The 115343-nt window shown below is 45.5% G+C and carries 111 protein-coding genes, 3 rRNA genes and 3 pseudogenes (2 of these 117 running past the window's edge); 86 read left to right on the forward strand and 31 right to left on the reverse strand.

The window, feature by feature from the left end; genetic code table 11:
* The 6 genes from mazG to FXV75_RS04245 all read left to right on the forward strand — a co-directional run.
* Window positions 1-775, forward strand: the 3' portion of a protein-coding gene (mazG, locus tag FXV75_RS04220; RefSeq protein ID WP_316247082.1) for a nucleoside triphosphate pyrophosphohydrolase. It extends 68 nt beyond the left edge of the window; 775 of the gene's 843 nt are visible here — the last part of the coding sequence; the start codon falls outside the window, past its left edge; it ends in the stop codon at window positions 773-775.
* 67 nt (window positions 776-842) lie between these two features.
* Window positions 843-3473, forward strand: a complete 2631-nt coding sequence (gene ppc, locus FXV75_RS04225; RefSeq protein WP_148831329.1) for a phosphoenolpyruvate carboxylase — start codon at window positions 843-845, stop codon at window positions 3471-3473.
* Between the two features lie 225 nt (window positions 3474-3698).
* Window positions 3699-4355: an adenylate kinase gene (gene adk / locus FXV75_RS04230; RefSeq protein WP_148831330.1), complete on the forward strand. Its 657-nt coding sequence runs from the start codon at window positions 3699-3701 to the stop codon at window positions 4353-4355.
* A 7-nt stretch (window positions 4356-4362) separates the two neighbouring features.
* Window positions 4363-5070, forward strand: coding sequence for a tRNA (adenosine(37)-N6)-threonylcarbamoyltransferase complex dimerization subunit type 1 TsaB (tsaB, locus tag FXV75_RS04235; RefSeq protein WP_148831331.1), 708 nt, complete (start codon window positions 4363-4365; stop codon window positions 5068-5070).
* A gap of 4 nt (window positions 5071-5074) precedes the next feature.
* Window positions 5075-5875 (forward strand): undecaprenyl-diphosphate phosphatase, encoded by an 801-nt coding sequence (locus FXV75_RS04240; protein WP_148831332.1) that lies wholly within the window; start codon window positions 5075-5077, stop codon window positions 5873-5875.
* A gap of 91 nt (window positions 5876-5966) precedes the next feature.
* A complete protein-coding gene (locus tag FXV75_RS04245; RefSeq protein WP_148831333.1) occupies window positions 5967-6767 on the forward strand; it encodes a class I SAM-dependent methyltransferase in 801 nt (266 codons plus the stop codon).
* Between the two features lie 19 nt (window positions 6768-6786).
* Here the strand turns inward: FXV75_RS04245 and FXV75_RS04250 are convergent, their stop codons facing one another.
* Entirely contained in the window at window positions 6787-6999 is a 213-nt protein-coding gene (locus tag FXV75_RS04250) for a SlyX family protein (RefSeq protein WP_148831334.1), read from the reverse strand.
* A 288-nt stretch (window positions 7000-7287) separates the two neighbouring features.
* Here FXV75_RS04250 and FXV75_RS16635 point away from each other — a divergent pair, with 288 nt between their 5' ends.
* The gene (locus FXV75_RS16635; RefSeq protein WP_316247083.1) at window positions 7288-7761 is read left to right on the forward strand and encodes a cold shock domain-containing protein; all 474 of its coding nucleotides are present in this window, start codon (window positions 7288-7290) and stop codon (window positions 7759-7761) included.
* Between the two features lie 27 nt (window positions 7762-7788).
* Window positions 7789-8286, forward strand: a complete 498-nt coding sequence (gene tpx, locus FXV75_RS04260) for a thiol peroxidase (RefSeq protein WP_148831335.1) — start codon at window positions 7789-7791, stop codon at window positions 8284-8286.
* 127 nt (window positions 8287-8413) lie between these two features.
* On the opposite strand, the gene FXV75_RS04265 is transcribed toward tpx, so the two are convergent.
* The 3 genes from FXV75_RS04265 to dapE are packed head-to-tail and all read right to left on the reverse strand — an operon-like array spanning window position 8414 to window position 10218.
* Window positions 8414-8791, reverse strand: coding sequence for a hypothetical protein (locus tag FXV75_RS04265; RefSeq protein ID WP_148831336.1), 378 nt, complete (start codon window positions 8789-8791; stop codon window positions 8414-8416).
* A gap of 4 nt (window positions 8792-8795) precedes the next feature.
* The gene (locus FXV75_RS04270) at window positions 8796-9062 is read right to left on the reverse strand and encodes a hypothetical protein (protein WP_148831337.1); all 267 of its coding nucleotides are present in this window, start codon (window positions 9060-9062) and stop codon (window positions 8796-8798) included.
* Between the two features lie 10 nt (window positions 9063-9072).
* Entirely contained in the window at window positions 9073-10218 is a 1146-nt protein-coding gene (dapE, locus tag FXV75_RS04275; protein ID WP_148831338.1) for a succinyl-diaminopimelate desuccinylase, read from the reverse strand.
* A gap of 79 nt (window positions 10219-10297) precedes the next feature.
* Between dapE and FXV75_RS04280 the strand changes: the two genes are divergently transcribed.
* On the forward strand, window positions 10298-10501 hold the full coding sequence (locus tag FXV75_RS04280; RefSeq protein ID WP_148831339.1) for a hypothetical protein: 204 nt from the start codon (window positions 10298-10300) through the stop codon (window positions 10499-10501).
* Here the strand turns inward: FXV75_RS04280 and FXV75_RS04285 are convergent.
* The 5 genes from FXV75_RS04285 to map all read right to left on the reverse strand — a co-directional run bounded on the left by FXV75_RS04285 (window position 10498) and on the right by map (window position 16830).
* Window positions 10498-10842 (reverse strand): ArsC family reductase, encoded by a 345-nt coding sequence (locus tag FXV75_RS04285; protein ID WP_148831340.1) that lies wholly within the window; start codon window positions 10840-10842, stop codon window positions 10498-10500. The two genes, FXV75_RS04280 and FXV75_RS04285, sit on opposite strands and share 4 nt — an antisense overlap.
* Before the next feature lie 70 nt (window positions 10843-10912).
* A complete protein-coding gene (gene dapD / locus FXV75_RS04290; RefSeq protein WP_148831341.1) occupies window positions 10913-11950 on the reverse strand; it encodes a 2,3,4,5-tetrahydropyridine-2,6-dicarboxylate N-succinyltransferase in 1038 nt (345 codons plus the stop codon).
* Window positions 11951-12003: 53 nt separating this feature from the next.
* Complete coding sequence (gene dapC / locus FXV75_RS04295; protein WP_148831342.1) at window positions 12004-13191, reverse strand: succinyldiaminopimelate transaminase; 1188 nt, start codon at window positions 13189-13191, stop codon at window positions 12004-12006.
* Between the two features lie 6 nt (window positions 13192-13197).
* Entirely contained in the window at window positions 13198-15891 is a 2694-nt protein-coding gene (glnD, locus tag FXV75_RS04300) for a [protein-PII] uridylyltransferase (protein WP_148831343.1), read from the reverse strand.
* A gap of 81 nt (window positions 15892-15972) precedes the next feature.
* Entirely contained in the window at window positions 15973-16830 is an 858-nt protein-coding gene (gene map, locus FXV75_RS04305; RefSeq protein ID WP_148831344.1) for a type I methionyl aminopeptidase, read from the reverse strand.
* A gap of 329 nt (window positions 16831-17159) precedes the next feature.
* Between map and rpsB the strand changes: the two genes are divergently transcribed.
* The 18 genes from rpsB (at window position 17160) to tilS (ending at window position 37227) form a co-directional block, all read left to right on the forward strand.
* Window positions 17160-17894: a 30S ribosomal protein S2 gene (rpsB, locus tag FXV75_RS04310; protein WP_148831345.1), complete on the forward strand. Its 735-nt coding sequence runs from the start codon at window positions 17160-17162 to the stop codon at window positions 17892-17894.
* Window positions 17895-17979: 85 nt separating this feature from the next.
* Window positions 17980-18840: a translation elongation factor Ts gene (tsf, locus tag FXV75_RS04315; protein ID WP_148831346.1), complete on the forward strand. Its 861-nt coding sequence runs from the start codon at window positions 17980-17982 to the stop codon at window positions 18838-18840.
* Between the two features lie 127 nt (window positions 18841-18967).
* Entirely contained in the window at window positions 18968-19690 is a 723-nt protein-coding gene (gene pyrH / locus FXV75_RS04320; RefSeq protein ID WP_148831347.1) for a UMP kinase, read from the forward strand.
* A 7-nt stretch (window positions 19691-19697) separates the two neighbouring features.
* Window positions 19698-20255 (forward strand): ribosome recycling factor, encoded by a 558-nt coding sequence (frr, locus tag FXV75_RS04325; RefSeq protein WP_148831348.1) that lies wholly within the window; start codon window positions 19698-19700, stop codon window positions 20253-20255.
* Between the two features lie 49 nt (window positions 20256-20304).
* On the forward strand, window positions 20305-21036 hold the full coding sequence (gene uppS / locus FXV75_RS04330; protein WP_148831349.1) for a polyprenyl diphosphate synthase: 732 nt from the start codon (window positions 20305-20307) through the stop codon (window positions 21034-21036).
* A 2-nt stretch (window positions 21037-21038) separates the two neighbouring features.
* On the forward strand, window positions 21039-21842 hold the full coding sequence (locus FXV75_RS04335; protein WP_148831350.1) for a phosphatidate cytidylyltransferase: 804 nt from the start codon (window positions 21039-21041) through the stop codon (window positions 21840-21842).
* The gene (ispC, locus tag FXV75_RS04340; RefSeq protein ID WP_187424844.1) at window positions 21842-23017 is read left to right on the forward strand and encodes a 1-deoxy-D-xylulose-5-phosphate reductoisomerase; all 1176 of its coding nucleotides are present in this window, start codon (window positions 21842-21844) and stop codon (window positions 23015-23017) included. The genes FXV75_RS04335 and ispC overlap by 1 nt, the downstream gene beginning before the upstream one ends.
* Complete coding sequence (gene rseP / locus FXV75_RS04345) at window positions 23014-24360, forward strand: RIP metalloprotease RseP (protein ID WP_148831352.1); 1347 nt, start codon at window positions 23014-23016, stop codon at window positions 24358-24360. The genes ispC and rseP overlap by 4 nt, the downstream gene beginning before the upstream one ends.
* Window positions 24341-26683: an outer membrane protein assembly factor BamA gene (bamA, locus tag FXV75_RS04350; RefSeq protein ID WP_148831353.1), complete on the forward strand. Its 2343-nt coding sequence runs from the start codon at window positions 24341-24343 to the stop codon at window positions 26681-26683. The genes rseP and bamA overlap by 20 nt, the downstream gene beginning before the upstream one ends.
* Before the next feature lie 30 nt (window positions 26684-26713).
* A complete protein-coding gene (locus tag FXV75_RS04355; RefSeq protein ID WP_148831354.1) occupies window positions 26714-27208 on the forward strand; it encodes an OmpH family outer membrane protein in 495 nt (164 codons plus the stop codon).
* Window positions 27209-27211: 3 nt separating this feature from the next.
* Entirely contained in the window at window positions 27212-28252 is a 1041-nt protein-coding gene (lpxD, locus tag FXV75_RS04360; protein WP_148831355.1) for a UDP-3-O-(3-hydroxymyristoyl)glucosamine N-acyltransferase, read from the forward strand.
* On the forward strand, window positions 28249-28686 hold the full coding sequence (gene fabZ / locus FXV75_RS04365) for a 3-hydroxyacyl-ACP dehydratase FabZ (protein WP_148831356.1): 438 nt from the start codon (window positions 28249-28251) through the stop codon (window positions 28684-28686). The genes lpxD and fabZ overlap by 4 nt, the downstream gene beginning before the upstream one ends.
* Window positions 28686-29462: an acyl-ACP--UDP-N-acetylglucosamine O-acyltransferase gene (lpxA, locus tag FXV75_RS04370; protein ID WP_148831357.1), complete on the forward strand. Its 777-nt coding sequence runs from the start codon at window positions 28686-28688 to the stop codon at window positions 29460-29462. The genes fabZ and lpxA overlap by 1 nt, the downstream gene beginning before the upstream one ends.
* Before the next feature lie 63 nt (window positions 29463-29525).
* Window positions 29526-30713: a lipid-A-disaccharide synthase gene (gene lpxB, locus FXV75_RS04375; protein ID WP_148831358.1), complete on the forward strand. Its 1188-nt coding sequence runs from the start codon at window positions 29526-29528 to the stop codon at window positions 30711-30713.
* Window positions 30713-31312: a ribonuclease HII gene (gene rnhB, locus FXV75_RS04380; RefSeq protein ID WP_148831359.1), complete on the forward strand. Its 600-nt coding sequence runs from the start codon at window positions 30713-30715 to the stop codon at window positions 31310-31312. The genes lpxB and rnhB overlap by 1 nt, the downstream gene beginning before the upstream one ends.
* 4 nt (window positions 31313-31316) lie before the next feature.
* Complete coding sequence (gene dnaE / locus FXV75_RS04385; RefSeq protein ID WP_148831360.1) at window positions 31317-34793, forward strand: DNA polymerase III subunit alpha; 3477 nt, start codon at window positions 31317-31319, stop codon at window positions 34791-34793.
* Between the two features lie 123 nt (window positions 34794-34916).
* Entirely contained in the window at window positions 34917-35864 is a 948-nt protein-coding gene (gene accA / locus FXV75_RS04390) for an acetyl-CoA carboxylase carboxyl transferase subunit alpha (protein WP_148831361.1), read from the forward strand.
* Between the two features lie 70 nt (window positions 35865-35934).
* On the forward strand, window positions 35935-37227 hold the full coding sequence (gene tilS / locus FXV75_RS04395; RefSeq protein ID WP_148831362.1) for a tRNA lysidine(34) synthetase TilS: 1293 nt from the start codon (window positions 35935-35937) through the stop codon (window positions 37225-37227).
* 62 nt (window positions 37228-37289) lie between these two features.
* Here the strand turns inward: tilS and FXV75_RS04400 are convergent, their stop codons facing one another.
* Window positions 37290-37970, reverse strand: a complete 681-nt coding sequence (locus FXV75_RS04400; RefSeq protein ID WP_148831363.1) for an AAA family ATPase — start codon at window positions 37968-37970, stop codon at window positions 37290-37292.
* 132 nt (window positions 37971-38102) lie between these two features.
* Between FXV75_RS04400 and FXV75_RS04405 the strand changes: the two genes are divergently transcribed.
* Window positions 38103-38399: a DUF6482 family protein gene (locus tag FXV75_RS04405; protein ID WP_148831364.1), complete on the forward strand. Its 297-nt coding sequence runs from the start codon at window positions 38103-38105 to the stop codon at window positions 38397-38399.
* Here the strand turns inward: FXV75_RS04405 and FXV75_RS04410 are convergent.
* Window positions 38396-39148 carry a GntR family transcriptional regulator gene (locus tag FXV75_RS04410; protein ID WP_148831365.1) on the reverse strand — a complete coding sequence of 251 codons (753 nt, stop codon included), beginning with the start codon at window positions 39146-39148 and terminating at the stop codon, window positions 38396-38398. The two genes, FXV75_RS04405 and FXV75_RS04410, sit on opposite strands and share 4 nt — an antisense overlap.
* 221 nt (window positions 39149-39369) lie before the next feature.
* Here FXV75_RS04410 and FXV75_RS04415 point away from each other — a divergent pair, with 221 nt between their 5' ends.
* The 13 genes from FXV75_RS04415 (at window position 39370) to rpoS (ending at window position 51607) form a co-directional block, all read left to right on the forward strand.
* A complete protein-coding gene (locus FXV75_RS04415) occupies window positions 39370-40461 on the forward strand; it encodes an aromatic ring-hydroxylating oxygenase subunit alpha (protein WP_148831366.1) in 1092 nt (363 codons plus the stop codon).
* Between the two features lie 38 nt (window positions 40462-40499).
* On the forward strand, window positions 40500-41459 hold the full coding sequence (locus FXV75_RS04420; protein WP_148831367.1) for a PDR/VanB family oxidoreductase: 960 nt from the start codon (window positions 40500-40502) through the stop codon (window positions 41457-41459).
* A 174-nt stretch (window positions 41460-41633) separates the two neighbouring features.
* Window positions 41634-43268, forward strand: a complete 1635-nt coding sequence (locus FXV75_RS04425) for a CTP synthase (protein WP_148831368.1) — start codon at window positions 41634-41636, stop codon at window positions 43266-43268.
* Window positions 43269-43319: 51 nt separating this feature from the next.
* Window positions 43320-44621 (forward strand): phosphopyruvate hydratase, encoded by a 1302-nt coding sequence (gene eno, locus FXV75_RS04430; RefSeq protein WP_148831369.1) that lies wholly within the window; start codon window positions 43320-43322, stop codon window positions 44619-44621.
* 111 nt (window positions 44622-44732) lie between these two features.
* On the forward strand, window positions 44733-45011 hold the full coding sequence (locus FXV75_RS04435; RefSeq protein ID WP_148831370.1) for a septum formation initiator family protein: 279 nt from the start codon (window positions 44733-44735) through the stop codon (window positions 45009-45011).
* Window positions 45008-45721, forward strand: coding sequence for a 2-C-methyl-D-erythritol 4-phosphate cytidylyltransferase (gene ispD, locus FXV75_RS04440; protein ID WP_148831371.1), 714 nt, complete (start codon window positions 45008-45010; stop codon window positions 45719-45721). The genes FXV75_RS04435 and ispD overlap by 4 nt, the downstream gene beginning before the upstream one ends.
* A 37-nt stretch (window positions 45722-45758) precedes the next feature.
* A complete protein-coding gene (gene ispF / locus FXV75_RS04445; protein WP_148831372.1) occupies window positions 45759-46280 on the forward strand; it encodes a 2-C-methyl-D-erythritol 2,4-cyclodiphosphate synthase in 522 nt (173 codons plus the stop codon).
* Window positions 46277-47371, forward strand: coding sequence for a tRNA pseudouridine(13) synthase TruD (truD, locus tag FXV75_RS04450; protein ID WP_148831373.1), 1095 nt, complete (start codon window positions 46277-46279; stop codon window positions 47369-47371). The genes ispF and truD overlap by 4 nt, the downstream gene beginning before the upstream one ends.
* Complete coding sequence (gene surE, locus FXV75_RS04455; protein ID WP_148831374.1) at window positions 47349-48095, forward strand: 5'/3'-nucleotidase SurE; 747 nt, start codon at window positions 47349-47351, stop codon at window positions 48093-48095. The genes truD and surE overlap by 23 nt, the downstream gene beginning before the upstream one ends.
* Window positions 48092-48754 carry a protein-L-isoaspartate(D-aspartate) O-methyltransferase gene (locus FXV75_RS04460; protein ID WP_148831375.1) on the forward strand — a complete coding sequence of 221 codons (663 nt, stop codon included), beginning with the start codon at window positions 48092-48094 and terminating at the stop codon, window positions 48752-48754. Before surE ends, FXV75_RS04460 begins: the two co-directional genes overlap by 4 nt.
* Window positions 48747-49676 carry a DUF368 domain-containing protein gene (locus FXV75_RS04465; protein WP_148831376.1) on the forward strand — a complete coding sequence of 310 codons (930 nt, stop codon included), beginning with the start codon at window positions 48747-48749 and terminating at the stop codon, window positions 49674-49676. The genes FXV75_RS04460 and FXV75_RS04465 overlap by 8 nt, the downstream gene beginning before the upstream one ends.
* A gap of 49 nt (window positions 49677-49725) precedes the next feature.
* Complete coding sequence (locus tag FXV75_RS04470) at window positions 49726-50562, forward strand: peptidoglycan DD-metalloendopeptidase family protein (protein WP_148831377.1); 837 nt, start codon at window positions 49726-49728, stop codon at window positions 50560-50562.
* A gap of 28 nt (window positions 50563-50590) precedes the next feature.
* On the forward strand, window positions 50591-51607 hold the full coding sequence (gene rpoS / locus FXV75_RS04475) for an RNA polymerase sigma factor RpoS (protein ID WP_148831378.1): 1017 nt from the start codon (window positions 50591-50593) through the stop codon (window positions 51605-51607).
* 148 nt (window positions 51608-51755) lie between these two features.
* On the opposite strand, the gene FXV75_RS04480 is transcribed toward rpoS, so the two are convergent.
* A complete protein-coding gene (locus FXV75_RS04480) occupies window positions 51756-53180 on the reverse strand; it encodes an AhpA/YtjB family protein (RefSeq protein WP_148831379.1) in 1425 nt (474 codons plus the stop codon).
* A gap of 152 nt (window positions 53181-53332) precedes the next feature.
* Between FXV75_RS04480 and serB the strand changes: the two genes are divergently transcribed.
* Window positions 53333-54238, forward strand: coding sequence for a phosphoserine phosphatase SerB (gene serB, locus FXV75_RS04485; protein ID WP_148831380.1), 906 nt, complete (start codon window positions 53333-53335; stop codon window positions 54236-54238).
* Between the two features lie 153 nt (window positions 54239-54391).
* Complete coding sequence (locus FXV75_RS04490) at window positions 54392-55312, forward strand: LysR family transcriptional regulator (protein WP_262368460.1); 921 nt, start codon at window positions 54392-54394, stop codon at window positions 55310-55312.
* Between the two features lie 30 nt (window positions 55313-55342).
* Here the strand turns inward: FXV75_RS04490 and glp are convergent, their stop codons facing one another.
* Genes glp through moaA form a run of 3 tightly spaced genes read right to left on the reverse strand, consistent with a single transcriptional unit; the run spans window position 55343 to window position 58098 of the window.
* Entirely contained in the window at window positions 55343-56533 is a 1191-nt protein-coding gene (gene glp / locus FXV75_RS04495; RefSeq protein ID WP_148831382.1) for a gephyrin-like molybdotransferase Glp, read from the reverse strand.
* Between the two features lie 5 nt (window positions 56534-56538).
* Window positions 56539-57078 (reverse strand): molybdenum cofactor biosynthesis protein B, encoded by a 540-nt coding sequence (moaB, locus tag FXV75_RS04500; RefSeq protein WP_148831383.1) that lies wholly within the window; start codon window positions 57076-57078, stop codon window positions 56539-56541.
* 12 nt (window positions 57079-57090) lie between these two features.
* Complete coding sequence (moaA, locus tag FXV75_RS04505; protein WP_148831384.1) at window positions 57091-58098, reverse strand: GTP 3',8-cyclase MoaA; 1008 nt, start codon at window positions 58096-58098, stop codon at window positions 57091-57093.
* A gap of 169 nt (window positions 58099-58267) precedes the next feature.
* Between moaA and FXV75_RS04510 the strand changes: the two genes are divergently transcribed.
* Window positions 58268-59134: an acyl-CoA thioesterase gene (locus FXV75_RS04510; RefSeq protein WP_148831385.1), complete on the forward strand. Its 867-nt coding sequence runs from the start codon at window positions 58268-58270 to the stop codon at window positions 59132-59134.
* Here the strand turns inward: FXV75_RS04510 and queG are convergent.
* Both queG and FXV75_RS04520 read right to left on the reverse strand, forming a co-directional pair.
* Complete coding sequence (gene queG / locus FXV75_RS04515) at window positions 59131-60210, reverse strand: tRNA epoxyqueuosine(34) reductase QueG (RefSeq protein ID WP_148831386.1); 1080 nt, start codon at window positions 60208-60210, stop codon at window positions 59131-59133. The two genes, FXV75_RS04510 and queG, sit on opposite strands and share 4 nt — an antisense overlap.
* A 58-nt stretch (window positions 60211-60268) precedes the next feature.
* Entirely contained in the window at window positions 60269-60529 is a 261-nt protein-coding gene (locus FXV75_RS04520; protein ID WP_148831387.1) for a hypothetical protein, read from the reverse strand.
* A gap of 434 nt (window positions 60530-60963) precedes the next feature.
* Between FXV75_RS04520 and FXV75_RS04525 the strand changes: the two genes are divergently transcribed.
* From FXV75_RS04525 to FXV75_RS04535, 3 genes are all read left to right on the forward strand, one after another.
* Window positions 60964-62676, forward strand: coding sequence for an acetolactate synthase 3 large subunit (locus tag FXV75_RS04525; RefSeq protein ID WP_148831388.1), 1713 nt, complete (start codon window positions 60964-60966; stop codon window positions 62674-62676).
* 2 nt (window positions 62677-62678) lie between these two features.
* On the forward strand, window positions 62679-63170 hold the full coding sequence (gene ilvN / locus FXV75_RS04530) for an acetolactate synthase small subunit (protein WP_148831389.1): 492 nt from the start codon (window positions 62679-62681) through the stop codon (window positions 63168-63170).
* Between the two features lie 80 nt (window positions 63171-63250).
* Entirely contained in the window at window positions 63251-63712 is a 462-nt protein-coding gene (locus FXV75_RS04535; RefSeq protein ID WP_148831390.1) for an Lrp/AsnC family transcriptional regulator, read from the forward strand.
* A gap of 3 nt (window positions 63713-63715) precedes the next feature.
* On the opposite strand, the gene FXV75_RS04540 is transcribed toward FXV75_RS04535, so the two are convergent.
* From FXV75_RS04540 to yjeH, 3 genes are all read right to left on the reverse strand, one after another.
* Window positions 63716-64588 carry a DMT family transporter gene (locus FXV75_RS04540; RefSeq protein ID WP_148831391.1) on the reverse strand — a complete coding sequence of 291 codons (873 nt, stop codon included), beginning with the start codon at window positions 64586-64588 and terminating at the stop codon, window positions 63716-63718.
* Window positions 64589-64749: 161 nt separating this feature from the next.
* Window positions 64750-65262, reverse strand: coding sequence for an S-ribosylhomocysteine lyase (gene luxS / locus FXV75_RS04545; RefSeq protein ID WP_148831392.1), 513 nt, complete (start codon window positions 65260-65262; stop codon window positions 64750-64752).
* A gap of 75 nt (window positions 65263-65337) precedes the next feature.
* Window positions 65338-66615 carry an L-methionine/branched-chain amino acid transporter gene (gene yjeH / locus FXV75_RS04550; RefSeq protein WP_148831393.1) on the reverse strand — a complete coding sequence of 426 codons (1278 nt, stop codon included), beginning with the start codon at window positions 66613-66615 and terminating at the stop codon, window positions 65338-65340.
* A 168-nt stretch (window positions 66616-66783) separates the two neighbouring features.
* On the opposite strand from yjeH, the gene FXV75_RS04555 reads away from it, so the two are divergent.
* From FXV75_RS04555 to FXV75_RS16330, 8 genes are all read left to right on the forward strand, one after another.
* The gene (locus FXV75_RS04555) at window positions 66784-67212 is read left to right on the forward strand and encodes an Lrp/AsnC family transcriptional regulator (RefSeq protein ID WP_148831394.1); all 429 of its coding nucleotides are present in this window, start codon (window positions 66784-66786) and stop codon (window positions 67210-67212) included.
* A gap of 197 nt (window positions 67213-67409) precedes the next feature.
* The gene (locus FXV75_RS04560; RefSeq protein ID WP_262368461.1) at window positions 67410-69017 is read left to right on the forward strand and encodes a chloride channel protein; all 1608 of its coding nucleotides are present in this window, start codon (window positions 67410-67412) and stop codon (window positions 69015-69017) included.
* Between the two features lie 64 nt (window positions 69018-69081).
* Entirely contained in the window at window positions 69082-70365 is a 1284-nt protein-coding gene (gene hemL, locus FXV75_RS04565) for a glutamate-1-semialdehyde 2,1-aminomutase (RefSeq protein ID WP_148831396.1), read from the forward strand.
* Between the two features lie 27 nt (window positions 70366-70392).
* Entirely contained in the window at window positions 70393-71163 is a 771-nt protein-coding gene (gene pssA, locus FXV75_RS04570; protein ID WP_148831397.1) for a CDP-diacylglycerol--serine O-phosphatidyltransferase, read from the forward strand.
* Between the two features lie 416 nt (window positions 71164-71579).
* Window positions 71580-73121: ribosomal RNA gene (locus FXV75_RS04575) — 16S ribosomal RNA — on the forward strand.
* Between the two features lie 374 nt (window positions 73122-73495).
* Window positions 73496-76406: ribosomal RNA gene (locus FXV75_RS04580) — 23S ribosomal RNA — on the forward strand.
* Window positions 76407-76589: 183 nt separating this feature from the next.
* Window positions 76590-76704: ribosomal RNA gene (rrf, locus tag FXV75_RS04585) — 5S ribosomal RNA — on the forward strand.
* The 16S, 23S and 5S rRNA genes sit together here, the layout of an rRNA operon.
* A gap of 215 nt (window positions 76705-76919) precedes the next feature.
* Entirely contained in the window at window positions 76920-77060 is a 141-nt protein-coding gene (locus FXV75_RS16330) for a hypothetical protein (protein ID WP_187424845.1), read from the forward strand.
* Window positions 77061-77384: 324 nt separating this feature from the next.
* Here the strand turns inward: FXV75_RS16330 and FXV75_RS04590 are convergent, their stop codons facing one another.
* Window positions 77385-78323, reverse strand: a complete 939-nt coding sequence (locus FXV75_RS04590; protein WP_148831398.1) for a LysR family transcriptional regulator — start codon at window positions 78321-78323, stop codon at window positions 77385-77387.
* Window positions 78324-78429: 106 nt separating this feature from the next.
* Here FXV75_RS04590 and FXV75_RS04595 point away from each other — a divergent pair, with 106 nt between their 5' ends.
* Complete coding sequence (locus tag FXV75_RS04595; RefSeq protein WP_148831399.1) at window positions 78430-79338, forward strand: DMT family transporter; 909 nt, start codon at window positions 78430-78432, stop codon at window positions 79336-79338.
* On the opposite strand, the gene FXV75_RS04600 is transcribed toward FXV75_RS04595, so the two are convergent.
* Window positions 79335-79946 carry a TetR/AcrR family transcriptional regulator gene (locus FXV75_RS04600; RefSeq protein WP_148831400.1) on the reverse strand — a complete coding sequence of 204 codons (612 nt, stop codon included), beginning with the start codon at window positions 79944-79946 and terminating at the stop codon, window positions 79335-79337. The genes FXV75_RS04595 and FXV75_RS04600 overlap by 4 nt on opposite strands.
* A gap of 121 nt (window positions 79947-80067) precedes the next feature.
* Here FXV75_RS04600 and FXV75_RS04605 point away from each other — a divergent pair, with 121 nt between their 5' ends.
* The gene (locus tag FXV75_RS04605) at window positions 80068-82089 is read left to right on the forward strand and encodes an NADPH-dependent 2,4-dienoyl-CoA reductase (protein ID WP_148831401.1); all 2022 of its coding nucleotides are present in this window, start codon (window positions 80068-80070) and stop codon (window positions 82087-82089) included.
* A gap of 68 nt (window positions 82090-82157) precedes the next feature.
* Here FXV75_RS04605 and FXV75_RS04610 read toward each other — a convergent pair whose 3' ends face one another.
* Window positions 82158-82682 carry a hypothetical protein gene (locus FXV75_RS04610; RefSeq protein ID WP_148831402.1) on the reverse strand — a complete coding sequence of 175 codons (525 nt, stop codon included), beginning with the start codon at window positions 82680-82682 and terminating at the stop codon, window positions 82158-82160.
* Window positions 82683-82926: 244 nt separating this feature from the next.
* Here FXV75_RS04610 and iscR point away from each other — a divergent pair, with 244 nt between their 5' ends.
* The 20 genes from iscR to FXV75_RS04710 all read left to right on the forward strand — a co-directional run bounded on the left by iscR (window position 82927) and on the right by FXV75_RS04710 (window position 102483).
* Window positions 82927-83415: a Fe-S cluster assembly transcriptional regulator IscR gene (gene iscR / locus FXV75_RS04615; protein WP_148831403.1), complete on the forward strand. Its 489-nt coding sequence runs from the start codon at window positions 82927-82929 to the stop codon at window positions 83413-83415.
* Between the two features lie 73 nt (window positions 83416-83488).
* Window positions 83489-84925 (forward strand): Fe-S cluster assembly protein SufB, encoded by a 1437-nt coding sequence (gene sufB, locus FXV75_RS04620; protein ID WP_148831404.1) that lies wholly within the window; start codon window positions 83489-83491, stop codon window positions 84923-84925.
* A 13-nt stretch (window positions 84926-84938) separates the two neighbouring features.
* Entirely contained in the window at window positions 84939-85724 is a 786-nt protein-coding gene (gene sufC, locus FXV75_RS04625; RefSeq protein WP_148831405.1) for a Fe-S cluster assembly ATPase SufC, read from the forward strand.
* A gap of 3 nt (window positions 85725-85727) precedes the next feature.
* Window positions 85728-86999: a Fe-S cluster assembly protein SufD gene (gene sufD, locus FXV75_RS04630; RefSeq protein WP_148831406.1), complete on the forward strand. Its 1272-nt coding sequence runs from the start codon at window positions 85728-85730 to the stop codon at window positions 86997-86999.
* A gap of 12 nt (window positions 87000-87011) precedes the next feature.
* Complete coding sequence (locus FXV75_RS04635; RefSeq protein WP_148831407.1) at window positions 87012-88229, forward strand: aminotransferase class V-fold PLP-dependent enzyme; 1218 nt, start codon at window positions 87012-87014, stop codon at window positions 88227-88229.
* Window positions 88230-88238: 9 nt separating this feature from the next.
* Window positions 88239-88589, forward strand: coding sequence for a HesB/IscA family protein (locus FXV75_RS04640; protein ID WP_148831408.1), 351 nt, complete (start codon window positions 88239-88241; stop codon window positions 88587-88589).
* A 4-nt stretch (window positions 88590-88593) separates the two neighbouring features.
* Window positions 88594-89124: a putative Fe-S cluster assembly protein SufT gene (sufT, locus tag FXV75_RS04645; RefSeq protein ID WP_148831409.1), complete on the forward strand. Its 531-nt coding sequence runs from the start codon at window positions 88594-88596 to the stop codon at window positions 89122-89124.
* Between the two features lie 112 nt (window positions 89125-89236).
* Window positions 89237-89662, forward strand: a complete 426-nt coding sequence (locus FXV75_RS04650) for a SufE family protein (RefSeq protein WP_148831410.1) — start codon at window positions 89237-89239, stop codon at window positions 89660-89662.
* Between the two features lie 91 nt (window positions 89663-89753).
* Window positions 89754-90908: an IscS subfamily cysteine desulfurase gene (locus tag FXV75_RS04655; protein ID WP_148831411.1), complete on the forward strand. Its 1155-nt coding sequence runs from the start codon at window positions 89754-89756 to the stop codon at window positions 90906-90908.
* A 155-nt stretch (window positions 90909-91063) separates the two neighbouring features.
* On the forward strand, window positions 91064-91471 hold the full coding sequence (ndk, locus tag FXV75_RS04660; protein ID WP_024022239.1) for a nucleoside-diphosphate kinase: 408 nt from the start codon (window positions 91064-91066) through the stop codon (window positions 91469-91471).
* Between the two features lie 145 nt (window positions 91472-91616).
* Complete coding sequence (rlmN, locus tag FXV75_RS04665; RefSeq protein WP_148831412.1) at window positions 91617-92732, forward strand: 23S rRNA (adenine(2503)-C(2))-methyltransferase RlmN; 1116 nt, start codon at window positions 91617-91619, stop codon at window positions 92730-92732.
* Between the two features lie 85 nt (window positions 92733-92817).
* Window positions 92818-93540, forward strand: coding sequence for a tetratricopeptide repeat protein (locus FXV75_RS04670; RefSeq protein ID WP_148831413.1), 723 nt, complete (start codon window positions 92818-92820; stop codon window positions 93538-93540).
* Window positions 93541-93544: 4 nt separating this feature from the next.
* On the forward strand, window positions 93545-94585 hold the full coding sequence (locus FXV75_RS04675; protein WP_262368463.1) for a RodZ domain-containing protein: 1041 nt from the start codon (window positions 93545-93547) through the stop codon (window positions 94583-94585).
* Window positions 94586-94593: 8 nt separating this feature from the next.
* Window positions 94594-95706 (forward strand): flavodoxin-dependent (E)-4-hydroxy-3-methylbut-2-enyl-diphosphate synthase, encoded by a 1113-nt coding sequence (ispG, locus tag FXV75_RS04680; RefSeq protein ID WP_148831415.1) that lies wholly within the window; start codon window positions 94594-94596, stop codon window positions 95704-95706.
* Between the two features lie 9 nt (window positions 95707-95715).
* A complete protein-coding gene (hisS, locus tag FXV75_RS04685) occupies window positions 95716-96990 on the forward strand; it encodes a histidine--tRNA ligase (RefSeq protein ID WP_148831416.1) in 1275 nt (424 codons plus the stop codon).
* Between the two features lie 118 nt (window positions 96991-97108).
* Complete coding sequence (locus FXV75_RS04690; RefSeq protein WP_148831417.1) at window positions 97109-97750, forward strand: YfgM family protein; 642 nt, start codon at window positions 97109-97111, stop codon at window positions 97748-97750.
* Window positions 97751-97752: 2 nt separating this feature from the next.
* A complete protein-coding gene (gene bamB / locus FXV75_RS04695) occupies window positions 97753-98886 on the forward strand; it encodes an outer membrane protein assembly factor BamB (protein WP_148831418.1) in 1134 nt (377 codons plus the stop codon).
* Window positions 98887-98980: 94 nt separating this feature from the next.
* Entirely contained in the window at window positions 98981-100318 is a 1338-nt protein-coding gene (der, locus tag FXV75_RS04700; protein WP_148831419.1) for a ribosome biogenesis GTPase Der, read from the forward strand.
* Window positions 100319-100528: 210 nt separating this feature from the next.
* Entirely contained in the window at window positions 100529-101434 is a 906-nt protein-coding gene (rimK, locus tag FXV75_RS04705; protein WP_148831420.1) for a 30S ribosomal protein S6--L-glutamate ligase, read from the forward strand.
* The gene (locus FXV75_RS04710) at window positions 101434-102483 is read left to right on the forward strand and encodes a succinylglutamate desuccinylase/aspartoacylase family protein (RefSeq protein WP_148831421.1); all 1050 of its coding nucleotides are present in this window, start codon (window positions 101434-101436) and stop codon (window positions 102481-102483) included. The genes rimK and FXV75_RS04710 overlap by 1 nt, the downstream gene beginning before the upstream one ends.
* A 138-nt stretch (window positions 102484-102621) precedes the next feature.
* Here the strand turns inward: FXV75_RS04710 and FXV75_RS04715 are convergent, their stop codons facing one another.
* Both FXV75_RS04715 and FXV75_RS04720 read right to left on the reverse strand, forming a co-directional pair.
* Complete coding sequence (locus FXV75_RS04715) at window positions 102622-102993, reverse strand: YkvA family protein (RefSeq protein ID WP_148831422.1); 372 nt, start codon at window positions 102991-102993, stop codon at window positions 102622-102624.
* A gap of 23 nt (window positions 102994-103016) precedes the next feature.
* The gene (locus FXV75_RS04720) at window positions 103017-103706 is read right to left on the reverse strand and encodes a hypothetical protein (RefSeq protein ID WP_148831423.1); all 690 of its coding nucleotides are present in this window, start codon (window positions 103704-103706) and stop codon (window positions 103017-103019) included.
* On the opposite strand from FXV75_RS04720, the gene tnpB (FXV75_RS04725) reads away from it, so the two are divergent.
* The 3 genes and pseudogenes from tnpB (FXV75_RS04725) to FXV75_RS04735 form a co-directional block, all read left to right on the forward strand.
* Complete coding sequence (gene tnpB, locus FXV75_RS04725) at window positions 103705-104067, forward strand: IS66 family insertion sequence element accessory protein TnpB (protein WP_148830796.1); 363 nt, start codon at window positions 103705-103707, stop codon at window positions 104065-104067. The two genes, FXV75_RS04720 and tnpB (FXV75_RS04725), sit on opposite strands and share 2 nt — an antisense overlap.
* A 26-nt stretch (window positions 104068-104093) precedes the next feature.
* Complete coding sequence (gene tnpC, locus FXV75_RS04730) at window positions 104094-105671, forward strand: IS66 family transposase (RefSeq protein WP_148830795.1); 1578 nt, start codon at window positions 104094-104096, stop codon at window positions 105669-105671.
* 213 nt (window positions 105672-105884) lie between these two features.
* A pseudogene (locus FXV75_RS04735) lies at window positions 105885-106307 on the forward strand (transposase); the annotation flags it as partial.
* Window positions 106308-106594: 287 nt separating this feature from the next.
* On the opposite strand, the gene tnpC (FXV75_RS04740) reads toward FXV75_RS04735, so the two are convergent.
* Together tnpC (FXV75_RS04740) and tnpB (FXV75_RS04745) are read right to left on the reverse strand one after the other, a co-directional pair.
* Window positions 106595-108172, reverse strand: coding sequence for an IS66 family transposase (gene tnpC / locus FXV75_RS04740; RefSeq protein WP_148830795.1), 1578 nt, complete (start codon window positions 108170-108172; stop codon window positions 106595-106597).
* 26 nt (window positions 108173-108198) lie between these two features.
* The gene (tnpB, locus tag FXV75_RS04745; RefSeq protein WP_148830796.1) at window positions 108199-108561 is read right to left on the reverse strand and encodes an IS66 family insertion sequence element accessory protein TnpB; all 363 of its coding nucleotides are present in this window, start codon (window positions 108559-108561) and stop codon (window positions 108199-108201) included.
* A gap of 100 nt (window positions 108562-108661) precedes the next feature.
* On the opposite strand from tnpB (FXV75_RS04745), the pseudogene FXV75_RS04750 reads away from it, so the two are divergent.
* Window positions 108662-109189 (forward strand): annotated as a pseudogene (locus tag FXV75_RS04750) (transposase); the annotation flags it as partial.
* Between the two features lie 155 nt (window positions 109190-109344).
* Here the strand turns inward: FXV75_RS04750 and FXV75_RS04755 are convergent.
* The 4 genes from FXV75_RS04755 to FXV75_RS04770 form a co-directional block, all read right to left on the reverse strand.
* Window positions 109345-109626 (reverse strand): DUF3944 domain-containing protein, encoded by a 282-nt coding sequence (locus FXV75_RS04755; RefSeq protein WP_148831425.1) that lies wholly within the window; start codon window positions 109624-109626, stop codon window positions 109345-109347.
* A 46-nt stretch (window positions 109627-109672) separates the two neighbouring features.
* Window positions 109673-110494 (reverse strand): DUF726 domain-containing protein, encoded by an 822-nt coding sequence (locus FXV75_RS04760; protein ID WP_148831426.1) that lies wholly within the window; start codon window positions 110492-110494, stop codon window positions 109673-109675.
* A gap of 26 nt (window positions 110495-110520) precedes the next feature.
* Entirely contained in the window at window positions 110521-110784 is a 264-nt protein-coding gene (locus FXV75_RS04765) for a hypothetical protein (protein ID WP_148831427.1), read from the reverse strand.
* Between the two features lie 213 nt (window positions 110785-110997).
* Window positions 110998-112101 carry a transposase gene (locus tag FXV75_RS04770; protein ID WP_187424847.1) on the reverse strand — a complete coding sequence of 368 codons (1104 nt, stop codon included), beginning with the start codon at window positions 112099-112101 and terminating at the stop codon, window positions 110998-111000.
* A 284-nt stretch (window positions 112102-112385) separates the two neighbouring features.
* Between FXV75_RS04770 and FXV75_RS04775 the strand changes: the two genes are divergently transcribed.
* The 5 genes and pseudogenes from FXV75_RS04775 to ltrA form a co-directional block, all read left to right on the forward strand.
* Window positions 112386-113363 (forward strand): IS5 family transposase, encoded by a 978-nt coding sequence (locus FXV75_RS04775; RefSeq protein ID WP_148830718.1) that lies wholly within the window; start codon window positions 112386-112388, stop codon window positions 113361-113363.
* A gap of 326 nt (window positions 113364-113689) precedes the next feature.
* Window positions 113690-113963 (forward strand): annotated as a pseudogene (locus FXV75_RS04780) (transposase); the annotation flags it as partial.
* A 118-nt stretch (window positions 113964-114081) separates the two neighbouring features.
* Window positions 114082-114330, forward strand: coding sequence for an IS66 family insertion sequence element accessory protein TnpB (gene tnpB, locus FXV75_RS04785; RefSeq protein ID WP_262368597.1), 249 nt, complete (start codon window positions 114082-114084; stop codon window positions 114328-114330).
* An 85-nt stretch (window positions 114331-114415) separates the two neighbouring features.
* Window positions 114416-114601 carry a hypothetical protein gene (locus tag FXV75_RS04790; RefSeq protein WP_148831429.1) on the forward strand — a complete coding sequence of 62 codons (186 nt, stop codon included), beginning with the start codon at window positions 114416-114418 and terminating at the stop codon, window positions 114599-114601.
* A 464-nt stretch (window positions 114602-115065) separates the two neighbouring features.
* A protein-coding gene (gene ltrA, locus FXV75_RS04795) for a group II intron reverse transcriptase/maturase (RefSeq protein WP_148831430.1) crosses the window boundary here: on the forward strand, window positions 115066-115343 show its 5' end (the start). The gene runs 973 nt beyond the window's last position; 278 of the gene's 1251 nt are visible here — the first part of the coding sequence; the start codon lies at window positions 115066-115068; the stop codon falls past the right edge of the window.

Here is a 115343-nt window from a genome sequence, read left to right on the forward strand (position 1 = left end):
TAAGCGGTTTGGCTGTGCTTGGGATCAAAAACAAACCTACAAAAGTATTGCGCCTTATACCCTTGAAGAAGCTTACGAAGTGCTGGATGCGATTGAGCGAGAAGACTTTGATCACTTAAAAGAAGAGCTAGGCGACTTGCTGTTCCAGGTGATTTTTTACGCACAAATCGCAGAAGAGGAGCAGCGTTTCACCTTTGACGACATTGCCGATGGTATTGTTGAAAAGATGTTGCGTCGTCATCCTCATGTATTCCCAGAGGCTGATCTTACTCGTTTTGGCGAGCCAACTACGTTAACCGATCAACAAATTTCTGAGCAATGGCAGCATATTAAGGCTCAAGAGAAAGCGAACCAAAAGCCCCGAAAAGGCGTTGTAGATGAAAGCCGTCTTGATGCCATACCAAGGTCAATGCCGGCGCTTATGCAGGCCGTCAAAATTCAGCAGAGTGTTTCAAAAGTCGGCTTTGATTGGTCCGATATTGCACCAGTTTTTGACAAGATCCGAGAAGAACTTGATGAACTGGAAGACGCGATAAAAGAACAAGATACAGTGCACGTAGAAGAGGAAATGGGGGACGTGCTGTTTGCCGTGTCTAATCTGGCACGACATCTTAACGTGTCGCCCGATGTTGCATTGAATAAAACGAATGAAAAGTTTCGCCGCCGCTTTGGTAGAATCGAAGCCTTGGTGGCCGCACAGGATAAAAAATTAACAGATTGCTCTCTGCAAGAGTTGGATTATTATTGGGACCAGGCCAAGCGTGAAGGCTTGTAGCTTTGATGTTTGATTGGGTCAAAAAGAACGTTTTAAACGATGTTGTTGGCAACATTAGGAGGGTTAAGTGAGTGATCGACAGGCGTCATTACGTGAAAATGTTAGGTTGCTAGGAGACTGTCTTGGCGAAAGCATGAGCAATCATTTAGGGGCGGGTTTTCTTGAGAAAATAGAGAATATTCGGTTGTTGTCGAAAGATGGGCGCCAGTCTGGTGATTCGGCGGCACTGATTCAAGCGTTGGAAGCGCTGGATGATAAAGAAATTGTTCCTGTAGCTCGAGCTTTTAACCAGTTTTTGAATCTGTCCAATATTGCAGAGCAGTATCATCGTGTTCACCGTCGTCGTACCAATGAAAGCCTTGGTGTGTACCATAACCCCGTTGGCGATTTATTGGCTCGATTGGATAAGAGAAACTTCAGTGCCGATGACATGCTGGCGTCTTTGCAGTCCCAGTCGATCGAGTTAGTTTTAACGGCTCACCCAACAGAGGTGGTACGCCGTTCACTTATTCGCAAATACGACAATATTTCCAGTGAACTTGAAGCCCTCGACAAAGACAACATCTTGCCTTTGGAAGAGACTAAACACGTCCGACGTCTGAAAGAAATTATCACGCAGGCGTGGCATACCGATGAGATTCGTGAAGATCGTCCGACGCCTGTAGATGAAGCAAAGTGGGGTTTTGCGGTCATTGAGCAGTCTTTGTGGCAAGCCGTTCCGCGTTTCTTTCGTCAATTGGATGAGCAGTTTAGCGAGTTCTCAAAGGCTGAGCGTTTACCTTTAGACTTGGCTCCGATTCGTTTTGCTACTTGGATGGGTGGTGACCGTGATGGAAATCCGAATGTTACCCATAAAGTGACCCGAGAGGTGACCTTGTTGGCGCGTTGGATGGCGGCTGATCTTTACATCAAAGACTTAAATAATTTACGGGCTGAGTTTTCGATGACGCAATGTAATGCAGCGTTGCGAGAGCGCGTGGGCAACAGTGCTCAGCCATACCGTGAAGTATTAAGACACTTAGAAAATAAAATGTTGGCGACCAAAAATTGGGCTAAAGCCTGTTTGGATGGTAAGCCGACGTCGAATGATGACATTTTCTTAGACATTCAAGAGCTGACGGACGATTTGATTCTGTGTTACCAATCTTTATTAGATTGCGGCATGAAAGTGATCGCGAATGGATCCTTATTAGATCTTATTCGGTGTGCGGCGACATTTGGCGCCACCTTAGTGCGTTTGGATGTTCGCCAGGATGCGTCTCGTCATATCGATGCATTGTCGGCCATTACACGTTTCTACGGTTTGGGGGATTATGCGGAATGGGATGAAGCGTCTCGACAAGCCTTTTTGTTGACCGAATTAAATTCAAAACGCCCACTTTTACCCATGGAGTGGACGCCAACGGCCGAAGTCAGAGAAGTGCTTGATACTTTCTTGATGATTGCTGAAGGTCAGAAAAATTCGTTTGGTTCCTACGTTATCTCCATGGCCAGCGCACCGTCGGATGTCTTGGCGGTGGCCTTGATGTTGAAAGAATCCGGCGTCAGCTTTCCTATGCGTATCGTGCCTTTGTTTGAAACGCTCGCGGATTTAGACAATGCCGAGCCTATCATAGAGCAGCTTTTCTCGTTACCTTGGTACAAAGCGTACATTGATGGCCGTCAAGAAGTCATGATCGGATATTCGGATTCCGCCAAAGACGCAGGGCAAATTGCGGCGACATGGGGGCAATATCGCGCACAAGAAGCATTGACTCGACTCTGTAAAAAACACGGAATTCATTTGACCTTGTTTCATGGTCGTGGCGGCACCGTAGGTCGTGGCGGCGGTCCAGCGCACGTGGCGATTTTGTCTCAGCCGCCTGGCTCGGTGAATGGTGCCATTCGTGTGACAGAGCAAGGAGAGATGATCCGTTTCAAATTTGGTATTCCTGATATCGCTGTGCGCTCGCTGGAACTTTATTGTTCCGCTGTGATGGAAGCGTCTTTGATTCCAGCCGAACCGCCTAAAGAAGAATGGCGCGCTATTATGGATGAAATGGCTGAAGTGGGGATGAACCAGTATCGTTCTATTGTTTGGGGACACGAAGACTTCGTTCCTTATTTTAGAGCGACCACACCGGAGCAAGAGTTAGCAAAATTACCATTGGGTTCCCGACCCGCACGTCGCCGTTCTGATGGTGGGGTTGAAAGCTTACGTGCTATCCCGTGGATTTTTGCGTGGATGCAAATTCGCCTTATGTTGCCTGCCTGGTTAGGTGCAGAAAGCGCATTGGAGCAAGCTGTTGAATCGGGTAATTTGGAAAAATTACGTGAGATGCATAAAAAGTGGCCGTTTTTTGGTGCTTATTTGGATATGCTCGACATGGTATTGGCAAAGGCCGAGCCTGAAATTGCTGAGTACTATGAAAAACGTCTTGTCGGCGACGAGTTGCAGGGGTTAGGGCGCTTGTTGCGCGGTAAACTCAAGCAGGTCAGTGAATTGGTGAGAATGCTTAAAAAGCAAGAAAGACTGATTGATGATAACAAGACCATTCGTCAATCTATCGATGTAAGAAACCCCTACATCGACCCTTTGCACTATTTACAAGCTGAGCTTTTGTACCGCAGCCGTAAAGGTGAAGAGAATGCCGAAGTGAATAAAGCGTTGATGATTACTATGGCAGGCATTGCCAGTGGTATGCAAAATACGGGCTAAACATCGATTTGGTTGATAAATGCTCAGTATGAGCAAGAAACGGATAAAAAACAGCATGTAAATTTGCATAAGGGATGGCTGCTTGGGTATGCTTGGCGACAACTCAATTTTTAGTATGCAACAGTGTTGTCTGGTATTTTATAGGTGCGTCTGATGATGCACCAATAAAATGCTGTGTCAGTCTCTCTTGCTCGATCATTTTACGCTGTCTTTTGGAGATTTTTTATGCGAGTAATTTTATTAGGTGCGCCTGGCGCAGGCAAAGGTACTCAGGCTCAATTTATTACGGAAGCGTTTGGCATCCCGCAGATCTCAACAGGCGACATGTTGCGTGCAGCAGTCAAAGCAGGCAGTGAGATGGGGTTAAAAGCCAAAGCTGTAATGGATGCCGGTCAGCTTGTTTCTGATGATATTATTATTGGCTTAGTTAAAGAGCGATTGAATCAAGACGATTGTGCCAATGGTGCATTATTTGATGGCTTTCCACGAACTATTCCTCAGGCCGATGCGCTTAAAGAGGCGGGTGTGGCGATTGACTACGTCGTTGAAATTGATGTGGCTGATGAAGAGATTGTTCAACGTATGAGTGGTCGTCGTGTGCATGAAGAATCTGGTCGTACCTACCACCTTGTGTACAACCCACCAAAAGTGACAGGCAAGGACGATGTGACAGGCGATGATCTTGTTCAGCGTGCCGATGACACCGAGGAAACGGTGCGTTTGCGCTTAGGTGTGTATCATGATCAAACCGCGCCACTGATTGGTTATTATCAAGATTGGTTAAAAGCCGACGCAACCACCGCCCCTCAGTTCGTCAAAGTAAACGGTGTGGGTGACTTAAATAACATTAAACAAAGTTTATTAGACTCTTTGAAGGCTTAATTCATCCATGTCGATTATTTTGGCTTTGGACACTTCAACACCAGCGTGTTCGGTGGCGTTGAATATAAATGGCGTCGTGTTAGAAGATTTTCGCATGGCGCCTCGTATGCACAATGATCTGATTTTGCCTATGGTGGATCAGATTTTGAATCAAGCCGGTTTGCAGCTGTCAGACCTTGATGCCATTGCCTTTGGTTGTGGTCCTGGGTCTTTTACCGGCTTGAGAATCAGTGCCGGTGTGGTGCAGGGGCTTGCTTTTGGTGCCGATTTACCTGTCGTTCCAGTGTCTACCTTGGCGGCACTGTCATTAGAGGCGTTCCAAAAAACGGGTCAACAAAATTGGCTTGCGGCGTTAGATGCTCGTATGGGAGAAATCTATTTAGGTGGCTATCGTGTAACAAAAGACGATGGCCAATATGAAATAGACTCTTTAATTGATGAGTGTGTGGTGAAGCCTGGCGCATTGTCGGTTTTGCCTGAGTCTTATAACGGTGTCGGTTCCGGTTGGTGTTACGCTGATACTTTGAGTGCATTGCTTCCAGAAAAACCCGCTCATATTCTAGTGGATTGCGCGCCACGAGCGGCCTGTATTGCTGAGCTCGGTGCGCTGTCCTTTGCTAAAGGGCATTCAGTGTCCGCTTACGTTGCCATTCCAACCTATTTAAGAGACGAGATTAGCTGGGAAAAACAAGCACCTCGTGTAGGGAAACGTTGATTGTATGTTGTGGTATCACATTGTATTTCTAGCCGTAATTCAGGGGCTGACCGAGTTTCTGCCTATCTCCAGCTCGGCGCATTTGATTTTACCGGCTCAATTGCTTGATTGGCCAGATCAAGGCTTGGCGTTTGATGTTGCGGTGCATGTAGGCACTTTAGTGGCTATTGTTGGTTATTTCAGACAGGATATTTGGCAAATTATCGTCGCATGGTGTGTGTCATTGAGAACACGCCGATCAACGCCAAACAGCCGATTGGCTTGGTGGATCTGTATTGCGACCTTGCCAGCGGGCATTGCAGGCTTTTTGTTTGATGATTTTATCAGTCATCACTTACGCTCTGTAGAGGTCATCGCCTATACAACAATAGGTTTTGGTGTCTTGTTGTGGTTATCTGATCGCTTTGGTGCAGCAACAAAATCGGAAGCAGATTTTGGTATTAAAAGCGTGTTGTACATTGGTGCTGCTCAAGCGCTTGCTTTAATACCGGGCACGTCTCGATCAGGCATTACCATGACAGCCGCGCGCTCATTGGGTTTTACTCGGGAAAGTGCGGCTAAATTTTCGTTTTTGCTCTCCATTCCGCTTATCTTAGCCGCCGGTGGCTTGAAGTCGGTGGAGCTTATATCTTCAAACGCCACGGTAGATTGGGTCAGCATTGGAATGGGCGTATTATTGTCTGCAATCAGCGCGTACTTGTGTATTTATTTGTTTTTAAAATGGTTGAACACCATCGGATTTTTCCCCTTTTTTGTTTATAGAATGCTCTTAGGCTCGATTTTATTGCTGATGGTGTATTTATAAATGACGTCTTTTATTTTGAACCTATGCCATTAAGCGCTTATCTTATTAGTGAGTGCTTACTTTTTCATTATCATTTTAGGAATCACTGCGGTTGCGACATTCTATAGCGGTTGCCACAAACGATAAGATATTCGAGTCAGAAGCACGGTCTTTGGCGATGTCATTGGGTTTGGTGTTCTTATCGCTGAATGTGCCGATAAAATTCGTGACCCAGTACGACTATTTGATATTGAAAACGCAGGATGGTATCGCCATTGCCAAAACAGGCAAAGGCGCTCCCAAACCGGTTTGTGTTGACTTCACCTCTGGTGCGGCCGATCACAGAAGACGATTTGGCGGTGGTAAGGGTCAAGACATTGCCAAAGCTGTTGGTTTAAATAAGCGTCCTGGTCTTTCTGTATTGGATGCGACGGCAGGATTGGGTCGAGATGCCTTTGTATTGGCTTGTTTAGGTTGTTCTGTTTCCCTGTGTGAACGAGTAAACTTTGTGCGAGCTATGTTAGAGGATGGCTTGTATCGAGGCACTTTTTACCATGAAGTGGCGGATATTGTAGCGAACATGCACTTGCTTGATACGGATATCAAAGGCGTTGATTCTGGTTCGCAGTTTGATGTGGTGTATTTAGACCCAATGTACCCTCATATGGACAAATCTTCTGCGGCGGCCAAAAAAGAAATGGCTTTTTTTAGGGATTTAGTGGGGCAGGATTTGGATGCCGACGCACTTTTGCCGCATGCGTTACGGTTAGCGCAATATCGAGTGGTTGTAAAGCGCCCTAAAGGCGCTCCTTTTTTAAATCATGCCAAGCCGACGTATCAATTGGAAGGTAAGTCGGGGCGGTTTGATATTTATGTTTTGAAATCCCTCGACTCATTGCACGCCGTTAGATAGATTTGTACGAGATAGAATATCAATAATGCGGTGGTCTATCGCCGTCATGAATGGGCTGTTGTTGGCGGTACGACTCCAATTGGTTACCCAGTAAAACCAGCTTTTCCCTCATTAATAACAGGTCTTTTTGTTGGCTGATAAGTGCTTGGTTTAAGTTGTCTATTGTGTCTTCTTGAAATTGCATTTTAAACTCTAATTCGTCTATTCGCTGGTTGATTTGTGAGGTGTTCATAGAGGCCTTCTGTGTGTTAACCTTACTAGGCTAAATTCGTATTTTATGAGCGATTCTTTACAGAAAACTGACGCTAACACGGGTTGTTTAATGTTCAAGAGTGGCGTGAAAATTGCTCCGATAAGAAGTTAAGTATTTTACTACTATCTTCTTTGGCTTCACACAGTGATTTTAGAAAGAGTTTAGTAAAACGATTTATTTATTCACTTTTGTACTACTACGAAGCGTATTTTTTAAAAGTAGGCTTTGCTTCACTATAATATTTAATTTAATAAGAGAAAGACTGTTATGAATGATCATCAGGATAATATTTCACATAATAAAGAGTCAGCTCCGAATGCTGGTTTATTTTCATTACGTACCTTCATTGTTAGCCTAATTATTGCTTTAGTTATGCCTTTGCTTATTGCGGGTGTTTTAGGCCAAGATATTATGGCTCATTTCCCAGTGTATTTTGGGTTTATTCTTGTATCTGTCTATGTTGGTGCGATGCTTAGTCAGGTTAAATCGTCGGTTGTTGATTCTGATATAGAGGAAGAGGATGAAGACGATGACCGTGAGCAAGGAACGGTTAAATGGTTCAATTCTTCGAAGGGCTTTGGCTTTTTGACAATGGAAAATGGTGATGATGTTTTTGTTCATTATCGCGCTATTCGTGGCCGTGGTCGCCGTTTCCTTGTGGAAGGCCAATTAGTTCGCTTTTATGTTACAGAAGGCGAAAAAGGTAAGCAGGCGGAAAACGTTTCCATTATTCGCGGTTAATTTTAATAATTTAATAAAGAGGTAGGTATGGCAATTGTTACCCTTAAAGGTAATCCTTTTGAAACAGCAGGCTCACTTCCAGCTGTTGGTAGTGTCGCGCCAGCGTTTGAGCTTGTGAAAACCGATTTGTCTGTCACGAGTTTAGCGGATTATGCGGGTGCTAAGTTGGTTTTGAACATATTCCCATCCGTTGACACGCCAACGTGTGCGACTTCAGTTCGCAAATTTAATGAATCAGCAGCGGCCTTCAAAGGTGTGAATGTTCTTTGTGTGTCTGCGGATTTACCTTTTGCTGCCGCGCGTTTTTGTGGCGCTGAAGGCATTGATAATGTCGATACAGGCTCTAGTTTCCGGTCTACTTTCGGTGATGACTATGGTCTTGTGTTTACAACAGGTCCACTTATTGGTCTTTTATCTCGTGCTGTAGTTGTGCTGGATGAAGTTGGAAACGTCATTTATACAGAGCAAGTTGCTGAAACGGCAGATGAGCCAAATTACGACGCTGTTTTGGCCGTACTAGCTTAGTTTTAAGTGTACTCTCTCTAAATACATAACAAGCACAAAAAAAGCCCCTTTTTACCTTACGAACAGTGAGAGTAAAAAAGGGGCTTTTTAATTTTGCCGAAAAATAAAAAACTGTGATGCGTAAGCGTCAAGTCCAAATAAATGGGCCTTCCTCAAATTCATTGATTTTCCACCACTGGTCTGGGTCTTGAGCGCCTTCTTCTTCCCAGCCTTGAAAATTGCAACGCACCTCACATTTCAGCGCGATGAAGGCCTCTTTAGCGCACGCGATATCGTTTTCCCAAGGCGTTTTACTGGAATCAAACCAGATTGATGTAAAGCGTTTTCCAGCGGCTTTTTCCAGAATAGTAACCTCGATATGGCTTTCTTCAAATACGACTGTCAGCTTGGTGCACTGGGGATCATGCGAATCTTTGCGAAGTACACTAAAACGATTGTTTAACCAATGGATGATCGTTTCTGTTGGGCAAGACAATACATAAACTTCGATATCTGACTGTTGCATTGCGCTAATCCTTCTTTTTTATCATGTGGTAAATTCTGAGAACACTCATAGATAAATAGCCAATAAATGTCCATAACACACCAAACCCTGCGAGTACTAAACCAAATAAAGCCATGATTTCTTGCGCAAGAGACTCCACTATAACTCGATCTGCCACCATCAGCATGAGAACACCAAACACAAAAATCAATCCCCCCTGAATCATTTTAATCAGCGCTTGCCTGGGGTTGTTTCCGAGCTTCATGGCAAGTGTGTGAATGGTATTTCTCATCGTGCTTGTTTTACGCCTTGTGAGTGAAGAGGTTGGAAAGTATGCGGCTGTAAATAGTAGACAGCTGGTTCAGACTTTCTGCATCAACGCACTCATTAATTTGATGGATGGTTGCATTAATGGGCCCAAGTTCAACCACTTGCGTGCCCATTTTGGCAATGAAACGCCCGTCTGAAGTGCCACCAGAAGTCGATAATTCAGGTGTAATATTCACCGTTGATTGAACCGCTTCGACAATCGCATCAACCAGTTCACCCGGACGTGTTAAGAATGGTAAGCCATTGTAAGTCCACTGGATGTCATAGCGTAAGTTATGTTTCTCTAAAATATCAATGACGCGTGCTTTTAGGGCATCAAAATCCAGTTCCGATGAAAAACGAAAATTAAATTGGGCGTTTAATTTGCCAGGAACCACATTGGTGGCGCCGGTGCCAGATTGAATATTAGACACTTGAAAACTGGTCGGTGGGAAAAAATCGTTACCATTGTCCCAGTGCGAATTGGCCATTTCAGCCAGAGCTGGTGCTGCCAAGTGGATTGGGTTTTCTGCCAAATGTGGATAGGCCACGTGACCTTGTTTACCGTACACGGTTAAGTCGCCGCTGAAAGACCCACGGCGGCCATTTTTGATAATGTCCCCCAGTGTTTTGGTGCTGGACGGTTCGCCAACAATGCACCAATCTACCGTCTCGTTTCGCGCTATTAAAGCGTCGACAACACGGGTTGTGCCATCAACAAAAGGGCCTTCCTCATCACTGGTGATTAAGAAAGAAATTTGGCCATCGTGACTTGCGTGTTTGCTGACAAAATCTTCGACGGCAGTCACCATGGCCGCTAGACTGCCTTTCATGTCTGCGGCACCACGGCCATAAAGAACACCATCGATTATTTCTGGCGAGAAGGGTGGCACGGTCCATTCGTTTTCAGGACCTGTTGGCACAACGTCTGTGTGCCCTGCAAAACATAGGTTTGGACCAGAATGACCACGTTTAGCGTAAAAATTTTTCACTTCACCGAATGGCATCAATTCAACAGTAAAGCCGATATTTTTTAGCCGTTCTATTATAAGATCCTGACAGCCAGCGTCGTCAGGCGTAACCGATGGGCGAGAAATAAGATCGAGTGCAAGTTTTAGAGTGGGGGACAAGTCAGACATTCTTTACCTTTGTATTGGTTTTCGCTACTTTATAAACGTTTCTGTTACTATAACAGGAGATTTAAATAAAGGTGGGCTTATGAAGTTGGGTATTATGATTTTTTTAGGGTTAAGTTGTGCCGGCTGTAGCCTTTTTCAACAACCTATTATTCAAGAGTCGTATTTTGTTCCTGTTATTCGTTCTGATGTGTCTAATTCAGGATACACGCCATTTGTCACGCCAACAACGCCGCCCAAAGTGACAAAGGAAAGGCCGCGTTTTTATACACCCGCTTTAAATTAAAGCAGGTTATTGGCGTAATCGACGGGAGTGAATCCTAAAATAGTGGTGCCATTTTTGCTTAGAATAGGGCGTTTGATGATGGACGGTTGGGCTATCATTATGTTGATAGCTTGGTCGTTGCTCATGGCTTTCTTGATGCTGTCGTCTAACTTTCGCCACGTTGTGCCGCGTTTGTTAATCACGCTTTCCCAGCCAAACTCCTCTACCCATAATTTTGCCTGAGTTTCTTCTAAGTCTTCTTTCTTATAATCATGAAAGCGATATTCAATCTGCTGTTCATCAAGCCACCGAAAGGCTTTTTTCATGGTGTCACAGTTTTTAATACCATAAATGTCTATCATACTGTTTGTTCCCAATGCACCGCTCGAGTTTATTCCGAGCGGTGAGGTTGGTTATGAGTGTTATTCGTGTTTAGTTGTGAGCGTGAAGGGCTTCGTTCAGTTCAATGGCTGTCTTGTTGGTTTTACACTCGATTGCGCCAGTCGTTGAGTTACGACGGAACAATAGATCAGATTGACCTGAAAGCTCACGCGCTTTTACGCTAGAAACAACGTGGTTGTGTTCGTCTAGCAGGGCAACTTTTGAACCGGCTGTGATGTATAAACCTGACTCGACGATACAGCGATCACCTAGGCCAATGCCGATGCCTGCATTGGCGCCAATTAAGCATTTTTCACCAACCGCGATCACAATATTTCCGCCACCTGACAGTGTGCCCATTGTAGAGCAGCCGCCGCCTAGATCAGAGCCATTACCGACCACAACGCCCGCTGAAATACGACCCTCGACCATGCTGTTACCTAATGTACCTGCGTTGAAGTTAACGAAGCCTTCGTGCATCACGGTTGTCCCTTCGGCTAAATGAGCGCCAAGACGAACGCGGGCAGCATCGCCAACGCGAATGCCGGTGGGGACAACAAAATTCAACATTTTGGGGAATTTATCTACGCTGAATACTTCAATAGTACGGCCTTCCATGCGAGCGCTTAATTGGCGGTCTGCTAATTCACGAACATCGATCGGACCTTCGTTTGTCCACGCCGTGTTGATTAGTAAACCAAACATGCCATCGAGTACCGTGTTGTGCGGTTGTACTAGGCGATGCGAAATCAGTTGCAGTTTTAAGTACACTTCGGCTGGGTTGCTTGGCGCTTCGTCTGTAGCAAGTACACACAGAATAACCGGCTGGCGTGACGCTTTTAAACGCGATGCTAACTCGGCTTGCTCTATGTTTCCGGCTTTTAAAAGGCTCATGTGCAAGCGGTTTAAATCGCTTTCATCCAGTATTAGCGTGCTGTTGCCGCCTTCATAGTTGGTGCTTTCTAATAAAGCGTCTAGCGTGCCTTTTTCCGCGTTAAGGCTGGGAGACGAGTAAAAAACTTCTAGCCAGTTGCCTTCTTTATTTTGAGTGCCGATGCCAAGACCGAACGCGAAATTTGTATGACTCATGTGAATTCTCCGACTGAGATAGTTAGTATAAAAATGCGGTAAAACGTAAAATGTTATCGGCGACTGAGGAAGTCACGTATTCGTTTGGCGGCCTCAACGCACTCGGATTCTTCTGCGACAAGGGCCATGCGGACGTGATGGCTGCCAGGGTTTTTGCCATCCACTTCTCGACCTAAGTAGCTGCCTGGTAACACCAGTACAGACTCTTCTTGATAGAGTGCGGTGCAAAAATCTTCGTCTGTCATGATCAGTTCTGGCCACAAATAAAAACCAGCCTCGGGTTTGCTGATGGGCATAATGGGCGACAAAATCTCTAAAACTGAGTCAAATTTACGAGTGTAGATTTCGCGATTTTTGATGACATGTGCCTCATCATTCCAGGCCGCCACAGAGGCCTCTTGGTGGTGAATGGGCATAGCGCAACCTTGGTAGGTTCGATAAAGTAAAAACGGCGTCAAAATGGCAGCATCGCCTGCGACAAACCCAGAGCGTAGGCCGGGAAGATTTGAACGTTTGGAAAGGGATTGGAAGATAAGGCACTGTTTGTAGTCCGTGTGACCCAGTCGTTGACACGCTTCTAATAAGCCTAATGGTGCTTGTTCACCAAAATAAATTTCCGAGTAGCATTCATCGGCAACGATAGTGAAATTATGCGTGTGGGCCTTGTCGATTAGGTAAGCATAATCGTCCAGTGTCGTAATGGTGCCGCTTGGGTTGTTGGGCGAGCAAACAAACAAAACTTCACAGCGCGCCCAGGTGGCGTCGTCCACCAAGGAATAATCGACTTTGTACTGTGTGTCTGAACCGCAAGGTAAAAAGAACAAGTCAGCGCCGGCTAAAATACCGGCACCTTCATAAATCTGATAAAACGGGTTGGGGCTGATGACCAAGGCGTTTTGCTTTTCGCCAACCAGGGTTTGGGTGATGGCAAATAACGCCTCTCGTGTACCTGAAACGGGCAAAATTTCAGTGTCAGGGTTTAGGTTATCAAGTGAAAAACGGCGTTGTGCCCAGTCACTAATGGCACGTCTAAGCGGTAATTCCCCTTTTGTGCTAGGGTACTTGCTGATGCCGTTTAGGCTGTTGGCTAGGGTGTCAACCACGACAGCAGGGGCTTCGTGTTGTGGTTCACCAATCGTTAACTTGATCAGCGGTTTGGCTGGGTTAGGTGTCAACCCTTCAATGAGCTCGGCAAGCTTTTGAAAAGGGTAAGGGTGCAAAGAATGTATCAGAGGGTTCATTGGTCTTTAGTCCATCGCTTGAGAAAAACGGTCTATTTTCTCTTTTAAAAGGGTGCAAATTGTATTCATGCGTTCTGAATCGATGATCAGGTCGCCGTTTTCTTCGGTTATGTAAAAAGTATCTTCTACGCGCTCGCCCAATGTGGCGATTTTTGCCTTGTGCAGCATGATGTTATTGTTCATAAAAAACTGCCCAACTAAGGCCAGTAAGCCTGGCCTGTCTGGTGCGGTTATTTCGAGTGCAGACCAGACTTCTTCTGGTTGACTAACAAAGTGCGCGGTTGCCGGAGAGTTAAATATTTTTAAAATTCTTGGCGTATGTCGTTGTACCACACTCTCATACAAAGAGGGGGTTTCCAGTTGCTCCATCAGTGTTTTTCGAATGAGGGTGATGCGCTCTTTGTCTAAATGCAGAATCGTGTCGTTGTCATTGCTGTCCATCACCACAAAGCTGTCTAGACTGTAGTTGTTGGTTGTGTGGCTAATTTTGGCGTCTAAAATCGTTAAGCCAAGCTGTTCAAATGTGGCGGCTGTGACGGCAAATAAGTGTCGACTAATCAGAGTGTAAATGAAAATTTTGCTGGCACCAGAAAAATTTCTACCGCCTAAAGGCGTAATGGCAATAAGCGGTTTATCGCTAGGGCGGTGACGTAATATGGCTTCGGTGTTCCAAGCTATTTCGTCGCCGTTGGAGCGAATAAAGTATTCGTCTTCGATGGTATCCCAAATAGTTTCCGCTTCCATAATATCGACGTTGCGCTCTATGATGATTTCTAATGCGCGTTGTTTGTGTTCGTCGCTGATCATGTCAGCGTCAATTGGAAAGTCCAATCCACGACGAAGGGCGCGCTTGGTTTCTAGGTACAGTTGACGCATGAGAGAAGCGCGCCAGCTGTTCCACATCGTCGGGTTGGTGGCATTAATGTCGGCCACGGTTAAGATAAATAAATAATCTAGGTGTTCTTGATCTTTAACGTAGCTGGCAAATTCCCAAATCACTTCAGGGTCAGAAATATCTTTGCGTTGAGCCGTAACTGACATGAATAAATGATTTCGAACCAACCAAACAACCAGTTCAGTATCGCGTTTTGGCAGTCCATGACGTTCACAAAAAGCCTGTGCGTCGACGCATCCAAGCTCTGAGTGATCGCCGCCTCGGCCTTTGGCGATATCATGGTATAAGCCGGCAATGTACAGTAATTCGACTTTAGGGACATGGCGGATAGCTTGGCCTGAAATCGGGAATTTCTGTTTGAATTCAGGCAACCAAAGTCGGCGTAAATTTTCCACTAGTTGTAACGTGTGGGCGTCAACCGTATAAATGTGAAATAGATCGTGCTGCATTTGGCCAATAATAGCGCCAAATTCTGGTAGATAGCGTCCTAGCAGCCCCAAGTGTTTCATTGATCGTAAAATGCTGGTTAGACGATAGCGACTGGCAATAATGTCGAGAAACAGATCGGTGTTGATTTTATTGTTTCGAAAGTCATCGTCAATCAGGTCTAGATTGTCTCGAATCTGTCGCATGGTATTCGCGCGAAAACCTTTAATGTTCTCGTGGGCACCCAATAAAACATAAATTTCCAGCATGCTCGATGGGTTATCTTGAAAGAGCGTGTCTGAACGTGCTTCCAATTGACCATTAATAATTTGAAAATGGTCATTGATGATGTCGACGGTTTCAATGTTGTTATTGCTCAAAAAAGATTCTTCAAAATGTTGCAGCAAAAGATCATTCAACTGCTGTATGGCGGCAACACTTTGATAATATCCTTGCATAAAGCGCTCAACATTGCGTTTTAAATCATCGTCATCAAAGCCAAATAATTTTGTCAATGTGCGCTGATGGTCAAACAGTAAGCGGTCTTCTTTGCGGCCAGCGACTATGTGTAAAGCCCAGCGTACGCGCCATAGATGACTGACCGCGCCTTTCAACTGAATGTATTCGTCTTCGGAAAGAAATTGTTTGTCTATTAAGGCGCTAAGTCGATGGGTATGTAGGTGGCGTTTTGCTACCCAATCAATGACTTGCATGTCTCTGAGCCCACCTGGGCACTCTTTTAAGTTGGGCTCAAGGTTGTAGGCCGTATTTTGATATTTTGCATGACGTTGTTTTTGTTCAGTCAATTTGGCTTGATAAAACGAATGGCCATCCCACATGTTGGAAATGTCGACGTGCAGTTTAAGAGTTGCCAGCAAGTCAGAAGGGCCAATAAGTGTTCGAGACTCGATTAAATTAGTAATAACGGTAATGTCTTTCGCTGCCATCTCGGTGCATTCATCGATGGTACGAACGCTGTGACCAACATCCAAATTGATGTCCCACAAAAAAGTGATAAAGGCTTCAAGTTTGCTTTTGGGGGCGGTGGTTTCATTTTCGATAAGAATCAACAAATCGATGTCGGATTTTGGGTGTAATTCGCCGCGCCCATAGCCGCCCACTGCTACCAAACTCACGTGTTGATCACGGTCTAGGGCTTTCGCAGTCCAAGCGGCTTGCAAAACTTCATCAAAGAGGGATGAGAGGCCTTTGACCAGTTTTTCAATGGGGTACAAAGAGTGAAATAGATCGTTATAAACAGCAGTTTTTTCTTCAATTACGGCTTTGTAGCGAGCAATCGAACAGCTCGTCTGAGCAAGTTCGCTCTTTTCTTCCTGGGTCAGTAATGGCGGAGCATCTGGAAAAGCAGGGAAGTCCATACAAAAGCCTCAAAGCGTGTTTTAAAGTGCGCGATAGTAAAACGTTAGGTGTTTATTTGTTCCGCAAAATGAAAGCACGCTTTAATAAAAGCGTGTTTCTTCAGGGCGACGGGTCAGTACCTCAACCCCGTCTTTGGTGACCAGTAAAGTGTGCTCGTATTGAGCGGACAATCTACCGTCTTTTGTTTTGGCGATCCAGTTATCGGGGCCGGAATGCTTTACTTGTTTTTTGCCTGCATTGATCATGGGTTCAATGGTCAACGTCATGCCTTCTTCTAGCATAACGCCCGTGCCAGCTTTACCATAGTGAGCTACTTGGGGCTCGCCATGAAAGGTGGTGCCTACGCCATGACCGCAATATTCTTCCACCACAGTGCAATGGTTTTTATGAGCATGAGCGGCAATCGCGGCACCAATGTCGCCAAGGCGCGCGCCAGGTTTAACCATGTCAATGGCTAAATACAGGCATTCTTGGGTGACGTTCGCCAAGCGCTCTGCATGTGGTAGCGCAGGGCCGGCAAAAAACATTCTGCTCGTGTCACCATAATACCCATCTTTAATAACGGTAATGTCGATGTTGACGGTGTCGCCTTTTTTCAAGGCTTTATCGTTGGGAATGCCGTGACAAATAACGTCATTTACTGAGGTGCAGCAGGATTTTGGAAAGCCATGATAGTTAAGTGGCGCAGGAATCGCCCCTTGAACACCAACAATGTAGTTGTGGGCAATGATGTCAATTTGTTCCGTGCTCACACCTGGCACGACAAATTCTTCTAACATGACCAAAACGTCGGCTGCCAACTTCCCTGCAGTGCGCATGCCCTCTATATCGCTGATGTCAGTAAAGCGAGTGGCCGCTGGACGAGGGGTCCAATTAGGAACATCTATGCGTCCATTTTGGGTTAATTCTGCAATTTTTTGTAGAGTTTCGTTGCTCATAATTCACATATCTTTAAAAAGTTTGTTTCTGTGTAGAGAGTAAGTTGGACGTTATTCTACATGACTTAAGCGGTAGAATCGCCTCTATGTTTGAAAAAAAACGTCAGCTAAAAGGTGCTTAAAAAGCGTTTATGTCTTTTGGTTTTTACTCGGATATGATATAAAACGCCGGCTTATATGGGCTTGTGCCAGATGTAAGCTAAAATACTTAAATCAACGATCTTGCCGCAACACATAAAAGTATCTTGGGTGTCTTAGGTTGCCTTAAACCTTGTTTGACTGATGCTTTTAGCTGGTAAGCTTAAATAACCCAAATAAAGGATAGTAAAATGCCTACAGTTTCTATGCGCGACCTATTATTGGTTGGTTCACACTTCGGTCACCAAACTCGTTACTGGAACCCAAAAATGAAGCCTTTCATTTTTGGTGCTCGTAACAAGATCCATATCATCAACCTTGAGCACACCGTTCCTGCACTTAACAATGCCCTTGAGCTTGTTAAGAAAATGGCTGAGAACAAAAACAAGGTGTTGTTTGTTGGTACTAAGCGTGCTGCATCTAAAACGATTAAAGAAGAAGCGGCTCGCTCTTCTATGCCATACGTTAACCACCGCTGGTTAGGCGGCATGTTGACAAACTACAAAACCATTCGTACCTCTATCAAGCGTCTTCGTGAGCTTGAAGGTCAAATGGCCGATGGCACTTTTGATAAGCTAACTAAAAAAGAAGCGTTGATGCGTACTCGTGAGCTTGAAAAACTTGAGCTTTCTATGGGTGGTATCAAGGATATGGGCGGCTTACCAGACGTATTGTTCGTAGTAGACGTTGATCACGAGCGTATTGCGATTAAAGAAGCAAACAAATTGGGTATCCCAGTGATTGGTATCGTTGATACCAACAGTAATCCAGATGGTGTTGATTACATCATTCCAGCAAACGATGATGCTATCCGTGCGGTTCAATTGTATGTTGGCGCTTTCGCTGATGCGGTCCTTGAAGGGCGCAATGCCGTAGCGGGTACAGCTGACGAGTTCGTTGAAGTTAGCGAAGCAACTGAAGCGTAAGCAAACTTTCTGGTTTGTTCTGGTTTCTAAAGGGAGGTGCATAACCTCCTTTTTTAAATTTGAATTGTTTTAAAGAGGATTTAACATGGCCGCAGTATCTGCAGCATTGGTAAAAGAGCTACGTGAACGTACTGGTCTTGGCATGATGGAGTGTAAAAAAGCACTCGTTGCTGCTGACGCTGACATTGAAGTAGCGATCGAAGAACTTCGTAAGTCTAGTGGCATGAAGGCCGCTAAAAAAGCAGGCCGTACCGCCGCTGAAGGTACGATCATTATGCGCGTTGCGGATGATGCTTCTTACGCTATTTTGGTTGAAGTGAACTCTGAAACCGACTTCGCTTCTCGTGATGAAGGTTTTATTTCTTTCGCTAACAAAGTAGCGGATGTGGTTTTCACGACAAAAGAAACAGACATGGCGGTTGTGATTTCAGGCGAGATGCTTGAAGCACGCGAAGCGCTCGTTCAAAAAATCGGTGAAAACATCACGCCTCGTCGCGCGGTTATCATTGAGGGCGGCTTAGTAGGCGGTTACCTTCACGGTAACGGTCAAATCGCGGTATTGACTCAGTTGGAAGGCGGTTCTGCGGAATTGGCCAAAGACGTTTCTATGCACGTGGCGGCGGTTGCTCCTCGTGTTGTACGCGGTGAAGATATGCCGGCGGAAGTGCTTGCAAAAGAAGAAGAAATTGTTCGTGCGCAGCCAGATATGGCCGGTAAGCCAGCCGAGATCGTTGATAAAATGATTGTGGGCCGTATGAAGAAATTCTTGGCTGAAAACAGCTTGACTGAGCAGCCATTTGTTAAGAATCCAGAAATCAAAGTCGGTCAGCTAGTGAAAGACGCTGGCGCGGTTGTGACGTCATTCATTCGCCTTGAAGTAGGTGAAGGTATTGAGGTTGCTGAAGTGGATTTCGCAGCAGAAGTGGCAGCACAACTTAAAGGTTAATACCTGATCGTGGTGTCTTGAAAAAAGGGGCAGCTTGACTGCCCCTTTTTATGAAAGACAAATACGGTGAGAGTCGGTTACTCTGATCTCACTGAGTTAAGAAATAAAACCATTGCCGGAGGTTGATATGCCAAAAGAGAAGAGTCCAAAATACAAAAGAATTTTGCTTAAGCTGAGCGGCGAAGCCTTGATGGGCGATGAGTCCTTTGGTATTGACCCTAAGGTGTTGAGTCGTATTGCCCTTGAAATCGGTCAATTGCGCGGTATCGGTGTTGAAGTGGGTATTGTGATTGGTGGTGGTAATTTGTTTCGTGGTCAGGCATTGAGTCAAGCGGGCATGGACCGAGTCACAGGTGACCATATGGGTATGCTGGCGACCGTGATGAATGCCTTGGCGATGCGTGATGCGCTTGAACGCGCCAATATCGCGACTCGAGTTATGTCGGCGATTACCATGACGGGCATTGTTGAACCTTATGATCGACGTCGTGCTATGCGTCTGATGAAAGAAGGGGATGTGCTTATATTCTCTGCGGGCACAGGGAACCCATTCTTTACAACCGACTCTGCTGCTTGTTTGCGTGGCATTGAGATTGATGCTGATGTTGTATTAAAAGCGACCAAGGTAGACGGTGTCTATTCTGCAGATCCGATGAAGGATCCTGCCGCTGTAAAATATGATACATTGGGCTACGATGAAGTTCTTGAAAAACAATTAGGGGTCATGGACTTAACTGCAATTTGTTTAACCCGTGATCACGCTATGCCTATTCGTGTATTCAATATGAATAAACCAGGTGCTTTGATTAATATCATGGTAGGTGGCGACGAAGGCACACTGATTAAGTGAGGAAATTATGATCAACGAAATTCTAAAAGACGCTGAAGACCGTATGGCGAAAGCCGTTTCTTCCGTCGAGTCTGCATTTAAAAAAATTCGTACGGGCCGTGCTCACCCAAGTATTCTTGACTCAGTCAAAGTAAACTACTACGGCACAGACACGCCGTTGAGCCAAGTGGCTAACATTACGGTGGAAGACGCGCGCACGTTGGGTATTTCCCCTTGGGAAAATAATTTAGTGCCAGAAATTGAAAAAGCCATCATGAAATCAGATCTTGGGCTGAATCCAGCGACCAATGGCAATTTGATTCGCATTCCCATGCCGGCTTTGACAGAAGAGACGCGTAAGAATTACTTCAAACAGGCTAAGAACGAAGCCGAAAACGGTCGTATTGCGATTCGCAATATTCGTCGTGATGCCAATGGTAGCTTGAAAGACTTAGTCAAAGAAAAAGAGATTTCTGAAGACGACGATCGTCGTGGACAAGATCAAGTTCAAAAAATTACGGATAAGCACGTTGCTCTGGTTGAAGAGCGCCTTGCCGCAAAAGAAAAAGACTTGATGGAAATTTAATGGAAAAGGCGGGCTTCGGCTCGCTTTTTTTATTGGCTAGGATAACCTTATGTCTCAATTAGATGATACTGATGCAAAGTCAGTGATCATGCCTGCTCATGTTGCCATTATCATGGATGGAAATAACCGCTGGGCGAAGAAGAAACACCTTCCAAGTATTGCAGGTCACACTGCGGGAGCGGCCGCCGTGCGTCGTGTTGTGGAGGCGGCTGCGAGATCCGGTGTGCAAGTACTGACCTTGTTTGCGTTTTCCAGTGAAAATTGGAAGCGACCAAAATTAGAAGTGGATGGTTTAATGACGCTTTTTATGAGGTCTTTGAAAAAAGAGCTTAAGCGCATGAATAAACATAATATTCGCTTAAAAGTCATTGGCGATATTTCTGGTTTTAGTAGCAGTTTACAAAAGCAGATTCACAGTGTTGAGCAAGCGACGATAGATAACAGTCAAATGACGTTGGTGATTGCGGCCAACTATGGGGGGCGCTGGGATATTACGGAGGCGACTAAGTGCATAGCAAGACGCGTGGCGTCGGGTGAGTTGTCCCCAGAGAATATTGATGAAGCATTGATGTCGCAGCATGTCCAGTTGGCGGATTATCCTGCCCCTGATTTATTGATTCGAACTTCTGGCGAAGAGCGGATTAGTAATTTTTTACTTTGGCAAACCGCGTATTCTGAGTTTGTCTTTTTGCCGGTGTTATGGCCGGAGTTTGATCAACAGCATTTTGATGATGCCATTCAAACGTATCAAAATCGTCAACGACGCTATGGTGGTCGATAAATATGTTACTTCCTCGAATTCTCAGTGCCATCGTGATGGCGGTCTTATTTATTTACGCTGTGTTTGTTTTAAATGCCGCGAATTTTATTTTAGCCATGGCGGGCGTTGTTTTTTTGGCAGGATGGGAGTGGGCCAGATTATCCGGCGTTAAGCACTCATTTGGGCGTGTGTTGTTTGCGGCTTTGATTGGGGTGGCGTGTTTTGCTGTGCTGACTTTAGGAATGCAAAAAACAATCTTGTTTATCAGTCCCGTTTTGTGGGGGTGCGCTCTGTATTGGGTGGTTCGCTATCCTGCTTTACTGGTTTGGCAACATGTTTTCAGTCGTTTGGTGTTTGGTGTATTCGTGTTGGTAACGACCTGGTCCGCGCTGGTGGTGTTGAAACAGTCCGAAGATTTTGTTGTTTGGGTGTTGCTGTTAATGGGCTTGATTTGGGGAGCCGACTCGGGGGCTTATTTTGCTGGTCGCGCCTTTGGTAAGCGAAAATTGGCGCGCGCGGTCAGTCCTGGGAAATCGTGGGAAGGCGTGATTGGAGGGGTATTGTTAACGCAAGTCGGTATTTTACTCTTCGCTTTTTATCGTGATGTCTCGTTAATGGACGGTATCTTGCTGTCGTTGATCGCTTTGGTGACGTCTTTTGTCTCAGTGCTGGGGGATTTAACTGAGAGCTTGTTTAAGCGTCATGAACAGTTAAAAGATTCCAGTCATTTGATCCCTGGTCATGGTGGTGTGATGGATCGTGTCGATAGTTTAACGGCTGCGGCTCCGATTTATGTTTTGTTGCTGATCGTCGCAGGATGGTTGTAATGCAGGGTATTTGTCTCTTAGGTGCAACCGGTTCGATTGGCCAGAGTACACTGGACATTATCGCTCAACACCCAGAAAAGTTTACGTTGATCAGTGCGTCGGCACATCAAAGTGTTGATAAGATGGTCGACATTTGTCGACGTTTTCAACCTCAGCGAGTTGTAATGGGGTCGCAAAGTGCGCGCGATTCCGTGGCTCAGCAATGCCAAGGGTTGAATATTTCCTTTGAATGGGGTGGGGCAGCGCTAGACAGTATTGCTTCAGACTCAGCGGTGGATCAGGTGATGGCGGCGATCATGGGCTTTGCGGGCTTGAAACCGACGCTCGCGGGTATTCGTTCAGGAAAGCGCATTTTGTTGGCCAATAAAGAGTCGCTCGTCACGGCGGGTCAGCTTTTTATGGATGAGGTAGCGCGTCATAAAGTGACACTGTTGCCGATAGACAGTGAGCACAATGCGATTTATCAGAGTTTACCGCAAACGCCTCAAGGCGCTCATCAGCAAGATGTATCTAAGATTATTCTAACCGCTTCTGGTGGACCATTTCGAGATTGGTCCCTGGAAGATATGGCGTCTGTAACACCTGCTCAGGCATGCAAGCATCCTAATTGGTCAATGGGGCAGAAAATTTCCATTGATTCCGCCACTCTGATGAACAAGGGCTTGGAGCTTATCGAAGCCTGCTGGTTGTTTGGTGTTACGCCGAATGATGTGGATGTGGTGGTGCATCCAGAAAGCATCATTCATTCTATGGTGTCTTATCGTGATGGTTCTGTGATTGCTCAGATGGGCAATCCAGATATGAAAATCCCCATTGCGTATGGCATGAGTTGGCCTAATCGTATTGAAACCTCTGTGCCGCCTTTGAATCTAATTGATGTGGCGCGTTTGAATTTTGAATCGCCAGATATCACGCGTTTTCCTAATTTGAAACTGGCGGCGGATGCCTGGTTTATGGGTGGAACCGCGATGGCCGTATTAAACGCTGCCAATGAAGTGGCGGTAGCAAGCTTTCTTAAAGGACGCATCGGTTTTCTGGGTATTGCTAAGTTAAATGAGCGTGTATTAACGTCAACATCGATAGGTCGTGTCGATACCCTCGACGACGTTTTTGATGCAGATCGTCAGGCTCGTTTGTTGGCTTCTGAACTTATTTCTCACGGTCATTTTTCATGATACAAAATATTTTTTCGATTGTTATCGCTTTTGGTTTTTTAATTACTTTTCACGAGTTTGGGCATTATTTTGTTGCTCGCCGTTGTGGGGTTAAGGTATTGCGCTTCTCGGTTGGCTTTGGCAAACCCATTTATCGTTATGTTGGCAAAACCGGCACGGAATTTACCTTGGCCATGATTCCCCTTGGTGGTTATGTGCGCATGCTGGATGAGCGTGAAGGCAATGTGCCAGCCGAGTTGAAGGGTCAGACGTTCAATGTGAAGTCGGTTTGGCAACGTATTGCAATTGTCGCGGCGGGGCCGATAGCGAACTTTATTTTAGCGGTAGTGATTTATGCGATTGTGGCGTTATTAGGGGTGCAATCGGTTGCGCCTAAGGTTGGGCAAATAGAGCCTAATTCGCCTATCGCTCAGACTCAGATTCAGCCAAGCGATGAACTTATTGCCCTAGACGGTGAGGACGTTGCATCGTGGGATGATGTAAATTTAGTGTTAGCAAGCTTGATTGGTAAAACAGGAACCATTATCGTGCGTTACCAACCGGATGGTCTGAGCTCGCAGCAAGAAGAAACGGTTAGCCTAGATCGTTGGTTAGTGGGGGATGAGCCGAACAATTTGATCCGAGCATTTGGTGTTATGCCATGGCAACCTGAAGTGCGGCCGATTATTGCTCAGGTGGTTGAAGGTGGCGCGGCCGAGGCGGCCGGATTTCAAGCGGGAGATGAAATTTTAGTCATCAATGATCAGTCCGTGTCGCAGTGGCAGCAAGTAGTGGCGATGGTGCAGGCGAATCCCGATGCCACCTTGTTGGTGTTAGTGCGGCGCAAGGAAGGGATGCGTGAGCTGGTGTTGTTGCCTAAATCGACAGTGGTGAATAGCCAAACAGTCGGATACGCGGGGTTGGCTGTGGTGCCGCCTACGTGGGACGAAGAGCTGATTAGAGTGCGTTCCTATGGTCCTTTAGAATCACTTTCTTATGGGGTCGCTCAGACATCTAAGATGATTTCTCTCACTGTGTCTTCCATTGGCAAAATGGTGCAAGGGGTGATTTCGGTCGATAACTTATCGGGGCCGATTACCATTGCAAAAGTAGCGAGTGCGTCCGCCGATTCTGGATTGCAATCGTTTTTAAAATTTATGGCTTACTTAAGCATCAGTTTAGGGGTGCTTAATCTGTTGCCTATCCCCATGTTGGATGGTGGGCATTTGTTGTTTTTTGGTATTGAAGCGGTTCGTCGTAAGCCCGTCACTGAACGAATTCAGGGTATGGCTTATCGAGTTGGAGCGTCTCTTTTATTTGCTCTAATGGCCATTGCCATTTTTAATGATATTGCCCGCTTGTAGAGAGGTATGTGTGAAAGTCGTTTCAGCAGTGTTGTTGGCTTTAATAAGCGTGCAAAGTAGTGCGAAAACAGTCGAAGATGTTCGTATTGATGGTTTAGTTCAAATGCCGTCAACAAGAGCCTTTGATGTCATCGGTTTTAATAAAAGTGAGTCTTATGACGCGAGTAACGTTTATAAAGCGATAAAGTCTCTTTTTAATACGGGCTACTTTAGTGACATCAACGTCTATGAAGAGAACAACGTTTTGGTGTTTGATGTTGCCGAGCGTCCTTCCATTGGTAATTTAACCATTACCGGAAATGAGCTCATCAAAACCGAAGATTTAGAGCGTGGGTTAACGCTATCGGGTTTGGAAATTGGTGAAATTTACAAACCAGAAACCTTGAATCAAATTGTACAAGAGCTCCAGCGCCAGTATTACGCGTTAGGACGCTACAGCGCAAAAGTAGACATTACTGTCGAGGAGATGCCTCGTAATCGAACCGGTATTGTGATTAATATCGACGAGGGTGATACGGCAAAAATTGTACACATTAACATTGTTGGTAATAACGATTTTGATCAGGAGGTCTTAACAAATGCCTTTGAGTCGGCTGAAACTGGCTCTTGGAATCCCTTTAGCTCGGCCGACGAATACGCAAAAGCAAAAATTGAAGGTGATATTAATACGTTAAAAAGTTTTTATCTTGATAAGGGCTATTTGGATTTTAATGTGGTGTCGAGTCAAGTGAGTTTGTCCTCAGACAAGCGAGATGTTTATATTGTTATTAATGTTGAAGAGGGCAAGCCCTATACGCTGAACAACATTAGTTTAAGCGGTAGCTTGCCGATTGCCGAAGACAGGGTATGGAAGAAAATCACTCAGCAAAGTGGCGATGTCTTTTCGCGCAGTGAAGTGACTCAGATTATTGAAGGTATTTCGACAGAGTTAGGTGATGACGGTTATTTATTTACCAATGTGAACGTTATTCCTGAAAAACTGGATGATCATACCGTCAATTTAAGTTATCAAATTGCTCCCGGACCAAAGGTCTATGTGCGCCGCATTACTTTTAGTGGTAATAGTGAAACACAAGATGAAGTGTTGCGACGAGAAATGACGCAATTTGAAGGGGCTTTAGCAACACACTCGAAGATACAATCTTCTAAGCGTCGTATCGAGCGTCTTGGTTTCTTTGGCAGTGTTAATCTACGTACTCGCCCGGTAGCTGGAACGTCTGATCAGGTTGATCTTGATGTTGTGGTTCAGGAGCAGGCGTCTGGCAGCATTCAAGCAAGCATAGGGTATTCGCAAGAAGATGGTACCGTATTGGGTTTTGGTATTTCCAAGCGTAACTTTTTAGGCTCTGGTAATAAGTTGTCTTTTAACGCGTCGCGGACGAATCAGACCCAAGATTACTCGGTCAGTTACGACAATCCTTACTTTACGGTGGACGGTGTGAGCCGAGGTTTTCAGTTGTTTTACAAAACCAGCGATCATGCGGCTGATGATGTAGAAAATTATGACTTAGATGAAATTGGTGCCGGCGTAAGTTATGGTTACCCTATATCCGATACCCAGCGCTTGTCTTTTGGCGTGACGGTAAAAGAAACGACGGTTAAATTAGGCCATTCTCCGTCAAATGAAACGCAAGATTATGTGGTCAATCAGGGCGATAATTACGATGATGTTATTGCTGCCCTGACTTGGAGTGACAGCGACCTAGTCGGAGGCGTGTTGCCAACAGACGGCTATTCAACCAAAGCCACATTAGAGGTTGCTTTGCCTGTAGGTGACCAGCAATACACCAAACTGGGGTTGTCCTCTCAACGTTATTGGAGCTTGACCAATTCGAATTTATGGTTGTTTCGTTTGAAAACGCGATTAGGTTATGGGGCGGGTTATGGCGATACCGATACCTTGCCGTTTTTCGAAAATTATTTTGCCGGTGGTTCTTACTCCGTTCGTGGTTATGGTGCATCGTCCCTAGGGCCAAAAAACTCTTATGACAACGCCAGTACCTCGACGTCTGCATTAGGCGGAAATATTTTAATTACAGGTACGGCTGAGCTTATCTTTCCGTTGCCGATGGTAGAAGATCACAAGTCGGTCAGAACGGCCTTGTTTTTAGATGGCGGTAATGTGTTTACGGATACTTGTTTGGTGGGCAACTCACAATGTAATGAAGGGATTGATCCTACCGAGATGCGTTATAGCATGGGGTTAAGCTGGACCTGGATAACGCCCATTGCACCCTTGTCTTTTAATTTTGCCAAGCCGATAAATTCCAAGAGTGGTGATAAAACTGACTTTTTCCAGTTCCAGTTAGGAACGACATTTTAATCTAATATGAATAGTTGATAAGGATTTACAATGAATAGAATCATCGCTGTTATTTTTACTTTCTGTTTTATGGCACAGGCTCAGGCGACTGAAATCGCGGTGGTTGATTTTAGGGCGGCTTTGTTAGGAAGCGCTATGGGTCAAGAAGCTGCGAAAATTCCAAAACAAAAAGTGGCCGAAATGGACGCGCGTTTAAAGCAAGAGCAAGACGCTCTGCAAGCGCAAGCTAATGAGCTAAAGCGTGATGAACTCACCTTATCAAAAGAAGCATTTTCGGCACGTCGTCAGCAATTAGCGGACAGTGAAAATAAGGTTAGAGCAATGGCGGCGAGCATGCAGCGTCAAGCCAAAGAAATGGAGCAACAGCTCATACAGTCTTTAACGCCAAAGGGTGAAGCGGCGCTTAAAGCGCTGATTGAAGAGCGTAAGCTGGAGTTGGTGTTAAACAGGCAGCTCAGCCTTTATGCGAATGCCGACGCTGATATCACCAATGAGTTAGTGTTGCGAATCAATAAGGAAAACTAATCTATGAGCCATACGCTAGGGCAGTTGGCGGATAGAGTACAAGGTGAGGTGAAAGGCCGAGCGGATCTTGTGATTAAACGATTAGGGACGTTAGAAAATGCGACTCATGAGGAGTTGAGTTTTTTAGCCAATCCTAAGTATGAACAGCAACTTTTCAGTACATCGGCGGGGGCGGTTTTAGTGAAAACCCACGCGTTGGCTCAGCTGGTTGACAACGCCATCATTGTAGCCAATCCTTATCTAGCTTTTGCACACTTGTCCCGTTTGTATGAACCGGTAACACAATGCTGGACCGGTATTCATCACAGTGCCGTTATATCGCATACTGCTGTGTTGGCGGATAATGTGATTATCGGACCCAATGTGGTGATTGATGAGGATGTCGTAATCGATGAGGGCACTGTGATTGGTGCTGGTTGTGTGTTGGGTCGGGGTGTCAAAATAGGTAAACGTACCCGTCTATATCCCAATGTCACGCTCTATCATGATGTGATCATAGGGTCTGATTGTATTATCCACAGTCAGGTTGTGATTGGGGCTGATGGCTTTGGCTTTGCTCCAAACAATGGCCGTTGGGAAAAGATCAACCAACTGGGTTCCGTTGAGTTGTGCGATCATGTTGAGATTGGGGCCAGTTCTACCATTGATCGTGGTGCCATTGAAAATACACACATTGGTTATGGTGTAAAAATAGATAACCAAGTTCAAATTGCTCATAACGTCGTTATTGGCGATAATACCGCCATAGCATCGAGCACGGCGATTGCTGGCAGTACTAAAATTGGGTCAAATTGCACTATTTCTGGCTGTGTAGGTATCGCTGGGCATTTGACGATTACCGATCAAGTCCATGTGACAGGGATGAGTATGATCAGCCATTCTATACCAGACAGTGGTTCTTATTCGTCCGGAATGGGAATGGAACCAACCAGCAAATGGCGCCGGACGGTGGCAAGAGTCAGAAGAATTGATGAAATGGCTAAGCAGTTTCTACAACTAAAACAACAGGTTAATAAGCTTTTAGAGAAGGTTGATACTAAATGATGGATGTAAATGAAATCCGCCAATACTTACCACATAGATACCCATTTTTGTTGGTGGATCGTGTTATTGAGTTAAACTTAAAAGAGTCCATTGTTGCGTATAAGAATGTCACGATTAATGAGCCGTTTTTTAATGGGCATTTTCCTGATCATCCGGTTATGCCAGGCGTATTGATTATTGAAGCGATGGCACAAGCCGCTGGCATTCTAGGTTTTAAAACCATGGATAAAAAGCCCGAAGATGGCTCTATTTACTATTTTGTTGGCTCTGACAAGGCACGTTTTAAGCGTCCAGTCGTGCCAGGTGATCGATTACAACTAGAAGCTAAAATTATCACAGAAAAGCGTGGTATCTGGAAATTTGAGTGTAGAGCAACGGTTGACGGTGAGTTAGCCTGTTCTGCGACTATTCTGTGTGCTGACAGGAAAATATAGTGTTGATACATCCAACGGCGTTAATTGATTCGAAAGCAGAGATTGATTCCAGCGTGGAAATTGGTCCTTTTTGTGTGATCGGGCCGAATGTGAAGATTGGTGCTCGCAGTATTATTAAGTCTCATGTTGTTATTAATGGTGATACTACTATTGGCTCTAATAACGAGATTTATCAGTTCGCTTCGGTTGGAGAAGCAAATCAAGATAAAAAGTACAAGGGTGAACCGACCCAGTTGGTGATTGGTGATGGGAATGTGATTCGTGAAAACGCAACCATCCATCGTGGCACGGTGCAAGATAATGGCATTACCTTGATTGGAGACCATAATTTATTCATGGCCAGTACGCATGTTGGTCACGATTGTAAGGTGGGTGATCATAATATTATGGCGAATTTTGCGGCATTGGCTGGTCACGTTACCGTGGGCGACTACGTTATTCTTGGTGGTTACACTGGCATTCATCAATTCTGTCAGGTTAATTCATTTAGCATGTGTGGCATGGGTTCCATGGTGTCTAAAGACGTGCCGCGTTACATCATGGTGTCTGGGAATCCAGCTAAAGCCCACGGAATGAATTTTGAAGGGATGCGACGTCGTGGTGTGCCTGCTGAGGTGATTCGTTCGTTGCGTTCCGCTTACAAAGCGATTTACTTAAAAGGTTCGACGTTAGAGTCTGCGCTGATTGACTTAGAGAGAAGTGATAAATTTCATATTCCTGAAGTAGCGGAGTTTATTGCTTCTATACGGCGTTCAAAACGTGGCATTGTCCGATAGGATCTATGTGTTAAAAGAAAACCCCGGACTGTTTCGGGGTTTTTTATTATTAGAGGTTTATACATGCAAAACACGTCTGCAACACGTTATGTGTTGGTGGCTGGCGAGGCATCAGGTGACATTTTAGGTGCCAACTTAATGATGCACTTAAAGCGACTGCAACCTGATGCTTTGTTTGAAGGCATCGGTGGGCCTCTCATGGAAGCTCAAGGTTTAAAAAGTATGGTTCCCATGGATCGATTGTCCGTGATGGGGTTAGTGGAGGTCTTGGGGCGTTTAAGAGAGTTGCTGGGTATTCGTAAGCGTGTGTATCAGTTCTGTTTGAAATACCCACCGACCGCGTTTATTGGTATCGACTCGCCCGATTTTAACCTACCGTTGGCGAAAAAACTCAAGCAAGCGGGCATTCCTACTGTCCATTATGTTAGCCCTTCTGTGTGGGCATGGCGTCAAAAACGTATTTTTAACATCCAAAAATCCGTCGATCTGATGTTGGCATTGTTTCCTTTTGAATTGCCAATTTACCATCAACACGCTATCCCTGTAGTCTGTGTCGGTCACACTCTAGCGGACGATATTCCGTTGGAGAGTGATGCTCAGGTGGCCAGAAAAACGCTCAAATTAGAGGGGCTAAAAGGCCCCGTATTTGGCATTTTACCAGGATCCCGTGAAGGAGAAGTGTCTCGTTTGGCGCCTCTTTTTATCGATACGATTAAGATTCTTCAACAACATGAGCCTAATGCGACGTTTTTAATACCCGCTTCAAACCAAGCGCGTCGTGAGCAAATTGACACCCTGTTGCAGGGCAGCAACACCAACACCATTCTAATTGACGGTCAATCACGCACCGTGATGGCAGCCTCAGATGCTATTTTATTGGCATCAGGCACAGCGGCCTTAGAGGCCATGTTAGTAAAGCGCCCCATGGTGGTGTCGTATCGGTTGAATAAACTGACCTTCGCCATTATGTCCAGAATGATAAAAGTGCCTTATGTGTCGTTACCGAATTTATTAGCGAATGCGCCCTTGGTGCCGGAGTTGCTGCAAGACGAGGCTGTGCCCGACAATTTAGCCCGTCAATTACTGGAAACTTGGCACTCGTTTGTTGGCGATAAAAACAGACAAGCCAAGTACCTAGAATTGCATAACATGCTGCGTAAAAACGCGGGTGAAACGGGCGCGAAAGCCATTGTCTCTATGCTTGAGAAACGTTTGTTATTAGGCGTTGTTACGCAGGAGACGTCATCATAATGGAGTCCTTTGTCAGCCAAATATACTTTGGAGACTTACTTGCTGGCACCGACGAAGCAGGGAGAGGACCGCTGGCGGGTGAAGTTGTCGCAGCGGCCGTGATTTTAGACCCACAGCGTCCTATTGTCGGGTTAGCGGACTCTAAAAAACTCAGTGAAAAGAAACGTGAAGCCCTATTTGTCGAAATTCAAGACAAGGCATTGGCTTACGCCGTGGCCAGTGCGAGCATAGAGGAAATTGACGACCTCAATATTCTGCACGCCAGCATGTTAGCCATGTCGCGAGCGGTGGCAGCGTTGCCTATTATGCCAGAGCACGTATTAGTCGATGGTAATCGGTTACCGGTCAATTTGCCATGTCCAGCAGAAGCGGTGGTAAAGGGGGATGCGCGCCAAGCGGCTATTTCTGCAGCGTCTATTTTGGCCAAAGTCACCCGCGATCGAGACATTGTAAAAGCAGCGGCCATGTACCCAGAATATGGCTTTGAAAAACACAAAGGTTACCCCACGGCTCAGCACCTTGAAGCGCTACGCTTACATGGTGTTACGCCGATTCATCGTCGCAGTTTTGGCCCCGTTAAAAAGATAATAGAGGGATAAAAGCATGTCCGCATCGTTTATACATTTACGAGTACATACTGAGTTTTCTTTAGTGGATGGCTTGGTCAAAATCAAAGGCTTGCTTGGTACGACAGAGTTCATGTCGATGCCAGCCGTTGCCGTCACCGATGAAAATAACCTATGTGGTTTTGTGCGTTTTTACAAAGGCGCGATGGAAAAAGGCATTAAGCCAATTTGTGGTGTCGATGTGGTGGTGGCCGAAGACGACGAAGTAGGGTCGCGTTATCGCCTGACATTATTGGCTATGTCCAATCTGGGCTATAAAAACATCATAAATGTTATTTCCAAAGGGTATCAGTTAGGACAATCGGAAGGCCGTCCGATTGTACAAAGAGAATGGATTGAAGATTGCAGCGACGACATTATTGCTTTGTCTGGTGCGGGCTTTGGTGACGTGGGTTTGTTGTTGCAAAAAGGCCGATCAGATCAAGCAGAAATACGTTTAGCGCATTGGATGTCTGTGTTTCCGAATCGCTTTTATGTCGAGTTGCAACGTACCAGTCGCGCCGGTGAAGAAAGCTACATACATGCGGTCGTGCCGCTTGCGACAGCGTTGGGCTGCCCCGTAGTCGCAACCAATGATGTGCGTTTCTTAAAACGGGAAAACTTTGAAGCCCACGAGGCTCGGGTGTGCATACATGATGGGGTGACGTTGGACGACCCTCGTCGAAAGCGCCGCTACACTGAAGAGCAATACTTCAAAACGCCTGACGAGATGGAAGCACTATTTGCCGATATTCCCGAAGCGCTAGAGAACACGATAGAAATTGCCAAACGTTGCAGCGTGGATGTGTTATTAGGTAAGTACTTTTTGCCGGACTATCCCGTACCAGACGGCATGACAATGGACAGCTTTTTTAGCCAATTGTCTTACGAGGGCTTAAAAGAGCGTTTTGATTTCTTGACGAAAAAATACGGTGAGCGCATTGAAAAGCGTCGACAAGAGTACTGGGATCGATTGGATTTTGAATTAACCATTATTAATCAAATGGGGTTCCCAGGTTACTTTTTGATCGTAATGGACTTTATTCAGTGGGCAAAAGACAACGACATACCAGTAGGGCCTGGTCGTGGTTCTGGTGCAGGCTCTTTAGTCGCTTACGCGTTAAAAATTACCGATCTTGACCCGCTTGAATACGATTTGCTATTCGAGCGATTCCTTAACCCCGAGCGGGTGTCCATGCCTGATTTCGACATCGATTTCTGTATGGAGAATCGTGACCGCGTAATCGACTATGTGTCTCGTACTTACGGTCGCGATGCGGTGTCGCAGATTATTACTTTTGGTGCCATGGCAGCAAAAGCCGTGGTGCGTGATGTGGCGCGGGTTCAGGGTAAGCCTTACAGCTTGGGCGATAAATTGTCGAAATTGATCCCGTTTGAAATTGGAATGACGCTGAAAAAGGCCCTTGAGGAAGAGCCGGCGCTGCCCGAGTTTCTGGCCGGTGATGAAGATGCGGCCGAAGTCATGGAAATGGCGATTTCGCTAGAGGGCGTGGTGCGTAACTTTGGTAAGCACGCCGGTGGTGTGGTGATTGCGCCAACCAAATTGATTGACTTTGCTCCGCTGTACTGTGAAGAAGACGGCTCGGGTTTGGTGACTCAGTACGATAAAAACGACGTTGAGGAAGCCGGTTTAGTTAAGTTTGACTTCTTGGGGTTGAAAACTCTGACGGTAGTGGACTGGGCGGTGAAAAACATCGACGCGATCAATGCGCTCGAAGGCAAACCACCATTGGACATTGCGCTGATCGATTTGGAAGACAAGTCTACCTATGATTTGCTGAAGCGTGCTGAAACTACCGCGGTGTTCCAGCTGGAATCTCGCGGTATGAAAGAGCTGATCAAAAAGCTGTTGCCATCGCGTTTTGAAGATATTATCGCCTTGGTGGCCTTGTATCGTCCGGGTCCGTTGGGCTCCGGCATGGTAGATGACTTTATCAACCGTAAACACGGTCGAGCCGAACTGTCGTTCCCTCATTCTGACTACCAGCACAGCGATTTGATTCCCGTGTTGGAGCCAACCTATGGCGTTATCTTGTACCAAGAGCAAGTGATGCAGATTGCTCAGGTATTGGCGAAATTCTCTTTGGGTGGCGCCGATTTGTTGCGTCGAGCTATGGGTAAAAAGAAAGCCGAAGTCATGGCGGAGCAGCGTCTGATTTTCATGGAAGGGGCGTTTAAAAATAATGTCGACCGTGACCTTTCCGGTAATATTTTTGACTTGATGGAAAAGTTTGCGGGCTACGGTTTTAATAAATCACACTCTGCCGCCTATGCTTTGGTGTCTTATCAAACCGCGTGGTTGAAAAACCATTATCCAGCGCCATTCATGGCGGCGGTGTTGTCAGCCGATATGCAGAACACCGATAAGATTGTTATCTTCATCGAGGAATGTCGCTCAATGAAATTGGCACTGGAATTACCCAATGTCAATGAATCGGTATTCAAGTTTACGGTGAATCCTAAAGGCGCCATTGTGTATGGCCTTGGTGCCATTAAAGGGGTGGGTGAAGGCCCTATTGAAGCCATTGTTGAGGCGCGTAAAGAAGGGCCTTTTGAGCATATATTTGATTTTTGTCAGCGAGTCGGTCGTAAGGTCAATAAGCGTGTGATGGAGGCTTTAGTGCGCTCCGGTGCGTTTGATAGCATAGGACCAAATCGCGCGACCTTGTTTGCATGTATCGATGAAGCGCTTAAAAGAGCGGTGCAAGATGCAAAAAACCAAGACGCTGGTATGATGGATTTATTCGGCATCGCGGTTGAAGACAATACGGAAGACGCCTACAAAGACGTCGGCATTCAGCACGAATGGCCTGGGCGTCAGCGTTTAGATGGTGAAAAAGACACTTTGGGCTTGTATGTTACTGGCCACCCCATTGACGAATACGAAAAAGAGATTCGTCGCTTTGCTCGTGCAAAGATTGTTGATCTACAACCAAAGCGTGGCGATACGCAAATTATGGCAGGGTTGATTGTTGATTTGCGTATTACGAAAAGCAAAAAAGGCGGCAATATTGCCTTTGTGACCTTAGATGATCGTTCCGCTCGCATTGAAGTTACGGTGTTTCCAGACAATTACGACAGTTTTAAACACGCCATTGTGAAAGATGAAGTGGTTGTGGTGGAAGGTGAGATTACGGTGGATGAATTTCGTGGCGGGCAAAAAGTCATCGCGCGAAATATTCTTGATATTGCACAAGCAAGGATTCGGTACGTTGAAGCGCTGCGAATAACGTGGACATCCGAGACGGTCACCCCCGAGGACATTCAAACCTTAGCGCGGCATATGGCGTCATATCGTGGTGACGGTTGTGATGTGGTGGTCAGCTTTGATGCGGCTCAAGCCTGCGGTGATATTCGTTTGGGGGCGAGTTGGAAAGTTCGACCCGAGGACGAATTAATTCACCAACTGCAGAAACAATACGGTAAACAAAATGTTCAGTTAGTGTATAATTAATCTCATTTATTACTTTCGCAATGAAATTTGACGTAGAGACACGCTTATACAGAGCTGTAGAGCGAATGGCTTCGGCCTTCTGTCTTTGAATTTGATGGCAACCAAACAGTAGTGTAATTAAACATGAATTTAGATTATCTCCCCTTCGAACAGCCGATTGCTGAACTCGAACAAAAAATTGAAGAGTTACGTTTAGTCGGTAACGATAACGAGCTGAATATCAGCGATGAAATCAGCCGCCTTGAAGATAAAAAAATAGCCCTGACAAAAAGTCTATTTAGTAACCTAGGGGCATGGGAAGTTTCTCAATTAGCACGTCACCCAAAGCGCCCATATACATTAGACTACATTAAACACGTTTTTACGGATTTTGAAGAAATGCACGGAGATCGTCACTACGCAGACGATCGTGCCATTGTTGGTGGTATTGCACGTTTAGAAGGTCGCCCTGTGATGGTGATTGGTCACCAGAAAGGTCGTGAAGTAAAAGAGAAAGTCCTTCGTAATTTTGGTATGCCTCGTCCAGAAGGTTACCGTAAAGCACTGCGTCTTATGGAAACGGCCGAGCGTTTTAATATGCCCATTGTGACGCTAATCGACACACCTGGGGCGTATCCGGGAATCGGTGCAGAAGAGCGTGGTCAAAGTGAGGCGATTGCCTTTAATTTGGCGGTGATGTCACGGCTTAAAACACCGATCATTTCTACCGTAATTGGTGAGGGTGGTTCTGGCGGTGCATTGGCGATTGGGGTTTGTGATGAGCTTATGATGCTGCAATACGGCACGTATTCCGTTATTTCACCGGAAGGTTGTGCGTCTATTTTGTGGAAAAGTGCGGATCGTGCATCGGATGCCGCAAAAGCTATGGGTATTACGGCGTCACGTTTGCAAGAGCTGGGATTAGTCGACACTATTATTCCTGAGCCTTTGGGTGGGGCACATATTGCACATGAAGACATCGCGCACAGCTATAAACAGAATGTGATTGCCGCCTTGGATCGTATGGAAGCATTGACAACAGAAGAGTTGTTGGCACGTCGTTACAAGCGCCTAATGTCTTACGGCTTGTAAGCTGCGTTTTGTGTAAAGAGCCTCCTTTTTAGGGGGCTTTTTTGTTAATTAATTATTTATTGTGATTGATATGTTGTCGACCCTTCGTCCTATACTTTCCACTTCTCCGTTATGTTTTTGCTCTGAGTGGATAGACGCTGTATTTGCTCAATACCATCGTATTTGGGTCGGTTTTAGTGGTGGAGTGGACTCTCATGTGTTGTTGCATGCTTTAGTGACGCAACTCAATAGGGAGCAAATGCGCGCATTAGGCGTGATTCATGTTCATCATGGCTTGAGCGAGCACGCTGATGAATGGCTGGCTCATTGTGCTGCTGTGTGTCATGGGCTGGGCGTGTGTTTTGTATCAAAACACGTGTCTGTCAACGATCAAGCGTCGCTTGAAAATGCCGCTCGAAACGCTCGCTATTGTGCGTTCCAGCAAGAAATGGGCGAGGGCGATGCGCTATTGCTTGCCCATCATGCCGGCGATCAAGTCGAAACGGTGTTGTTTCGATTGTTAAGAGGCACAGGTGGGAAAGGGTTGTCTGGTATTCCTTATCAACGAGCTTTGGCTAAGCGCGATGCCACCTTGATTCGTCCTTTGTTGCAAGTAGATAAAGCGAGCATAGAAGTGTACGCGCTTCAGCATGGTTTGCAGTGGATTAGCGATGAGTCTAATAAAGACGAACGTTTTACGCGTAACTTTTTACGTCAAAGTGTACTGCCTACATTAAAGCAACGCTTTCCTCAAATGATGCAAAGTGTCGGGTCCACCGCGCAACGAGTAGCAACGGATTATACGATGTTGGCGATGTTTGCTGATCAGCAGCTCGATGTTTGGTGTTGCCAAAATGGTAGCCTGCCTTTGCGCCATATTGTTGATCGGCCTCATGATGAGCGGCTTTTTTGGCTGCGTTATTTTTTATCGCGCTGGGGGGTGTCCTTGCTGCACAGTCAGCTAATCAGTATTGATGAGATGTTTCTCAGTACAGAAGATAAACAGCCCACCCTGGTGTTTTCTTATGGGCGTCTCATGCGTCACCAAAATGAACTCTATGTATTGCCGCCGGATCAGCCAGTGCTATTGGGCTTGCTGAAAAGCGGCGACCTATTGAGGCGTCCCTTTGATACGGTTTTGCTACAAGACTGTCTGTGCTGCGAGCTGCGGCAACGACCTCAAGGGGCCAGTTTGATCATGCCAAACGGGCATCGGCGCAAACTGAAAAAATGGCTCAATGATCAACAGATTCCAAGCTGGTGGCGTGAGCATCTCCCTTATGTGTTTCAAGGAGATGTTCTTGTTGCAATTGGTGACCTGTGGCGGCATCCTGACTGGCATGGTCAGATTGAGTGGAGCTTAGACCCTTCATTGCCCTTGTAGTTGCTCTTCTAATGGTTCTTTTCGTTACCCCTTTTAGTGATCTAGTACGAGATCCTATTTATCTATACCTTTAGTTGCCAATCGGCGTGGTGCTGATAGCCGGCAACCAATGCTGCGTTCAGACCATCACTTTGTTTAATTCTGTCCATGGCTTGTTCATGGCTGAATTTCCACACGGACATATGGCGCTTTGCTAAGCGCTCAATCGCGATTTCAACGGGAACGTCCAAAAACCACTGCTCATCGAATAGGGCTTTTGACTCCTGCCATCCATCCTGTTGATGCAGTAAATAGAGGCCTTCTATTAATACCACCTTGATGTCTTGGTGAATGCTCTGATCGTTTTCAATGGGGTCGCCAAGGGCATGGTCGAAGCTGGGCCACAAAATACGGTCTTGTTGATACGCTTGTTTGATGCTCTTAACGCGCGCTATAAACGCTTCGCTATCAAATGTCCAAGGGGCGCCTCGCCGAGCAAAGGCATCTTCCGCGTTCGGAAGGGCCTGCAGTTGAGCTTTTGAAAGGTGAAAGCCATCCATGGAAAGGCATATTACTTGCTCTTGTGCATGCGTTGAAAGGCATTGATGTAAATGGCTTGCCAATGTACTTTTCCCAGAGCCTGGGCCACCTGTTAGGCCAATTAATGTACGTTTTGGTTGGTTTAGTGCTTGGTGTATTTTGTCGAGCGCCACTGGCACATCAGCAGAGTGTGCGAAGCCGTTGAGGCTGTCGAATGCAGGCATGTTTCTTCCTAATTGATAAGCGGTGTTGTGGTGTGTACTTTATCGCATGTATTTCGTCGGGTCATGCTCAATTGCAGTGAACTGAGTAATGGCATCACGCGTAATAGTATAAAACAACCGAGGTGTTCTCTCATGCTACTCAAAGACTTAAAGAAAATGACCCACGTAGATAAGGTTAAACTGCATTCATTGGAATCCAATTTGTACCAGTTGTCCGTGGTAATTGACGGTAAAGAAGAGTATATCCAAACAGGGAAAGGGCGGTTTTTAACCAGTCATAACAAGCTGGAGCTGCAAACCTTATTCAAAGATAAAACCGTGGGGGCAATGGTGCTGTGTCATAAAAGCGCTTACGACGAAATGGTTGGCCAGCCTGTTGGTACAGGCAATTATTTGGAAGTGCCGCTTGGTAATGCGCACTTGGGTTAGTCGTGCGGGTTGGTCGGTGTGTTTTTTGAACGCAACCCTGAGCCATTAATCACATGCAATGTGTCATTATCTTCTTTTCTTTCTGAAAATGTTTTTGCGTAACCCAGTGTAGCATTGGCATGTTCTCGCATAATGGCCTCTGCTCGGCTGCCTTTGCCTTCTTTGATGGCGTCAAAAACCGCATGATGTTGCATATGAGCAAAGTTAAAACGTCGAAATTCTGATGCTAAATTACGCTGATCAAAAACCAGAGCGCTGACTGAGGCAAAAGGCAAATGTTCATTGCGGCTTAAGGCGATGGTGATGGCGGGATTTTGACTGGCTTCAATTATAATGTGGTGAAAGCGCTGGTTAATATCGTGATATTGCGCAAGGTCTTCTTCATTGATACGGCCATCAGCAAAGAGCGTGTCGCCTTGTTGTAGTAACGCTTGCAGCTCATTGCTTTGTGATGTTGAAAGTGAATTTTCGGCCGCTTGTCTTGCTGCCAGCCCTTCGAGTACCCCTCTTACTTCCACTGCGCCACTTATTTCGGCGTGAGTCACTTGTCGGACGATAAAGCCACGCCCCGATAATTTGGTTAGTAATCCTTCTTGTTCCAATGTTCGAAAGGCTATGCGTATGGGAGTTCGTGATACGCCAAGCTGTTCGGATGTGGGGATTTCAGCAAGACGTTGTCCAGAGGCCAGTTCGCCAGACAAAATCATTTGTCGCAAACGCCCAATGACCTGCTGTCCTGGTTTGCTCATCACGGTTGCCTTGTTAGTGGTTGAAACATTGATGATAGCGAAATCCTCGTCAGAAAGTAATGATGGGATCCAGTAGTAAGCCGGTGGTGTGGATTATATCGCAGACATATCGTATTCATTATGGTTATATTGGATCCATTTTTAATATAGTTTTCTTGTTTTACGTTTAAAATCTACTATATTGGATCCAATTAAATAAAAATAATAGCAGGAGAGAGTTCATGAATCAGCCAACTTACCCTAAAAATACTTGGTATGTAGCCGCTATGGCCGAAGAGGTGGCGGGCAGTAAGCCTCTTGGTCGTCAGGTTTGTGGAGAGAGCATTGCTTTTTATCGTTCCCACAAAAATGAGATTGCTGCGGTGTTGGACTTTTGTCCTCATCGTGGGGCCGCTTTGTCTTTAGGTTATGTCGAAGACGGTCTTTTGGTGTGTGGTTATCACGGCTTAAAAATGGGCGCTGATGGCAAAACCAAAGAGATGCCTTTGCAGCGTGTTAAGGGCTTTCCCTGTATGAAATCTTATGCGGTTGAAGAGCGTTATGGCTTTATTTGGGTGTGGCCGGGCGATCAATCTCTAGCGGATAAAGCGCTGATTCCTCATTTAGAGTGGGCGGTCAATCCAGAATGGGCCTACGGTGGTGGTTTGTATCACATTAATTGCGATTACCGTTTGATGATCGATAATCTGATGGATTTGACTCATGAAACCTATGTTCATGCGAGCAGTATTGGTCAAAAAGAAATCGACGAGTCCCCTGTATCCACTGTCGTTCAAGGCGAACAAGTTCTGACAACACGATACATGGACAATATTATGGCGCCACCATTTTGGAAGGCGGCGTTACGTGGTAATGGTTTGGCAGACGAAGTGCCGGTGGACCGTTGGCAGATTTGCCGATTTACTCCGCCCTCTCATGTGATGATTGATGTGGGGGTTGCTCATGCCGGCAACGGCGGCTTTGATGCACCGGCCGACAAAAAAGCCAGCAGCACAGTTGTAGACTTTATTACGCCAGAAACAGAAACGTCGATTTGGTATTTCTGGGGCATGGCGCGTAATTTCAAACCAGATGATCAGGCGTTGACTGAGACCATTCGAGAAGGGCAGGGGAATATATTTGCCGAAGACTTGGAGGTGTTAGAGCGTCAACAGCAAAACTTACTGGCTTTCCCAGATTATCCTTTATTGAAATTGGATATTGACGCTGGCGGTGTGCAATCTCGACGCATTATTGATCGCATTATTGCGAAAGAAAATGCCGCGAATGTGTCGGTTCAAACAATAGCTCCCCTTCAAACTGTGTCATTTTAGTGGGCAAAAAAAATCGATTTTTGAGTTGGGAGTAATGCATGATTTCTGTTGTGGTTAAAAACGTAGTCAAAGAAACCCGTGATATTGTGCGGTTGGTGTTGGGGAGTGAGGATGGGGGGGCATTACCATTCTTTGAAGCTGGCGCACACATTGATGTGCATTTACCCAGTGGCTTGATTCGCCAATATTCCCTGTGCAGGTTGTCAGTAGAGGCGCAATATTATGAGATAGCAGTTTTAAAAGATGCTCACTCACGGGGAGGGTCTGCAGAGGTGCATCAGTTGAAAATTGGCGACATTTTATTCATCAGTGCGCCTAAAAATCACTTTGCTCTGGTTGATGGAGGGTCTCGTCACAGCGTTTTAATTGCGGGTGGTATTGGGGTGACCCCGTTATTGCCGATGGCGCAGCAGCTTCGTCATTTAGGACAATCTTTTGAATTTCATTATTGTGGTAGAACGTCTGAAACCGCCGCTTTTACCGCCGCTCTCAAGAACGGTTCTTTTGCAGATAACATGCACTTTCATTTTAGCCAAGAGGCTGAGTCGGGTCGAATGGAGGTGTCGAGGGTGTTGTCTGGACAGGCGGAAGGGGCAGTGCTGTATATCTGCGGCCCTGCCAGCTTTATTGAGGAGGTATTACAGCAAGCTCGTGCGCTGGGATGGCCGGAGGATTGTTTGCACCGCGAGTTTTTCTCTGCTCCCGCCTTGAATGAACATCGTGAAGGCAACGACGCATTTCAAATTAAAATTCATAGCACAGGTGAGATTTTGCATGTTGCTGCGGATGAAAGCATGTTTGAGGTGTTGGATAAACATGGTGTGTTTGTGCCCGTTTCCTGTGAGTCAGGCGTTTGTGGCAGCTGCCAAACGGGCGTTGTTTCTGGTGTGCCCGATCATCGAGACGTATTTTTAACAGACAAAGAGCATCAGGCTGGTAAGTTAGTAATGCCCTGTTGTTCGCGCGCCCTAACGCCTGTATTAGAGTTGGACTTGTAAGGCTGTGTAATTCCTCTATCCATAGGGTGATTAATCTGTCACTCAATGTAAAACAGCCGTGTTTTACATTGAGTGAGTGGCGTTGCGATGTTATTATTTTCCCCCGTCCAGAAGGCGTAATCATCAGTGTCTTCAAATCTCTTTTTTTTCTATTTTAAGGCGGGTTAAACACTCATGGCGACACGATATATTTTCGTTACAGGTGGTGTGGTTTCATCACTTGGTAAAGGCTTAGCAGCCGCATCTTTGGCCGCTATCCTAGAATCTCGTGGTCTAAAAGTCACCATGCTAAAGCTGGATCCTTACATCAATGTGGATCCCGGCACCATGAGTCCTTTCCAGCACGGCGAAGTCTATGTTACCGAAGATGGTGCTGAAACTGACTTAGATCTCGGTCATTACGAACGCTTTATTTCCACTAAGATGGGCAAACGTAACAACTTCACCAGTGGTCGCGTTTACCAACATGTTCTTAAAAAAGAGCGTCGTGGTGAATACCTTGGTGGAACGGTTCAGGTTATCCCTCACATCACAGATGAAATCAAACGCCGTGTTATTTCTGGTGCCGAAGGTGCGGATGTTGCCTTGGTAGAAATCGGTGGTACGGTTGGTGATATCGAATCTCAACCTTTCTTAGAAGCCATTCGTCAGTTAAAAGTAGAGTTAGGCCCACGTCGTGCTTTGTTCATGCATTTGACGTTGGTTCCGTATATTCGCACTGCCGGTGAAACCAAAACTAAGCCTACGCAGCACTCTGTCAAAGAGTTGCGTTCAATTGGTATTCAGCCTGATATTCTTATCTGTCGTTCTGAAGTATCCATCGAAGCGCCCGAACGTAAAAAAATCGCCTTATTTACCAGTGTGGAAGAGCGAGCGGTTATTTCCTTGCCAGATGCTGATACGATTTACCGTATTCCACAAATGTTGAATGACCAAGGGCTGGACAGTTTAATCGTTGAGTATTTCAACTTAGATTGCAATATGCCTGATCTTGAGATTTGGAATAAAGTCACACAAGCCAAATTGAATCCAGAGAAGCAAGTGAACATCGCCATGGTTGGTAAATACATGGAGCTGTTGGACGCTTATAAATCCCTGATTGAAGCGATGGATCACGCTGGCATTCACGCGCGTACTAAGGTGAAATTGCATTACATCGATTCTGAAAGCATTGAAGAAAAAGGCACTGAATGTCTAAAAGGCATGGATGCGATTCTAGTGCCAGGTGGTTTTGGTGAGCGTGGTGTAGAAGGTAAAATAACAACGGCCCAATATGCTCGTGAAAACAAGGTGCCTTATTTGGGTATTTGTTTGGGGATGCAGGTAGCCGTTATTGAATTTGCCCGAAATGTGGCAAATTTAGCGGGTGCACACAGCACCGAGTTTAATTTAAAAGCAGAGAACCCAGTTGTTGGTCTGATCACAGAATGGACCAATGCAGAGGGTTCCAAAGAAATCCGGTCAGAGGAATCCGACCTAGGTGGAACGATGCGTCTTGGTGCGCAAAACTGCAATCTTACCGAAGGCACGAAAGCGTTTAATGCTTATGGTAAAGCGGTTATTAAAGAGCGCCATCGCCACCGTTATGAAGTGAATAACTTTTATGTGAGTGCGTTGGAAGAAGCTGGCTTGACGATTTCTGGTCGTTCAGAAGATAATTCTTTGGTTGAGATGATAGAAATTGCAGATCATCCATGGTTTGTGGCTTGTCAGTTCCACCCTGAATTCACGTCAACACCTAGGTATGGACACGGCCTGTTCAGTGCCTTTGTTCATGCGGCATTGAAATACGCAGGAAAAGAAAAATAAGTTGAGCAAACGGACTGTTTGTGATGTTTCATTTATTTTAAGAGGTTTGTTATGAGTCAGATCGTTGATATCAAAGCCAGAGAAGTTTTAGATTCTCGTGGTAACCCTACCGTTGAAGCCGATGTGTTTCTAGCGGACGGTTCTGTTGGTTCTGCATGTGCACCGTCTGGTGCCTCTACGGGTTCTCGTGAAGCGCTAGAATTACGTGATGGCGACAAAAGTCGTTATCTTGGTAAAGGCGTATTAAAAGCCGTTGGCGCAGTAAATGGTCCTATCCGTGACGCTTTGATTGGCCAAAATGCGCTTGCACAAGCCGATCTTGATCAGATTATGATCGATCTTGATGGTACTGAAAATAAATCTACCTTTGGTGCCAATGCTATTTTAGCGGTGTCTTTGGCGGCGGCGAAAGCGGCGGCGACCTCTAAGAAAGTCCCATTGTATGCTCACATTGCAGACATCAACGGAACGCCAGGCGTTTATTCGATGCCTGTACCAATGATGAACATCATCAATGGTGGCGAGCACGCAGACAATAACGTTGATATTCAAGAATTCATGATTCAGCCTGTTGGTGCGCCAAACTTCCGTGAAGCATTACGTTACGGCGCTGAGATATTTCATGCGCTGAAAAAAGTATTGAGCGATCGTGGTCTAAGTACTGCGGTTGGTGATGAGGGTGGTTTCGCACCCGATTTGTCTTCTAATGCCGAAGCACTTGCGGTTATTAAAGAAGCGGTTGCCGCGGCGGGTTATGAACTGGGTAAAGACATCACATTAGCGATGGATTGTGCGGCGTCTGAGTTCTACGACAAAGAAGCCAATATCTACGATCTTAAAGGGGAAGGTAAGAAATTCACTTCAGAAGAGTTCAACCTTTTCTTGCAAGATCTAACGAAGCAATACCCAATCGTTTCTATCGAAGATGGTCTTGACGAGTCTGACTGGGATGGTTTCGCACACCAGACAAAACTCATGGGTGATAAAATCCAATTAGTGGGTGACGATCTGTTCGTAACCAATACTAAGATTTTAAAGCGTGGTATTGACAACGGTATTGCGAACTCAATCTTGATCAAGTTCAACCAAATTGGCTCTTTAACCGAAACCTTGGCTGCGATTAAAATGGCCAAAGACGCTGGTTTCACGGTGGTTATTTCTCACCGTTCTGGTGAAACAGAAGATGCGACGATTGCCGATCTTGCGGTTGGTACGGCGGCGGGTCAAATCAAAACGGGTTCTTTGTGCCGTTCTGACCGTGTGGCGAAATACAACCAATTGCTACGAATTGAAGAGCAACTGGGTGGTAAAGCGCCATATAAAGGTCTTTCTGAGATCAAAGGTCAGGCATGATTTTGCCTTGATCTGAAAAAGGGAGAACTTAGTTCTCCCTTTTTTTATATTTTTTTTATTCATTTCCTTTGATAATAGGGCGTGTATTTTTCTTCGGTCATTGAGGGTGTTATGGCGCGTTTGTTATTGGTCTTTTTTGTCTGTGCCATTGGCTATCAATCCTATCATCTGTACTTTGGTGAGCAGGGCATTAAGCGTCAAGAAGAGCTGGCAAAGCAAATAGCCTACCAGGAGCGTATTAACCTGCGTTTAAAACATCGAAACCAAGCGTTAAGAGCGCAAGTGAATGACCTTCGTTTAGGAGAAGAGGCCGTGGAAGAACACATTCGTACAGAGCTTCAATACATAAAAGAAGGCGAGGTGTTTTATCGTATGGTCAATAAAAAATGAGCCAAGGCTTATGGGCGATTATTCCTGCGGCCGGCATTGGTCAGCGGATGCAAGCGAATTGTCCTAAACAATATTTGCGGCTTGCTGGGGGCACTATTTTAGATCGCACGATTGATGTTTTTTTATCGAATTTAAACGTCGCGGGCGTTTTGGTCGGAATCAGTGACGGCGATACTTATTGGCGCCAGTCTACATGGTGCCAGCACGATCGTGTTACATTTTATGCTGGTGGAAAAGAGCGCAGCGATACCGTTCAGCAGGGGTTGCGTTATCTTATGGATTTGACTGGTGATCTTGAACAAGATGTTTTGGTGCATGATGCCGCGCGTCCGCTGTTAAGCCAAACTGCATTGAATCGTATTATCGAGCATCGCTCTGCACAGGGCGCTATTTTGGCGATGCCAGCGAAAGAAACGGTGAAACAACAACGGATCAATATTCAGCAGGTTGAAACAACATTAAAGCGTGAGCACATTTGGTTAGCGCAAACACCGCAAAAGTTTCCTGCTCAGGCGTTGCTGAATGCATTAGAAAAAGCCCATGCACAAAATGTGGTGGTTACCGATGAGTGCTCTGCGATGGAATGGGTCGGTTGGCAGCCTGATTTAGTGATGGGGGAGAGTCGCAACATAAAAGTGACTTTACCTGAGGATTTGCTTATAGCAGAGGCGCTTTTTTCTTATCTTTTAGCGACTCCGTCGAAAGATTAAACGATCGAATGTCATTTACAGCATAGGAGTAATCATCATGATGCCGTTTCGCATTGGTCATGGTTTTGATGTTCATAAATTTGGCGAAGGTGATCACGTAATAATAGGAGGAGTGTCTATTCCTCACTCACATGGATTGATTGCCCATTCCGATGGCGACGTGGCTCTGCACGCATTGACCGATGCCTTGTTAGGTGCGGCGGCGTTAGGGGACATAGGGAAACACTTTCCGGATACCGACGTCGCTTTTGCAGGCGCTGATAGCCGCCTTTTATTGAAGCGTGCTTATCAGGAAATTCAAGTGCTTGGTTTTCATGTGGGTAATGTGGATGTCACTATTATTGCTGAGTCTCCCAAAATGCGCCTTCACATCGATGCAATGCGAGCGAATATCGCCGAAGATTTGGCTATCGATATCGATTCTGTGAATGTGAAAGCGACGACCACCGAGAAGCTGGGTTTCACTGGCCGCAAAGAAGGGATTGCCGTTGAAGCCGTCGCGCTTCTTTTTAATCCCGCCTATTTAAAGCAAGCTGATGCAAATCAAGGTGCTGTATGAACACAGATTGGCAATACGCCTGGTCAAAACCCAGTGTTACGGGAGATCTTAAAACCCATGCGCAAGATTTTTACGTAGAAGAGCAGCTTGGCTTTGAACCAGATGGACGAGGTGAATTCTGTTTTGTTTTCATTGAAAAGCAGGGCGTGAATACCGATTTTCTTGCTAAGCGTTTAGCTCAAGTCGCGGGAATAGATGCCAATAAAGTGACGTACAGTGGCGCGAAAGATCGCCATGCGTGTACGCGTCAGTGGTTTTGTTTGCATGTGTTGAATAAAGAGCCGGATTTATCCAGTATACAAGAGGCGTTTAGAGAGCCAGAAACGGTGAGAGTGGTGGCGCAACTACGCCATTCGAAAAAGTTGCGTACAGGGACACATTTAGCAAACCGTTTTGTTATTCGTCTACGGAATATCTCTGGAGACCTAGACGAGTTGGAAGGCCGTTTGAACCTCATTAAGCAGGCCGGCGTGCCCAACTATTACGGTCCGCAGCGTTTTGGCATAAACGGTAATAATTTGCACAACGGCAAGGCTCTGGTGCTGAAAGGGCGGCAAAGTCGCCGCAAGTTATCAAAGACAGAATCCTTTTGGTTATCGGCGATTCGTTCCTGGTGTTTCAACGAAGCGTTGAGTGATCAGGTGGAGAATGGCATGTGGATGCGTTTGTGTGATGGAGACATTGCGCAATTTCAACACAACAGTGAACAGTTCCGCGTTAAAGAGATGAGTGCATTGATGCATCTTAATGTAATAAATGGTGAGATCAGCCCAGTATTGCCGCTGATCAGTCTCGGTTGGGAAGCGGGGACGGGCGCCCAGCGTGAGTCTGCCATTAAAGCGTCTTTGTCTGGCTGTATGGACATCGTTGATGCCTTAATTGCGTTTGATCTTTCTCGTGATAGTCGTCTTGCGCGTCTGGTTCCCATGAACATGGCGTGGGAATTGCTAACGGACAATAAAGAGAACGCACAATTAATCGTTGAGTTCTCGTTAACAAAAGGGTGTTTTGCGACCAGTATTTTACGCGAAATGATCGATTTCACCGATAAGTCAGCAGAGAAATCAAATGAGAGTACTGATCGCGAATGACGACGGTCTGAACGCTGTCGGTATACAGGTTCTTACCCAACGATTAGCCCAGGAATACGACGTATTGGTCGTTGCCCCTGATCGCGATCGCAGTGGGGCGAGCAATTCGTTGACTTTAACTCGTCCATTGCAGCCGATCAAAGTGGCAGAAAATCGATACAGAGTGGACGGTACGCCGACAGATTGTGTTCATTTAGCTTTATCTGGGATGGTTGATGGTGAGGTGGATATCGTGGTATCGGGCATTAATCATGGCGCCAATTTAGGTGACGATGTGATTTATTCCGGCACCGTTGCCGCGGCCATGGAAGCACGACATCTTGGCCGTCCTGCTTTTGCTGTGTCTTTGGTGGGAGGGGAACATTTCGACACAGCGGCTCAAGTTATGGTTCGATTGCTAAAAAACACCTCTTATCTTACGCTGCCAGCAGGCATTGTATTGAACGTCAATGTACCTGATGTGCCCTACGAGCAAATTAAAGGCATCCAGGTGACACGGCTAGGCTATCGACACAAGGCGCAAGCGCCTATGCCAGCCCAACACCCTAAGGGCATACCGAGCTTTTGGGTGGGCGCTTTATCTGAGCCTCATGATGTTTCTGAAGGAACGGACTTTTGCGCGATCAAAGACGGTTATGTTTCTATTACGCCGATTCATTCTGACATGACATGCTATGAGGCGGCCTCTCCCCTTGATCGATGGACGAGTACACTCCTCTTATGAACCATACTCTGAATGGGCTCGTGACACACACTGAGCCGAAAGCATCTAAAATGGTGAATCAACTGAGAGAGCAAGGTATTTCACATGAGGCATTGCTTACTTTGATGGCGACCATACCACGCCATGAATTTGTCGAATCGGCTTTTTCTCACTTGGCGTATTCTGCCACCTCTCTTCCTATTGGGCGAAACCAAACCATCAGTCAGCCTTTAACCGTGGCAAGAATGACGCAATGGCTGCTGTCTTATGCAAGGCTCGGTCGTGTTTTAGAAGTAGGAACGGGATCCGGTTATCAAACAAGGATTTTGGCGCATTTTTTTAATAAAGTGCACACTATAGAGCGTCATCGTCCTTTGTATTTACAAGCGAAAAACCGCCTCGCTTCGATGGGGGTAAACAATGTGGAGTGCTTATTTGGTGATGGGCAAGCGGGTTGGCCTCAGAAAATAGAAATGGACGCTGTGATTATTACGGCGATGGCGAGTAAAATCCCCCTCGCTTTGACCGAGTGCTTAAAGCCACAAGGTATTTTGATTATGCCGATTGATCAACCGAGTCCGCAGATTGGCTGCTGGCGTAAAGAAGGCGATCGATGGAAGTGTCTAGGCACAGAACCTGCGAATTTTGTCCCCTTATTAGAAGGAATTGAACATGCCTAGCTGGCTAAAAATATATTTAAGCGGTGTTTTAATGGGCGCCGCTGATGTGGTGCCGGGTGTTTCTGGGGGAACTATTGCCTTTATTTTAGGCGTGTACGATCGTCTCATTACTGCCTTGAGTGGTGTCAATCAAGCCAGCCTGCGTATGTTGTTACGCGGCGATTTTAAATCACTATGGCGTCACTTTGATGGGGCTCTTTTATTGCCTTTGGGGGCAGGTGTTGTTACCAGTATTGTGACCATCGCAGGGCTAATTACGCATTTATTGGCAGTTTATCCCTTATATCTATGGAGTGTCTTTTTTGGTCTTATTTTGGCTTCGGCGTATTTTCTCATTCATCAAATACACGGTTTTTCAGTGCGTCATTTGGGCATGTTAGTCGTCGGGGTTGCGTTCGGTGCTGGCGTCTCTTTGTTGGTCCCCACTCAGTTAGATACGTCTTTATTAATGGTGTTTTGCTCTGGCATGGTGGCTATTTGCGCGATGATTTTGCCAGGTATTTCGGGCAGCTTTTTATTGCTGATGATGGGAATGTATGGGTTTATTTTGTCGGCGGTTAAGAGCGCAGATATTCTTATTATAGCTGTTTTTTCTATGGGAGCTTTAATAGGCTTGCTCAGTTTCTCTAAGTTGCTCAATTACTTATTGCATCACGTACGCTCGATGACGTTATCATTGCTCACTGGGGTAATGTTAGGAGCATTGGTAAAAGTATGGCCTTGGAAGGTGACCGAAACGTGGAGCGTTATTGGTGATAAAAAAATAGCAATGCAGGAGCATTTAGTGTTGCCATGGCAGTTTGTTGATTATTATTGGCCTACGGACTTTTTGTTACCACTTGTATTTGTTTGTATGGGTTTCATGAGTGTTTTCCTTATTTCTTACGCATTTTTACAAAATAATACAAATAATGCCCGTTGAATTAAATCGTATGTTGAGGTAACACCTTATTTTTTTCTGCGCTCGTGGAATGTTTCCTTTATTAGTGCTAACTCGTGCTGTCAGCGGGCTGGTCGTTTTGTGCTTTCTGTTGTCTGGGTGCTCTTATGAGGTACTTCATTATTCAGCAAAAAACAATCGTACTTATGCGTCCAATAATGCCAGTGTTTCCTCCGTACCCGCGTCTGGAATTCATCGCGTTGAAAGCGGCGAAACCTTGTTTTCTATCGCTTTTAGATATGGATTAGACTATCGCGAGTTAGCCCAAGCAAATCGTATTGATTCCCCCTATGTTATCTACCCTAAACAAAAAATTCGTCTTGATGTTACGGGTAATCCCCCCGTGAAAGTGGCTAATAATACGAGCACACCGGCGTCTGCGTCGGCTAGAGCTGCAACAGAAATACCCATGAAAATCGTGCCACCAAAACCCATTGCTACGACAAAAGAAGCTAAAAAAATAGCTAAAAGCGACGTGAAAGACGAGAAAATAGCCAGTGGATGGTCGTGGCCAGTTAATGGTACGGTGACTAGGGGCTTTTCAAATGCCGGTGTAAGTAGTAAAGGTATAGACATAAAAGCGCCGCAAGGTGAATTGGTAAAGGCGGCGGCTGATGGAACGGTTGTCTACGCGGGAAGTGGCCTTATTGGCTATGGAAATTTAGTGATTGTTAAGCACAATGACGTGTATTTAAGTGCGTATGCGTACAACGAAAGGATTTTAGTTAAAGAACAACAAAATGTAAGAATGGGCGATTCGCTTGCTGTAATTGGTGGTAAGGGAGAAGAAAGGCCATTACTGCACTTTGAGGTGCGACGTGATGGGCAACCAATTGATCCGCTAGATGTTTTACCCAAAATCAAATAAACGTACTACACGTTTGTAAGGAGGGGACATGAAGTTAGCAAACACGGACAATGAAGCCGTCCATGCCTTGAGAGAAAAGGCAAAAAAGGACGATTTTGAACTTGATACGCTTGAGGATTTACCAAGTGATGAGGCATCGACCGATGAGGAGTTTGAGTCTGCCGTGATGGCTCGGTATGCCGAACCAGAGAAAAATCGTCACCTTGATGTGACTCAGCTTTATCTAAGTGAAATTGGTTTTTCTCCGTTATTGAGCGCCGAAGAAGAGGTGTATTTTTCTCGACTTTCGTTAAAAGGCGACGAGAAAGCGCGTAAGCGCATGATAGAAAGTAATTTGCGCTTAGTCGTTAAAATTTCTCGTCGTTATTTGAATCGTGGCCTTTCATTGCTTGATTTAATTGAAGAAGGCAATTTGGGTTTGATTCGGGCGGTTGAAAAGTTTGACCCTGAGCGAGGGTTTCGTTTTTCAACTTACGCAACGTGGTGGATACGACAAACCATTGAACGTGCCATTATGAACCAAACGCGTACCATACGTTTACCCATTCATGTGGTAAAAGAATTAAATATATATTTGCGGGCAGCCCGTGAGCTTGCTCATAGATTAGACCATGAACCCAGTGCAGAAGAAATTGCCGATATGCTGGATTGCCCTTTAAAAGATGTGCAAAAAATGCTCGGTCTTAATGAAAGAGTCAGCTCGATAGATGCCACATTTGGCGGTGAAAACAACGATAAAAGTTTGGTTGAAGTATTGGCGGACAGCCTTCATCAGGGGCCGGAAGCTGATCGTCAGGATGGCGACGTTCTGCAAAATATAGAGCTGTGGCTGGACGACTTGAGTGAAAAGCAACGAGACGTAATTATACGCCGTTTTGGGTTGCGTGGTCACGAAGCCAGTACCCTAGAGCGTGTTGGTGCTGAGATTGGTTTGACGCGTGAGCGTGTTCGTCAAATTCAGGTGGAAGCACTGCGCAAGATGCGTTTAATTATGGATAAAGAAGGTTTATGTCTAGACGATGTTATTCAATTTGATGAGCGATGATGACGAGTCCGCTGTGAACGATATGGCACTCATCTATTGAATATAACGGATCTCTTCCAGTAAAGTGCGATTAAACTACCCACTCTGATTATTGTGGGTATTTTTTTGTTAAAAATGAGCCATTAAACCTTGTCCATGTTTTTGTGGTTTATTCTGATCCGACAATGCTGGTGATCTGCTTGTGTATTTGCTGGTTGTATTTCTCTGACATGCCTTTTACCTCATAAGCGAGGATTTCATGATGCTCTTCGTCCTCGATTATTTCTGGCAGACCGGTGAAAACACGATTTTGAATGTGTGACAAGGTGAAAATCTCATCACTAATCACTAATTTATTCATGCTATGGGACCGGCTTAAGCAATGAATGTCTTTCAATAGGGTTTCAATTTGATCGGCCTTAAAATTGTTCTCTGAGAGCATCTGTGCAACCTGTGCATTGCCCTGATGAAGGCCTAAATGGAAATTAAGCACTGGGATGTCAACATAGAGATCATTTTTAAGCAGTGTCTCAACCAAGCCTAAAAAGAGCTGGGCGGTACTGACGGCATTGATGTAAAGGTTGTCTTCGCATGTTTTTGCACCGAATAAAACGATCACAGAATCTTTTTTATACTGATGAACCTGCCCCAAATACAGCTCACTGGCCTGAAAAATTGCGCGATAAATGGGGGTTAATAAGTTAGACACTTGCAGTGGTGTCATGTCGTTGTGCCATTCGTCTAAATTACGAATATCAAAATACAGAACACAACTGCGTTGTTTGGATTCTTCAAAGATAGCCTCAAAGTTGATTTCAAATTGAGGTTTCGACAGATGCGTCAGGTTTTCATCTCTGATTTCGGCGTTTGCTTTCTCAATTTCTTTCGGCTGCGTTTGCGATTGTACGACGTGTACCGCATCGAACAGCGTGTGCATTTCTCGGTAGGCCGGTGTTGGTAGCGTACTTAAATGGCGGCCCTTGCTGAATTCAATCAGTGCTGACGAAGCGTCGTTAATGGGCAAGAATAGCCATTTTGTGATGATATTAATCAGTAATAACGCAATGGTTAAAAGAAAAATAGCAACCCCAATGAGTAAATTATTAAGGTGTTGAAGTGTGGCTTGAGCCGGTGTTTTGTCCAATGTAATTAATACATGACCGACGACTTCATCGCGAAATTTTATACTCGAACTGTAAACGCTGCGAACATCGCTGGGGCGGAAGTCTTGCTCAGACTGCATGCCGGAGTGACTACTGTCTGCTTCGGCAAGCAATTCATCTTTTTTGTTGTAGACGCGAGCGCTTAAGATATTGTCATCAACCACGAGTCGATTTAGCAATACATTGAGGCTTAATAGATCATTATTAAGAATAGACTGTGTTGCATTAAAAGCCGCTTGTGTTGCCAAACTACTGCCTAATACCTCTGTTTGCTGTGAAAGGTAACTTCCTAGGGCATGAGTCATCGTGTACCAAAAGATACAGACGGTTAGTATCATTAATGAGAGAAATGTCAGCATAGTGACCGAAGAGGCGCTGAGTTTATGGCGTATAAACAATGAAAGAGCCTTCATTTTTGATTGGGTGTCCATTCATTTCCTTTGGAATTACAGTTACAGCAAGAACAAAAAATTAAGTACCTATAATATAACGGCCGTTTTCTGAATTCTTTAAAGTAGAACAGGTGCTTAGCGAAAAGAAAACGATTTGCTATAGTAGGCGCATTATCGAATTAGGAGCTTTTATGTCGGCCAGTATTACTCTTATAGGGGCGTTGAGTCCCGAATACCTGGATCAATTTATCACCTGGATGCACAAACACCGTTTGTCCGGAAAAAATCAGTGGTTATCTCACAATGCCAATCAAGTGTCGGTTGCACAAATCACACTCAATGACGTTGCTTGCGATGAAGCGGTAATCCGTACCGAATTGTTGGTGTTATCCAATGATACGGGTATTGACCATATTTATCAGTCGACTCAGCTGGATATAAAGACGCCAGGTGTGGCCGTGTTTGATATGGATTCTACTCTGATCAAAGCGGAAGTGATGGACGAGTTAGCGGTTGAAGCCGGTATTGGTGAGCAAGTCGCAGCGGTCACGGCAAGTGCCATGCGTGGCGAGATCGATTTTGTTGAGAGCTTTCAGCAGCGTTTGGCTTTGCTTAATGGGCTCAGCAGCGACGTGATGGAGGGCGTATACCAGCGTATTCAGCCTATGGAAGGTATCGCAACACTGATGTCCGTATTGCATCATTATGGTTGGCATACAGCGATTTTATCAGGCGGCTTTACTTATTTTGCAGACAAAGTACAGGCCGCCTATGGCATGACTGAAGTGCATGCCAATGTGCTAGAGATTAAGAATAATGTGCTTACGGGCAAGTATCTAGGTGATATTGTGGATGGCGAGCGTAAAAAATGGCTACTGACACGCATTGTTGAGCAGCAACATGTGGCTTGGTCACAAACGATTGCATGTGGTGATGGTGCGAACGATTTATTAATGCTGAACCACGCCGCCTTAGGCGTCGCTTTGCACGCTAAGCCATTGGTTAGAGAGCGGGCGCCGTGTCCGATGAACAACCTTGGATTAGAAGGTATTCTGTATTTGTTGGGTATGAGCTCGACAGACATTGCCGCCTTTTAGTGTGGTGTTTTAGTCTGTTTTCTGGGATGGAGCGCTTAATTAACGGCCTAGACTGGTCTCTTGCTTATCGGATTACATAATAATTAGGGCGACCATTAAAAGCTTGTTATGATCCTTTGTTATAACGATAACAAGCTCTATAGAGGTGTTGTTTTGTCAGAGATCAAACTGTCCGATATTGATTTGAATTTGCTGTATATTTTTCAAGTTCTCATCGAAGAATTAAATGTAACGAAGGCTGCAACGCGCTTGAATGTGTCTCAGCCTGCGGTCAGTCGTTCCTTGTCACGTTTGCGAGATGTGTTTGATGACCCCTTGTTTATTCGAACCTCTCATGGATTGTCTGCAACCGCGAAAACGCAAAGCCTGTCTTCTATGTTATCTGATACGTTGAAAGGACTAGAGAGCTTAATCCAGCCCACCGAATTTATTCCCCGAAGTAGTCAGCGTCGATTTATTCTTTCGACAACAGACTTTGGTACGTTAACGGTGTTGCCCAAAATATTAGATCAGTTTCGTCAGGCCGCTCCGAATGCCATTTTAGACGTAAAATCGTGGAACGAAGAGATGGTGGCTGAGCTAGATCATTCTGCGATTGATGTCGCCGTTGCGGTGTTGTCTAAAGAGCCGCCTCCGGGTATCAGAGCGTTACGTTTGAAAAGTGATCGTATGGTGTGCTTGGCTCGTAAAGGCCATTCTAGTATCGAGCAAACGCTCACACTGGAGAACTATTTAGCCGCGTGCCATGTGCAGGTGGTGCTGGGGCGTAGAGAGTATTTTGCGGTGGATCGTGAGCTCGACAAAATGGGGCATAAGCGTCATGTTTCAGTTCACTTGCCTAATTTTGTGCCTGCGGCTCGCGTGGTGATGGAAAGCGATTTATTGCTGACCGTGCCGAGGCTATTTGCTGAGGACATGGCGGGAACGGTTCCGGAAATCGCCGTTCATGAGTTACCTTTTGCTACCCGTGAATTTGATTATTCAATGATTTGGCATGAGCGTTTTCAGCATGACGCAGCGCACCTTTGGTTTAGAGGCTTATTGAAACAAGCCTTCCTTGACGCATCGGTTTAATCGATGCGTCAAGCATAAATCGCTTGCATATTAAAATGCACTAAAGGGAAAAAATGAATATCTTTGGCTCATTTCTATGGGTGTATTGGCTTTAATGTGTAAGTAACCTTGGCTCTCGCAGGCCGCTAACAAAGCACCAGAACTTTGTTGAACATGAGCGTAAGCTAGGCCGTCTTTACTAATAGTAACTCTTAAAAACTCATCTCTTTGAATGGTTTTTTTTCGCTCAAATCCGACGCCAACCAAGTAACCTTGTGGATGATGTGTGTTTGCCCCAGAGCAAACTGACAAGAGCAATCGAGCGAACCAATGGAAAGTGACCAAGGTAGAACTTGGGTTACCGGGTAAACCTAAAAAGGGGGTACCATTCAGCGTGGCATGAACCAAAGGTTTTCCGGGCTTGATAGCGATTTTCCATAAATGCACCGCCCCCAGCGTTTCTAGTACCTGCTTTACGTGATCCTCTTCACCAACCGATACGCCACCCGACGAGATAATAACATCGGAGCTGGCGATCAATGTATTTAAGGCTGCCTCAGTGGCTTCAGGTGTATCCATGGCGTGTAAGCAATGACTGATTTCGTGTCCCGCTTGGGTGACTAGAGCGCAGAGCATGGGCCCATTTGAGTTGTAAATTTGACCGTTTTGCAGCGGCGTCCCCGCAAGGACTAATTCGTCTCCAGTTGTTAATATGCCGACACGTAATCGTTGGTACACACAGACCTGCGTTAAGCCAAGGCTAGAGAGTAGACCCACATGGATCGCTGTGATAGTAGTGCCTGATGGTAATACTGTCTGACCTATTTGCATGTCCTGACCTTGCGGTCGGACATTGTCACCTTGTTTTGGGGCATTAAAAACTAACGAGTTATCAATGATTTGAGCGTTTTCTTGCATGACCACAGTATCTGCACCATTTGGTATGTTCGCACCGGTGAAAATGCGCGCACAGGTCCCTGCTTCGAGTGGCGTGGGGGCTTGTCCCGCCGCAATGCGCTGGCTAACGGCGAAGACCTTACCTTCCTGCCAATCACTAAACGCTAAGGCGTAACCGTCCATGGCACTGTTATCGTGTGGCGGCACCGCCATCTCAGCCACCACATCTTGTGCCAAAATTCGTCCTAAAGCATCTTGTAAGGGGAGGGTGAGTTTAGTCACACGAACGTCAGCGCTGTGCTCAATGTTTTTCAGGGCATCTTCAAATGCCAGTAGTGTCGACATATGAGTTACGCCTTAACATCAGAAGGAACATAAGGGCCGATGAGTAAGCTGACGAAATTACAAGGGCGATGAGAGGCATCTAGTTGTTCTTTTAAAATGCCGTTCCAAGCGGTTTTGCAAGCCCCCGTAGAGCCAGGTAAACAAAAAATCAATGTCTGATTGGCTAACCCTGCAATGGCGCGAGATTGGATAGTGGAGGTGCCAATTTCAAGATAGGAGATATGACGAAATAGCTCTCCAAAGCCTTCAATGTTTTTGTCGAACAAGGGGATCATCGCTTCTGGTGTGCTGTCTCGTGAATAAAAACCGGTGCCGCCTGTGATCAAAACAACGTTGGTGGCGTCGCTGGCGATCCAATGAGACACGGCCGCGCGCATTTGGTAAACGTCATCTTTGACAAGTTTTCGTTCTGATAAATTGTGGCCGGCATGCGTCAATAATTCAATTAAGGCGTCGCCGGAGGTGTCTTCAGCGAGTGAGCGGGTGTCTGAAACCGTAAGAACGCTAATGTTTAAAGGTCGAAAAGGGGTTTGTATTTTAGCCATGGAATTCCTTGTTTAGCCTCCGGTTGCGCTCATAAAGCGTAAAATTTGCGGGGCGTCATCGAGAGTAAAGTGATGTTTATGAGGTTTCAGTGCCAGCGCCTCAATAATGGCGGATTCCAATTGCGCTACGTCATTGGCGGCATCGCCTGTGCGTTGACGAATGGTGGTTTTTAAATCCTTTGAATGCTCGTTGCCCAAACACAGCAATAAGCGACCTTCTACTGTGAGTCGTACGCGATTACAGGCGTCGCAAAAATTGTGACTGTGCGGAGATATAACCCCAATTTTATGATCATAGCCTGCGACCTGATAATAGTTTGTTGGACCGCTGGTGGTCATATTACTTGGGGTTAAGTCATAGTGTTGGCTGAGTGTTTCTATTACGTCATCGCTGGAGAAATACGTCGCAGCGCGGTCGTGATCGGTAATCATGCCCAATGGCATCTCTTCAATGAAACTGATGTCCATTTTTCGTTCTAGGGCAAAGTTGGCGAGATCAAACAGTTCATCGTCATTGTGTTGTTTGAGCATGACGCTGTTGATTTTCAGACGCTTAAAAGGGAGTTGGCTTACCGCATCAATCCCTTCGATGACTTGCTGGAATTTGTCTCGTCGGGTCAATCTATGAAAACGCTCGGCTTTAAGAGTGTCTAAGCTGATATTGATGCGTGACACGCCAGCATCAAGGAGGCTTTGCGCCATTTTATAAAGTTGCGAGCCGTTGGTGGTGATGGTGAGTTCTTCTAACCCTGTTGTGTTAGCGATTTGTTCAATCGCCCATAGAATGTTTTTACGTACTAGGGGTTCGCCGCCGGTAATGCGAATGCGTTTGGTGCCCATGGATATGAAGGTTTTGGCGACGTAGACAATTTCTTCCAGCGACAAAATCTGCTCTCGCGCTAAAAAGGTGACATTTTCATCCATGCAATAGGTGCAACGAAAGTCACATCGATCTGTGACTGAAATGCGTAAATAATCAATTTTCCGACCAAATGGATCGATTAAAGCGGGCGTAGCCAAACAACAATACCTCGTAACGTAGGGCTACATAAAAGCAAAAAAATGCCTATTAAGCAAAGCAGTAGAAAAGATTTGCGATGAGATTCTGTATTTATTCAGCATTACTGCTAAAACCTGTTATTAAAAGGCGGCATAATAGGTGAATACTTAGTCGAAAAGGAGTGTTGTGATGAGATCTGTTGTGAATAACCTGATTGAGTTATTGACGTTAGAGCGTGTATCAAAGACGCAATTTATGGGTCGAAGCCAGGATATTGGATTTCCAAAGCTGTTTGGCGGTCAGGTGATTGGTCAAGGTTTAAGCGCTGCCACGCAGACCGTCGAAGATCGGTTTCCTCATTCATTGCATTGCTATTTTTTGCGCCCGGGCGATTCGTCTCAACCTATAGAATACAATGTAGAAATTGTCCGAGATGGGAGCAGTTTTAGTGTACGTCGTGTTATCGCCTCGCAGTTTGGAAAAAGCATTTTGGCCATGACCGTCTCATTTCATGTTACGGAAGAGGGTTTAGAGCACCAAGATGCGATGCCAAATGTCCCTGGCCCTGAATCGTTTCAGTCTGAATTGTCTCTCTATAGAGCGCATTCAAGTGAAATCCCTGAGAAGGTTCGTGACTTGTTCGTGGCCGATCGGCCGATTGAGTATCGCATTGTGGAAAATCAAAACCCCTTTCGACCTCGACCAGGCATCGCGAAGCGCCATATGTGGATTCGAAGTGTCACGTCTTTGCCTGATGATGCCTTGGTTCACCAGTCTATGCTAGCTTACACAACCGATTACGGCTTTATACAAACCGCGTTAATGCCACACGGCATCTCAATCGGTAGCCCTTATCTTACCGTTGCCAGCCTTGATCATGCCATTTGGTTTCATCGTCCTTTTAGGCTGGACGAGTGGCTGCTGTTTGTCGCAGATTCACCGTCTGCTAGTGCCGGTCGTGGTTTTGTCCGAGGGCAGATTTTTAATCAACAAGGGGCGTTAGTGGCATCAACGGCACAAGAAGGCCTGCTGCGTTTTTCTCATAAAGCGATTTAGCGGGGCAGATCGTGCTGATCTAAAGCCCATTTAATGTGTTCTTTCACTAGATCAGACGCTTTTGGGAGGGCATTTTGTAGCGTTTGAACCGTTAGTGGGTTAGTCGGCGCATTACCGAGGGCAACGGCAAGGTTTCGTTGCCAATTTTCAAATCCTGTACGTCGGATAGGGGAACCTTCTGTATTCTTTAAAAAAGTGGGTTCATCCCATTCGAACAGTTCAACTAAATCGGCTGAATCCAAATTGTGTCTTGGTTGGAAGTCATCTTCTTCGGTGTATTTGGCAAATTTTGTCCATGGGCATACTAGCTGGCAGTCGTCGCAACCAAAAATACGATTGCCCATTTTTCCACGCAATTCAACCGGGATAGGCCCTTTGTGTTCAATGGTCAAGTAGGAAATACACTTACTCGCATCGAGCACCCAAGGTTGAACAAAAGCGTCAGTGGGGCATTGAGTTAAGCAGGCAGTACAGCTGCCGCAATGTCGTGTTGTCGTCGGCGGGTCGACTGGTAATGGCAAATTTGTGAAAATTTCCCCTAGTAAAAACCAGCTGCCGGCTTTGGGCGTGAGAAGCAGCGTGTTTTTGCCAATCCACCCCATACCGGCTTGTTCGGCAATTTGCCTTTCTAAAATGGGGGCGCTGTCGACGAAAGCGCGATAACCATGATCGCCGACGTGCTGTTCTATTTTCTGCGCTAATTGGGTTAAGCGCTTACGGATGAGTTTGTGATAATCTCTACCCAACGCATACCGCGCAATATAGGCTTTGTCTTTGGTTTTTAGTCTTTCAACGGTGGCGACCGATTGGGGTAAATACTGCATTCGAAGGGAAATGACGCGACGAGTGCCGGGGTGAAGTTGCTCAGGATAAAAGCGCATGTCACCGTGATTGGTTAGATAGTCCATGCCAGCATGGTATTCGTTATCCAGCCAGTCGTTAAACTCGTTTTTGTACTGAGCAAGATCGGGCTCGACAATACGCGCTTCGGCAAAACCGAACTCGATCGCCCACGATTTTATATCGTCAACGAGCTGGTTTAAATGGTCTGGGCTGGAGAGCAATGGAGGAAGCAATGGTGAACCAGAAATTGAACGCTAGGCTTAAACAGGGCCCAGCGTATAAAACATTAAATTAGTAAAGCTGAGAATCGCCTTTTACCACATCCATTAGCAATTTTATAAATCTACGGTCGGCTTCTGTGTGTTCTTCTTGAATTTTGATCGTCGTTTGATTTGACACTTCGTCGGCAATACGTTGATAAGCATTCGGCTGATTGATGTTTTCTTTAGCGATACGGACTAACTCACCAGCGAGTTCTGGGTCCATCAACATTTTACGAAAACAACGTGTAAACTCGTCGATAATACGTTGTTGGTTGAGCTCATTAGCCATGGTAAAACTCCTTATGAAATTATCACGCTATGACACCATGAAGTGTAGGCTAGAGCAAGTTTTTATGCGCTTTGTGTTGACAAAATTCAGTCATAAAGACAAAATAAAAACCAATATAATTCGACGACACCCTGTCGATGACCTCTATTTATGAGCCACTAGCTCATCTCAGTCAGATTTTCTGATTAAGCACGAGCATACTTCAACGCAATATTGTTGTTTTATGCTTCTTCTCGCGAAAAGACGCGGGCAGTGTCAAAACTGCGATTTCTTGCGTTTGAGTGATTTTTACTTTTTATAAGCTTCCCTTATTTTAAAAGTTACCTCAGTTAGTTTAGAAACTTCGTTCTATCAACTTTAATCTGCTTGTCTTATGCGGTTACAATAGCCGCACTAAAATTTTAAGACAGATACATACTATAGAGGGTAACAAGGTGGAGTTATTATCCGGTGGTGAAATGATCGCCCGCTTCCTCAAAGATGAGGGCGTTGAATATATCTATGGTTATCCAGGTGGTGCGGCGCTTCATATTTACGATGCTCTGCATCGTCAGTCTGATGTGAAACACATTCTGGTTAGGCATGAGCAAGCGGCAACGCACATGGCAGATGGCTATGCGCGTGCAACAGGTAAAGCGGGGACAGTTCTGGTTACTTCTGGGCCCGGTGCCACAAATACCGTCACGGGTATCGCAACAGCCTATATGGATTCCATTCCTATGGTTATTATTTGCGGTCAGGTTATGAGTTACCTGATTGGCGAAGACGCGTTCCAAGAAACGGATATGATTGGTGTGTCACGTCCTATTGTGAAGCACAGTTTTACGGTCAAGCATCCTTCTGAAATCCCGATGATTCTAAAAAAAGCCTACCATATTGCGAGTACCGGGCGCCCTGGTCCGGTGGTAATTGACGTGCCAAAAGACATGACGATGCCGGGCGACAAATACGAGTATAAATACCCTGAATCGGTGTCTATTCGTTCTTACACGCCACCAACGAAAGGGCACAGCGGTCAGATTAAAAAAGCGGTTGAGCTCTTGTTGGCTGCTAAACGTCCGATTATTTATGCCGGCGGCGGTGTGATTATGGGCGGTGCATCTGAACCCTTGGTGACCTTAGCAAAAGCATTGAATGTGCCGGTTACGAATACCTTAATGGGGTTAGGCGCGTATCCAGGAACCGACAAACAGTTTGTTGGTATGTTGGGTATGCACGGCGCGTATGAGGCGAACATGACCATGCATCACAGCGACGTGATTCTTGCGGTGGGGGCACGCTTTGATGACCGTGTAACCAATGACCCCGACAAGTTTTGTCCCGGTGCTAAAATCATCCACATTGACATTGACCCTGCCGCTATTTCTAAAACCATTCGTTCTGATGTGCCTATTGTAGGACCTGTGAGTCAAGTGTTAGAAGAAATGCTGTCTTTGATCGAAGGTCAAAGTTCTAACACCGAAGCGCTTGTAAGCTGGTGGAAGCAAATCAATGAGTGGCGTCTTGTTCATGGCGGACGTTATGACACCAGCAGCGATAAAATCAAACCACAAGCGGCGGTTGAAGCTTGCTGGCGTGCGACCAAAGGCGATGCGTATGTTGCCTCTGATGTGGGTCAGCACCAGATGTTTGCGGCGCAGTATTACAAATTTGACAAACCAAACCGTTGGGTGAACTCGGGTGGCTTGGGTACCATGGGCTTTGGTCTTCCTGCGGCCATGGGCGTGAAGATGAATTTCCCGAAAGAAACGGTTGTGTGTGTCACCGGCGAAGGCAGTATTCAGATGAATATTCAAGAGCTTTCGACCTGTTTGCAATACGGTTTGCCAGTTAAAATTTTGTGCTTGAATAACGGCTACTTGGGCATGGTTCGCCAATGGCAGGACATGAACTACGAAGGTCGTTACTCGAATTCTTACATGGATTCTTTGCCCGATTTCAAGGTGCTTATGGACGCATACCGTCATAAATACGTAGAGATTCGGACCAAAGATGAGCTAGACGCGAAAATGGAAGAAGCGTTTGCTATGACAGATCAGTTGGTTTTTATTAACTGTTACGTAGATCCAGAAGAACATGTATATCCGATGCAGGTACCTCGCGGTGCAATGCGCGATATGTTCTTGAGCAAGACGGAGCGAACCTAATTATGCGACACATTATTTCTGTATTGATGGAAAATGAGCCCGGTGCGTTGTCGCGAGTGGTGGGTTTGTTTTCTCAGCGTAACTTTAACATCGAATCATTGAACGTAGCGGCCACTGATGACCCTACCTTGTCACGCCTAACCTTAACGACCTTCGGTTCTGACCAAGTTGTCGAGCAAATCACTAAGCAGCTGAACAAGTTGATTGACGTGGTTAAGCTGGTGGACTTGACCGAAGGTCAGCACATTGAGCGTGAGTTAATGTTGGTGAAAGTGCGTGCCACTGGAGCACAGCGTGCTGAAGTAAAACGTACGGTTGATATCTTCCGTGGCAACATTATCGACATGACACCGTCTATTTATACGGTTCAAATTGTGGGTGAGTCCGACAAGCTAGATGGCTTCTTGCAAGCGTTGGGCGGCGCTCACCTTCTTGAAGTGGTTCGTACTGGTGTGTCTGGTATTGCTCGTGGTGAGAAGACGTTGTCTTTGTAGTCTCGGCACTGAAACACCTGACCTAAAAAGCCGCGAATGTTCGCGGCTTTTTTATACATTAAAGAACGGAAGGTCTTCAGATGGATAAAACGAATTGGAAGCTGCTTAAATTATTGGAAGACAATGGCCGTTTAACGTATGCCGAACTGGGCAAGTTGGTTCACTTATCGGCTCCTGCGGTGGCGGAGCGAGTGCGAAAACTCGAAGAATCTGGTGCGATTACGGGCTATGGTGCAAAAATCAACTTAGAAAAGATCGGGATTCCCATAACCGCATTAGTAGAATGCCAAGTCTACCGGACAAAAGAGCGAGAATTTAAAGCGCTGGTTATGAGTCTGAATGAGGTGATTTCTTGTCATAACGTAACCGGTCCATACGCGTTTGTATTACGAGTAGCCGTGCGTTCTATGTCTTTATTGGATGTGCTGTTAGAGCGCCTTATCGACTTAAGTGACACTAATACCATGATGGTGCTTTCAACCCCAGTGTCACGAGAAATGCCGGCAAACATTGAAAAAGGGGCTGAATTAGAGCTCGATTGAACGTTATATCACTGCCGTCGCGATTTTTGGTTTACGCGGCCATTGGCTAATTATCATGCCTGCCATGATGAAGCCACAGCCAAGTAAGGCGCGAGTCGATAACACCTCTTCCATAAACAGCCATCCACCGATGACTGCAAACACGGCTTCTGTCGACAAAATAAGCGCACTGACACTGGGAGAGACGTTTTTCTGTCCTAATGTTTGCAAAGTAAATGCAAGGCCAGAAGACGCGACACCGGCATAAACCAAGGGCCACCAGGCCATTTTAATGCCCTCTATAGTCGGTACTTCAAGTGCAGCGGCGACAATTGTTGCGAGCACGGTGGCGACGAGAAACTGCACAATAGACAGAGGTAAGGCGGCAACAGAACGCGATAAATACCCAATAATCAAAACGTGCCCCGTCCAAAACAACGTACCCAGAAGTGCGAGGGAATCCCCTTTATTAATTGATAGGTTGGGGCCCACTGTCAGGCTATAGAGTCCCACCAAAGCGAGCGCCACGCCAATCCAAGTGTGTTTTTCTGTTTTATGTCCGAGTATGAGTCCCAATATGGGAACAAATACAATATACATGCTGGTAATAAAGCCAGCATTGCCCGCTGTGGTGTACTGCAAACCGACTTGCTGGCACGTAAAACCAAGAAATAGGCAAACGCCTGCGGCGAGACCGCCCAGCCAAAGTGTACGATTGTCTTGGGCAATCTTGGGTTTAAAGATCAGCAGCAGTGGTAAAAGTGAGAGGGTCGCCAGTAAAAAACGTACGGCGTTAAAGCTGTGTGGGCCGAGGCTTTCCATACCAACACTTTGGGCAACGAAGGCAAAGCCCCAAATGGCGGCGGTTGCCCACAAAAAAAGATGTGCAATAGACATAGTATTCTCAGGTCTTAAATGAAGAAGTGAGTATTTTACGGTGGGCCAATGTGTTTCCACAGCGGAACAGAAAGGTAATGTGCGTACTTGGCCTTAGATTAAAAGGAAAAAGGCGACTACAAGCCGCCTTTTGTTAATCTGTTATGACTGCTAATCAGTGATTAGCTATGTTCTTTAAGAAATTCTTCACTCAAGTAAAGGTCAGCATTGCTGTTCACTTTTACATCGCGATCGAGAATCATTTTTGCAATTGCTTGAGCTTCTTCTAAAGAATGCATCTCATACGTGCCGCACTGATATTCATTAAGTTCTGGAATATCTTCTTTGGCTTTTACGTTAAGCACATCGCCCATAGCCGCTTTCCAAGAATCGGCTACTTTCTCTTCAGAAGGGGTGCCGATTAAGCTCATGTAAAAACCCGTGCGACAGCCCATAGGAGAAATGTCGATGATTTCGACGCTTTCACCATTTAAGTGTTCACGCATGAAACCTGCAAATAAATGCTCTAACGTGTGTATGCCACGCTCTGAGAGAATCTCTTCGTTTGGTACGCAAAACCGTAAATCAAAAACCGTGATATCGTCTCCTTTAGGGGTAGACATGGATTTAGCAACGCGCACTGCGGGCGCGTCCATACGAGTGTGATCGACGCGGAAACTGTCTAATAGTGGCATAAAGCGCTCCTGTTTGAATCTGACGAAACAACGGTGTTTCGTAAAATGTAAGACGTTAAGGTAATAAAATAATCATTATTGTACAGGAAGTTTGGATATTTTGATGGGGCTTTTCTTAGATTTAATGTACTCATAACCCAGCGCTAAGCAAAAGGCCATAAAAGCAAAAAGCATACTTTGGCCAATAAAAAATACCATGAAGCTACAACTTATCAGCGCAATACCGGCGATCAATTGCACTGTGCGATTTACCAATTTTAATGCGGCGATACAGGTTAATGCGTAAATGAGCAGAAAACTTCCATTGGTCATTTCAATAAACCACGCCATTTTCCAGCCAGACAGTTCAGCAAAAACAATTGAAAACACCGTAATGGCGCCAACTAACATGACCGCTTTAGCCGGTGCACCTTTTTTATTTAGGTCGATAAATGTTTTAGGTAAAGCCCCTTGATTTGCCATGGATTGAACCATGCGAGAAAATCCTAAAATATAAATAGCCACGTTGGCAAAAGCAATGACATAGGCACCAGCTGCAAATATTCGGCTACTGGTATGGCCCATGAGCTTGCTGACAAGCAAGGCTAGGGACTGGCTGTTGGTCACTTCATCGCCATAGGTGTGATGCCAGGCAATAAGTAATACTAGGCTTAAGTACGCTAGTATGACGATGGTCATTCCCCCCAATAATGCGATGGGAAAGTCACGGGCAGGGTTCTTAAACTCGGCGCCCATATGTGCCATCACTTCAATGCCTAAAAAGCACCAGAATATCACGCCAGTTGCATAGAGCGTTTGCTGCCATTCTGATGAGTTTGTGGGCGTTGCAATCATCTGGCGACTGCCTTGAATGTCACCAATAATACACAGCCAAATGATGGTTCCTATCATAACAATCACAACGCCCGTTTGAAATCGGGCAGAGGTTTGCATGCCGACAATGGCGAACAGCACCATCCCTGCGAGTGTCAGTAAGCTAAAACTAAGTAACCATTCATCTGAAACATTAAAGATGAGTGTCAAATACGCCGCTGCTACTTTAATAGCGACGGCTGGCCCTACCAATAAAATACTCAAAAAAAGCCAACCAACCGCTTTTTCATAGCGAGAGCCAAATGCTCGTCCTATGTAATGAGACGCGCCGCCTGCCGACGGGTACTTGGCGCCTAAAAAGGCAAATACAAAGGCTATCGGTATTATCATTAACGCAGTAATAAGCCATGCGTAAAAAGCGAAAGAGCCCGCTTGAGATACCGACATGGCAGGTAAAATCATTAGTCCAGTGCCGATAAACGTTGTGACGGTCATTGCCATTCCCTGGAAGGGGCCGAGTGTTTTTTGATAGTTAGACATAGGGTCGCCTTGATTAGTCGAATTCAGGAGCTGTTATTTACTGTGGCTAAGGATAAAATAAGCGCATTAAAAATACGCCATACAAGTTGGCCCTATTGAGAAGCATTTTGCCGGAATCTCCGTCAAAGTGAACGGACAATGATAAAAGTAATAAAAGAGGGTTTTTGAGTGGCGGATCATTATGATCAGAAAATACTGGCATTATTGGTCGACGATGCTCGGCTCTCTGTTTCCGACATCAGTCGTCAAGTCAATTTATCTCGCTCTGCTGTTACTGAGCGAATCAAGCGCATGGAAGATAGTAGCATTATTACGGGATACCACGCTCATACTGCGGTGTCGAAAGAAGAAGGAGTTACGGCGTATTTGGCGTTAACGTTTCGCCCATTATCTTGTGAGTTAGTGCAACCTCTTATTGAAAGTCTTCCAGAAATTAAACTGGCGCACTCAATCAGTGGTGATTTGGATCTGTTACTTTTGGTGCAAGCATCTTCTATGGCGCGCTTGAATGTGATTAGAGGTGAGATAGACAGCTGGCCAAACCTAAATAAAGTGGTTACCCACATGTGTTTGTCGAGTCGTTTAGATCGCTGGTGAACGTGGTTGGATATGCGACTAATCGACACCCAACAAATTCAGTTCGAGTGTCAACTCAATGACGTGATTCAAAAGGGAGGGAGGATCTGAAAGGCATTAATATTAAACAACGATGGTCAAATAGAGCCAAATCGTACGATGATTTGTTGACCTTGGCGGCTCTGGGAACGCTGTGCGGTTTGTTCAGCGGGCTTTTAATGGCCCTTTTTTACGCTGTTGTGTATCTGCCTACGCGCTCTTTTATTGGAACAGATTTTGATGCATTTGAGTCTTTACCAGTTGAGTGGCGGGTAGGTTTGTCTGTGTCGGCGTGTTTGGTGTTGGCTCTGATTTTTACATTGTTGCCAAACCGACTGCATAAAGTGGGTGTGCCGTATGTAGTAGAGCGCTTAAATTACCACAACGGCAATTTACCGATAGGTAATGGGGTTGTGCAGTTTTTTACGGCGGCGATTGGGTTGGTTGGGGGTCTATCAATTGGCAAAGAAGGCCCTGCAGTTCATCTTGGTGCTACGATTGGAAGCTATTTAGCTCAAAAAGCTAAGTTACCTCAATATGGTGTCGAAACATTATTGGCTTGCGGCATTGCTGGGGCGATTTCTGCCGTTTTTCAGACACCTCTTGCTGGCGTTTTGTTTGCGTTTGAGGTGATTTTTCTCGAATACCGTCAGCGCTATGTTCTGCCACTCTTACTGTCTTCTGTCACGGCGACTTTAATTAGCCATTACCTTTTAGGGCCTCTGGATATTTTCAGTATTGAGGCGGTTTCCTCGGTGTTGCTGTCTTTGGATTTATTTTATGCTTGTTCCGCGCTCATTGTTTTTATTGTCTTTTTATCGGTGTTATTTTTGCACACCCAAAAGCCACTGTGGCAATTTGGTGTTTTATCGGTTTGGTGGCGTTTTGCGCTGGTTGCTTTTGCGACCTCGTTAGCGGCTGTGTATTTACCAGAGGCGCTCGGTAGTGGTTTTTTACCATTAAGCCATTTGCTATCTGGTGATTTAGTTGTTAAATCATTGTTATTGTTGATTTTAGTGAAAACAGTGCTAACGGCATTTACTATCGGCTTGGGTATTCCAGGCGGGATGATAGGGCCGGCTTTTATTATTGGTGGACTCGCTGGTGCGCAAATTGCGCTAGTATTTGAGGCGGATGTGACTTTATTTGCGTTGCTCGGTATGGCCGCTATGATGGCAGCGTGTTTTCAGGCGCCTCTAACCGCACTGGTGGCGGTGGTAGAAATGGCGCACTCTTCTCAAGCCATTGTGCCTGCTTTGTTTGTTATTGTTTTGGCATGCTTGCTTATGAGGGTATTTTTTCACCAAGAATCTGTGTTTGTTGAACGTTTAACTTATATGGGAATGGCATCAAGTGTGAGCCCGTTTCAGCGCTTTCTTCGCCATCATACGATTAAGCCTGTCGCTGATCCTGTGCAGACGTTATCAGTGTGTACGTCATTAGAGCGGGTGAAAGATCTAGCGTCGAGTATGCTAGACTATGTGGCTTATAAAAACGAAGGTACATGGTTTTTGGCTCGCCGGCTTGTTGTGCTGGAGGCGCTAAAAACATTAGATTTAGGTCCGCAGCCTTGGTTAGTGATCGACGATGAAAAGGTTTCAATGGATTTGTTTAAGGCGTTGGATTCTTCTGTTATACCCTCAATTGAAGAGCCTTTATCTTTGGAAGCCATGTTGGCGTGGTTTCAGGCAACTGGACTGTCCGAAGCGTTGGTTCCTTTGTCAGGCGCTTCGCTTGGTCTAGTTTCTCGTCATCGTCTTGATCAGTTTTTATTAAAGAGTGATTAGTGGCAGGGTACTCGGCCACTTTTTTTGTTTAGATTATATTATTCAGTTATAGGATTTAGAAAATATGAGTCGGTCAGAAGATTTATACGCACGTGCCCAACACCGTATTCCTGGAGGCGTTAACTCTCCAGTTCGAGCTTTTAATGGTGTGGGTGGTACCCCGATTTTTTTCCAGCGCGGGGAAGGGGCTTATGTTTACGACGAAGATAAAAAGCGTTACATCGATTATGTAGGATCCTGGGGGCCAATGATTTTAGGTCACTCTCATCCTGATGTTTTAGATGCTGTTCGAGCTCAATTGGATTTCGGGTTAAGTTTTGGTGCACCAACAGAAGTAGAAATTACGATGGCGGAAAAAGTCTGTGAACTTGTTCCTTCGATGGACATGGTGCGCATGGTGAATTCAGGCACAGAAGCGACCATGAGTGCAATTCGTCTAGCTCGTGGTTATACCGGTCGAGATAAAATAGTTAAGTTTGAAGGTTGTTACCATGGACACTCAGACTCATTGTTAGTGAAAGCCGGTTCTGGTGCTTTAACGTTGGGCGTGCCCAATTCACCGGGCGTACCAGCGGATTTAGCGAAGCATACTATTACTTTGCAGTTTAATGATAGTGAAGAGGTAACGCGTTGTTTTGCTGAGATAGGCGAACAGATCGCGTGTATTATTGTGGAGCCTGTCGCTGGCAATATGAATTGCATTTTACCTGTTGAGGGTTTTTTAGAAACACTGCGTAAAGTGTGTGATGAGTCAGGAGCCGTTCTAATTTTTGACGAAGTAATGACGGGATTTCGCGTGGCTTTAGGTGGTGCGCAAGAGCATTTCGGTATAGTTCCTGATTTAACAACGCTGGGTAAAGTGATTGGTGCTGGTATGCCTGTGGGGGCATTTGGGGGCAAGCGCGAAATTATGGAGTGCATCGCACCGCTTGGTCCGGTTTATCAAGCAGGCACATTGTCCGGTAATCCTGTGGCTATGGTGGCAGGTTTGGCTGTACTGAATAAAATCAGTGAGGAGGGCTTTCATCGCACGTTAGCCGCAAAAGCCAATCGTCTTGTAACTGGATTGAAAAAAGCCGCGGATGAGGCTGGTGTGCCGTTATGTGTTGTTAACGTTGGTGGGATGTTTGGCTTCTTTTTCTCAGAAGCGAAAGTGGTCAGTAGTTTTGCAGAAGTTCAGCGCTGTGATTTAGCTACTTTTAGAGCGTTTTTTCATCATATGCTGGAAGAAGGTATTTACCTAGCACCTGCGGCATTCGAGGCAGGCTTTATTTCTCAAGCGCATACCGATGAGGACATTGATTATACTATCGAAGCGGCTAAGCATGCGTTTGCTAAGCTTGTTTAACATATTTCAATTTAAAAGGTCGTTAGTATGTCTATAGAAGAGATGGAAAAGTCATCAGCGGATGAGGTAGAAGACATTGACGTTGGAGATGGGAGAAGGCAGCCGCACAAGGGAGTGTACTTGCTTCCCAATTTATTCACTACGGCGGCACTTTTTTCCGGCTTCTATTCTATTATTGCGGCTATGAATGGAAATTTCATTTATGCCGCGGTAGCCGTTTTTATTGCGATGGTTTTAGATGGTTTGGACGGGCGAGTGGCTAGGCTTACTCATACACAAAGTGCGTTTGGTGCAGAATACGACTCTCTTGCTGATATGGTGTCTTTTGGCATTTCCCCCGCACTTATTGTTTTTACTTGGTCTTTGGCGCCTTTGGGTAAAGTGGGCTGGATAGCCGCTTTTATCTATGCGGTAGGTGCTGCACTGCGCCTAGCTCGGTTTAACACAATGCTTGGTGTTGAAGAAAAACGCTACTTTACAGGGCTCCCTAGTCCAGCTGCAGCTGGAATTGTTGCCGGAATTATTTGGGCAGCGAATGATAAAGGGGTTTCGGGCGAGAGTTTGGCGACGTTTATGGCGTTGATAGTCCCTATGACCGGTCTTTTAATGGTGAGTAACGTAAAATATCGAAGTTTCAAAGATCTAAATCTAAAAGGCCGTGTTCCGTTTGTCGTATTGTTAATCGCTGTTCTTGTATTGGTATTTATTGCCCTGGAGCCAGCTCTAGTAATGATGGCTGTTTTTTGTCTGTACGGTTTATGGGGGCCTCTTGGAGTAGTGTTTAAGCGATTTCGTTAGGATCTGGTAGAAAAGTACGGTGCTATTATTGATGATTTCAATTTAATCATAATTAATCGCACTTTTCTTCAAAAAAGGGTTGCACTAAATCTGTAGATCCTTAATATACGTCCTCGCTGACACGGACAGGGCTTCAGAGCAACGAAGACCATGTTCAACATACTAGATTAAGTTCTGGTTTCGTTATCAAGTCAGCACGCTCTTTAAAATAGATAATCAGATAATTTGTGTGGGCGCTCGCTGGAGGCTTCAGAAGATTGACATGGTTGCTTAGTTTGCTAAGTGGTTGTGAGCGATCAAAAAAATTGAAGTCTTACGAGAGTCTACAAGCAATCGCTTTATGTTGGTTTGTCATCTTAGGATGATGGACTGATTAAGTTAAATTGTTAGTGTAAAGATTTGAGTGAGCAAACTTTTAACTGAAGAGTTTGATCATGGCTCAGATTGAACGCTGGCGGCAGGCTTAACACATGCAAGTCGAGCGGAAACGAAGGTAGCTTGCTACCAGGCGTCGAGCGGCGGACGGGTGAGTAACGCGTAGGAATCTGCCTAGTAGAGGGGGACAACATGTGGAAACGCATGCTAATACCGCATACGCCCTGAGGGGGAAAGGAGGGGATCACTTGTGACCTTCCGCTATTAGATGAGCCTGCGTGAGATTAGCTAGTTGGTAGGGTAAAGGCCTACCAAGGCGACGATCTCTAACTGGTCTGAGAGGATGACCAGTCACACTGGGACTGAGACACGGCCCAGACTCCTACGGGAGGCAGCAGTGGGGAATATTGGACAATGGGCGCAAGCCTGATCCAGCCATGCCGCGTGTGTGAAGAAGGCCTTAGGGTTGTAAAGCACTTTCAGGGGTGAGGAAGGGTGAGTCGCTAATATCGACTTATCTTGACGTTAGCCCCAGAAGAAGCACCGGCTAACTCTGTGCCAGCAGCCGCGGTAATACAGAGGGTGCAAGCGTTAATCGGAATTACTGGGCGTAAAGCGCGCGTAGGTGGTTTGTTAAGTCTGATGTGAAATCCCAGGGCTCAACCTTGGAATGGCACCGGATACTGGCTAGCTAGAGTATGGTAGAGGGGTGTGGAATTTCCTGTGTAGCGGTGAAATGCGTAGATATAGGAAGGAACATCAGTGGCGAAGGCGACACCCTGGACTAATACTGACACTGAGGTGCGAAAGCGTGGGGAGCAAACAGGATTAGATACCCTGGTAGTCCACGCCGTAAACGATGTCTACTAGCCGTTGGGTTGTAATGACTTAGTGGCGCAGCTAACGCAATAAGTAGACCGCCTGGGGAGTACGGCCGCAAGGTTAAAACTCAAATGAATTGACGGGGGCCCGCACAAGCGGTGGAGCATGTGGTTTAATTCGACGCAACGCGAAGAACCTTACCTACTCTTGACATCCACAGAAGCCGAAAGAGATTTTGGTGTGCCTTCGGGAACTGTGAGACAGGTGCTGCATGGCTGTCGTCAGCTCGTGTTGTGAAATGTTGGGTTAAGTCCCGTAACGAGCGCAACCCTTATCCTTATTTGCCAGCACTTCGGGTGGGAACTTTAAGGAGACTGCCGGTGACAAACCGGAGGAAGGTGGGGACGACGTCAAGTCATCATGGCCCTTACGAGTAGGGCTACACACGTGCTACAATGGCGTATACAGAGGGCGGCGAGCTAGCGATAGTGAGCGAATCCCAGAAAGTACGTCGTAGTCCGGATTGGAGTCTGCAACTCGACTCCATGAAGTCGGAATCGCTAGTAATCGTGGATCAGAATGCCACGGTGAATACGTTCCCGGGCCTTGTACACACCGCCCGTCACACCATGGGAGTTGATTGCTCCAGAAGTAGCTAGCTTAACCCTTCGGGGATGGCGGTTACCACGGAGTGGTCAATGACTGGGGTGAAGTCGTAACAAGGTAGCCCTAGGGGAACCTGGGGCTGGATCACCTCCTTAAACGATAGAAACCTCTGGTGAGCGTTCACACAAATTATCTGATGATACTCTTGATGAATGGTCTTATTCATCAGCCTGTATGATATCTATTTAAAGATTAGGATAGAGTCCTAAGCAAGACACTACGTCATCTTACGCCTTCGGTGTTGGGTGATTTTTAGTCTCTGACTTAGTGCTTTGCACTAAACTTGCTCTTTAACAATTCGAATTTTGAAATAACGATAAATCAAGCGTTAAACCGGTGGAAGCTCACTTTAACCTAGTGACTTCTATTATCGTAAATCCAGAGGGGTACAAAAGCCCTTTGGTATGTGATTCTAAAATACATAAGAACAAACCTTGTTTGATTTTATGAAAACTATTTTGGGTTATATGGTCAAGTGACCAAGCGTGCACGGTGGATGCCTTGGCAGTCAGAGGCGATGAAGGACGTGGTAATCTGCGAAAAGCTTGGGGGAGTCGATAAACAGACTGTGATCCCAAGATGTCCGAATGGGGAAACCCACTCTACTTGTAGAGTATCCCACAGTGAATACATAGCTGTGTGGAGGCGAACCCGGGGAACTGAAACATCTAAGTACCCGGAGGAAAAGAAATCAACCGAGATTCCCTAAGTAGCGGCGAGCGAAAGGGGATTAGCCCTTAAGTGGTTTTGGTGTTAGTAGAAGGCTCTGGAAAGAGTCGCCGTAGAGGGTGATAGCCCCGTATACGAAAACACCTTAATCATGAAAACGAGTAGGACGGGACACGTGTTATCCTGTCTGAATATGGGGGGACCATCCTCCAAGGCTAAATACTCCTGACTGACCGATAGTGAACCAGTACCGTGAGGGAAAGGCGAAAAGAACCCCTGTGAGGGGAGTGAAATAGATCCTGAAACCGTGTACGTACAAGCAGTGGGAGCGGACTTGTTCCGTGACTGCGTACCTTTTGTATAATGGGTCAACGACTTATTTTCAGTAGCAAGGTTAAGCATGTAGTGGAGCCGTAGGGAAACCGAGTCTTAATAGGGCGTTTAGTTGCTGGGAATAGACCCGAAACCGGGCGATCTATCCATGAGCAGGTTGAAGGTTGGGTAACACTAACTGGAGGACCGAACCCACATCCGTTGAAAAGGCTGGGGATGACTTGTGGATAGGAGTGAAAGGCTAATCAAGCTCGGAGATAGCTGGTTCTCCTCGAAAGCTATTTAGGTAGCGCCTCGTATCTCACCATTGGGGGTAGAGCACTGTTTGGGCTAGGGGGTCATCCCGACTTACCAACCCCATGCAAACTCCGAATACCAATGAGTGCAATTACGGGAGACACACAGCGGGTGCTAACGTCCGTTGTGGAAAGGGAAACAACCCAGACCGTCAGCTAAGGTCCCAAAGTTACAGTTAAGTGGGAAACGATGTGGGAAGGCTTAGACAGCTAGGAGGTTGGCTTAGAAGCAGCCATCCTTTAAAGAAAGCGTAATAGCTCACTAGTCGAGTCGGCCTGCGCGGAAGATATAACGGGGCTAAAACTGTACACCGAAGCTACGGATGCTTAATTGCTGTTTACAGTAATGGGCATGGTAGAGGAGCGTTCTGTAAGCCGTTGAAGGTCAAGCTGTAAGGCAGGCTGGAGGTATCAGAAGTGCGAATGTTGACATGAGTAACGATAAGGGGAGTGAAAAACTCCCCCGCCGGAAGACCAAGGTTTCCTGTCCCATGTTAATCAGGGCAGGGTGAGTCGGCCCCTAAGGCGAGGCAGAAATGCGTAGTCGATGGGAAACAGGTTAATATTCCTGTACTCGTGCATATTGCGATGGAGAGACGGAGAAGGCTAGGCCAGCACAGCGATGGTTGTCTGTGTTTAAGGCGGTAGGTTGGGTGCTTAGGCAAATCCGGGCACCCCCCTTTAGTGGGAAGACCGAGAACTGACGACGAGCCCTCTTTTGGGTGAAGTGGTTGATGCCATGCTTCCAGGAAAAACTTCTAAGCTTCAGATATGCAGGAACCGTACCCCAAACCGACACAGGTGGTCAGGTAGAGAATACCAAGGCGCTTGAGAGAACTCGGGTGAAGGAACTAGGCAAAATGGTACCGTAACTTCGGGAGAAGGTACGCCGGTTAGTGTGAAGGACTTGCTCCGTAAGCATTGATCGGTCGAAGATACCAGGTGGCTGCGACTGTTTATTAAAAACACAGCACTCTGCAAACACGAAAGTGGACGTATAGGGTGTGACGCCTGCCCGGTGCTTGAAGGTTAATTGATGGGGTTAGCGCAAGCGAAGCTCTTGATCGAAGCCCAAGTAAACGGCGGCCGTAACTATAACGGTCCTAAGGTAGCGAAATTCCTTGTCGGGTAAGTTCCGACCTGCACGAATGGCGTAACGATGGCCACACTGTCTCCACCCGAGACTCAGTGAAATTGAAATCGCAGTGAAGATGCTGTGTATCCGCGGCTAGACGGAAAGACCCCGTGAACCTTTACTATAGCTTCACAGTGAACTTTGAACCTACTTGTGTAGGATAGGTGGGAGGCTTTGAAGCGGTGACGCCAGTTACCGTGGAGCCACTCTTGAAATACCACCCTGGTATGTTTGAGGTTCTAACTCAGGTCCCTTATCGGGATCGAGGACACTGTGTGGTGGGTAGTTTGACTGGGGCGGTCTCCTCCCAAAGAGTAACGGAGGAGCACGAAGGTGTGCTCAGCATGGTCGGAAATCATGCATAGAGTGTAAAGGCAAAAGCACGCTTAACTGCGAGACAGACACGTCGAGCAGGTACGAAAGTAGGTCTTAGTGATCCGGTGGTTCTGTATGGAAGGGCCATCGCTCAACGGATAAAAGGTACTCCGGGGATAACAGGCTGATACCGCCCAAGAGTTCACATCGACGGCGGTGTTTGGCACCTCGATGTCGGCTCATCACATCCTGGGGCTGAAGCCGGTCCCAAGGGTATGGCTGTTCGCCATTTAAAGTGGTACGCGAGCTGGGTTTAGAACGTCGTGAGACAGTTCGGTCCCTATCTGCCGTGGACGTTTGAGATTTGAGAGGAGCTGCTCCTAGTACGAGAGGACCGGAGTGGACGAACCTCTGGTGTTCCGGTTGTCACGCCAGTGGCATTGCCGGGTAGCTATGTTCGGACGGGATAACCGCTGAAAGCATCTAAGCGGGAAGCCTCCCTTAAGATAAGATCTCACTGGGACATAAGTCCCCTAAAGAGCCGTTCGAGACTAGGACGTTGATAGGTTGGGTGTGTAAGTGCTGTGAGGCATTGAGCTAACCAATACTAATTGCTCGTGAGGCTTGACCATATAACACCAAAGTGGTTTTTAGATGAGAAGAGAGAAAAAACTCAAATCATCAGAATGAGACACATAGAATTACGATAGAGCATCAACCATGATGAACATCGGTTTAACCTTGATTACGTTATTTCAAAACAAGAATTGTTGAAGATCAAGCATCCTATTCGCGTGAAAACGCAAACAGAATTGCTTGACGATCATAGAGGCGTTGAACCACCTGATCCCATCCCGAACTCAGAAGTGAAAAGCGCCATCGCCGATGGTAGTGTGGGAGATCCCATGTGAGAGTAGGTCGTCGTCAAGCTTTAAACACTAAGAAGCCCCATACAGCCAATGCTGTGTGGGGTTTTTTTATGCAGATAAGCATGTGAGAGACAGATCATCCCAAGCTTTAAACACAAAGAAGCCCCATACAGCCAGCGCTGTGTGGGTTTTTTTATGCCTGCGATTTAGTCATGACGGCTTGATGCTGACCACTCAAAACTCAAAACTCAAAACTCAGAATACAAAGGGTAATGCATGTGCACAGCGTCTTGCTCTGCGCCTGTCTCATGCCTTGAAGCCGACGCTGTCGCAGGCAGAGCAGGCTGTCTGAATCCAGATAGACTTGAAATAGGTCATGTAAAGATGGCAAAAGAAGAGCAGCTAAAGGCGGCTTAATCAAACAAAACTAAGGCAAAAAATAGAATGACAGCCAACTATGGTAAGAATAAAGCGTTATGACGTCTGGTGAGCGAGTTGGGAAGGCTAAATAAAAATTTTTCCGCTGCGTCCATGCAGCAACGGGGTCATCCTGAGAAGCGACAGAGCCTCCGTCCTGAAGGCTAAAGCAAATCCGTTTGCTCTCTGTCTGTGTGTAATTTAGGTCAAAAAAAGATCAGTTACAAGTTTAAATTGTAAAATTATTGTTTCGGCGGTGTTACAGGGTAGGATTTTTTCATTTTATTGCTCAATGTAGGGAGTTTTTAGTGTGATTTTTCTACATCATCCTTTGGGTAAAAGTATCGCTTTTTTAGTCAGCCAGTGCTCTAGATTTTTAATAGCATCTTCATTTTTACGGCCTTCTTTGTAGGCGAGGTAGAATTTTTCTTTTGTTTTGTAGGCACGACAAGGCAGCTTAATAAGCGGCGTTTCGTTGTTCTTTTCGTTCATCATATAGTCGTTGACTAATGCGATCCCAAGAGAGTGTTTTGCGGCTTCATAAGCGAGCATAAGGTGACTGAAACGGTGAAATTGAATGTGCTCTGGCAAAGGCAGGTTCATGTTGTCAAACCAGCGTTTCCAATCTTCAATATGGCGATCATAAATACTATACGAAGTGATCAAAGGAAACTGAGCCAGTAAATCCGGTGATGCTCTTAATATCTCCGATAATTCATAGTCTGTGGTGACACCTAGTTTATTTTTAATAGTCTCGTAAAACGACACACTGCATACAGCGAACAACTCTTCAGCGTAAAAAGGTTTGAATTGAAAACCGCGCTTTTCCTTGTCGACAGTAATAAAAAAATCCGCGGTACGATCTGATAATTCTGGCGTGCTGTGACTCATTTCAATGCACAGCTCCAAGTGTGGATACAAATGCTTTAAGTCAGGCAATCTTGGAATTAACCAATACACGGCAAAAGAGCTGTACACCGCCAAGCGTATTTGAGTTTTTTGCTGACCTTTCATTCTGTTCGTAGCGTCTTCAATTTGTGACAAGGAATGGCTAATGGAGTCCAAATAATATTTCCCTTCCTTGGTTAGTTCCAAACGCCGCCCTTGGCGATGAAACAAGCTTTCACCAAGATGATTTTCTAACAGGCGTATCTGGTGCGAAATTGCGCTTTGAGTCACGTTCAGCTCAAGGGCTGCGAGGGAAAAACTGTTTAAGCGAGCAACGGCTTCAAAGATGGGTAACGTTTTCAGAGGAGGGAGCATTTTCATTATCCAAATAACTAATACTAAATCTAAATATATCATTTTATCTAATAAAAAGAAGGGGCTAGACTGCACGCAAAATTAAGTAATAGGCAGGAGAAATGTGATGTCAGGTCGTACCGTTAGCAGCGCTATTGTAGTGTTGGTCTTGGGCAGCTTTTTTGCCACCTTGTGTGATGTGTTTATTAAAATGGCTGGTCCCGACGTTGCCGTATTTCAGTTGACGTTTTTTCGCGCCGTTTTTATGTGCATGATCTTGCTTCCAATTGCTTTGTTTAAGTATCAACGAATGGAAAAATCAACGGCGCTGATGGGCGTTAAACTGCATTTCTTGCGTGGTAATTTATGGGTACTAGCTGGTGTGCTTTTGACGATTTCGTTGGCTGCTTTGCCGCTCGCTACCGCCAATGCAGTATTTTACACAGCGCCTATTTTCATCATGTTGCTGGGAGCTTTTTTCTACAAAGAACGCTTGAGCATTCATGTGATCGCAGCGGCGTTACTCGGCTTCATTGGTATTCTGATTATTTTACGGCCCACTGAGATCACCTTTGGCATGATCAGCGCGATTTTGTTTGCCGTGGTGTTGGCGGCAAACAGTTTGTTGATTAAAAAAATACCCCAAGAGCAGAGCATGATGTATGGCTTGTGCATCACCCAATTGTTTGCATTGCCATCGGCCGGTGCGTTGGCGTGGTGGGAAGGGGCCGTATTTACCCCAGATATTCTTATTTTTGCTGCGCTGTCATCGGTGTGTTCAATCTCGTACAGCCTAGCTTGCTTGGTCGGTTACCGTTACGTGGCATCGAGTCAGGTCACCAGTGCGGAGTATTCGGGTTTGATTTTTGCCTTTTTATTGGGTTGGTGGTGGTTCGGTGAAACTCCAGATTGGGCGGTATTTGTGGGGTCTTTGTTTGTGATCTTGCCGTTGTTGTATTTGAGCCACCAAGACATTAGACGTTTGCGTAAAGGTCAGTCATTGACCAATACGCGAGCCAATCTAGGTGCAGGTTAATCACCCACGCACAGGTTTTTGATCATTTGCTCGCGCATTTGATGTAAATCTGACGGATCCAAGTAAATACCATCAATGAATAAGCGAGCCAAACCATGGAGGCTTGCCCAAGTCGTTTGACCGATTCTTAGTGGCGTATTATCGCTGGGAAGTACGCCATCTTTTTGTAATTCTTCTACCCATTCTAGCCATGTTTTAAAGGTGTGTTTCGACGCTGATTTTAGGGATTCACTTGGCTCTCCCGCTTTCCACAAGGTTCTGCCGTACATTAAATCGTAGGTTTCACTGTGCTCTAAAGCGTATTCCAAATAACTCGACACATACTCATTAAATGCGTTTCTTGCGGTTTGTGTACTCCATTGAGAATTTTTCAACAGCGACAATAGGCGTTGTTCTTGTTCATAAAAGCCTGCTTCGGCAAGGGCGCATAAAAGAGCGTTTTTGTCCTTAAAATGATGATAAGGCGCCGTTCTTGACACGCCCACAGTGTCGGCTAGCTTGCGCATGCTAAGGCTCTCAACACCCTGCTCTTTAATAATAAGCGCGGCCGCATTGAGTAAAGACGTGGTGAGATCACCATGATGATAGTGCTTTTTTAATGTTGTCATAAGCGAGATTAGAGCGGTTAATCTTGACAATGTCAAAATTGAAATCTATCTTGACACTGTCAACATAAAGTTATTGACCGTCAGCATTGCCTAAAAAAATAAAAATACAGTGAGATCCATTATGAATCAGTCTATATATCCACATCTTTTTCAACCGCTCGACCTTGGCTTTACACAATTAAAAAACCGCGTGATTATGGGGTCTATGCACCTTGGTTTAGAGGAAGCGAAAGGTGGCTTTGAGCGGATGGCGGTATTTTATGCTGAGCGCGCCAAGGGCGGAGTGAGTCTAATTGTGACTGGCGGCATTGGCCCTAATGCCGAGGGGGGGGTATACGCCGGAGCAGCTTTAATGGTGAGTCAGCAAGATGTTGAAAATCACCGTATCGTCACCGATGCTGTGCACGCTGAAGACGGGAAAATCTGTATGCAAATTCTCCATACCGGACGCTACGCTTATAACCCAAAATTAGTGGCGCCGTCAGCTTTAAAGGCGCCAATCAATCCTTTTCCTCCTCGTGAATTGAGTGAAGAGGGCATTCAGCAGCAAATTGACGACTTTGTACGTGCGGCCGTTTTGGCGCAGCAAGCGGGTTATGACGGCGTAGAAGTGATGGGTTCCGAAGGTTATCTGATCAACCAATTTATCGCGACGCGAACCAATCAGCGCGATGACGATTGGGGGGGGATCTACGTCAATCGTATTCGTTTGCCTTTAGAGATCGTGCGACGTATTCGCGATGCAGTGGGCGAGCGGTTTATCATTATTTATCGTTTATCCATGCTGGATTTGGTTGAGCAAGGCAGCAGTTTGGATGAAGTGATTGAGCTGGGCTTAGGAATCGAAAAAGCCGGAGCGACGCTGATTAATACCGGCATTGGTTGGCATGAGGCGCGTGTTCCAACGATTGCGACTAAGGTGCCAAGGGCCGCATTTACTTGGGTTACCGCTAAATTACGGCAGTCGTTAAGCGTACCGCTGATCACCTCGAATCGAATTAATATGCCCGACGTGGCCGAAGCGGTCTTGGCGCGTGGCGATGCCGATCTTATTTCTATGGCGCGGCCGTTTCTCGCTGATCCAGAGTTTGTGCTGAAAGCGGAGCAAAATCGCGCTGATGAAATTAACACCTGCATTGCTTGTAATCAGGCCTGTTTGGATCATGTTTTTGACCACAAAATGACCTCTTGTTTAGTGAATCCCAGAGCCTGTCATGAAACTGAGATTATTATTACGCCAACACATACGCCAAAACGCATCGGTGTCATTGGTGCGGGCCCTGCCGGATTGGCGTTTTCGATCAACGCAGCGAAACGTGGTCATGATGTGACCTTGTTTGATGCGGCGACTGAAATAGGCGGGCAATTTAACATTGCCAAACGTATTCCCGGAAAAGGTGAGTTTTACGAAACCTTGCGGTATTTTGCGCGTCAAATCGAAGTGACGGGCGTCAACCTGCGATTAAACACTCGAGTTGATGCAGATCTGCTGGCTGACTTGGCGTTTGACGAGGTGGTGGTGGCGACGGGCATTTTGCCAAGACCCTTGGATATTGACGGAATAGATCATCCAAAAGTGCTGAGTTATCTTGATGTGATGAAAGGCCATTCAGTAGGTAAACGAGTTGCTGTGATTGGTGCAGGAGGGATTGGTTTTGACGTGTCTGAATTTTTAATCCACTCGTCGTCCCATCAAGACCCATCAATTGATGAGTTTATGACACAGTGGGGGGTAGACATGAGTTTTGCTTCTCGCGGTGGTGTAGAGGCCATGGCGCCACAGTTTGCACCTGCGGAACGCGATGTATTTTTGCTGCAACGTAAAAAGAAAAAGGTCGGTGCGACACTTGGCAAAACCACCGGCTGGATTCACCGAACTGAATTGCAAAAAAAAGGTGTTACTATGTTGTCTGAGTGCAATTATCAAAAAATCGACGATCAGGGATTGCATCTTTTAGTCGCTGACGAGGCGCGCTGTTTAGCGGTCGATACGGTGGTGATTTGTGCTGGACAATTACCCAACAGAGCTCTCGGTGAAAGCCTAAACAGCTCAGTTCATTATATTGGTGGCGCGGATGTGGCGTCTGAGCTTGATGCTAAGCGAGCAATTAAACAGGGCACTCTTTTGGCGCTGTCTATTTGATTTCTGTTTGATCGGTTTGTTAAAATTTACTTTGCCTTTACTATTGTGATGTCAAAGTCTCGCTGAAACTAGGGCGAGGCTTTGTCGTTAGGTTCGCCAGTTTTTAAAATAGTGAGAAGGTCTTCACGTTGCATACTGCCTTTTAGCGCCAAATCCAACTGATATTGATACTCATTATTCCAATCAGTGGCTCTAGGTACGATGTCGGATAAATCCTCCATAGATGACTTCATTACCTTTAAGTAGGCTTGAATGTTACGTTCTTGATCTATCAGAATGTTTTTTATTGCGGTGGCACTGCTGTGTCTAAGATAGAGTTTTAGGGTATTGTTCTGCTCTTCTATCGCGCTTATTTTATCGTTTTGTGCTAGCAACGAGGTTTCCATGGTGGCGGTTAACGTGGTTTGCTCTGTAAGTTTTTTGGCCAGATTGGAATTGTCGAGATCAGGTAAAAGAAAAAAGTAAGCAATGCCAGAAGACGCTCCAACACTGATTAAAAAGCACACAAAAAAAGCGATCGGCAATTTTAGGCTGTTTTTCTTTTTGGGAATTTCTTCTTCAATTTTTTTTTCTGGCGCAGATTTTGTTGGCATAGCAAACCCTTTTTAACTGGTGAGTGTTACTTGTTAGTAACCAATACAATGGATAACACGTCTTCTTCTTCGAGTTACGCTTTAAACTCGTTCAATAGTTTAGTTTTTTTTCCAGTGCACGTAAAATGTGGTCTTGTAATGATAGGTAACAAAATAACCTACTAAATTAGTGGGTTAAATACTTGATCAAAACAGTAGGTTTTGTGTACTATTTGTTTTTCAGAATAACCTAACTGGATAGCTTATGCGCCTAACAACAAAAGGTCGTTATGCGGTAACCGCGATGCTTGATCTGGCGTTACACTCTGATCAAGGTCCGGTTTCTTTATCAGATATTTCGAATCGACAAGGGATATCATTATCCTACTTAGAGCAGTTGTTTTCTAAGTTACGTAAAAAGTCTTTAGTGAGCAGCGTTAGGGGGCCGGGAGGCGGCTATCGTCTCAGCCGTCGACATGATGATATTTTTGTTGCGCAAATCGTCGATGCGGTAAACGAGTCGGTAGATGCAACAGGGTGCAAAGGCCGAAGTGATTGCCAAAGCGGTCACACCTGTCTAACCCATCATTTATGGTGTGATTTAAGCGATCAAATACACGATTTTTTAAATCAAATCAGTCTAGAACAGCTTGTACGCCGTAATGATGTTCGTAAAGTCGCAGATAGACAAGAACTTGAAAGCCGGCAGCGTAGCCTTAAAAATGACAAAATTAGCGCGGCTATGGTTGATTAATTAAAGAAAAAATTACGTGAGTTTGTTGTGCTGATTCGCAGTGCATCGACTCCTATATTAAGTGGGTTTTTATATGACTGAGCAGATAGATAAGGCGCTGGCACGGGAATACGAAGCGGGCTTTGTGTCTGATGTAGAATCAGAGACCTTTGAGCCTGGCTTAAACGAAGGTGTTATTCGACGTATTTCAGCAATGAAAGGCGAGCCTGAGTGGATGCTTGAGTGGCGTTTGAGTGCATTTCGTGATTGGTTAGAAATGGAAGAGCCTGAATGGGCGTTAGTGGATTACCCTAAAATTGACTTCCAAGCGATTTCTTATTATTCCGCGCCGAAAAGCATGAAAGACAAACCTAAGTCGTTGGATGAAGTCGATCCTGAACTATTGCGTACTTATGAAAAATTAGGCATCCCTCTTATCGAGCAGCAAATGTTGGCGGGTATTGCCGTCGATGCTGTGTTTGATTCTGTGTCGGTTGTCACCACTTTCCGTGAAAAGCTGGAAGAAGCCGGTGTGATTTTTTGCCCCATTTCTGAGGCACTTCATCGGTTTCCAGATTTGGTCAAAAAATACATCGGCAGTGTTGTACCGAAAAAAGACAACTACTATGCTGCATTAAACTGCGCCGTTTTCACCGATGGCTCGTTCGTTTATATTCCTAAAGGCACTCGTTGCCCAATGGAATTGTCGACTTACTTTCGTATCAATGAGCAAAATACCGGTCAATTCGAGCGCACCTTGATTATCGCCGACGAAGGCAGCCATGTGAGCTACTTAGAAGGCTGCACGGCGCCCCAGCGTGATGAAAATCAATTGCACGCCGCAGTAGTGGAATTGGTTGCGATGGACAACGCCGAGATCAAATATTCAACCGTGCAAAACTGGTATCCGGGTGATGAAAATGGCAAAGGCGGTATTTATAACTTTGTGACCAAACGTGGTATCTGTCACACCAGTGCCAAAATATCGTGGACACAAGTGGAAACTGGCTCTTCTGTGACTTGGAAATACCCAAGCTGTATTTTGAAAGGCGACAACAGCGTAGGCGAGTTTTATTCTGTAGCTCTGACCCGTGGCCGTCAGCAGGCGGACACGGGGACTAAGATGATTCACATTGGTAAAAACACCAAGTCGACGATTATTTCAAAAGGTATTTCAGCCGGACGAAGCAACAACAGCTATCGCGGTTTAGTGCGAATGAACCCAGGTGCGCAAGGCGCGCGTAATTTTACTCAATGTGACTCTTTATTGATCGGTGATCAAAGTGGCGCACATACTTTCCCTTACGTGGAAAGTCGTAACCCTTCTGCGATTATTGAGCACGAAGCCACGACATCAAAAGTCAGTGACGAGCAAATGTTTTTGTGCCGTCAGCGCGGTCTTGATCCTGAAAAAGCGGTCTCTATGATTGTGAATGGCTTCTGTAAAGAAGTGTTCAAAGAATTACCCATGGAATTTGCCGTTGAAGCAGGCAAGTTACTAGAAATAAGCCTTGAAGGCTCTGTAGGTTAAGGAATTATTAACGATGTCGAACACCAAAAGTTTGTTGACGATAAAAGAGTTGCACGCCAGCGTAGAAGAAAAACAGATCATTAAAGGATTAAATCTGGATATTAAGCCAGGCGAAGTGCATGCCATTATGGGGCCAAATGGTGCCGGTAAAAGCACCCTGGGTTATGTGTTGTCTGGCCGTGACGGTTACAGCGTAGAAAGTGGTTCGGTCACGTTAAACGGTGAAGATCTGCTTGAAATGGAAACGGAAGACCGCGCACGTGCTGGTTTGTTCTTGGCGTTCCAGTACCCAGTTGAAATTCCAGGGGTTAGCAATTTAGAGTTCCTAAAAGCCTCTGTTGATGCCCAGCGCGAAGCACGTGGCGAAGAAGCCATTACGTCGGCGGAGTTTTTAAAAGAAGCCAAAGCCGCGTGCAAGCAAGTGAATCTGCCCATTGCCTTTTTAAAGCGCGGTGTGAATGAAGGTTTCTCTGGTGGTGAGAAAAAACGCAACGAGTTGATGCAGATGTTATTGCTGAAGCCTAAGTTGTGCATTCTGGATGAAACCGATTCAGGTTTGGATATCGACGCCTTGCAAGTAGTAGCGGAAGGCGTAAATAGCCAGCGCTCTGCGGATCGGAGCTTTATTGTGGTGACCCATTATCAGCGTCTGTTGGATTACATTAAGCCTGATTTCGTGCATGTATTGTCTGACGGTAAAATCGTGAAAAGTGGCGATGCTTCTCTTGCACTTGAGTTAGAAGCGCAAGGGTATGCTTGGCTGCAAAAAGAGCCAAATGAAGACGAACTTGAGGGGTAATGCATGAGTGAATGGTTAGAAAGCGCCATTACTCGAGCGCAGGGGATGGATGATTGGCTCGCGCCAAAGCGTGCCCACGCTCTTGATGTTTTAGCGAAGACCCCATGGCCAACGCGCAAAACAGAAGCGTGGCGCTATACGCCGCTGCGCTCAGTAGAGCGTTCGACAGCGAAAACAATCGCAAACAGCGCGATTAACACAGCGGTTTTAACGCCAACGCAGATCACGGATTTATCGGCGATTGAATTGGTGTTTGTAAACGGTCAATTCGACAGTACTCAATTGTCGAGTGAGTTGCCTGCGGGTTTGTCAGTGTCATTGGGGCGAGATTTAGCCACAAGTGATCAAGCCGATGCGCTCCGTGTTTTTGCGGCAGTAAAGCCCGAGCGTCATCTATTTGGTTTGGTGAATGATGCATTGGCACAAGACGTATTGGTCGTGTCGGTTGCAGAAGGTGTTCATATCGATCAGCCGATCCGCATCAGCTCCTTGTCGAATCAGGGCGTTGAGTCCCATACTCGAGTGTTAGTGAGTTTGGCGGCGGGTTCTCGATTAACCGTGATTGAAGACAGCGCTTCCCAAGGCGACAGTTTAACAACCGCGTTTGTGGAATATCAGGTCGGATCAACCGCGCAATTAGAGCATTATCGATTTGCATTGCAAATTGGCTCGAATGTATCGATTGGCGGCAGTCATTTTAACCTTTTTGATCACGCTAAAATGCACAGCACCCTCGTCGGGTTTGGTAGTGATTTGTCTCGTTTAGACACCGACATTATTCACGCCGGTGAATACGCTGATGCGAAATTGAACGCCATGTATTTGCTGGATGGCAAAGAGCTGTTTGATTTGCATGCAACGGTGGAGCACGCGAGCCCAAATGGCACCACAGAAGAGAACGTTCGCGGTATTGTGGCTGATCGTGCTCGTGCGGTGTTTAACGGTCGTATTCATATTCACCGTGACGCACAAAAGACCTTAGCGGAATTAAATAATCGCAATTTACTGTTGTCCGATAAGGCTGAGATTAATACCAAGCCAGAGCTGGAAATATACGCTGACGATGTGAAATGTGCTCATGGTGCCACCGTTGCTCAAATTGATAAGCAAGCTTTGTATTACCTGCAAACGCGCGGTGTGAGTCGTTCCAAGGCACAGGTGATGCTTAATTTTGGTTTTATCAACGAGCTGATTGATTTAATGCCCAATGCGGCGTTAGCGGAATGGGTTCGCCCCATGATTCGTGAGCGCTTTTTGCAAATGGAAGTAAACTAAAGCGAGAATCGAATGACGTTTGATGTAGCCGCTATCCGTGAGCAATTTCCTATTTTAAAACGTGAAATTGACGGCAAACCACTGATTTATTTTGACAATGCTGCCACGACACAAAAACCGCAATGTGTTATTGATGCGCTGGTTGATTATTACTCAACCTGTAACTCAAATGTTCATCGTGGCGCACACCGTTTGGCAGATGAGGCCACGCGTCGTTTTGAAGATGCCCGTGACATAGTTAAAACCTTTATCAATGCGCCGAAGCGTGAAGAAGTGATTTGGACCACCGGCAGTACGGAAGGCATTAATATCGTAGCGAATGGCCTGCGTTCTATGTTGTCGCCAGGTGATGAAGTGATAACGACGGGCATGGATCATCACGCTAATTTAGTGACTTGGCAGCAGGCGTGTAAAGCGTCTGGTGCGATCCTAAAAACGGTGCCAGTAACCGACGATGGCGAATTGGATCAGGATGCCTACGAGGCGTTGTTGAGTGATAAAACCAAGTTTGTGGCTTTTCCTCACGTTTCAAATGCCTTAGGTACGATTAATCCAGTGAAAGACATGACCGCCAAAGCGAAACAATGTGGTGCTTTGGTGTTGGTGGATGGGGCACAAGGCGCGGCACATGGTTGGGCTGATGTGCAAGATATTGGCTGTGATTTTTATGTTTTCTCTGGTCACAAGCTTTACGGTCCAATGGGCGTTGGTGTTCTTTGGGGGCGTGAATCTGTGCTTGAAAATTGGCCTGTCTGGCGTGTCGGTGGAGAAATGATTTCGACGGTTACTTTGCAAGACGCTACGTGGAATGTATTGCCTTATCGTTTTGAGGCAGGTACGCCGAATGTGGGTGGTGTGATTGCTTTGGGTGAAGCCATTCGTTGGTTCAGTGCTTTAGATCACGATGCCGTGATTGCCCATGAAAAAGCGTTATTGGCCCACGCCACGGCGTTAGCGACCGAGTTTGATGGTTTGACTATCATTGGTACGGCGAAAGATAAAATTGGCGTACTAAGTTTTGTGCTTGATCATGGACATCCAGCCGATGTGGGTTTTTTGCTAGACCGCCAAGGCATTGCGGTGCGTACGGGTGACCATTGTGCTCAACCACTCATGGCACGATTTAATGTTCCGGGTACGGCGCGAGCGTCGTTTGCCGTTTATAATACCTTAGAAGAAGTTGATGCCTTGTTTGTTGCACTGAAAAAAGTGCGAACCATGTTGGCTTAGGAGAGTGAAATGACAGTTGCAACTTTTGACCCTGTTTCTAGCGTGTCGTTAACCGCTTCTGCGCAGAAATATTTTGCTTCAAAATTGGTGAAACAGCCCGGTAAACTCATCCGACTCAGCACCAAAGAAAGCGGTTGTACCGGTTTTGCTTACGTGCTGGATATTGTCGATATGGCCTCAGCAGAAGATACCGTGTTGGCATTTGGCGAGGTGAATTTGGCGGTAGACTCACAGTCTGTTGTGATACTAAAAGGCACTGAAATTGATTTGGTGCGCGAGGGTGTCAATGAAGTCGTGAAATTTAAAAACCCTAACGTTGTAGCCGAATGTGGCTGTGGCGAAAGCTTTAGTGTGAGTTAACGTCATGCAAAAAATGGTAGTGACGAATCGTGCCTGTCCCGCACGACGAGTACCGAGCGGCGAGCCGACGAGTATTCCTGAAGGGCAGTTTATAACGATAAATCAAAGTCTGGGTGGTAATTATACCGTGACCTGGCAAGGCAACATGCTGCGCATCGATGGCACTGACGCCGAAGCGATTGGTCAAGAACCTGAAGTGCTGGATTTTGAAGATCATGGCACAGGTGACATTGATAAAGACCAAGTATGGCAAGCGCTGGACAGTATTTATGATCCGGAAATCCCGATCAGTTTGGTGTCGCTCGGCTTGGTTTATAAGGTATCGGTAGATCAAGCGACGAAAGTGGCGTCTATCGATATGACGTTGACAGCGCCAGGTTGTGGCATGGGGCCGGTGTTGGTTGGTGATGTGAAATATCGAGTGGCGAAAGTGCCAAATGTGGCATCCGTCGTGGTGGATTTGGTGTTCGATCCGCCTTGGTCTCGTGAGATGATGAGTGAAGAAGCGCAACTCGAAGCTGGCCTATTTTTTTAGAGGCTGTGTTTTGATTGCTTCGGTCGTTCGTTGACATCGCATACAATATGAAACGGCCTTAACGCCTTGTTGAGTGCCGTTTTTTTATAGGCTTGCAAAAAAGAGAGTGGTTATGGCTTTACCGAGTACCGAAGACATTGTGGATGATTTGTTGTTTTTTGACGATTGGGAAGACAAATACAAATACATCATTGATCTTGGAAAATCCTTACCTGACTTTGATGACGCATGGCGAACGCAGGAGCGTTTGGTAAAGGGTTGTCAGAGTAGTGTGTGGATACAGCTAGGCAGTGAACAAGACACCATAAAGGGTGAAGTGTTGGTGTTTGCCGTCGACAGCGACGCGATTATTGTTCGCGGTCTATTGGGGTTGGTGCTGGCTGCGCTTAACCAAAAAACGCCGCAAGAGATTTTAGATTTTGATATCACGGCGTATTTTGAGGAACTGGACCTTGAAAGGCATTTAAGCCCGACCCGTGGCAACGGCTTACGTTCTATTGTTGGTCGTATCAAAACTATTGCCCAAGCTGCGGCTTAATTAGTGAATGAAGCCATTAGTGAATGAGTGAATTAATGAGTTAATCGATCCTTGTTATAGCTCATCTTTACCCTATTTTGGAGCGCATTACATGAACACTCCGGTTTATCTTGATAATTCTGCGACGACACCAGTCGACCCTAGAGTGGCTGAGAAAATGATGGCTTGTCTGACTCAAGACGGTAACTTTGGCAATCCAGCGTCGCGTTCTCATCTGTTTGGTTGGCGCGCCGAAGAGGCCGTGGAAGAGGCTAGGTTGCAGGTGGCAAGTTTGATAAAGGCCGATTCTCGTGAGATTGTGTGGACATCGGGGGCAACAGAAGCTAACAACTTGGCGTTAAAAGGGGTGGCTCGTGCGTATCGTCAGAAAGGGCGGCATATTATTACTTCAATGATCGAACATAAAGCCGTGTTAGACCCTTGCAAACAGCTTGAAAAAGACGGTTTTGAAGTAACCTATTTGCAACCAGATGGTCATGGCGTTATTTCTCTAAGCCAAGTGCAGGCTGCGCTTCGTGAAGACACTATTCTGGTGTCTTTGATGCATGGCAATAATGAGTTAGGTGTGCTGACAGACATTGCAGCGATTGGAGCCCTTACCCGAGCGCATGATGTTTTCTTCCATGTTGATGCGGCACAAACTACCGGAAAAATGGCAATTGATGTCAACGCAATGAACGTTGACTTGATGTCTTTAACCGCCCATAAAACCTATGGGCCAAAAGGCATTGGTGCGTTGTTTGTCCGTCGCTCGCCGAAAGTGACATTGGACGCGCAAATTCATGGCGGTGGCCATGAGCGCGGCATGCGTTCTGGTACGTTGGCGACGCATCAAATTGTTGGGATGGGCGAAGCGTTCCGTTTGGCAGGGGAGGAGATGGAGCAAGATTGTGCTCGTATCAAAGCCTTGCGTGAGCGTTTGTGGGCATCCTTGAGTGAATTGCCAGGCGTGTACCTTAATGGCGACGCTGAGCAGCGCGTTGCCGGCGTGATCAACGTGGGCTTTGCTGATGTGGACGGAGAAGTCCTATTGATGTCACTGGCCGATATCGCTGTGTCTTCTGGTTCTGCTTGCACGTCAGCGAGTTTAGAGCCTTCCTATGTTTTACGGGCCATTGGTCTAGCCGACGAATTAGCGCACAGTTCATTGCGTCTGTCCGTTGGGCGCTTCACCACCAAGGACGAGGTGGATTTCGTGGCCACTACCATCAAAAAAGCGATTCTGGCGCTGAGAGCGCTCCGTTAGAGATAGTAGCGCGTGTTTTTACCGGGTTAACGCAAATATTATCGTTACGATCATACAATTTTAGTCAATAGCTGCGTATAATACGCGCGCTGAACTTTTATGTCCTGGGCCGTGTAAAACGCGTCGCCCCTTTAAATTTAATTTGGAGTTATACCATGGCGTTAGAACGCACTCTATCTATCATCAAACCCGATGCGGTTGCTAAAAACGTAATCGGCGAAATTTACACGCGTTTCGAGCGTGCTGGTTTTAAAATCGTTGAAGCTAAAATGATTCAACTAGACGACGAATTGGCGGGCGGTTTTTACGCTGAGCACAAAGAACGTCCTTTCTACAAAGATTTGGTTGCTTTCATGACGTCTGGCCCTGTTGTGGTTTCTGTTCTTGAAGGTGAGGGCGCTGTTCTTCGTCACCGTGAACTTATGGGTGCTACCAACCCTAAAGAAGCGACAGCGGGTACTTTGCGTGCAGATTACGCAACCTCTATCGATGCTAATGCTGTTCACGGCTCTGATTCTGTTGAATCAGCAACACGTGAAATTGCTTACTTCTTCGGTAAGTAATTGACAGCGAGGACGTTTGTGTCTGAGCTGAATTGTAAAAGCGGGCGCGAGCCCGCTTTTTTACAGAGGCTTCTGAAAAGACCTTTCTTTTCAGAAGCTTTTTTCGTTTACATTTAATGCTAACCACAGCAAGCGATATTGAATTATGACTGATCTACAAAAAATAAACCTATTGGGTTTATCCCCAGAAAAACTGATTGAGTTCTTTGAATCTATTGGCGAAAAAAAATTTCGTGCGACTCAGGTGATCAAATGGATTCACCAAAAAGGCGCGGAGAATTTCGACGAGATGACCGACGTCAGTAAGGCGTTGCGCGCTAAGTTAGAGCAAATCTGTGAGATTCGCGGGCCAGAAGTGGTGTCGCAAACTATTTCAGCTGACGGAACACGTAAGTGGATTATTCGAACCGAGGGCGGCAAAAACGATTGCGTTGAAACCGTGTTGATCCCCGATGGAGACCGCGCAACGTTATGCGTCTCTTCGCAGGTTGGCTGCTCTTTAGATTGCAGTTTTTGTTCAACCGGCAAACAGGGGTTTAACCGTAATCTAACGCCGGCTGAAATCATTGGTCAGGTGTGGATTGCGATTAAATCCTTTGGTCCGATGGACCCTAATGGTCCTCGTCGTGTGACCAATGTCGTGATGATGGGGATGGGTGAGCCACTGATGAACTTTGAGCCTGTCGTCGATGCCATGATTCTTATGATGCACGACCACGCTTATGGCTTGTCTAAGCGTCGAGTTACACTAAGCACCTCTGGCGTGGTGCCCAAAATTTATGAATTGGTAAAGCGTACTGACGTATCTTTGGCGGTGTCATTGCACGCGCCGAACGACGCTTTGCGCAACGAGTTGGTGCCGATTAATAAAAAATACCCGATTGCAGAACTGCTTGAAGCGTGTCAGTTTTATTTGGCAAATCTGCCCGATAAGCGCCATATTACGATCGAATACACCTTAATGTCTGGCGTAAATGACAACGAGGAGCAAGCGCATGAACTGGCTGAGTTGTTAAACGTCCTTGAGTGTAAGATTAATTTGATTCCTTTTAATCCGTTCCCTCATTCAGGTTATGAGAAGCCATCAAATAATCGTACTCGTCGCTTTCAAAAAATCTTAGCGGATGCCGGTTATACCGTCACGGTGCGCACTACTCGCGGTGATGATATCGATGCAGCTTGTGGCCAGCTGGTAGGAGATTTTCAAGATAAAACACGTCGCAGCCAGAAATACATTGAACTGAGAGAAATCAAAAGCTAACGTGGTTTGACTATTTGAATGTTCTTTCACAAGAAGGTTTGTTAAAAACGTTCTTGTTAAGAATGTGTATGACAAGGATGTCAATATGCGATTGAAAATGCTGTTTTTTGTTTTTTTGTCCTGCTTGAGTGCTTCTTGCGCCTACCAAACGGTGTCGCCGCCGGGTGCTTACGTTGATCCTTCGAAACGCTTGTCTGTTGCTCAGGCGCATCTTTTTCTGGGGCAGTGGGCACTGGCAAAAAGACAGCTGGATTACCTTGCTGTTGCTGATCAAGACCAGTCATATTGGCGTCTTTTAAGTTTGTATTGGTTGAGTGCAGAGCAGGATAGTGAGGCAATGCTGGTTCATCAAGAGGCATTACGAAAATACCCTGATGATGATTTTATTTGGAATAACTACGGTGTTCTTTTAGGAAAGCAGAAACGCTGGAATGAAGCATGTGAGGCGTTTGAAACAGCAAGACGTTTCGGCTTAGCAAAACGACAATCTGTGCAAATAAATCTCTCACGCTGTGCACTGCGTCAGAAAGACGTAAACTTAGCTGAAATCTATCTCAAACAGGCAAAAGAAATTGCGGATTTGCCTCTGATTGGTTTGATGACAGAGCTCAATCTTGTTTTAATACAGGGTAATACTGACAAAGCTCGCAAAATTGTCGATTTTATCCAAGCTAATACTGACATGGCCACAGAGTCGGTCTATTTCAATGAATACAACTGTCTGTCGTGGTATTTAAGCGCACACGAGACTGACCTTACATCGTATTCTGCAGCGAGCCTTTTTACATGCCTAGATGGCACAAGGTAATAACATGACAACTGACATACAAATGGATTCTACTGTAAGTAATAACACAGTACCTACTTTTAATATCGGCGACAAACTGAGAGCAGAAAGAGTTAAGCAAGGCTTTGATGAAAGAGACATTGCCAGCCAATTAAAAATTCCTACTGGTCAAATTCGTGCGCTTGAGTCCAACGATTTCAACCATTTTCGATCTGCGACGTTTGCGCGTGGTTTTTTGAAAAGCTATTGCCGCCTATTAAATCTCGATCATGCTGACATACTGGCGGCTTTTGACATTGATCGCGCCGGTGTAGAAACCACGATTAAGCCCGTCGATAAGGTCAATAGACAGTCTCATTTAGGCGATCCTATCGTCATTTTCATTTCTATTGTCATCGTTGCGGTATTGGTTTTTCTGGTTTTTTGGTGGCCGTCTTCCACCAATGAGGTGGGTTCGGCGAATAAGGCGAATAACGCACCATTGACAAACGTTACTGCTCCCAAAACAGAAACACCGATTGTGTCAGAGAGCGCCTCTGTATTGAGTTCAACGTTACCAGGAACAACGGCTGATTCAGTAGTAAACGTTGATGAAAATAATGTTGATGCAAGAAGTCTTGATGCAAGTCACCTTGAGGCAAACAACGAAACAGCTCAAGAAGCTTTGGCGGATGACCTTAATGACAATGGCGTGGTGACAGGCCTTTCTGCAGAAACAAAAGCCATTCTTAAAGAGGCGGGCGTTAACCCCAATGATGTCATACGAGCAACCACTGACGCTTCTGCGGAAGCGGTAATTGAGCCACAACCGAAACCTTCCGTATATTCTGATGATATTCTTGTCGCCTTCAGCGCAGATTGCTGGACCGAGGTAAGAGACAGCACTGGGCGAATTTTATACTCTGGCGTTAAGTCGGCAGGGCAGGAATTAACGTTAACGGGTAAAGCGCCTTATCGTGTGGTGTTGGGTTACGCTGACGGCGTAACGTCGTTGTTATACAAAGGCGATAGTTTTGATTTTTCTTCTTTTATTCGTAAAGGTTTAGCTCGATTTGAGCTCAAGTAGAGACTCTTATGCATTTTGAATCCCCTATAAAACGTCGTCAATCTCGCCAAATTATGGTGGGGAATGTTCCTGTTGGTGGCGGTGCGCCTATTAGCATACAAAGTATGACGAACACAGAAACCTGCGATGTCGATGCGACCGTTGCGCAGATTCGCGCCATTGCAGACGCCGGTGCAGACATTGTTCGCGTATCCATTCCTTCTATGGACGCCGCAGAAGCGTTCAAGAAAATTCGCGAAGCCGTGTCGATTCCCTTGGTTGCCGATATTCATTTCGATTATAAAATTGCCTTAAAAGTGGCTGAGTACGGGGTGGATTGCCTTCGAATTAACCCCGGTAATATAGGCAATAAAGATCGTATTCGTGCTGTAGTAGATTGCGCACGCGATAAAAATATTCCTATTCGTATTGGTGTTAACGCAGGATCGCTAGAAAAAGACCTGCAAAAAAAATACGGTGAGCCAACGCCAGATGCCTTAGTAGAGTCCGCTTTTCGTCAGATACAGTATTTTGACGAGCTCGATTTTCATGAGTACAAGCTAAGCTTAAAAGCGTCCGATATTTTTATGACGGTAGAAGCGTATCGCAAAATCGCCAGTCAGATTGATAATCCGCTGCATTTAGGGATTACCGAAGCGGGCGGTTTGCGCTCTGGCACGGTGAAGTCTTCTATTGGTCTTGGTTTGTTATTGATGGACGGCATCGGTGATACCTTGCGTGTGTCGCTTGCTGCGGATCCTGTGCAAGAGATCAAAGTCGGCTGGGATATGCTGCGCAGTTTGAAATTGCGTAACCGAGGTATTAACTTTATTGCTTGCCCAAGTTGTTCGCGTCAAAATTTTGACGTGATTAAAACCATGAACGAGCTAGAAGAACGACTTGAGGACATTATTGTTCCCATGGATGTGGCGGTCATTGGGTGTGTGGTAAATGGACCCGGTGAAGCTAAAGAAGCAGACATAGGCTTGGCGGGTGGCTCTCCGAATAATCTGATTTACCAAGATGGCAAACCCAACAGTAAAACCAAAAACGACACTCTCGTTGATGATTTAGAAAAAATGATTCGTAAAAAGGCACTCCTAAAAGAGCAGGAATTAGCCAATATCATCGTGAAAAATTAAGGATCCATTGTGGCTCGTAAAATTCAAGCGATCAGAGGGATGAACGATATCCTCCCTGATCAATCTTCCGTTTGGTTGTATTTAGAAAAAACCGTAGCAGAAGTCGTTAAGTCTTATGGATATCAACAAATTCGTTTTCCTATTGTGGAAAACACGGATTTGTTTAAACGCGGTGTCGGCGAAACAACCGACATTGTGGAAAAAGAAATGTATACCTTCGAAGATCGAAATGGTGAGTCTTTGACTCTGCGACCAGAAGGAACGGCAAGTTGCGTGCGTGCGGCGGATCAAGCGGGTTTGCTGTTTAATCAGACACAGCGCTTGTGGTATACAGGCCCAATGTTTCGTTACGAGCGCCCTCAGAAAGGACGCTATCGTCAGTTCCATCAAATTGGTGTCGAAGCGTTTGGTATGGCATCGGCGGATATCGATGCTGAGTTGATTATTTTGTCCGCGCGGTTGTGGCAAAAATTGGGTCTTTTAGACCATGTTGAGCTGCAACTTAACACCATAGGATTAGCGTCTGAACGTGAAGCCTACAAAGCGGCCTTAGTTGAGTATTTAACGGAATTTAAAGATCAACTTGATGAAGACAGTCAACGACGTTTGGGTACGAACCCATTACGAATTTTGGATTCCAAAGATGAAGCCACTCAGACTGTGCTGAAAAATGCGCCGAGCTTAGAGGCCTTTATCGGTGAAGAATCTCAAGGGCATTTTGACCGTTTACAGGCTATCTTGGCCGCCAATGGCATAGCGTCTGTGATTAATCGACGTTTAGTGCGTGGTTTGGATTATTACGGAAAAACCGTTTTTGAATGGGTGACAACGCACCTGGGATCTCAAGCGACGGTGTGTGCCGGTGGGCGTTACGATGGTCTCGTCGAACAGCTAGGCGGTAAAGCGACACCAGCCGTGGGTTTTGCCATGGGCATTGAGCGATTGGTGCTGTTACTTGAAACCCTTGACTTGATTCCCACAGAAGCCACCTTTTCCAGCGATGTGTTCATTATTAGCATGGGAGACGAGGCCGAACTTGCTTCATTTGTGATGGCGGAAAAACTGCGAGAAGCGCGCCCAAGTTTGGTTGTATTGCGTCATTGTGGTGGCGGCAACTTTAAGAATCAAATGAAAAAAGCGGACAAATCAGCGGCTCGTTTTACCTTAATCTTAGGTCAGGATGAAGTGCAGCAAGGGCTTTGCCAAATAAAAGATATGTCAACGGGTGAGCAGAGTGCTTACCCTCTTGCTGATATTGCCAAGGGTATTATCGACAAATTGTAGGTCTGGATTGACGTAAGTATCAGAACTGTACTCTCAGAGCTGTACTATCAGAATTAAAATATAAGAAAAGCATGCTGCTTTGGAATGACCCAGCAGGATCCTAAATGAGGAAAAAAAAGTGTCTGAATTAAAGACTGAAGAAGAACAAATCGAAGCGTTTAAAACCTGGTGGAAAAAGAATGGCATCATGTTGATTCTTGCCATTGCTGTTGCTGGTGGCGGTTACTTTGGTTGGCAGGCATGGAAAACCAGTCAAGCGAACTACACCAGCGAAGCGTCTGCTTTGTATCAAAATTTGATTCAAGCGGCCGTAGATTTAAGCAAGGAAGAGAATCAAAAAACGGTGACTTTTATTGCTAATCAGCTTACTGAAGATTATAGCGATACGGGTTACGCTATGTTTAGTCAGCTATTTTTAGCACGAGTAGACGCTGAGCAGGGCAATTACAATGACGCTATTAGCGCGCTAGACAGTGTCATTGCAAAAACAGAAGATGCTTCCTTTGTTGCGATTGCTAACTTACGAGTAGCACGCTTATTGATCCAGCAAGAAGATTTTACCGCGGCGATGGCGCGTATTGAGGCAGTATCTGAAAATGAGTTCTTGGCCCAAAAACAGGAATTGATGGGCGATATTTTATTGTCTCAAGGGGATCGTGATGGTGCTCGCGTTGCATATGAAAAAGCCAATGAGGCTTTGGGTGCCGGTGTGACTCATCCTTTATTAGGTATTAAATTGAAGGATTTGGTGAAAGGCTAACTATGAGCAAATCTCTCTTTTTTGTCGTGTTACTCAGTGCAGTGTTAGTGCAAGGTTGTTCTAATGCTCGTCCAGATTTACCAAGTCTTCCCTCTATAGACAGTAAGGTAAATCTGAAAACGTCATGGCGAACCGGAGTTGATGGCGGCTTTGGCGAGACCAGTGAGCGTTTTAATCTGGTTGCAGAAAACGATGCTTTATTTTTGGTAACAAACAAGGGCACGCTCTATGAATTAGGCCAAGAAAAAGGCAAGCGCCGTGATTCTTTTGAAACGACTTACGAAGCCAGCTCTGGTGTGACTCGTCACGAAGACACCTTGTATTTTGGTACTTATGACGCCCAACTCGTAGCCGTCTCTCTAGCCAGTAAATCGGTACTGTGGGAAAAGACGCTGAGTTCTGAAATTTTGTCTGAAGTGTCTTATGCTGCCGGCAAGTTAGCAGTACAAACTTCGGACGGTTGGCTCAGTGTTTTAGACGCGACTACAGGAGAAACTCAGTGGCGCGCCAAAGAAGATTTGCCTTCCCTAACAGTACGTGGTACAAGCGCTCCCGTTATTGCAGAAGGTAAGGTGATTGCTGGTTTTGCCAATGGCAAGCTTAATGCTTACTCCCTTCAAGACGGTGCCTCCTTGTGGTCGTATGAGCTGGGTAAGCCAGAAGGTCGCTATGAGATTGAACGCTTGAGTGATGTCGACGGTCGTCTGGTAGTACAAAATAATGTGGTGTATGCCGTTGCTTACAACGGCACTTTAGCGGCTCTTTCCATTGAGAGTGGTCGACCTTTGTGGCAGCGCAGTATTGGCAGTGCCGTAGGAGTAGCGGTTGAAGGTGAGTTGTTGATGGCGGTCGACATGAAAAGCCACGTTGTCGCTTTGAATGCCAAAAACGGCACCGAGATATGGGAAAACACAGATCTTGCAGATCGAGATCTTATTACGCCCACTTTTTTTAGAGATTATGTCGCTGTGATGGATCGCGGTGGGTATGTTCATCTGCTTGACCTGACAACGGGTGAGGTGGCTGAACATCGAATGGCTGACAACGATGTCCCGCCTGGTAGCCGAATGGTGGCCAGCGATAAGCAATTGTTTATTCTTACGCCGAACGCTAACGTGACGGCATTGAGCTATTGAAGTCAATTTTGATTTCTTTTTAGCGATTTTTTAAAGGGGCTGCCATCTCTTTTTGAGGGATGGTGGCCGCTTTCGTATATTTATAGGTAAAAAAATGATTCCAGTTATTGCATTGGTAGGTAGACCCAATGTTGGCAAATCCACGCTTTTCAATCAATTGACGAGATCACGTGATGCTTTGGTTGCCGATTATCCAGGCCTAACCCGAGACCGTAAATACGGCGACGGCAAGCTTGGTGAGCACGAATTTATTGTCATTGATACTGGCGGCATCAGTGGTGATGAACAGGGTATCGACGAGCGAATGGCGCGTCAGTCTTTGTTGGCCATTGAAGAGGCCGATGCGGTGTTGTTCCTTGTTGATGGTCGCCATGGTTTAAATCCGGCGGATGAAATGATTGCGAATCATTTGCGCCGTTCTAATAAGCAAGTTTCTCTTGTCGTGAACAAAACGGACGGCATTAATGAAGACATTGCTTTGGCTGATTTTTATTCATTAGGATTTGGCGAATTACACCCTATTGCCGCGTCTCACGGCAAAGGTGTGCATGTATTAATAGACAAGGTAATGTTGCCCCTTGCTGCCCAAGTAGAAGAAGCAAAAAGCCAAATTAACTTAGAGTCTCGTGGTATTCGTATTGGTGTGGTAGGTCGTCCAAATGTGGGTAAATCTACACTGGTTAACCGCATGTTAGGCGAAGATCGTGTGGTTGTGTATGACATGCCGGGAACGACCCGTGACAGTGTGTATATCCCTTATGTGCGCCATGATAAAGAATACACCTTGATCGATACGGCGGGTATTCGTCGCCGTAAACATGTCAAAGAAGCGGTCGAAAAGTTCTCGATTGTTAAGACATTACAAGCAATTCAAGACGCCAACGTGGTGCTTGTGGTGATCGATTCCCATGAAGACTTGGTAGAACAAGACCTTCATATGATCGGTTATGTACTGGATGCTGGCCGTGGTGTGATCATTGCGATTAACAAATGGGACGGTCTTAAAAAAGACGATCGCGAACACATCAAAAGCGAAGTTGAGCGCCGCTTAGGCTTTGTGCCGTATGCTAAAGTGCATTACATTTCCGCTTTGCATGGCACTGGTGTGGGGGATTTGTACGATACCATTCAAAGTACCTACGACTCTTGTTATGCCAAATGGTCTACCAATCGTTTAACGCGTATTCTTGAAGATTCCATTGCTGAGCATCAGCCGCCTATGGTGAACAGCCGTCGTATTAAGTTGCGCTACGCTCACCAAGGTGGATCGAATCCTCCGCGTATTGTGGTGCACGGTAACCAAACGGATTCCATTCCTGGTAGCTATAAACGCTACCTTGAGAATAAGTTTAGAACCGTGTTAAACATTACTGGTACGCCGATTATTTTTGAATTTAAGTCATCAGAAAACCCCTACGCACCGAAGAAATAACGCTGTCGTATAACGAGTGTTTTCGTTCTGTTAGAAACATCCCCAAGCGCGATGATTGTGGTCATTGTACTTGGGGATTTTTGGTTAAATATTTGCTAAAAATAGACGAAATCGCTTTCTAAAAGTAAGGTTATTTACTATTCTCGCGCCACGACTATCTGTGTTTTTTTAATAAGCTTCCCTACCTTCTTTTTTGTTCAAAGGACATCTATGAAAATCGCAATTCTTTCTCGTAATCCTAGACTGTATTCTACCCGTCGTTTGGTTGAGGCCGGTGAAAAGCTGGGTCATGAGGTGGATGTCATTGATACCATGCACTGTTATATGGACATCACCAGCAGCAATCCTTCTGTGCGCTTCAACGGTAAGCCTTTGCCAAAATACGATGCTGTGATTCCTCGCATTGGCGCCTCAGTGACCTTTTATGGTACGGCTGTGGTCCGACAATTTGAAATGATGGGCACTTACAGTATCAATGAATCCGTGGCGATCAGTCGTTCGCGGGATAAATTGCGTTCGCTGCAGCTGATGTCTCGAAAAGGGTTGGGATTACCCAAAACGGGCTTTGCGAATCATCCAGATAAAATCGGCGATTTATTGAAAAACGTCGGTGGCGCGCCTGTTGTAATCAAGTTGTTAGAGGGTACACAGGGTATTGGTGTGGTATTGGCTGAGTCGAATAAAACCGCTGAGTCAATCATTGAAGCTTTTATGGGGTTAAAAGCCAATATTTTGGTACAAGAATACATCAAAGAAGCGGGTGGCGCGGACATTCGTTGTTTGGTCGTGGGTGGAAAAGTTATTGCGGCCATGAAGCGTCAAGGTGCAGAAGGTGAGTTCCGTTCAAACTTGCACCGCGGTGGAACGGCTTCTTTAATCCGTTTGACTCCTGAAGAGCGCCGTACCGCAGTGGAAGCCGCAAAAGCGATGGGCCTAAACATGTGTGGTGTGGATATTTTGCGCTCCAACAATGGCCCCTTGATCATGGAGGTGAATTCCTCTCCTGGTTTAGAAGGCATCGAGACAGCTACTGGTAAAGATGTTGCTTCAATGATCATCGAGCACATCGAAAAAACCGCGTTTTTGGGCACAACTAAAACGAAAGGAAAAGGTTAATGAGCGCTTCAATATTAACCATCGGTGATGTGGACATTCCTTTAGGCGGCACGGCACGGATTAAGTTGCCGATGGTGAAGCTGTACACGGACACCAATATGTCTATGCCGGTGTTTGTGAAACGTGGCAAACGCTCTGGGCCGACGTTATTTATTAGCGCTGCGATTCATGGGGACGAACTAAACGGCATTGAAATCATCAGCCGCATCATTCAAAGCAAATATCTTGAAAACATCAAGGGCACCTTGATTGCAGTGCCGATAGTGAACGGTTATGGCGTATTGAATCAAAGTCGTTATTTGCCTGACCGTCGTGACTTAAATCGATCTTTTCCGGGTTCTAAGCGTGGCTCATTGGCTGGGCGCGTCGCGGATCGCTTTCTAAGTGAAATTGTGTCAAAAGCCGACTACGGTATTGATCTTCATACGGGCAGTTTGCACCGAACTAATTTTCCACAAGTCAGAGCGAATTTAGACGATGCCGAAACCCTAGCGATTGCGAAAGCATTTGGTGTGCCCGTACTGATGAACTCCAATTTACGCGATGGCTCCTTGCGTGAATGCGCTAACGACGTGGGGGCAAAAGTGATTTTGTACGAAGCAGGCGAGGCTTTGCGTTTTGATGAATTATCCATTCGTGCCGGCGTAAAAGGCATTGTGGGAGTGATGCGTTATTTAGGTATGCTGCCAAAGTCGCGCAGTAAAAAGTCCTTGTCAGAACCGCGGATTGCCCGCAGTAGCAGCTGGGTAAGAGCGACCGACAGCGGTTTCACAACCCACATAAAAGAGCTGGGTGACTTGGTGGAAGCCGGCGACGTACTGGCCGAAATTAAAGACCCTTACGGTGATATTTTAGATAAGGTGCTGTGCAAAAACGGCGGCATCATTATTGGTAAGCAAAATATTCCCCTGGTTCAAGAAGGCGATGCCATGTATCACATTGCCCACTTTACTTCACCAGATGAAGTGGCGGGTCATGTGGAAAGCATGCAAGACGAATTAATGGACAGCGATGCGTCTTTGAGCTTGGTGGACTATAAGTCGTCTTAACACGTTGTTATGGCTGAAAATAACATTTCTAATGAAAATGTCTAAAAATAACATGGCGTTTCTTGACTGAAACGCCATTATTCAGGAACGATTAATAAGATACTGCGCATAGCGATGTACATTTTAAAAACGCTTAGTTTATCCAAAAAACGATTTCAATTTTGTTTCTGTTTTAGCAATAACCTCATCGTCTATTAGCACTGCAACAGCATACAATGCACTTGCTATGATCGCCATATCGTCTGTATACCCTAAAAAAGGAGTAAGATCAGGTATGATATCAAAAGGAGAAACAAGATAAGCAAGCGCACCATAAATTATAGCTTTATGTTTGGCAGTGCAGAATTCACTCTCTAAAGCATAATAAAGTTGAAGTACTTTCCGCATCGATTCTAAACCAATAACTTTTGCATACTTAAGGGTTTTTTCCCAAAACCCTGTTTCTGAATAACCTTCAATATTAATGCCAGCACTATTTTTATCAAAATCTTCACTTGATATTTTATCCATTCTTAAATCCTTTTTATATAGACTCAATTTAAATCTAATTTTAGAGTGCCCTTATGAAGGAGGGCTACATTATACTCTGATTTTGATATTTTTTTGAAGTTTATTTCATTGTCTTGAAATAATTTTACATGTTTAACATCTTCACTCAAAATTATACTCTTAGTTTTTTTCTTACAAAATTCACCATAGGAAAAAAGGGTTTTCTTGTATCTCATTGATGAGATTTTTAATATGTGATCTGCCATTTTGAATTTCCCTTGGCTTTCATAAAGCTGATTTTCTATATAAATTCCTTTTGGCATTATATCTAATAAAGTATTAATAAAATCCAACATTAAATCAGTATGACGTTCACTCATATTATCCAAAAGCCCAATAAAATTATCGACCAAGGAAAACAATTCATTTCTTTTTATTGCCATTTCACTAAGATATATATTTGCAATGTCCTTAGATTCAGTAGTCAAGTCTTTATCAAGCAACAACACTCTAGCAGATTCTACGATACCAAAGTATTCAGTTAATTTACCTATAAAATAAATAGCATTTTGAGAGTGTATGTCTTGTGAAATTATATCTATCTTATCTTGTAACTTGCCCAGTTTATTTGCCAAATACATCGTTTGAAGGTAAGCGTCCGGCAAACCACACATTTTAATCCCTTTACAACTCCTTAAAGTCTGTTGTCTTTTAAATAGGAGCAACAGACTCATGTTTACCGCGTCATCTCAACTCAACGTCACCCTTATTTGTGGCCCTACCGATATGCGAAAAGCCATTGATGGACTCTGTAATATTGTCGCCTACAATCTTGAAAAAGAGCCTTGTAGCGAACAATTGTTTGTCTTCTGTGGACGAGCACGTGACAAGATCAAAATCCTGCAATGGTCAAACAATGGTTTTTGGTTACATTACAAACGATTGGAAAAAGGCCACTTCCAATGGCCGGGGATTGATGATGAACTCTTGTCCCTTCAGGTTTCCTCCAGACAACTCAATTGGTTGCTGGACGGCCTACCGATTCATTCTTCACAAGCTCATCCGCATTTAACCTACCGATATCATGACGAATAGCCCATTTGGTTGGTATAATCCAACCCATGAAAATACGCTCAGAAGACTTACCCAATGACATTGACTCGCTTAAGGCCAAATTGCTTGAGCAAGCTTTGCTATTGGATGAAAAAGACAGTCTTCTGGGTAAAAAGGATATTCTGCTTGCCCAATGGCAATCCAAGTATCAGCTTATTTTGGAACAGTGGCGTTTGGCGCAGCAAAAGCAGTTTGGCAAAAGCTCGGAAGTCTCGCCCGGCCAAGGAGAGTTGTTTGATGAAAGTGCGATTGAGGCAGCAGAGGCATTAACCGATGCCGAGCCTGAAACGCAAACCATCTCTTACACTCGTGCCAAGCCTAAGCGCAAACCCTTGCCCAAAGACCTGCCGCGCGAAATCGTTGTGCTGGACGCTGCCGAGTCTGATAAAGTCTGTTCCTGCTGCCAAGGGGCGCTTCATTGTATTGGTGAAGACCGTTCTGAAAAGTTAGAGTTTATCCCAGCCCAACTCAAGGTCATCGAAACAGTCCGCCCTAAATACGCGTGCCGTGAGTGTGAAAAGACAGGCACGCAGAACGCCATCAAACAAGCGGCTATGCCACCGAGTATTATCCCAAAAGGCATCGCCACACCGAGTTTGCTGAGTCAGATTATCACCGGTAAATTCCAATACAGCTTACCGCTCTATCGACAAGAAACCTTATTTAAACAATACGGTATTGAGTTAAGCCGACGAACCATGTCAGATTGGATGAAAAAATGTGCTGATGCCTTAGAGCCGCTTTATGAACGGCTACATCAAGAATTACTGAAACAGTCCGTCATCCAAGCCGATGAAACCACGCTTAATGTGATTAAAGAAGCTCGTTCAAAATGCTACATGTGGGTGTATTGCACTGGCAATGATGCCCCAGACAAACACAACCCGATCCCGAATATTGTCTTATACGATTACCAACCGACTCGAAGTGGGCAATGCGCCGTTGATTTTTTACAAGGCTTCGATGGCTATCTCAATGTGGATGGTTATCAAGCGTACGAATCGACCCAAGCCACGCTGGCAGGCTGCTGGGCACACGCACGTCGAAAATTCATTGAAGCCGAAAAAGGCATGCCAAAGGGCAAATCAGGAAAAGCGACCATCGCCATCAGCTACATCAAAAAACTGTACGCCATCGAAACGCTGGCCCAACAGGCCGACAATGCAGAAGCCGCATTTAAAATCCGTCAGGAACAAGTCCCCGAAGTCTTAGCGAACTACAAAGCATGGCTTGAAAAATCGGCTCAACAGGTGCCACCTAAATCCTTATTAGGCAAAGCCATCCAATACAATCTCAATCAATGGGACAAACTCAGTGTTTACTTGACTGATTGGCGCATCAACATCGACAACAATCGTGCTGAACGCGCCATTAAACCCTTCGTTATTGGACGTAAAAATTGGTTGTTTGCTAACACAGGAAGTGGCGCAAAATCCAGTGCCATGCTTTACAGCATCATCGAAACAGCGAAAGCCAATGGGCTTATCCCGTATGATTACTTAGTCAGATTGTTTGAAGAACTGCCGAGAAGAAAGGAAAATGATGACATGGACGATTTATTGCCGTGGAATATCAGGCTAACTTAAGTTTGAGAATAAAGAGAAAAACCTTCCCGCTGCATCCATGCAGCCTTGAATCTTCCTGAAAAGAGACAGAACCTCCATCCTGGAGGCGTGGGCAAATCCGTTCGCCCTCTGTCTAATAATTAATTTACCGATATAATCCCTTCCATGCAAGCCTGATGATAAAGAAACTCTTTTTCAAGGTGGTGATTACCGGACGCTTACGTTCAAGGCCAATTGATTCCTGCTTTACACCAAGAAATAGGCTTGTTGACCCCAAAACTTGAAAAACTGATTCATATCTTGGAATGGTCTCGCATCGAAGAGTTTGTGACACGCTTTTCGTATCGGACGGGGCGTCCTCCCCATGAACTCGCTTGGTTAGCCAACGCGTTTGTTGCCAAGGTAGTGCTTGGGCTTACCACCACGGTGCATCTAATAGAACGCCTAAACATGGACAAAGCATTACAGCGAATCTGTGGATTTCCGCTTCATAAGAAACTGCCCTCAGCCTCGACTTTTTCTCGTGCGTTCGAGACGTTTGCCAAAGATAAGTTGGCCGAACGTGCCCACGAGGTGCTGATCAAAATGCACTTTGGAGATCGTCTCATTGGGCATATCAGCCGAGACGGGACGGCGATTAAGGTGAGAGAACGTCCACAAAAGATCGACAAAGTGGACACGGATAAACCTAAGCTTAAAGGGCGGCCCCGCAAGGACAAAGATGAAAAACGCCCGATCAAATTGTAAGCGTCCGGTAATCACCACCTTGAAAAAGAGTTTCTTTATCATCAGGCTTGCATGGAAGGGATTATATCGGTAAATTAATTATTAGACAGAGGGCGAACGGATTTGCCCACGCCTCCAGGATGGAGGTTCTGTCTCTTTTCAGGAAGATTCAAGGCTGCATGGATGCAGCGGGAAGGTTTTTCTCTTTATTCTCAAACTTAAGTTAGCCTGATATTCCACGGCAATAAATCGTCCATGTCATCATTTTCCTTTCTTCTCGGCAGTTCTTCAAACAATCTGACTAAGTAATCATACGGGATAAGCCCATTGGCTTTCGCTGTTTCGATGATGCTGTAAAGCATGGCACTGGATTTTGCGCCACTTCCTGTGTTAGCAAACAACCAATTTTTACGTCCAATAACGAAGGGTTTAATGGCGCGTTCAGCACGATTGTTGTCGATGTTGATGCGCCAATCAGTCAAGTAAACACTGAGTTTGTCCCATTGATTGAGATTGTATTGGATGGCTTTGCCTAATAAGGATTTAGGTGGCACCTGTTGAGCCGATTTTTCAAGCCATGCTTTGTAGTTCGCTAAGACTTCGGGGACTTGTTCCTGACGGATTTTAAATGCGGCTTCTGCATTGTCGGCCTGTTGGGCCAGCGTTTCGATGGCGTACAGTTTTTTGATGTAGCTGATGGCGATGGTCGCTTTTCCTGATTTGCCCTTTGGCATGCCTTTTTCGGCTTCAATGAATTTTCGACGTGCGTGTGCCCAGCAGCCTGCCAGCGTGGCTTGGGTCGATTCGTACGCTTGATAACCATCCACATTGAGATAGCCATCGAAGCCTTGTAAAAAATCAACGGCGCATTGCCCACTTCGAGTCGGTTGGTAATCGTATAAGACAATATTCGGGATCGGGTTGTGTTTGTCTGGGGCATCATTGCCAGTGCAATACACCCACATGTAGCATTTTGAACGAGCTTCTTTAATCACATTAAGCGTGGTTTCATCGGCTTGGATGACGGACTGTTTCAGTAATTCTTGATGTAGCCGTTCATAAAGCGGCTCTAAGGCATCAGCACATTTTTTCATCCAATCTGACATGGTTCGTCGGCTTAACTCAATACCGTATTGTTTAAATAAGGTTTCTTGTCGATAGAGCGGTAAGCTGTATTGGAATTTACCGGTGATAATCTGACTCAGCAAACTCGGTGTGGCGATGCCTTTTGGGATAATACTCGGTGGCATAGCCGCTTGTTTGATGGCGTTCTGCGTGCCTGTCTTTTCACACTCACGGCACGCGTATTTAGGGCGGACTGTTTCGATGACCTTGAGTTGGGCTGGGATAAACTCTAACTTTTCAGAACGGTCTTCACCAATACAATGAAGCGCCCCTTGGCAGCAGGAACAGACTTTATCAGACTCGGCAGCGTCCAGCACAACGATTTCGCGCGGCAGGTCTTTGGGCAAGGGTTTGCGCTTAGGCTTGGCACGAGTGTAAGAGATGGTTTGCGTTTCAGGCTCGGCATCGGTTAATGCCTCTGCTGCCTCAATCGCACTTTCATCAAACAACTCTCCTTGGCCGGGCGAGACTTCCGAGCTTTTGCCAAACTGCTTTTGCTGCGCCAAACGCCACTGTTCCAAAATAAGCTGATACTTGGATTGCCATTGGGCAAGCAGAATATCCTTTTTACCCAGAAGACTGTCTTTTTCATCCAATAGCAAAGCTTGCTCAAGCAATTTGGCCTTAAGCGAGTCAATGTCATTGGGTAAGTCTTCTGAGCGTATTTTCATGGGTTGGATTATACCAACCAAATGGGCTATTCGTCATGATATCGGTAGGTTAAATGCGGATGAGCTTGTGAAGAATGAATCGGTAGGCCGTCCAGCAACCAATTGAGTTGTCTGGAGGAAACCTGAAGGGACAAGAGTTCATCATCAATCCCCGGCCATTGGAAGTGGCCTTTTTCCAATCGTTTGTAATGTAACCAAAAACCATTGTTTGACCATTGCAGGATTTTGATCTTGTCACGTGCTCGTCCACAGAAGACAAACAATTGTTCGCTACAAGGCTCTTTTTCAAGATTGTAGGCGACAATATTACAGAGTCCATCAATGGCTTTTCGCATATCGGTAGGGCCACAAATAAGGGTGACGTTGAGTTGAGATGACGCGGTAAACATGAGTCTGTTGCTCCTATTTAAAAGACAACAGACTTTAAGGAGTTGTAAAGGGATTAAAATGTGTGGTTTGCCGGACGCTTACATCAAATTCAATGTGGCACGGCAACGTACCCAATGCCTAGAAGAGATGCTTAAAGAGATCCCGGTTGATTGCCGTCGTGGCACAAAATGCAATGCTCAAGGCTATAAAAACAGCTGGAATGGCTACAAACTGCATCTAGACATTGCAGACTGTGGCGTCCCCATCTCCGCTTTGCTGTCCTCAGCCTCCATGCATGACAGCCGTGCCGCCATCCCTCTGTCTCACATCAGTGCGGCGAGGGTGACCAACCTTTATGATCTGATGGACGCCGCCTACTGCAGTATTGACCTGCATGAGCACAGTAGAGAGTTAGGGCATGTGCCCCTGATAGATCACAACCCCAGAGGGGGCGAGAAAGAAGGATTTGAACCCGCCGATACGGTGCGTTATCGGGAACGTTCGGGCGCAGAACGAGCCAATGGCCGACTCAAGGATGAGTTCGGAGGTCGACACATCTGGGTACGTGGTGAGGTAAAAGTCATGAGTCACCTGATGTTTGGCATTTTAGTACTGAGTGTCGATCAACTGCTTCGACTGCGGCAATAAATCGCAGAAAGATAAGTCATGTATCGAGGATATTGTGCTTCTGGGGTGGTCACAGAACGAGCCGCTATGATCAAAAAAGAGAGAAAAGCGATGACGACCTAGTCAAAATAGAAAATGCATAGAAACACATGCTTAACTGAGTAAAAAAACAGCCTCTAAAGGGGCGATAAGTTATCCACAAATGGGTTGGCTATTAGTTTTGCAAGATGCTCAATAGTGTCTCCACCGTAATGCTGAATCTCTGCTCCTATCAACTGCCATACCTTGCGGTAATCACCGTTTGCCTCAATGAAATCTTTATTACCAATTAATGACTCAGATTTTCTTTTTTTACCATCCTTATCTAAAGTTAAATGCTTTACAAGAATGTCAAGCATTTCATTATCAGCATATCTTAGAAAGGCTAAATCCTTATCTTCTTTGTATTTACAACTCACACCAACTTCCTTATATGAATATCACCTATTAACTTAAAACCATTTACTATTCTGAGCTATTCTTAATAGCAAGTATTCTTTGTTTTATTCGCCTTGGCTCAAGGATTTTTTTATTCAAATATCGACCCATTTCCTTGTTTTTGAAACTAAGATGGCCACTAGCATATTTTGAAACATCAACATTAAATATAGAAAATTCATCTTTAATTAACAAGGGAAATAACCCAATAGGTTTATGATCAAACAAACATCCTATTTTATAAGCTGTCTTAAGAACAAAATCATTATTACTCATGCAATTAATAATTTTAATTGATTTGTGTGACAACAGTACAGGCTTCCACTCATTTTCTTCTGATGAAACAGCGCCAGCAAGAAGATATGAAGCACTAACAACAGATTTATCTAAGTGTGATAGCGTATGATAAACAACTCGTGCGCCTAATGAATGTCCCATTAATATACAGCCATGTAATTCTTTATTTTTATTAATAAGAACAGATAGGTCTTGCCCAACTCTACGAGTCTCATTAAAAGCACCACTCCAAAGACCTGCAATTTTATTAACTGCAATAGTGCTTGTAGCGGCTAAAATAGCTTTTAATTTAAATGAGCTAGCTAGCATCAATAGTCTTTTATTGACTGAGAAAAGCCCATCGTTTTTTAATGCGCTAAGAAGGTCGCCTGCATTCCACTTAGCATGATAAACTTTATTTTTTGGATATAATTCATTAATAAAAAGCAACCAATCATCTATTTTTTCATCGCTTCCTGAAAGAAAGCCATTAATTATAATGACAGCTGGAAAATCACCACCTTTAACCTCTTTTAAGATTAAGGTCTTATTAAAATCATTTGTAATAGTCATATTGAAATCATGTCAAATAATAAAATCTAGAAAATGAAATTGATAAATTTATTAATAAATAAAGTGCCAACTGAAGTGATTAAGATTAAAATATTTATACATAGATATTTAATTTGGCTTTTATGGATTGCCTCTCTTTCTTCTGCCATTTCTTCTCTTATATCTTTAGCTATTTTATTTATTTTAGTGTCTACTATATCTAAGAATTTTTCAGTCTTTTCATATACTGGTTCAACATCCTGTATGGCATTACCAACAGATTCTCTTAGCTCACTAAAGCTCTTAACCATCGAGCATCTTGCAAAACTAATAGCCAACCCATTTGTGGATAACTTATCGCCCTTTTAGAGGCTGTTTTTTTACTCAGTTAAGCATGTGTTTCTATGCATTTTCTATTTTGACTAGGTCGTCATCGCTTTTCTCTCTTTATTGATCATAGCGGCTCGTTCTGTGACCACCCCAGAAGCACAATATCCTCGATACATGACTTATCTTTCTGCGATTTATTGCCGCAGTCGAAGCAGTTGATCGACACTCAGTACTAAAATGCCAAACATCAGGTGACTCATGACTTTTACCTCACCACGTACCCAGATGTGTCGACCTCCGAACTCATCCTTGAGTCGGCCATTGGCTCGTTCTGCGCCCGAACGTTCCCGATAACGCACCGTATCGGCGGGTTCAAATCCTTCTTTCTCGCCCCCTCTGGGGTTGTGATCTATCAGGGGCACATGCCCTAACTCTCTACTGTGCTCATGCAGGTCAATACTGCAGTAGGCGGCGTCCATCAGATCATAAAGGTTGGTCACCCTCGCCGCACTGATGTGAGACAGAGGGATGGCGGCACGGCTGTCATGCATGGAGGCTGAGGACAGCAAAGCGGAGATGGGGACGCCACAGTCTGCAATGTCTAGATGCAGTTTGTAGCCATTCCAGCTGTTTTTATAGCCTTGAGCATTGCATTTTGTGCCACGACGGCAATCAACCGGGATCTCTTTAAGCATCTCTTCTAGGCATTGGGTACGTTGCCGTGCCACATTGAATTTGATCGGGCGGTTTTCATCTTTGTCCTTGCGGGGCCGCCCTTTAAGCTTAGGTTTATCCGTGTCCACTTTGTCGATCTTTTGTGGACGTTCTCTCACCTTAATCGCCGTCCCGTCTCGGCTGATATGCCCAATGAGACGATCTCCAAAGTGCATTTTGATCAGCACCTCGTGGGCACGTTCGGCCAACTTATCTTTGGCAAACGTCTCGAACGCACGAGAAAAAGTCGAGGCTGAGGGCAGTTTCTTATGAAGCGGAAATCCACAGATTCGCTGTAATGCTTTGTCCATGTTTAGGCGTTCTATTAGATGCACCGTGGTGGTAAGCCCAAGCACTACCTTGGCAACAAACGCGTTGGCTAACCAAGCGAGTTCATGGGGAGGACGCCCCGTCCGATACGAAAAGCGTGTCACAAACTCTTCGATGCGAGACCATTCCAAGATATGAATCAGTTTTTCAAGTTTTGGGGTCAACAAGCCTATTTCTTGGTGTAAAGCAGGAATCAATTGGCCTTGAACGATTTGCCAGCGTTGCATTATTTGTTGGGGCGTCGTAGCATTCATAGAGTGGGTATGTCGATGTTGTGTGAGAACGCTATCGTCGCCGGAAACGGCAGCCCACGTCTTCTCTTTTTTCGTTATTCCACGAATAGATATGGCTTATATCGACAGTTTTGCAATTACCTCCATCATATTTCCTTTATATTTTTAGATTATTCTCAATAATACAACAATATAAACTAATATAAACTAATATAAACTAATATAAACTAATAGAGACCTTTGCACGAATAATCCCCTTCGATCCTATGAGATAATAACCAAAAGCAAAGAAGAGCAATCAAAAAATGGCGTGGAAAGAGTTAAAACAACAGAGCTTTGCCGATGCGCTGCAAGCATCGAATCGGTTTATTGAAGAATTTGACGAGATTCATGACTTGTTGAATTGGTCCTGCATTGAGCGATTATTCTGTGACATTCACAACCGTACAAAAGGTGAACGCGCTTGGCCTCCGTTGATGATGTTTAAAGCTTTGTTATTGCAATCATGGCACAACCTAAGTGACCCAGCGCTGGAAAAAGCACTGGCTCGCGACTTATTATTTCGCCGGTTTGTCGGTGTCGGCCTAGATCAAGGCGTTCCCGACCACAGTACAATTTGGCGTTTCCGTAATCTGCTAGAGAAAAACGGATTACTAGACGCAGCGATGACCGAGATCAATGCCCAGTTAGCCGAACAAAGTCTGATCATCAAACAAGGTGAGATAAGCATCATAGATGCCAGCGTGATAGAAGCGAAGAATGCTCGTCCTCGTAAGAATGCTGAGGGTAAAAACACGCAAGACCCAGAAGCAGGCTATAGCGTTAAGCAAAGCAGCGATGGAAAACGTAAAACCACCTATGGTTTTAAGGCCCATACAAATGTGGATGAGGATGGTTTTGTCAAAGAAGTCATGCTCACGGCAGGCAATGTTCACGATTCGATTCCATTTGAATCGATACTCACTGGTCATGAGCGGGAAGTGTATGCAGACAGTGCGTACAAAAGTGCCCAGCACAGCAGGTTATTGAAGCAAAAAAAGGTCAAAGAATGCATTATCCATCGAGCTTATCGTAATAGACCTCTTAACGAGGATCAAGAAAAGCAAAACCGTTATTTTTCCAGTATTCGTTCCCGTGTAGAGCATGTCTTTGGGATAATGAAATTGCACTATGGGTTAGGTAAAGCGCGTTATCTAGGACGGGCTCGCAATCAGGCTAGGGTGAGTTTAATTTGTATGGCTTACAACCTAAAACGGGCGTTTCGTATCCAACGAGAATGCTGAGATAGCAAGTAAAGTCCGTCCAAGTGGACTATGTGGGCATTTTTATGAGTTAAAGAGCACTGATTTTTAACGATGTTGACCGTTTTCTATAAAGACGTTGATTGAATTTTTTATAAAAGACCTTTGGCAAGCAATATGGCTAGATCGACTGCTCATGCAAAGGTCTCTAATATAAACTAATATAAACTAATATAAACTAATATAAACTAATTTAAACCTAAGTTCACCCTAAGTTCACCCCAAAAAAATCGACCCACCAAAGGAAGATGTGAACAAGCCTTCACCATGAGACAATTCATTTTTAACCTTCGAGTCTCACCATCACCGTGTCACATCAACTCATTTTTGGCGATAGCGAATCCAACAACAAACGTCGTAAAACACGCAAAGAGATTTTCTTGACTCGAATGGATAACTTGATGCCCGTGGGATCAGCTTGAAGCGGTTATTGAACCTTTCTATCCAAAAGCTGGGTAGGGAAGAAGACCATACCCTCTGTCTACGATGTTTCGCATTCACTGCATGCCGCATTGTTACAACATGAGCGATCCTGCTATGAAAGACGCGCTTTATGAAATCACGTTCATGCATTTGTTTGCTGGCAAACGTCGGTTACACCTCACATAGTATTATCTACCAAAAACCATAAAGTCTTTTATTCTTTAAATTGGGATAAAAGACTCATGTTACGGCTTCCGCTCAACTTAATGTAACCCTCATTTGTGGGCCAACCGATATGCATAAAGTCATTGATGTGCTGTGCAATATTGTAGCGTACTATCTGGAAAAAGAGCTTTGTAGTGACCATATTTTCGTCTTTTGTGGACGAGAGCGCGATAAAGTCAAAATTTTATATTGGGCGTCGAATGGTTTTTGGTTGCATTATAAGCGCCTTGAAAAAGGGCATTTTCAGTTGTCAGGTATTGATGATGAACAACTGTCTATTCAAGTCTCACCCGTCAGTTAAATTGGTTGTTGGATGGTCTTTCGCTCAATGTAGAAGACGCCCATCCGCATCTAACCTATGGAGACAGTTTGGTAAAGGCTCTGAAGTGTCCCTAAGTCAAGGCGATCTGTTTGATGAGTCAGACGGTGACTCTCAAGAAGACAACGTCTATGTTGAAGCAGATAGCCAAACGGTTTTCTATACGCGCACCAAATCCTTCGTTATTGGTCGTAAAAACTGGTTGTGTGTGTCACGAAGGAGACATTATGAAGTAGAACTGATTACAGCATGATGAATCCATGCTCTAAGTTGGATGGAGGAAGGCCCTCCGGTCAGGGCGTTCAGGCGCACTGATCAAACTACCTGATGCTGCTGTTGATTAAGATCTTCGGTAGTGAGCGACTCAGGAAAAGGCGGAGATACTACCGTCATGTGAGTCTGGAAGAGTCGAACGAAAGTGAACTGTTCGAAGAAGCATCGAAATCTTAGGTGATGTCAAAAAGGGGTTGTACAGCCACCCCCTGATAAGTGTAGTGGATACCTGATTACTGACTACGCGGCATACGGTGTTAAGGCAGCGAGACTTCCAGACAGGCCAGTTTAGGGAACGTGAGAACCTACTGCTAGCACGTATCGTGCAGTAGGGACGGACAGACTCGTAGTAGTGTCGAAGGCGCTGTAATGGTGCTGGAGCGAAGGGGTCTGGGTCGCCAAATTGGTTAGAACACAACTTTTTTTTAAGAGGATGACGTTTTAATGCAAGGCAAAGCATTTGAGATTCCCAAGTCTCTCGTGTGGCAATCGTATAAATCGGTTAAACGCAATAAAGGTGCGCCGGGTTACGATGGCCAAACAATGACGCAATTTGATCACAACAGAGACCGTAATCTTTACAAGATATGGAACCGATTGTGTTCTGGCAGTTACCTACCGCCACCCGTTCGTGAAAAGCGAATTCCGAAAGCGGATGGTTCAGACAGAATACTGGGTATTCCAACAGTCAGTGATCGTATCGCGCAAGGGGCAGTCAAGAT

The organism is Marinomonas sp. IMCC 4694 (assembly GCF_008122525.1).
Lineage (GTDB): Bacteria > Pseudomonadota > Gammaproteobacteria > Pseudomonadales > Marinomonadaceae > Marinomonas.

Coding starts and splice junctions, on each gene's coding strand:
- adk (WP_148831330.1), top strand. CDS start 3,699: ATGCGAGTAATTTTATTAGGTGCGCCTGGCGCAGGCAAAGGTACTCAG.
- tsaB (WP_148831331.1), top strand. CDS start 4,363: ATGTCGATTATTTTGGCTTTGGACACTTCAACACCAGCGTGTTCGGTG.
- FXV75_RS04240 (WP_148831332.1), top strand. CDS start 5,075: ATGTTGTGGTATCACATTGTATTTCTAGCCGTAATTCAGGGGCTGACC.
- FXV75_RS04250 (WP_148831334.1), bottom strand. CDS start 6,999: ATGAACACCTCACAAATCAACCAGCGAATAGACGAATTAGAGTTTAAA.
- FXV75_RS16635 (WP_316247083.1), top strand. CDS start 7,288: ATGAATGATCATCAGGATAATATTTCACATAATAAAGAGTCAGCTCCG.
- tpx (WP_148831335.1), top strand. CDS start 7,789: ATGGCAATTGTTACCCTTAAAGGTAATCCTTTTGAAACAGCAGGCTCA.
- FXV75_RS04265 (WP_148831336.1), bottom strand. CDS start 8,791: ATGCAACAGTCAGATATCGAAGTTTATGTATTGTCTTGCCCAACAGAA.
- FXV75_RS04270 (WP_148831337.1), bottom strand. CDS start 9,062: ATGAGAAATACCATTCACACACTTGCCATGAAGCTCGGAAACAACCCC.
- dapE (WP_148831338.1), bottom strand. CDS start 10,218: ATGTCTGACTTGTCCCCCACTCTAAAACTTGCACTCGATCTTATTTCT.
- FXV75_RS04280 (WP_148831339.1), top strand. CDS start 10,298: ATGAAGTTGGGTATTATGATTTTTTTAGGGTTAAGTTGTGCCGGCTGT.
- FXV75_RS04285 (WP_148831340.1), bottom strand. CDS start 10,842: ATGATAGACATTTATGGTATTAAAAACTGTGACACCATGAAAAAAGCC.
- dapD (WP_148831341.1), bottom strand. CDS start 11,950: ATGAGTCATACAAATTTCGCGTTCGGTCTTGGCATCGGCACTCAAAAT.
- dapC (WP_148831342.1), bottom strand. CDS start 13,191: ATGAACCCTCTGATACATTCTTTGCACCCTTACCCTTTTCAAAAGCTT.
- glnD (WP_148831343.1), bottom strand. CDS start 15,891: ATGGACTTCCCTGCTTTTCCAGATGCTCCGCCATTACTGACCCAGGAA.
- map (WP_148831344.1), bottom strand. CDS start 16,830: ATGAGCAACGAAACTCTACAAAAAATTGCAGAATTAACCCAAAATGGA.
- rpsB (WP_148831345.1), top strand. CDS start 17,160: ATGCCTACAGTTTCTATGCGCGACCTATTATTGGTTGGTTCACACTTC.
- tsf (WP_148831346.1), top strand. CDS start 17,980: ATGGCCGCAGTATCTGCAGCATTGGTAAAAGAGCTACGTGAACGTACT.
- pyrH (WP_148831347.1), top strand. CDS start 18,968: ATGCCAAAAGAGAAGAGTCCAAAATACAAAAGAATTTTGCTTAAGCTG.
- frr (WP_148831348.1), top strand. CDS start 19,698: ATGATCAACGAAATTCTAAAAGACGCTGAAGACCGTATGGCGAAAGCC.
- uppS (WP_148831349.1), top strand. CDS start 20,305: ATGTCTCAATTAGATGATACTGATGCAAAGTCAGTGATCATGCCTGCT.
- FXV75_RS04335 (WP_148831350.1), top strand. CDS start 21,039: ATGTTACTTCCTCGAATTCTCAGTGCCATCGTGATGGCGGTCTTATTT.
- ispC (WP_187424844.1), top strand. CDS start 21,842: ATGCAGGGTATTTGTCTCTTAGGTGCAACCGGTTCGATTGGCCAGAGT.
- rseP (WP_148831352.1), top strand. CDS start 23,014: ATGATACAAAATATTTTTTCGATTGTTATCGCTTTTGGTTTTTTAATT.
- bamA (WP_148831353.1), top strand. CDS start 24,341: ATGATATTGCCCGCTTGTAGAGAGGTATGTGTGAAAGTCGTTTCAGCA.
- FXV75_RS04355 (WP_148831354.1), top strand. CDS start 26,714: ATGAATAGAATCATCGCTGTTATTTTTACTTTCTGTTTTATGGCACAG.
- lpxD (WP_148831355.1), top strand. CDS start 27,212: ATGAGCCATACGCTAGGGCAGTTGGCGGATAGAGTACAAGGTGAGGTG.
- fabZ (WP_148831356.1), top strand. CDS start 28,249: ATGATGGATGTAAATGAAATCCGCCAATACTTACCACATAGATACCCA.
- lpxB (WP_148831358.1), top strand. CDS start 29,526: ATGCAAAACACGTCTGCAACACGTTATGTGTTGGTGGCTGGCGAGGCA.
- rnhB (WP_148831359.1), top strand. CDS start 30,713: ATGGAGTCCTTTGTCAGCCAAATATACTTTGGAGACTTACTTGCTGGC.
- dnaE (WP_148831360.1), top strand. CDS start 31,317: ATGTCCGCATCGTTTATACATTTACGAGTACATACTGAGTTTTCTTTA.
- accA (WP_148831361.1), top strand. CDS start 34,917: ATGAATTTAGATTATCTCCCCTTCGAACAGCCGATTGCTGAACTCGAA.
- tilS (WP_148831362.1), top strand. CDS start 35,935: ATGTTGTCGACCCTTCGTCCTATACTTTCCACTTCTCCGTTATGTTTT.
- FXV75_RS04400 (WP_148831363.1), bottom strand. CDS start 37,970: ATGCCTGCATTCGACAGCCTCAACGGCTTCGCACACTCTGCTGATGTG.
- FXV75_RS04405 (WP_148831364.1), top strand. CDS start 38,103: ATGCTACTCAAAGACTTAAAGAAAATGACCCACGTAGATAAGGTTAAA.
- FXV75_RS04410 (WP_148831365.1), bottom strand. CDS start 39,148: ATGAGCAAACCAGGACAGCAGGTCATTGGGCGTTTGCGACAAATGATT.
- FXV75_RS04415 (WP_148831366.1), top strand. CDS start 39,370: ATGAATCAGCCAACTTACCCTAAAAATACTTGGTATGTAGCCGCTATG.
- FXV75_RS04420 (WP_148831367.1), top strand. CDS start 40,500: ATGATTTCTGTTGTGGTTAAAAACGTAGTCAAAGAAACCCGTGATATT.
- FXV75_RS04425 (WP_148831368.1), top strand. CDS start 41,634: ATGGCGACACGATATATTTTCGTTACAGGTGGTGTGGTTTCATCACTT.
- eno (WP_148831369.1), top strand. CDS start 43,320: ATGAGTCAGATCGTTGATATCAAAGCCAGAGAAGTTTTAGATTCTCGT.
- FXV75_RS04435 (WP_148831370.1), top strand. CDS start 44,733: ATGGCGCGTTTGTTATTGGTCTTTTTTGTCTGTGCCATTGGCTATCAA.
- ispD (WP_148831371.1), top strand. CDS start 45,008: ATGAGCCAAGGCTTATGGGCGATTATTCCTGCGGCCGGCATTGGTCAG.
- ispF (WP_148831372.1), top strand. CDS start 45,759: ATGATGCCGTTTCGCATTGGTCATGGTTTTGATGTTCATAAATTTGGC.
- truD (WP_148831373.1), top strand. CDS start 46,277: ATGAACACAGATTGGCAATACGCCTGGTCAAAACCCAGTGTTACGGGA.
- surE (WP_148831374.1), top strand. CDS start 47,349: ATGAGAGTACTGATCGCGAATGACGACGGTCTGAACGCTGTCGGTATA.
- FXV75_RS04460 (WP_148831375.1), top strand. CDS start 48,092: ATGAACCATACTCTGAATGGGCTCGTGACACACACTGAGCCGAAAGCA.
- FXV75_RS04465 (WP_148831376.1), top strand. CDS start 48,747: ATGCCTAGCTGGCTAAAAATATATTTAAGCGGTGTTTTAATGGGCGCC.
- FXV75_RS04470 (WP_148831377.1), top strand. CDS start 49,726: ATGTTTCCTTTATTAGTGCTAACTCGTGCTGTCAGCGGGCTGGTCGTT.
- rpoS (WP_148831378.1), top strand. CDS start 50,591: ATGAAGTTAGCAAACACGGACAATGAAGCCGTCCATGCCTTGAGAGAA.
- FXV75_RS04480 (WP_148831379.1), bottom strand. CDS start 53,180: ATGGACACCCAATCAAAAATGAAGGCTCTTTCATTGTTTATACGCCAT.
- serB (WP_148831380.1), top strand. CDS start 53,333: ATGTCGGCCAGTATTACTCTTATAGGGGCGTTGAGTCCCGAATACCTG.
- glp (WP_148831382.1), bottom strand. CDS start 56,533: ATGTCGACACTACTGGCATTTGAAGATGCCCTGAAAAACATTGAGCAC.
- moaB (WP_148831383.1), bottom strand. CDS start 57,078: ATGGCTAAAATACAAACCCCTTTTCGACCTTTAAACATTAGCGTTCTT.
- FXV75_RS04510 (WP_148831385.1), top strand. CDS start 58,268: ATGAGATCTGTTGTGAATAACCTGATTGAGTTATTGACGTTAGAGCGT.
- FXV75_RS04520 (WP_148831387.1), bottom strand. CDS start 60,529: ATGGCTAATGAGCTCAACCAACAACGTATTATCGACGAGTTTACACGT.
- ilvN (WP_148831389.1), top strand. CDS start 62,679: ATGCGACACATTATTTCTGTATTGATGGAAAATGAGCCCGGTGCGTTG.
- FXV75_RS04535 (WP_148831390.1), top strand. CDS start 63,251: ATGGATAAAACGAATTGGAAGCTGCTTAAATTATTGGAAGACAATGGC.
- FXV75_RS04540 (WP_148831391.1), bottom strand. CDS start 64,588: ATGTCTATTGCACATCTTTTTTTGTGGGCAACCGCCGCCATTTGGGGC.
- luxS (WP_148831392.1), bottom strand. CDS start 65,262: ATGCCACTATTAGACAGTTTCCGCGTCGATCACACTCGTATGGACGCG.
- yjeH (WP_148831393.1), bottom strand. CDS start 66,615: ATGTCTAACTATCAAAAAACACTCGGCCCCTTCCAGGGAATGGCAATG.
- FXV75_RS04560 (WP_262368461.1), top strand. CDS start 67,410: ATGGCCCTTTTTTACGCTGTTGTGTATCTGCCTACGCGCTCTTTTATT.
- hemL (WP_148831396.1), top strand. CDS start 69,082: ATGAGTCGGTCAGAAGATTTATACGCACGTGCCCAACACCGTATTCCT.
- pssA (WP_148831397.1), top strand. CDS start 70,393: ATGTCTATAGAAGAGATGGAAAAGTCATCAGCGGATGAGGTAGAAGAC.
- FXV75_RS16330 (WP_187424845.1), top strand. CDS start 76,920: ATGTGCACAGCGTCTTGCTCTGCGCCTGTCTCATGCCTTGAAGCCGAC.
- FXV75_RS04590 (WP_148831398.1), bottom strand. CDS start 78,323: ATGCTCCCTCCTCTGAAAACGTTACCCATCTTTGAAGCCGTTGCTCGC.
- FXV75_RS04595 (WP_148831399.1), top strand. CDS start 78,430: ATGTCAGGTCGTACCGTTAGCAGCGCTATTGTAGTGTTGGTCTTGGGC.
- FXV75_RS04600 (WP_148831400.1), bottom strand. CDS start 79,946: ATGACAACATTAAAAAAGCACTATCATCATGGTGATCTCACCACGTCT.
- FXV75_RS04605 (WP_148831401.1), top strand. CDS start 80,068: ATGAATCAGTCTATATATCCACATCTTTTTCAACCGCTCGACCTTGGC.
- FXV75_RS04610 (WP_148831402.1), bottom strand. CDS start 82,682: ATGCCAACAAAATCTGCGCCAGAAAAAAAAATTGAAGAAGAAATTCCC.
- iscR (WP_148831403.1), top strand. CDS start 82,927: ATGCGCCTAACAACAAAAGGTCGTTATGCGGTAACCGCGATGCTTGAT.
- sufB (WP_148831404.1), top strand. CDS start 83,489: ATGACTGAGCAGATAGATAAGGCGCTGGCACGGGAATACGAAGCGGGC.
- sufC (WP_148831405.1), top strand. CDS start 84,939: ATGTCGAACACCAAAAGTTTGTTGACGATAAAAGAGTTGCACGCCAGC.
- sufD (WP_148831406.1), top strand. CDS start 85,728: ATGAGTGAATGGTTAGAAAGCGCCATTACTCGAGCGCAGGGGATGGAT.
- FXV75_RS04635 (WP_148831407.1), top strand. CDS start 87,012: ATGACGTTTGATGTAGCCGCTATCCGTGAGCAATTTCCTATTTTAAAA.
- FXV75_RS04640 (WP_148831408.1), top strand. CDS start 88,239: ATGACAGTTGCAACTTTTGACCCTGTTTCTAGCGTGTCGTTAACCGCT.
- sufT (WP_148831409.1), top strand. CDS start 88,594: ATGCAAAAAATGGTAGTGACGAATCGTGCCTGTCCCGCACGACGAGTA.
- FXV75_RS04650 (WP_148831410.1), top strand. CDS start 89,237: ATGGCTTTACCGAGTACCGAAGACATTGTGGATGATTTGTTGTTTTTT.
- FXV75_RS04655 (WP_148831411.1), top strand. CDS start 89,754: ATGAACACTCCGGTTTATCTTGATAATTCTGCGACGACACCAGTCGAC.
- ndk (WP_024022239.1), top strand. CDS start 91,064: ATGGCGTTAGAACGCACTCTATCTATCATCAAACCCGATGCGGTTGCT.
- rlmN (WP_148831412.1), top strand. CDS start 91,617: ATGACTGATCTACAAAAAATAAACCTATTGGGTTTATCCCCAGAAAAA.
- FXV75_RS04670 (WP_148831413.1), top strand. CDS start 92,818: ATGCGATTGAAAATGCTGTTTTTTGTTTTTTTGTCCTGCTTGAGTGCT.
- FXV75_RS04675 (WP_262368463.1), top strand. CDS start 93,545: ATGACAACTGACATACAAATGGATTCTACTGTAAGTAATAACACAGTA.
- ispG (WP_148831415.1), top strand. CDS start 94,594: ATGCATTTTGAATCCCCTATAAAACGTCGTCAATCTCGCCAAATTATG.
- bamB (WP_148831418.1), top strand. CDS start 97,753: ATGAGCAAATCTCTCTTTTTTGTCGTGTTACTCAGTGCAGTGTTAGTG.
- der (WP_148831419.1), top strand. CDS start 98,981: ATGATTCCAGTTATTGCATTGGTAGGTAGACCCAATGTTGGCAAATCC.
- rimK (WP_148831420.1), top strand. CDS start 100,529: ATGAAAATCGCAATTCTTTCTCGTAATCCTAGACTGTATTCTACCCGT.
- FXV75_RS04710 (WP_148831421.1), top strand. CDS start 101,434: ATGAGCGCTTCAATATTAACCATCGGTGATGTGGACATTCCTTTAGGC.
- FXV75_RS04715 (WP_148831422.1), bottom strand. CDS start 102,993: ATGGATAAAATATCAAGTGAAGATTTTGATAAAAATAGTGCTGGCATT.
- tnpB (WP_148830796.1), top strand. CDS start 103,705: ATGTTTACCGCGTCATCTCAACTCAACGTCACCCTTATTTGTGGCCCT.
- FXV75_RS04720 (WP_148831423.1), bottom strand. CDS start 103,706: ATGAGTCTGTTGCTCCTATTTAAAAGACAACAGACTTTAAGGAGTTGT.
- tnpC (WP_148830795.1), top strand. CDS start 104,094: ATGAAAATACGCTCAGAAGACTTACCCAATGACATTGACTCGCTTAAG.
- tnpC (WP_148830795.1), bottom strand. CDS start 108,172: ATGAAAATACGCTCAGAAGACTTACCCAATGACATTGACTCGCTTAAG.
- tnpB (WP_148830796.1), bottom strand. CDS start 108,561: ATGTTTACCGCGTCATCTCAACTCAACGTCACCCTTATTTGTGGCCCT.
- FXV75_RS04760 (WP_148831426.1), bottom strand. CDS start 110,494: ATGACTATTACAAATGATTTTAATAAGACCTTAATCTTAAAAGAGGTT.
- FXV75_RS04765 (WP_148831427.1), bottom strand. CDS start 110,784: ATGGTTAAGAGCTTTAGTGAGCTAAGAGAATCTGTTGGTAATGCCATA.
- FXV75_RS04770 (WP_187424847.1), bottom strand. CDS start 112,101: ATGAATGCTACGACGCCCCAACAAATAATGCAACGCTGGCAAATCGTT.
- FXV75_RS04775 (WP_148830718.1), top strand. CDS start 112,386: ATGGCGTGGAAAGAGTTAAAACAACAGAGCTTTGCCGATGCGCTGCAA.